This is a genomic window from Burkholderia sp. AU16482 (assembly GCF_002223285.1).
GTDB classification, from domain to species: Bacteria; Pseudomonadota; Gammaproteobacteria; order Burkholderiales; family Burkholderiaceae; genus Burkholderia; species Burkholderia semiarida.
In genome coordinates this window covers 1,752,920-1,868,262 of sequence record NZ_NKEY01000003.1, presented here as the reverse complement: position 1 = coordinate 1,868,262, position 115,343 = coordinate 1,752,920, and the positions used below count along the sequence as shown (strand labels likewise).

96 protein-coding genes, 3 tRNA genes and 1 pseudogene (1 of these 100 cut by a window edge) are annotated in these 115,343 nt (G+C 67.2%); 69 read left to right on the top strand and 31 right to left on the bottom strand.

Features of this window, described 5'->3' with window-relative positions; translation table 11 throughout:
• The 8 genes from hutU to CFB35_RS11230 form a co-directional block, all read left to right on the top strand.
• Positions 1–402, top strand: partial view of a urocanate hydratase gene (hutU, locus tag CFB35_RS11270; protein ID WP_059578320.1) — the 3' end only. It extends 1,287 nt beyond the left edge of the window; 402 of the gene's 1,689 nt are visible here — the last part of the coding sequence; the start codon falls outside the window, past its left edge; its stop codon occupies positions 400–402.
• A 2-nt stretch (positions 403–404) separates the two neighbouring features.
• On the top strand, positions 405–1,028 hold the full coding sequence (locus CFB35_RS11265; RefSeq protein ID WP_059578323.1) for a HutD family protein: 624 nt from the start codon (positions 405–407) through the stop codon (positions 1,026–1,028).
• 4 nt (positions 1,029–1,032) lie between these two features.
• A complete protein-coding gene (gene hutI, locus CFB35_RS11260; RefSeq protein ID WP_059578324.1) occupies positions 1,033–2,256 on the top strand; it encodes an imidazolonepropionase in 1,224 nt (407 codons plus the stop codon).
• 197 nt (positions 2,257–2,453) lie between these two features.
• Positions 2,454–3,830 carry a formimidoylglutamate deiminase gene (locus tag CFB35_RS11255; RefSeq protein ID WP_059578327.1) on the top strand — a complete coding sequence of 459 codons (1,377 nt, stop codon included), beginning with the start codon at positions 2,454–2,456 and terminating at the stop codon, positions 3,828–3,830.
• A gap of 57 nt (positions 3,831–3,887) precedes the next feature.
• The gene (gene hutG, locus CFB35_RS11250) at positions 3,888–4,685 is read left to right on the top strand and encodes an N-formylglutamate deformylase (protein WP_059578330.1); all 798 of its coding nucleotides are present in this window, start codon (positions 3,888–3,890) and stop codon (positions 4,683–4,685) included.
• Positions 4,686–5,418: 733 nt separating this feature from the next.
• On the top strand, positions 5,419–6,231 hold the full coding sequence (locus tag CFB35_RS11240) for a gamma-glutamyl-gamma-aminobutyrate hydrolase family protein (RefSeq protein WP_089465005.1): 813 nt from the start codon (positions 5,419–5,421) through the stop codon (positions 6,229–6,231).
• 11 nt (positions 6,232–6,242) lie between these two features.
• Complete coding sequence (locus CFB35_RS11235) at positions 6,243–7,580, top strand: glutamine synthetase family protein (protein ID WP_059578335.1); 1,338 nt, start codon at positions 6,243–6,245, stop codon at positions 7,578–7,580.
• A 28-nt stretch (positions 7,581–7,608) separates the two neighbouring features.
• The gene (locus CFB35_RS11230) at positions 7,609–9,003 is read left to right on the top strand and encodes an aspartate aminotransferase family protein (protein ID WP_089464947.1); all 1,395 of its coding nucleotides are present in this window, start codon (positions 7,609–7,611) and stop codon (positions 9,001–9,003) included.
• Positions 9,004–9,118: 115 nt separating this feature from the next.
• Here CFB35_RS11230 and CFB35_RS11225 read toward each other — a convergent pair.
• Both CFB35_RS11225 and CFB35_RS11220 read right to left on the bottom strand, forming a co-directional pair.
• A tRNA-Val gene (locus tag CFB35_RS11225) sits at positions 9,119–9,193 on the bottom strand.
• A 99-nt stretch (positions 9,194–9,292) separates the two neighbouring features.
• The gene (locus CFB35_RS11220) at positions 9,293–10,195 is read right to left on the bottom strand and encodes a LysR family transcriptional regulator (RefSeq protein WP_089464946.1); all 903 of its coding nucleotides are present in this window, start codon (positions 10,193–10,195) and stop codon (positions 9,293–9,295) included.
• A gap of 172 nt (positions 10,196–10,367) precedes the next feature.
• Between CFB35_RS11220 and CFB35_RS11215 the strand changes: the two genes are divergently transcribed.
• From CFB35_RS11215 to CFB35_RS11205, 3 genes are all read left to right on the top strand, one after another.
• Complete coding sequence (locus CFB35_RS11215) at positions 10,368–12,119, top strand: acyl-CoA dehydrogenase family protein (RefSeq protein ID WP_089464945.1); 1,752 nt, start codon at positions 10,368–10,370, stop codon at positions 12,117–12,119.
• The gene (locus CFB35_RS11210) at positions 12,116–13,318 is read left to right on the top strand and encodes a CaiB/BaiF CoA-transferase family protein (RefSeq protein ID WP_089464944.1); all 1,203 of its coding nucleotides are present in this window, start codon (positions 12,116–12,118) and stop codon (positions 13,316–13,318) included. The genes CFB35_RS11215 and CFB35_RS11210 overlap by 4 nt, the downstream gene beginning before the upstream one ends.
• A gap of 158 nt (positions 13,319–13,476) precedes the next feature.
• Positions 13,477–14,889 carry an MFS transporter gene (locus CFB35_RS11205; RefSeq protein WP_089465004.1) on the top strand — a complete coding sequence of 471 codons (1,413 nt, stop codon included), beginning with the start codon at positions 13,477–13,479 and terminating at the stop codon, positions 14,887–14,889.
• A 215-nt stretch (positions 14,890–15,104) separates the two neighbouring features.
• Here CFB35_RS11205 and CFB35_RS11200 read toward each other — a convergent pair whose 3' ends face one another.
• Together CFB35_RS11200 and argA are read right to left on the bottom strand one after the other, a co-directional pair.
• Entirely contained in the window at positions 15,105–15,380 is a 276-nt protein-coding gene (locus tag CFB35_RS11200; protein WP_006478357.1) for an oxidative damage protection protein, read from the bottom strand.
• Positions 15,381–15,433: 53 nt separating this feature from the next.
• Positions 15,434–16,813 (bottom strand): amino-acid N-acetyltransferase, encoded by a 1,380-nt coding sequence (argA, locus tag CFB35_RS11195; RefSeq protein ID WP_059583282.1) that lies wholly within the window; start codon positions 16,811–16,813, stop codon positions 15,434–15,436.
• 23 nt (positions 16,814–16,836) lie between these two features.
• Between argA and hrpA the strand changes: the two genes are divergently transcribed.
• The 5 genes from hrpA to CFB35_RS11170 all read left to right on the top strand — a co-directional run bounded on the left by hrpA (position 16,837) and on the right by CFB35_RS11170 (position 24,994).
• Positions 16,837–21,072 (top strand): ATP-dependent RNA helicase HrpA, encoded by a 4,236-nt coding sequence (gene hrpA / locus CFB35_RS11190; protein ID WP_089464943.1) that lies wholly within the window; start codon positions 16,837–16,839, stop codon positions 21,070–21,072.
• A gap of 174 nt (positions 21,073–21,246) precedes the next feature.
• Positions 21,247–22,236, top strand: coding sequence for a beta-propeller fold lactonase family protein (locus CFB35_RS11185; protein WP_060966343.1), 990 nt, complete (start codon positions 21,247–21,249; stop codon positions 22,234–22,236).
• Between the two features lie 16 nt (positions 22,237–22,252).
• Positions 22,253–23,227 (top strand): sterol desaturase family protein, encoded by a 975-nt coding sequence (locus CFB35_RS11180; protein ID WP_089464942.1) that lies wholly within the window; start codon positions 22,253–22,255, stop codon positions 23,225–23,227.
• Positions 23,228–23,354: 127 nt separating this feature from the next.
• Positions 23,355–24,182, top strand: a complete 828-nt coding sequence (locus CFB35_RS11175; protein WP_089464941.1) for an EI24 domain-containing protein — start codon at positions 23,355–23,357, stop codon at positions 24,180–24,182.
• Complete coding sequence (locus CFB35_RS11170; RefSeq protein ID WP_059583289.1) at positions 24,179–24,994, top strand: molybdopterin-binding protein; 816 nt, start codon at positions 24,179–24,181, stop codon at positions 24,992–24,994. Before CFB35_RS11175 ends, CFB35_RS11170 begins: the two co-directional genes overlap by 4 nt.
• A gap of 116 nt (positions 24,995–25,110) precedes the next feature.
• Here the strand turns inward: CFB35_RS11170 and CFB35_RS11165 are convergent, their stop codons facing one another.
• On the bottom strand, positions 25,111–25,575 hold the full coding sequence (locus CFB35_RS11165; RefSeq protein WP_059583291.1) for a rhodanese-like domain-containing protein: 465 nt from the start codon (positions 25,573–25,575) through the stop codon (positions 25,111–25,113).
• Positions 25,576–25,979: 404 nt separating this feature from the next.
• Between CFB35_RS11165 and glnA the strand changes: the two genes are divergently transcribed.
• The 4 genes from glnA (at position 25,980) to CFB35_RS11145 (ending at position 32,459) form a co-directional block, all read left to right on the top strand.
• Positions 25,980–27,395 (top strand): type I glutamate--ammonia ligase, encoded by a 1,416-nt coding sequence (glnA, locus tag CFB35_RS11160; protein WP_059583292.1) that lies wholly within the window; start codon positions 25,980–25,982, stop codon positions 27,393–27,395.
• Between the two features lie 161 nt (positions 27,396–27,556).
• Positions 27,557–28,699 (top strand): nitrogen regulation protein NR(II), encoded by a 1,143-nt coding sequence (gene glnL, locus CFB35_RS11155; RefSeq protein ID WP_059583294.1) that lies wholly within the window; start codon positions 27,557–27,559, stop codon positions 28,697–28,699.
• A 36-nt stretch (positions 28,700–28,735) separates the two neighbouring features.
• Positions 28,736–30,262: a nitrogen regulation protein NR(I) gene (ntrC, locus tag CFB35_RS11150; RefSeq protein ID WP_059583296.1), complete on the top strand. Its 1,527-nt coding sequence runs from the start codon at positions 28,736–28,738 to the stop codon at positions 30,260–30,262.
• A gap of 88 nt (positions 30,263–30,350) precedes the next feature.
• Positions 30,351–32,459, top strand: coding sequence for a prolyl oligopeptidase family protein (locus tag CFB35_RS11145; RefSeq protein WP_059583297.1), 2,109 nt, complete (start codon positions 30,351–30,353; stop codon positions 32,457–32,459).
• 22 nt (positions 32,460–32,481) lie between these two features.
• Here CFB35_RS11145 and xth read toward each other — a convergent pair whose 3' ends face one another.
• On the bottom strand, positions 32,482–33,258 hold the full coding sequence (gene xth / locus CFB35_RS11140) for an exodeoxyribonuclease III (protein ID WP_059583299.1): 777 nt from the start codon (positions 33,256–33,258) through the stop codon (positions 32,482–32,484).
• 183 nt (positions 33,259–33,441) lie between these two features.
• Here xth and CFB35_RS11135 point away from each other — a divergent pair.
• Positions 33,442–33,518, top strand: a tRNA-Met gene (locus CFB35_RS11135).
• A 246-nt stretch (positions 33,519–33,764) separates the two neighbouring features.
• Here CFB35_RS11135 and CFB35_RS11130 read toward each other — a convergent pair.
• Positions 33,765–34,457, bottom strand: a complete 693-nt coding sequence (locus CFB35_RS11130; RefSeq protein WP_059583301.1) for an aspartate/glutamate racemase family protein — start codon at positions 34,455–34,457, stop codon at positions 33,765–33,767.
• Positions 34,458–34,715: 258 nt separating this feature from the next.
• On the opposite strand from CFB35_RS11130, the gene dinB reads away from it, so the two are divergent.
• Complete coding sequence (gene dinB / locus CFB35_RS11125) at positions 34,716–35,888, top strand: DNA polymerase IV (RefSeq protein WP_089464940.1); 1,173 nt, start codon at positions 34,716–34,718, stop codon at positions 35,886–35,888.
• A gap of 58 nt (positions 35,889–35,946) precedes the next feature.
• Here dinB and CFB35_RS11120 read toward each other — a convergent pair whose 3' ends face one another.
• From CFB35_RS11120 to fixL, 4 genes are all read right to left on the bottom strand, one after another.
• The gene (locus CFB35_RS11120) at positions 35,947–38,034 is read right to left on the bottom strand and encodes a M3 family metallopeptidase (RefSeq protein ID WP_089464939.1); all 2,088 of its coding nucleotides are present in this window, start codon (positions 38,032–38,034) and stop codon (positions 35,947–35,949) included.
• A 293-nt stretch (positions 38,035–38,327) separates the two neighbouring features.
• Complete coding sequence (gene folD / locus CFB35_RS11115; protein ID WP_059583307.1) at positions 38,328–39,188, bottom strand: bifunctional methylenetetrahydrofolate dehydrogenase/methenyltetrahydrofolate cyclohydrolase FolD; 861 nt, start codon at positions 39,186–39,188, stop codon at positions 38,328–38,330.
• A gap of 243 nt (positions 39,189–39,431) precedes the next feature.
• Entirely contained in the window at positions 39,432–40,070 is a 639-nt protein-coding gene (fixJ, locus tag CFB35_RS11110) for an oxygen response regulator transcription factor FixJ (RefSeq protein ID WP_006493245.1), read from the bottom strand.
• Entirely contained in the window at positions 40,067–42,583 is a 2,517-nt protein-coding gene (gene fixL / locus CFB35_RS11105) for an oxygen sensor histidine kinase FixL (protein ID WP_059583309.1), read from the bottom strand. Before fixL ends, fixJ begins: the two co-directional genes overlap by 4 nt.
• 273 nt (positions 42,584–42,856) lie before the next feature.
• Here fixL and aceE point away from each other — a divergent pair, with 273 nt between their 5' ends.
• The 3 genes from aceE (at position 42,857) to lpdA (ending at position 49,329) form a co-directional block, all read left to right on the top strand.
• Positions 42,857–45,553, top strand: coding sequence for a pyruvate dehydrogenase (acetyl-transferring), homodimeric type (aceE, locus tag CFB35_RS11100; RefSeq protein ID WP_059583310.1), 2,697 nt, complete (start codon positions 42,857–42,859; stop codon positions 45,551–45,553).
• A gap of 69 nt (positions 45,554–45,622) precedes the next feature.
• On the top strand, positions 45,623–47,275 hold the full coding sequence (gene aceF / locus CFB35_RS11095) for a dihydrolipoyllysine-residue acetyltransferase (protein ID WP_089464938.1): 1,653 nt from the start codon (positions 45,623–45,625) through the stop codon (positions 47,273–47,275).
• Between the two features lie 287 nt (positions 47,276–47,562).
• Positions 47,563–49,329 carry a dihydrolipoyl dehydrogenase gene (gene lpdA / locus CFB35_RS11090; RefSeq protein ID WP_059583314.1) on the top strand — a complete coding sequence of 589 codons (1,767 nt, stop codon included), beginning with the start codon at positions 47,563–47,565 and terminating at the stop codon, positions 49,327–49,329.
• A gap of 191 nt (positions 49,330–49,520) precedes the next feature.
• On the opposite strand, the gene CFB35_RS11085 is transcribed toward lpdA, so the two are convergent.
• Positions 49,521–50,087 (bottom strand): phasin family protein, encoded by a 567-nt coding sequence (locus CFB35_RS11085; RefSeq protein ID WP_034188948.1) that lies wholly within the window; start codon positions 50,085–50,087, stop codon positions 49,521–49,523.
• Between the two features lie 654 nt (positions 50,088–50,741).
• Between CFB35_RS11085 and pbpG the strand changes: the two genes are divergently transcribed.
• Positions 50,742–51,908, top strand: coding sequence for a D-alanyl-D-alanine endopeptidase (gene pbpG, locus CFB35_RS11080; protein WP_059583315.1), 1,167 nt, complete (start codon positions 50,742–50,744; stop codon positions 51,906–51,908).
• 117 nt (positions 51,909–52,025) lie between these two features.
• Here the strand turns inward: pbpG and CFB35_RS11075 are convergent, their stop codons facing one another.
• Positions 52,026–52,835: an IclR family transcriptional regulator gene (locus tag CFB35_RS11075; protein WP_006478384.1), complete on the bottom strand. Its 810-nt coding sequence runs from the start codon at positions 52,833–52,835 to the stop codon at positions 52,026–52,028.
• 183 nt (positions 52,836–53,018) lie between these two features.
• On the opposite strand from CFB35_RS11075, the gene CFB35_RS11065 reads away from it, so the two are divergent.
• From CFB35_RS11065 to iscX, 12 genes are all read left to right on the top strand, one after another.
• Entirely contained in the window at positions 53,019–53,741 is a 723-nt protein-coding gene (locus tag CFB35_RS11065; protein WP_059583317.1) for a (Fe-S)-binding protein, read from the top strand.
• 33 nt (positions 53,742–53,774) lie between these two features.
• The gene (locus CFB35_RS11060; RefSeq protein ID WP_059583318.1) at positions 53,775–55,187 is read left to right on the top strand and encodes a lactate utilization protein B; all 1,413 of its coding nucleotides are present in this window, start codon (positions 53,775–53,777) and stop codon (positions 55,185–55,187) included.
• A 128-nt stretch (positions 55,188–55,315) separates the two neighbouring features.
• On the top strand, positions 55,316–55,543 hold the full coding sequence (locus CFB35_RS11055; protein ID WP_059583320.1) for a hypothetical protein: 228 nt from the start codon (positions 55,316–55,318) through the stop codon (positions 55,541–55,543).
• A gap of 102 nt (positions 55,544–55,645) precedes the next feature.
• The gene (locus tag CFB35_RS11050; protein WP_059583321.1) at positions 55,646–56,128 is read left to right on the top strand and encodes a low molecular weight protein-tyrosine-phosphatase; all 483 of its coding nucleotides are present in this window, start codon (positions 55,646–55,648) and stop codon (positions 56,126–56,128) included.
• A 117-nt stretch (positions 56,129–56,245) separates the two neighbouring features.
• Positions 56,246–56,785 carry a Fe-S cluster assembly transcriptional regulator IscR gene (gene iscR, locus CFB35_RS11045; protein WP_006401955.1) on the top strand — a complete coding sequence of 180 codons (540 nt, stop codon included), beginning with the start codon at positions 56,246–56,248 and terminating at the stop codon, positions 56,783–56,785.
• Positions 56,786–56,850: 65 nt separating this feature from the next.
• Positions 56,851–58,074 carry an IscS subfamily cysteine desulfurase gene (locus CFB35_RS11040; RefSeq protein ID WP_059583323.1) on the top strand — a complete coding sequence of 408 codons (1,224 nt, stop codon included), beginning with the start codon at positions 56,851–56,853 and terminating at the stop codon, positions 58,072–58,074.
• 67 nt (positions 58,075–58,141) lie between these two features.
• On the top strand, positions 58,142–58,549 hold the full coding sequence (gene iscU, locus CFB35_RS11035; protein ID WP_006478389.1) for a Fe-S cluster assembly scaffold IscU: 408 nt from the start codon (positions 58,142–58,144) through the stop codon (positions 58,547–58,549).
• 62 nt (positions 58,550–58,611) lie between these two features.
• Complete coding sequence (gene iscA / locus CFB35_RS11030) at positions 58,612–58,935, top strand: iron-sulfur cluster assembly protein IscA (RefSeq protein WP_011885413.1); 324 nt, start codon at positions 58,612–58,614, stop codon at positions 58,933–58,935.
• A 96-nt stretch (positions 58,936–59,031) separates the two neighbouring features.
• Positions 59,032–59,559, top strand: coding sequence for a Fe-S protein assembly co-chaperone HscB (gene hscB, locus CFB35_RS11025; RefSeq protein WP_006491598.1), 528 nt, complete (start codon positions 59,032–59,034; stop codon positions 59,557–59,559).
• Positions 59,560–59,613: 54 nt separating this feature from the next.
• Positions 59,614–61,482, top strand: a complete 1,869-nt coding sequence (hscA, locus tag CFB35_RS11020; protein ID WP_059583395.1) for a Fe-S protein assembly chaperone HscA — start codon at positions 59,614–59,616, stop codon at positions 61,480–61,482.
• An 88-nt stretch (positions 61,483–61,570) separates the two neighbouring features.
• Positions 61,571–61,912: an ISC system 2Fe-2S type ferredoxin gene (fdx, locus tag CFB35_RS11015; RefSeq protein ID WP_059583325.1), complete on the top strand. Its 342-nt coding sequence runs from the start codon at positions 61,571–61,573 to the stop codon at positions 61,910–61,912.
• Between the two features lie 19 nt (positions 61,913–61,931).
• Positions 61,932–62,141 (top strand): Fe-S cluster assembly protein IscX, encoded by a 210-nt coding sequence (gene iscX / locus CFB35_RS11010; RefSeq protein ID WP_059583326.1) that lies wholly within the window; start codon positions 61,932–61,934, stop codon positions 62,139–62,141.
• Positions 62,142–62,296: 155 nt separating this feature from the next.
• Here the strand turns inward: iscX and CFB35_RS11005 are convergent, their stop codons facing one another.
• The 5 genes from CFB35_RS11005 to CFB35_RS10985 all read right to left on the bottom strand — a co-directional run bounded on the left by CFB35_RS11005 (position 62,297) and on the right by CFB35_RS10985 (position 69,017).
• A complete protein-coding gene (locus tag CFB35_RS11005) occupies positions 62,297–63,025 on the bottom strand; it encodes a glycine zipper 2TM domain-containing protein (RefSeq protein WP_059583328.1) in 729 nt (242 codons plus the stop codon).
• Between the two features lie 347 nt (positions 63,026–63,372).
• On the bottom strand, positions 63,373–64,899 hold the full coding sequence (lysS, locus tag CFB35_RS11000; protein WP_059583329.1) for a lysine--tRNA ligase: 1,527 nt from the start codon (positions 64,897–64,899) through the stop codon (positions 63,373–63,375).
• A 74-nt stretch (positions 64,900–64,973) separates the two neighbouring features.
• Positions 64,974–66,078, bottom strand: a protein-coding gene (gene prfB / locus CFB35_RS10995; protein ID WP_099316561.1) for a peptide chain release factor 2 whose coding sequence is annotated in 2 segments (ribosomal slippage) — positions 64,974–65,996 and positions 65,998–66,078 — 1,104 coding nt in all. Because the reading frame shifts where the segments join, the coding sequence is not laid out codon by codon here.
• Between the two features lie 151 nt (positions 66,079–66,229).
• Complete coding sequence (recJ, locus tag CFB35_RS10990) at positions 66,230–67,927, bottom strand: single-stranded-DNA-specific exonuclease RecJ (RefSeq protein ID WP_059583331.1); 1,698 nt, start codon at positions 67,925–67,927, stop codon at positions 66,230–66,232.
• A gap of 13 nt (positions 67,928–67,940) precedes the next feature.
• A complete protein-coding gene (locus tag CFB35_RS10985; protein ID WP_059583333.1) occupies positions 67,941–69,017 on the bottom strand; it encodes a hypothetical protein in 1,077 nt (358 codons plus the stop codon).
• Between the two features lie 160 nt (positions 69,018–69,177).
• Between CFB35_RS10985 and CFB35_RS10980 the strand changes: the two genes are divergently transcribed.
• The 9 genes from CFB35_RS10980 (at position 69,178) to ftsB (ending at position 80,260) form a co-directional block, all read left to right on the top strand.
• On the top strand, positions 69,178–70,431 hold the full coding sequence (locus CFB35_RS10980; protein ID WP_059583334.1) for a lipoprotein-releasing ABC transporter permease subunit: 1,254 nt from the start codon (positions 69,178–69,180) through the stop codon (positions 70,429–70,431).
• Between the two features lie 58 nt (positions 70,432–70,489).
• The gene (gene lolD, locus CFB35_RS10975) at positions 70,490–71,185 is read left to right on the top strand and encodes a lipoprotein-releasing ABC transporter ATP-binding protein LolD (protein ID WP_059583336.1); all 696 of its coding nucleotides are present in this window, start codon (positions 70,490–70,492) and stop codon (positions 71,183–71,185) included.
• 65 nt (positions 71,186–71,250) lie between these two features.
• Entirely contained in the window at positions 71,251–72,039 is a 789-nt protein-coding gene (locus tag CFB35_RS10970) for a TatD family hydrolase (protein ID WP_059583338.1), read from the top strand.
• A gap of 57 nt (positions 72,040–72,096) precedes the next feature.
• A complete protein-coding gene (locus tag CFB35_RS10965) occupies positions 72,097–74,604 on the top strand; it encodes a DNA internalization-related competence protein ComEC/Rec2 (RefSeq protein ID WP_059583339.1) in 2,508 nt (835 codons plus the stop codon).
• Between the two features lie 212 nt (positions 74,605–74,816).
• Positions 74,817–75,674, top strand: a complete 858-nt coding sequence (locus CFB35_RS10960) for an alpha/beta fold hydrolase (RefSeq protein ID WP_059583341.1) — start codon at positions 74,817–74,819, stop codon at positions 75,672–75,674.
• 179 nt (positions 75,675–75,853) lie between these two features.
• Entirely contained in the window at positions 75,854–77,512 is a 1,659-nt protein-coding gene (locus tag CFB35_RS10950) for a CTP synthase (RefSeq protein WP_059583343.1), read from the top strand.
• Positions 77,509–78,363 (top strand): 3-deoxy-8-phosphooctulonate synthase, encoded by an 855-nt coding sequence (gene kdsA, locus CFB35_RS10945; protein WP_059583346.1) that lies wholly within the window; start codon positions 77,509–77,511, stop codon positions 78,361–78,363. Before CFB35_RS10950 ends, kdsA begins: the two co-directional genes overlap by 4 nt.
• Before the next feature lie 106 nt (positions 78,364–78,469).
• Positions 78,470–79,753, top strand: coding sequence for a phosphopyruvate hydratase (gene eno, locus CFB35_RS10940; RefSeq protein WP_006478406.1), 1,284 nt, complete (start codon positions 78,470–78,472; stop codon positions 79,751–79,753).
• Positions 79,754–79,834: 81 nt separating this feature from the next.
• Positions 79,835–80,260: a cell division protein FtsB gene (gene ftsB / locus CFB35_RS10935; protein WP_059583348.1), complete on the top strand. Its 426-nt coding sequence runs from the start codon at positions 79,835–79,837 to the stop codon at positions 80,258–80,260.
• A gap of 89 nt (positions 80,261–80,349) precedes the next feature.
• On the opposite strand, the gene CFB35_RS10930 is transcribed toward ftsB, so the two are convergent.
• From CFB35_RS10930 to CFB35_RS10920, 3 genes are all read right to left on the bottom strand, one after another.
• Positions 80,350–80,715, bottom strand: a complete 366-nt coding sequence (locus CFB35_RS10930) for a hypothetical protein (RefSeq protein WP_059583350.1) — start codon at positions 80,713–80,715, stop codon at positions 80,350–80,352.
• A 148-nt stretch (positions 80,716–80,863) separates the two neighbouring features.
• Positions 80,864–81,814, bottom strand: coding sequence for an Hsp33 family molecular chaperone HslO (gene hslO, locus CFB35_RS10925; RefSeq protein WP_059583351.1), 951 nt, complete (start codon positions 81,812–81,814; stop codon positions 80,864–80,866).
• Positions 81,815–81,839: 25 nt separating this feature from the next.
• Positions 81,840–82,364 carry a gamma carbonic anhydrase family protein gene (locus CFB35_RS10920; RefSeq protein ID WP_034183575.1) on the bottom strand — a complete coding sequence of 175 codons (525 nt, stop codon included), beginning with the start codon at positions 82,362–82,364 and terminating at the stop codon, positions 81,840–81,842.
• A 145-nt stretch (positions 82,365–82,509) separates the two neighbouring features.
• Between CFB35_RS10920 and CFB35_RS10915 the strand changes: the two genes are divergently transcribed.
• From CFB35_RS10915 to CFB35_RS10870, 10 genes are all read left to right on the top strand, one after another.
• Positions 82,510–83,367 (top strand): ferritin-like domain-containing protein, encoded by an 858-nt coding sequence (locus CFB35_RS10915; protein WP_059583353.1) that lies wholly within the window; start codon positions 82,510–82,512, stop codon positions 83,365–83,367.
• Positions 83,368–83,545: 178 nt separating this feature from the next.
• Positions 83,546–84,436 (top strand): alpha/beta fold hydrolase, encoded by an 891-nt coding sequence (locus CFB35_RS10910; protein ID WP_059583355.1) that lies wholly within the window; start codon positions 83,546–83,548, stop codon positions 84,434–84,436.
• An 82-nt stretch (positions 84,437–84,518) separates the two neighbouring features.
• Positions 84,519–85,349, top strand: coding sequence for a 3',5'-nucleoside bisphosphate phosphatase (locus CFB35_RS10905; RefSeq protein ID WP_041492088.1), 831 nt, complete (start codon positions 84,519–84,521; stop codon positions 85,347–85,349).
• A 72-nt stretch (positions 85,350–85,421) separates the two neighbouring features.
• A complete protein-coding gene (locus CFB35_RS10900; protein WP_059583357.1) occupies positions 85,422–86,054 on the top strand; it encodes an L-threonylcarbamoyladenylate synthase in 633 nt (210 codons plus the stop codon).
• A 47-nt stretch (positions 86,055–86,101) separates the two neighbouring features.
• Positions 86,102–86,764, top strand: coding sequence for a site-2 protease family protein (locus tag CFB35_RS10895; protein ID WP_059583358.1), 663 nt, complete (start codon positions 86,102–86,104; stop codon positions 86,762–86,764).
• An 8-nt stretch (positions 86,765–86,772) separates the two neighbouring features.
• Entirely contained in the window at positions 86,773–87,975 is a 1,203-nt protein-coding gene (locus CFB35_RS10890; RefSeq protein ID WP_006487046.1) for a tryptophan--tRNA ligase, read from the top strand.
• Between the two features lie 8 nt (positions 87,976–87,983).
• Complete coding sequence (locus CFB35_RS10885) at positions 87,984–88,586, top strand: bifunctional 2-polyprenyl-6-hydroxyphenol methylase/3-demethylubiquinol 3-O-methyltransferase UbiG (protein WP_059583360.1); 603 nt, start codon at positions 87,984–87,986, stop codon at positions 88,584–88,586.
• Positions 88,587–88,632: 46 nt separating this feature from the next.
• Positions 88,633–89,535 carry a 4-hydroxy-tetrahydrodipicolinate synthase gene (gene dapA / locus CFB35_RS10880; RefSeq protein WP_059583362.1) on the top strand — a complete coding sequence of 301 codons (903 nt, stop codon included), beginning with the start codon at positions 88,633–88,635 and terminating at the stop codon, positions 89,533–89,535.
• Positions 89,536–89,646: 111 nt separating this feature from the next.
• Positions 89,647–90,792, top strand: a complete 1,146-nt coding sequence (gene bamC, locus CFB35_RS10875) for an outer membrane protein assembly factor BamC (protein WP_059583363.1) — start codon at positions 89,647–89,649, stop codon at positions 90,790–90,792.
• Positions 90,793–90,796: 4 nt separating this feature from the next.
• A complete protein-coding gene (locus tag CFB35_RS10870) occupies positions 90,797–91,573 on the top strand; it encodes an MBL fold metallo-hydrolase (RefSeq protein ID WP_059583365.1) in 777 nt (258 codons plus the stop codon).
• A gap of 307 nt (positions 91,574–91,880) precedes the next feature.
• Here CFB35_RS10870 and CFB35_RS35605 read toward each other — a convergent pair.
• Positions 91,881–92,127, bottom strand: a pseudogene (locus tag CFB35_RS35605) (hypothetical protein).
• 56 nt (positions 92,128–92,183) lie between these two features.
• Complete coding sequence (locus CFB35_RS10855; RefSeq protein ID WP_059583367.1) at positions 92,184–93,404, bottom strand: cupin domain-containing protein; 1,221 nt, start codon at positions 93,402–93,404, stop codon at positions 92,184–92,186.
• Positions 93,405–93,436: 32 nt separating this feature from the next.
• On the opposite strand from CFB35_RS10855, the gene CFB35_RS10850 reads away from it, so the two are divergent.
• Entirely contained in the window at positions 93,437–93,979 is a 543-nt protein-coding gene (locus CFB35_RS10850) for a peptidylprolyl isomerase (protein WP_059583368.1), read from the top strand.
• On the opposite strand, the gene CFB35_RS10845 is transcribed toward CFB35_RS10850, so the two are convergent.
• Positions 93,959–95,230, bottom strand: coding sequence for a hypothetical protein (locus CFB35_RS10845; protein WP_179231726.1), 1,272 nt, complete (start codon positions 95,228–95,230; stop codon positions 93,959–93,961). The genes CFB35_RS10850 and CFB35_RS10845 overlap by 21 nt on opposite strands.
• Positions 95,211–97,868 (bottom strand): DNA mismatch repair protein MutS, encoded by a 2,658-nt coding sequence (gene mutS, locus CFB35_RS10840; RefSeq protein WP_059583370.1) that lies wholly within the window; start codon positions 97,866–97,868, stop codon positions 95,211–95,213. The genes CFB35_RS10845 and mutS overlap by 20 nt, the downstream gene beginning before the upstream one ends.
• A 344-nt stretch (positions 97,869–98,212) precedes the next feature.
• Here mutS and CFB35_RS10835 point away from each other — a divergent pair, with 344 nt between their 5' ends.
• Positions 98,213–98,446 (top strand): hypothetical protein, encoded by a 234-nt coding sequence (locus tag CFB35_RS10835; protein WP_059583372.1) that lies wholly within the window; start codon positions 98,213–98,215, stop codon positions 98,444–98,446.
• A 112-nt stretch (positions 98,447–98,558) separates the two neighbouring features.
• On the top strand, positions 98,559–99,005 hold the full coding sequence (locus CFB35_RS34255; protein ID WP_155634530.1) for a hypothetical protein: 447 nt from the start codon (positions 98,559–98,561) through the stop codon (positions 99,003–99,005).
• Between the two features lie 407 nt (positions 99,006–99,412).
• On the opposite strand, the gene CFB35_RS10830 is transcribed toward CFB35_RS34255, so the two are convergent.
• A complete protein-coding gene (locus tag CFB35_RS10830; protein ID WP_059583373.1) occupies positions 99,413–101,035 on the bottom strand; it encodes an NAD(P)/FAD-dependent oxidoreductase in 1,623 nt (540 codons plus the stop codon).
• A 304-nt stretch (positions 101,036–101,339) separates the two neighbouring features.
• Entirely contained in the window at positions 101,340–102,143 is an 804-nt protein-coding gene (locus CFB35_RS10825) for an inositol monophosphatase family protein (protein ID WP_059608913.1), read from the bottom strand.
• 281 nt (positions 102,144–102,424) lie between these two features.
• On the opposite strand from CFB35_RS10825, the gene CFB35_RS10820 reads away from it, so the two are divergent.
• On the top strand, positions 102,425–103,249 hold the full coding sequence (locus tag CFB35_RS10820; RefSeq protein ID WP_089464937.1) for an RNA methyltransferase: 825 nt from the start codon (positions 102,425–102,427) through the stop codon (positions 103,247–103,249).
• A gap of 284 nt (positions 103,250–103,533) precedes the next feature.
• Complete coding sequence (gene cysE, locus CFB35_RS10815) at positions 103,534–104,307, top strand: serine O-acetyltransferase (RefSeq protein ID WP_059583378.1); 774 nt, start codon at positions 103,534–103,536, stop codon at positions 104,305–104,307.
• A gap of 51 nt (positions 104,308–104,358) precedes the next feature.
• On the opposite strand, the gene CFB35_RS10810 is transcribed toward cysE, so the two are convergent.
• The 4 genes from CFB35_RS10810 to CFB35_RS10795 form a co-directional block, all read right to left on the bottom strand.
• Positions 104,359–105,159: a UDP-2,3-diacylglucosamine diphosphatase gene (locus CFB35_RS10810; RefSeq protein ID WP_089464936.1), complete on the bottom strand. Its 801-nt coding sequence runs from the start codon at positions 105,157–105,159 to the stop codon at positions 104,359–104,361.
• Positions 105,160–105,186: 27 nt separating this feature from the next.
• On the bottom strand, positions 105,187–105,678 hold the full coding sequence (locus tag CFB35_RS10805; protein ID WP_006483987.1) for a peptidylprolyl isomerase: 492 nt from the start codon (positions 105,676–105,678) through the stop codon (positions 105,187–105,189).
• A gap of 88 nt (positions 105,679–105,766) precedes the next feature.
• The gene (locus CFB35_RS10800) at positions 105,767–106,342 is read right to left on the bottom strand and encodes a peptidylprolyl isomerase (protein ID WP_059583382.1); all 576 of its coding nucleotides are present in this window, start codon (positions 106,340–106,342) and stop codon (positions 105,767–105,769) included.
• A gap of 39 nt (positions 106,343–106,381) precedes the next feature.
• On the bottom strand, positions 106,382–107,104 hold the full coding sequence (locus tag CFB35_RS10795) for a tetratricopeptide repeat protein (RefSeq protein ID WP_059608914.1): 723 nt from the start codon (positions 107,102–107,104) through the stop codon (positions 106,382–106,384).
• Positions 107,105–107,338: 234 nt separating this feature from the next.
• Here CFB35_RS10795 and cysS point away from each other — a divergent pair, with 234 nt between their 5' ends.
• The 7 genes from cysS to CFB35_RS10750 all read left to right on the top strand — a co-directional run bounded on the left by cysS (position 107,339) and on the right by CFB35_RS10750 (position 114,604).
• Positions 107,339–108,736, top strand: a complete 1,398-nt coding sequence (gene cysS, locus CFB35_RS10785; RefSeq protein WP_089464935.1) for a cysteine--tRNA ligase — start codon at positions 107,339–107,341, stop codon at positions 108,734–108,736.
• Positions 108,737–108,779: 43 nt separating this feature from the next.
• Positions 108,780–109,607 (top strand): DNA-3-methyladenine glycosylase, encoded by an 828-nt coding sequence (locus CFB35_RS10780; RefSeq protein WP_059643965.1) that lies wholly within the window; start codon positions 108,780–108,782, stop codon positions 109,605–109,607.
• Between the two features lie 103 nt (positions 109,608–109,710).
• The gene (locus CFB35_RS10775) at positions 109,711–110,682 is read left to right on the top strand and encodes an acetyl-CoA carboxylase carboxyltransferase subunit alpha (RefSeq protein WP_059583390.1); all 972 of its coding nucleotides are present in this window, start codon (positions 109,711–109,713) and stop codon (positions 110,680–110,682) included.
• A gap of 46 nt (positions 110,683–110,728) precedes the next feature.
• A complete protein-coding gene (gene tilS, locus CFB35_RS10770; protein WP_059583391.1) occupies positions 110,729–112,150 on the top strand; it encodes a tRNA lysidine(34) synthetase TilS in 1,422 nt (473 codons plus the stop codon).
• A gap of 342 nt (positions 112,151–112,492) precedes the next feature.
• Complete coding sequence (locus CFB35_RS10760) at positions 112,493–113,746, top strand: aspartate kinase (protein WP_012492698.1); 1,254 nt, start codon at positions 112,493–112,495, stop codon at positions 113,744–113,746.
• Between the two features lie 110 nt (positions 113,747–113,856).
• Positions 113,857–113,950 (top strand) — tRNA-Ser (locus CFB35_RS10755).
• 369 nt (positions 113,951–114,319) lie between these two features.
• On the top strand, positions 114,320–114,604 hold the full coding sequence (locus tag CFB35_RS10750) for an IS30 family transposase (protein ID WP_230951185.1): 285 nt from the start codon (positions 114,320–114,322) through the stop codon (positions 114,602–114,604).
• The last annotated feature ends 739 nt before the right edge of the window (positions 114,605–115,343 follow it).

Here is a 115,343-nt window from a genome sequence, read left to right as displayed (position 1 = left end):
TTCAACGAGATGGTGAAGAACGGCGAACTGAAGGCGCCGATCGTGATCGGCCGCGACCACCTCGACACCGGTTCGGTCGCGAGCCCGAACCGCGAGACGGAATCGATGAAGGACGGCTCGGACGCCGTCAGCGACTGGCCGCTGCTGAACGCGCTGCTGAACACCGCAGGCGGCGCGTCGTGGGTGTCGCTGCACCATGGCGGCGGCGTCGGCATGGGCTTCTCGCAGCACTCGGGCGTCGTGATCGTCGCCGATGGCACGGCCGACGCGCACGAGCGTCTCGGTCGCGTGCTGCTGAACGATCCGGCGACGGGCGTGATGCGCCATGCGGATGCCGGCTACGAACTCGCGCAGCAGACGGCTCGCGAAGCCGGCCTCAAGCTGCCGATGCTCGGCCGCTGAGCATGACGGCGCTCGATCAGGCGCCGGCGAACGCAACACCGGCCGTCGCGGTAATCCGCGCGGCGGATCTCGTTGCGTCGCGGTGGAAGAACGGCGGTGGCGTGACGCGCGAAATCGGCGCGTTCCCGCCCGGCGCGGCACTCGATGCGTTCGCGTGGCGCGTGAGCGTCGCGGACGTCGGCACGGCCGGGCCGTTCTCGCGTTTCGACGGCGTCGACCGTACGCTCGTGCTGCTGTCCGGCGCGGGCATGACGCTCGCAGAAGCGGGCGGCGCGCGGCACGTGCTGGACGCGCCGCTGGCCCGCGCGGATTTCGCGGGCGAGACGGCGATCGATGCGACGCTGCACGACGGCGCGACGCGCGACTTCAACCTGATGACGCGCCGTTGCGCCGCGCGTGGCGCGCTCGACGTGTGGCGCGCGGGCGCGCACCGTCTTGCGCCGGCCGATACCGTGCTGCTGTTCTGCGCGGCCGGTGCGGTCGGCGTCGACATCGACGGCATGCACTACGCGCTGGAAGACATGGACACGTTGCGGCTCGACGGGCCGCCGCGTGCGTTTGACGTCGTCGTGAGCGGAAGCGGCGCGCTGCTCGCCGTCACGCTTGCCGTCGGCGAACGAGACTGAACGCATGAAACCGACTGTCTGGCATCACCTGAGGCTGTGTCCGCACGGCCATCCCGACGAGACGATCGACGACGCGGCGATCGCCGTCGACGAAACCGGCACGATCGCGTGGCTCGGCGCGCTGTCCGCGCTGCCGCACGGTTACGCGCACTGGCGGCGCGAGGACCTGCACGGCGCGTGGGTGACGCCGGGCCTCGTCGACTGCCATACGCACCTCGTGTACGGCGGCACGCGTGCCGACGAATTCGCGCAGCGCCTCGCGGGCGTCAGCTACGAGGAAATCGCGCGGCAGGGCGGCGGGATCGTGTCGACGGTGCGCGCGACGCGCGCGGCCGACGAGACGACGCTGTTCGTGCAGGCTGCCGCGCGCCTGCAGCCGCTGCTCGCCGAAGGCGTGACCGCGATCGAGATCAAATCCGGCTACGGGCTGGACCTCGCGAGCGAGCGCAAGATGCTGCGCGTCGCGCGCCAGCTCGGCGAGCGCTTCCCGGTCAGCGTCTACACGACCTTCCTCGGCGCGCATGCGCTGCCGCCCGAATATGCGGGCCGCGCGGATGCGTACATCGACGAAGTGTGCGACCGGATGCTGCCGACGCTGGCCGACGAAGGGCTCGTCGACGCGGTCGACGTGTTCTGCGAACGCATCGGCTTTTCGCTCGCGCAGACCGAGCGCGTGTTCGAGGCCGCGACGCGGCGCGGGCTGCCGGTGAAGCTGCATGCGGAGCAACTGTCGAATGCGGGCGGCACGGCGCTTGCCGCGCGCTACCGCGCGCTGTCCGCCGATCACCTCGAATTTCTCGACGAAGCCGGCATCGAGGCGATGAAGGCGGCCGGCACGGTCGCCGTGCTGCTGCCCGGCGCGTACTACTTCATCCGCGAAACGCAACTGCCGCCGATCGAGCTGCTGCGCAAGCACGGCGTGCCGATCGCGCTCGCGACCGATCACAACCCCGGCACGTCGCCGCTTGAATCGCTGCTGCTGACGCTGAACATGGGCTGCACGCTGTTCCGCATGACGGTGCCCGAGGTGCTGCAGGGCGTCACGCGCCATGCGGCCGCGGCGCTCGGCCGCGCGGATCGTCACGGCGCGCTCGAAGTCGGTCGACAGGCCGACTTCGCCGCGTGGTCGGTCGGCTCGCTGGCCGAGCTCGCGTACTGGATCGGCCGGCCGCTGTGCGAGCAGGTCGTCCGCGGCGGCACGACCGTGTTTCGCCGGATGAACGGATAAGTTTCACGTCGGCCGGGCCGGGTCGTGACGGACCGGGCCCGGCCGACGCCTTGCATGGGACCGGGCCCGGCGCGCCAGCGCGCCCTCCGGTCGATCGCCGCGACGCAGGGGCGGGCGCGATGCGCTCGCGCCTGCCGGCCGCGGTACCGGGCCGGACGACACGCTTGCGTGCTGGATCCGGTCGATGAGGACTCGCAATGACCGACACGATGTTGTTCGCGGACCATGCCTACCTGCCCGATGGCTGGCGCCGCAACGTGCTGCTGCGCTGGGACGCGGCCGGCACGCTGACCGACGTGACGCCCGACACCGACGCCCCGGCGGGCGTCGCGCGCGCGGCCGGGCCGGTGCTGCCCGGCATGCCGAACCTGCATTCGCACGCATTCCAGCGCGCGATGGCGGGGCTCACCGAATACCGCGCGAATCCCGCCGACAGCTTCTGGAGCTGGCGCGACCTGATGTACCGCTTCGCGCTGAAGATCACGCCCGACGCGCTCGCGGCGATTGCACGCTGGCTGTACGTCGAGATGCTCAAGTGCGGCTACACGTCGGTGTGCGAATTCCACTACGTGCATCACGCGCAGGACGGCTCGCGCTATCCGCGGATCGCCGAGCTCGGCTCGCGCGTGATCGACGCCGCGCGCTCGGCCGGCATCGGCATCACGATGCTGCCCGTGTCGTACCAGTTCGCGGGCTTCGGCAACAAGCCGCCGCGCGACGACCAGCGCCGTTTCATCAACACGCCCGACGGCGTGCTCGAACTGCTCGACGCGATGCGTCGCGCGGCGCCCGAGCATGGCGGGCTGCGCTACGGCGTCGCGCCGCATTCGCTGCGCGCGGTGTCCGAGAACGGGCTGCGTGCGCTGCTCGACGGGTTGCCCGACGATGCGCCGGTGCATATCCACATCGCCGAGCAGACGGCCGAGGTCGACGACTGCGTGCGCGCTTACGGCGCACGTCCCGTGCAATGGCTGCTCGATCGATTCGACGTCGATGCGCGCTGGTGCCTCGTGCACGCCACGCACGTCGATGCGGCCGAGACGGCGGCGCTCGCGAGGCGTCGCGCGGTCGCCGGGCTGTGCCTGACGACCGAAGCGAACCTCGGCGACGGCGTGTTCCCGGCCGTCGACTATCTCGCGCAAGGCGGCGTGATCGGCGTCGGCTCGGACAGCCACGCATCGGTCGAGTGGCGCTCGGAGCTGCGCCTGCTCGAATACGGGCAGCGGCTCGTGCATCGTGCGCGCAACGTGCTGGCGAGCGAATCGCAGGCGCACGTCGCCGATCGCCTGTTCGACGCGTCGCTCGCGGGCGGCGCGCAGGCGAGCGGGCGGCGCATCGGCGCGCTGCGTGCAGGCTGTCGCGCCGACTGGCTCGTGCTCGATCCCGATCATCCGGCGATTGCCGAACACGACAGCGCGGCATGGCTGTCGGGCATCGTGTTCGCCGAACACGGCGAGACGCCGGTGCTCGACGTCTACACGGGCGGCGAGCGCGTCGTGAGCGGCCGCCGCCATCGCGACGAAGCCGCCGCGTATGCCGACTACCGCGCCGCGCTGGCGCAATTGCTGCGCTGACGCGCGGCAACCGGCGCGCCGCATGCGCGCGCCGGCAGACTCTTACGGTGAGGCGACATGACTGAACAACCGGCTGTATTCACGCTGAAGCAGGGCACGCTGCCGCTGCTGATCTCGATTCCGCACGCGGGCACGCACATTCCCGACGACATCGCCGCGACGATGACGCCCGACGCGCGCTTCGTCGACGATTGCGACTGGCATCTCGAGCGGCTGTACGGCTTCGCGGCCGAACTCGGCGCATCGATCCTCGTGCCGTCGCACGCGCGTTACGTCGTCGACCTGAACCGTCCGCCCGACAACGAGAACCTGTATCCGGGGCAGGACACGACGGGGCTCGTGCCGATCGATACGTTCGACAAGGCGCCGCTGTATCCGGCGAACGCGCTGCCCGGCAACGACGAGATCATGCGTCGCCGCGACCGTTACTGGCTGCCGTATCACGACGCGCTGCAACGCGAGATCGCGCGCCTGAAGGGCGAACACGGCCGCGTGCTCGTGTGGGAAGCGCATTCGATCCGCTCGCATGTGCCGCGTTTCTTCGACGGCCGCCTGCCGGACTTCAACTTCGGCACGTCGAGCGGGGCGAGTGCGGCGCCCGGTCTCGCGGAGGCGCTGGCTGCGCGTGTACTCGCGCACGGCGGCTACACGGCCGTCGCGAACGGGCGCTTCAAGGGCGGCTACATCACGCGTCACTATGGCATGCCCGAGACCGGCGTCGAGGCCGTGCAGCTCGAACTGTCGCAGATCACCTACATGGAAGAGACGCGTCCGTACGCGTACGACGAAGCGCGTGCCGCGCGGATCGTGCCGCTGCTGCGGACGCTCGTCGAAACCGCGCTCGCGCATCGCTGAGCACGAGCCGCCACGATGCGGCGGCGCGGCGCGAGGGCGCGTCCTGCCCCGCAGGCCCGTAGCCGGCAAGCCGATGCAATGCACAAAACGGCATCGATCGCGCGGATCGATGCCGTTTTTTTCATCTGACCGGTGTCGTCATCAGCCCCTGAAAAGTTGACGCAATTTTTAGGTGATATAAGCTGAATGTCAGGAAGTCGTCACGCGCGCACCGGCGGCGAGGCCATCGACGATGGCCGGCCTGCGCCGGCATGCGCGCGAGACATCTTGCTGACGTGTCGCCACGCGGCATTGCGACACGTGTCCTGCCTCCATCAGTCAGTCGAGTACGATCGTGAAAGCCGCCAGCCCTTCGATACGCCGGACGCGAAGTCCGTCGGCGGGCGCGCCGCCTCAGGCCGGGCCGAACCGGCATGCTGATCGCGGCACGCGCGCCGCCCCGTTACGCGAGCCTCGTTTCTTCGCCGTTTCCCATCGCGGCCCGCGCCGCTTCAATCTCGTGACCGTGCACCTGTTCAGCGCGGTGCAGTGCGACGGCAGCGCGTCGTTGTTGCCCTAGCGTCCCTTTCCGCTCCCGTCCCGGGCCGTACCGCCTGTTGCCGCACCGTTCGCGCGGCGGGATCGCGCCTGCGCCTGCGCTGGCGCGGCGCGATTGCACGCGCGTGCGGCGTACCAGCAAACCTGCGTCGTTGCGCGCACGAGCGTGTCGTGCACGATTACCGGAGAGACGCCGATGCGTGCGCGACCGATCGTAGCCGTCACTGCCGACCGCATCCTGCGCGGCGCCCATCCGAACCACGCGGCGGGCGAGAAGTACCTCACCGCGCTCGTCGACGGCGCCGGCGCGCTGGCGTTCGTGCTGCCCGCGCTCGGCGCGCGGCAGCCGGCCGAGGCGATCGTCGCGGCGGTCGATGGGCTGCTGTTGACCGGCAGCTATTCGAACGTCGAGCCGCATCATTACGGCGGCGCCGCGAGCGCGCCCGATACGCTGCACGATCCGGCGCGCGATGCGACCGCGTTGCCGCTGATCCGTGCGGCGATCGACGCGGGCGTACCCGTGCTCGCGATCTGCCGCGGCATGCAGGAACTGAACGTCGCGTATGGCGGCACGCTGCATCAGCGGCTGCATGCGACGACCGGCTTCGACGACCATCGCGAACGGCCGGCCGATCCGCTTGAACGGCAGTACGGTCCCGCGCACGTCGTGCGGCTCGCGCCGGACGGCCTGCTGCAGCGGATCGCGCGCGGCGCGCGCGAGGCGACGGTCAATTCGCTGCACGACCAGGGCATCGCGCGCCTGGGCGCAGGGCTTGCCGTCGAAGCGAGCGCGCCCGACGGGCTGGTCGAGGCCGTCAGCGTGCGCGGCGCGCGTGCGTTCGCGCTGGGCGTGCAGTGGCATCCCGAATGGCGCTACGCGGAGCAGCCGCTGTCGCGCGACATCTTCGCGGCATTCGGCGCGGCGTGCCGCGCGCGGATGACGCACCGCCTTCATGCGGCCGGCGGCGCGACACCGTCGCCGGCCGCATCCGACATCGATATCGACTAACGAGACCGATCATGCAACCCGAACTGAGCGAATTCCTGCGTCAGCACCGCATTACCGAAGTCGAGGCGATCATTCCCGACATGGCCGGCATCGCGCGCGGCAAGATCATTCCGCGCAACAAGTTCGAATCCGGCGAGTCGATGCGCCTGCCGCAGGCCGTGATGGTGCAGACCGTCACCGGCGACTATCCGGAAGACGGGTCGCTCACCGGCGTGACCGACCCCGACATGGTGTGCGTGCCCGATCCGTCGACGATCTGCCTGATCCCGTGGGCCGTCGACCCGACCGCGCAGGTGATCCACGACTGCGTGCACTTCGACGGCTCGCCGGTCGAGATCTCGCCGCGCTACGTGCTGCGCCGCGTGCTCGACCTGTACAAGGCGAAGGGCTGGACGCCCGTCGTCGCCCCCGAGCTGGAGTTCTATCTGGTCGACATGAACGCCGATCCCGACTTGCCGCTGCGTCCGCCCGTCGGCCGCACGGGGCGGGCGGAAACGGGCCGCCAGTCGTATTCGATCGAGGCCGTCAACGAGTTCGATCCGCTGTTCGAGGACATCTACGAGTACTGCGAAATGCAGGGCCTCGATATCGAGACGCTGATTCACGAAGTCGGTGCCGCGCAGATGGAGATCAACTTCGTGCATGGCGATGCGCTGTCGCTGGCCGACCAGGTGTTCCTGTTCAAGCGCACCGTGCGCGAGGCCGCGCTGCGCCACAACATGTATGCGACGTTCATGGCCAAGCCGATGGAGGGCGAGCCGGGCTCCGCGATGCACATCCATCAGAGTCTCGCCGATGCGCGCACCGGCCGCAACCTGTTCGCCGACGAAGGCGGGGTCGTGTCGCCGCTGTTTCACAGCTATCTCGCGGGGCTGCAGAAGTACACGCCCGCGCTGATGCCGATCTTCGCGCCGTACATCAACTCGTATCGCCGCCTGTCGCGCTTCATGGCCGCGCCGATCAACGTGCAGTGGGGGTACGACAACCGCACGGTGGGCTTTCGCATTCCGCAGTCGAGCCCCGTCGCGCGACGCATCGAGAACCGGATTCCAGGTGTCGACTGCAACCCGTACCTCGCGTTCGCGGCGACGCTCGCCGCCGGCTATCTCGGCATCACGCAACAGCTCGCGCCGACCGAGCCGATCGCATCCGACGGCTACGACCTGCCGTACCAACTGCCGCGCAACCTCGAGGAAGGCATCTCGCTGATGGCCGCGTGCGAGCCGCTCGCCGGCATCCTCGGCGACAAGTTCGTGAAGGCCTATCTGGCGTTGAAGGAAACCGAATACGAAGCGTTCTTCCGCGTGATCAGCTCGTGGGAACGTAGGCACCTGCTGCTGCACGTGTAAGCGTGCGGCGCTGTTTGACGGAGAAAACATGACCGATCGAAACGAAGCACTTTCGCAGTACTCGACCACCGAATACCGCGCGCTGGACGCCGCGCACCACATCCACCCGTTCTCGGACATGGGCGCGCTCAACCGCGCCGGCAGCCGCGTGATCGTGAAGGCCGACGGCGTCTACCTGTGGGATTCGGACGGCAACAAGATCATCGACGGGATGGCCGGCCTGTGGTGCGTGAACGTCGGCTACGGCCGCAAGGAACTGGCCGACGCCGCGTATCGCCAGATCCAGGAACTGCCCTTCTACAACACGTTCTTCAAGACCACGCACCCGCCGATCATCGAGCTTTCCGCGATGCTCGCGGAAGTGACGCCGGCCGGCTTCAACCACTTCTTCTACTGCAACAGCGGCTCGGAAGGCAACGACACCGTGCTGCGCCTCGTGCACCAGTACTGGCGCGTGCAGGGCAAGCCGCAGAAGAAATACGTGATCTCGCGCAGGAACGGCTATCACGGCTCGACGATCGCGGGCGGCACGCTCGGCGGGATGGGCTACATGCACGAGCAGATGCCGTCGAAGGTCGAGCACATCGTGCATATCGACCAGCCGTATTTCTTCGGCGAAGCGCAAGCCGGCGAGACGCCCGAAGCGTTCGGCCTCGCGCGCGCGCGGCAGCTCGAAGCGAAGATTCTCGAACTCGGCGCGGACAACGTCGCGGCGTTCATCGGCGAGCCGTTCCAGGGCGCGGGCGGCGTGATCTTCCCGCCGTCGACGTACTGGCCGGAAATCCAGCGGATCTGCCGCAAGTACGACATCCTGCTGGTGGCCGACGAGGTGATCGGCGGGTTCGGGCGCACCGGCGAATGGTTCGCGCATCAGCACTTCGGCTTCGAGCCGGACCTGATCACGATGGCGAAGGGCCTGACGTCGGGCTACGTACCGATGGGCGCGGTGGGCATACACGAGCGCGTCGCGCGCCCGATCATCGACAACGGCGAATTCAACCACGGCCTCACGTATTCGGGCCACCCGGTGGCGGCGGCCGTCGCGGTCGCGAACCTGAAGCTGCTGCGCGACGAGGGAATCGTCGAGCGCGTGAGGACCGATATCGGCCCGTATTTCCAGCGCCGGCTGCGTGACGCGCTGGGCGATCATCCGATCGTCGGGGAGATTGCCGGGGCAGGGCTCGTCGCGGGCGTTCAGCTTGCGCGCGATCGTGAGCGGCGCGAACGGTTCGATGCGAGTGTCGATATCGGCACGATCTGCCGCGACTTCTGTTTCAACGGCAACCTGATCATGCGCGCGACCGGCGACCGGATGCTACTGTCGCCGCCGCTCGTGATTCGCGAGGCGGAGGTCGACGAGATCGTCGACAAGGCGAGGCGTGCATTCGATGCGACGGCGCAGCGGGTGGGGGGCGTGCGGTAAGGCGTTACCTGCGAGCGGACGCGGCGGCGCATGACGTGGCGCCGCGTCGTGCAGGACACGCGCGACGCCAAAACGAAAAGGGCCTGCGTCGTGAGGCGCAGGCCCTTGAATTCTTTGGTGGGCGGTACTGGGATCGAACCAGTGACCCCTGCCGTGTGAAGGCAGTGCTCTACCGCTGAGCTAACCGCCCAAAGAAGAATCAAATTATGTCAGAGCTTTTGGGGTTCGTAAAGCCCTTTGTGCAAATTTTTTTCAAACAGCGGCCAACGCCATTGCACGCGCCGCGCGCTCAGCCCGCGAGCGCGGGCAGCGCATCGATCGATGCGAGCACGTAGCCGGCAAAGCGCAGCGCCACCGGTTCGGCGGTGCCGCTGCGTTTCAGCGCGAGCGTGCGCGATTCGAGCGACGCATCCTTCAGCGGCAGGAACGCGAGCCGATCGCTTTTCGCCCGCTGCAGCACCTGCGGCACCAGCGCGATGCCCATTCCGAACTCGATCATCGACAGGATCGTCTGCCATAGCCGTGCCTCGTGGCGGATCAGCGGACTGAACCCCGCGTTCACGCACTGCGCGATGATCAGGTCGTGATAGTGCGGCGCGGCGTCGCGCGGAAACAGGATGAACGGTTCCGTCGCGAGCGTGGCGAGCGCGACCTGCCTGCGCCGCGCGAGCGGATGCGCGGCCGGCAGGCAGCACACGAACGGCTCCGCATAGACGGGCGCCGATTCGACGTCGGGCGGGAAGTGGCCCCAGTGCGCATAGCCGAGATCGATCTGGCCGCGCTGGATTGCCTGCACCTGCGCGTGCGTGTTCATCTCGCTCAACACGACCTCGACGCCCGGATAGTCGGCCTCGAAGCGACGCACCGCGTCCGGCAGCCCACGATACAGCATCGAGTGGACGAAGCCGATCCGCAGCCGGCCCGCGAGCCCCGACGCGGAGCGCACCGTCAGGCGCTCGGCTTCGGCTGCCTGCAGCAGCAGCCGGCGCGCCTCGCCGAGCAGCACCTCGCCCGCGTTGGTCAGCGCGACCGTCTTGTTGGTGCGCGAAAAGAGCTGCACGCCGAGCGCGTCCTCGAACTTGCGGATGTCGAAACTCAGCGCCGGCTGCGAGATGAACAGGCGCTTCGCCGCGCGCCCGAAATGCAGCTCCTCGGCAACGGCCACGAAGTAGCGCAACTGCCTCAGTTCCATGGTGTCTCCTCCCGGCGGCGGCATCGATAAGCGACATCTATCGTACCGGACAAATCCTGTATTGGACGCTTATCGATCGCGCGCCTACGCTCTGCGGGAGGCTTGACGCAGGGCCGGCCGATGCCGCGACATCCGGCCCGGCCAATGCGCGGGCAACCCAGGAGACGCACGCATGAACGATACCGCTCGCACGCCGGACACCGGCGCATCCAATATCCCCGACAGCCGGGGCCTCAATTTCTTCACCGTCGATCCCGATCTCGGCGCGTTGCTGAAGCTGCATCTCGGCGACGCGTGCTATGCCGAACTCGAGCCGCGGATGCGCGCGCTCGGCGCCCGCGTATCGGGCGAACTCGACGAATGGGCGTCGCGCGCGGACAAGCATCCGCCCGTGCTCGAGCACCGCAACCGGCGCGGCGAGGCCGTGCAGCGGATCGACAAGGATCCGGCGTACGTCGCGCTCGAACGCGTCGCGTATGCGGAGCTCGGGCTCGCGTCGCTGAGCCACGGATCCGAAACCGTGCCGCCGCTCGTCAAGTACGCGCTGACGTTCCTGTTCGTGCAGGCGGAATTCGGGCTGTGCTGCCCGGTCAGCATGACCGATTCGCTGACGCGCACGCTGCGCCGCTTCGGCGATCCGGCGCTCGTCGCGCGCTATCTGCCGAGGCTCGCGTCGCGCGACTTCGACACGCTGTACCAGGGCGCGATGTTCATGACCGAGCAGGCGGCCGGCTCCGACGTCGGCCGGATCGCGACGCGCGCGACCCGCGAAACCGACGCGCACGGCGAGGCCGTCTGGCGCCTGACCGGCGACAAGTGGTTCTGCTCGAACGCGGACGCCGATCTCGCGATGGTGCTCGCGCGGCCCGACGGCGCGCCCGACGGCATCAAGGGCCTCGCGCTGTTCCTGCTGCCGAAGACGCTGCCGGACGGCACGCGCAACCGCTACCGGATCGTGCGCCTGAAGGACAAGCTGGGCAGCCGTTCGATGGCGAGCGGCGAGATCGTGCTCGAAGGCGCGCAGGCTTGGCTGATCGGCGAGATTGGCCGCGGTTTTCACCAGATGGCCGACATGATCAACATGTCGCGGCTGTCGAACGGCGTGCGCGCGGCGGGGCTGATGCGGCGCGCGCTGAACGAGGCGCTGCACGTCGCCGCGCATCGCGAGGCGTTTGGCCGCAAGCTGATCGAGATGCCGCTGATGCAGCGCCAACTGATGAAGATGCTGCTGCCGGCCGAAGCCGCGCGCGCGATGTTCATGCAGATCGCGTTGCTGTTGCCCCAGGCCGACGCGGGCGACCAGCAGGCGGCGCGCTGCGTGCGGATCCTGACGCCGCTGATCAAGTTCCGCGCCTGCCGCGACGCGCGCCGCGTGACGGGCGACGCGATGGAAGTGCGCGGCGGCACCGGCTATATCGAGGAATGGAGCGACGCGCGGCTCGTGCGCGACGCGCACCTCGGTTCGATCTGGGAAGGCACGAGCAACATCGTCGCGCTTGACGTCGCCCGCGCCGCGCAGCGCGAGCATGCGCTCGACGCGCTGCGCACGTTCCTCGGCGATCGTCTGGGCGCGGCGCCGCTGCCCGACGCGAGCCGCACGGCGCTGCGGCGCATCCTCGCGCGGGCGTGCGATGCGCTCGCGAGGGTGGCCGGAGAAGGCGACGACGCGCGCGTGCGGCAGGCCGCGTCCGCGCTGTATTACGCGAGCGCGGCCGTGCTGATGGCCTGCGAGGGCGCACGGCTCGCACCGGATTTCAGGCGTCTCGCGCTCGCGCACCTGATCGTGCGTCACAAGCTGCTGCCGGTCGATCCGCTCGCGCCGGCGCCGCGCGACGACGAATCGGCCGCGTCCGACGCGCTGCTGCGCGGCCTGCCGGTCGCGCTCGACACGGCCCTCGACCTGCTGCCGGAGGTCGAGCGATGAACGCGACGCGTGGCGCACTGGACGGCCTGAAGGTCGTCGACCTGAGCCGGGTGCTCGGCGGCCCGTATTGCACGCAGGCGCTCGCCGATCACGGCGCGACGGTGGTCAAGATCGAGCCGCCCGCCGGCGACGAGACGCGCGGCTGGGGGCCGCCGTTCCTCGGCGACACGGCCTGGTACTTCATGGGCGTGAACCGCAACAAGGAAGGGCTCGCGCTCGACCTGTCGCGCGAAGAAGGGCGCGCGATCCTGTGGCGCCTGCTCGAAGAAGCCGACGTGCTCGTCGAGAACTTCAAGCCGGGCACGCTCGCGCGCTGGGGGATGGACTACGCACGCGACCTGCAGCCGCGCTTTCCGCGCCTGATCCACTGCGCGGTGACGGGCTTCGGCGACGACGGTCCGCTCGGCGGGCTGCCGGGCTACGACGCGGTGATCCAGGCGATGGCCGGGCTGATGAGCGTGAACGGCGAACGCGACGGCGACGCGACCCGCATCGGCCTGCCGATCGTCGACATGGTCACGGGGCTGAACGCACTCGCCGGCATCCTGCTGGCGCTCGCGGAGCGCGAGAAGAGCGGGCGCGGGCAGTCGATCGACGTGGCGCTGTACGACTGCGGCGTGTCGCTGCTGCATCCGCACCTGCCGAACTTCTTCGGGTCGGGCCGCGTGCCGGAACGCAGCGGCAACGCGCATCCGAACATCGCGCCGTACGACAGCTACCGCACGGCGACCGTGCCGATCTTCCTCGCGGTCGGCAACGACCGGCAGTTCGCGCGGCTCGTCGCGCATCTCGGCGCACCGGCGCTCGCCGGCGATCCGCGCTTCGTCGACAACCGCAGCCGCTGCGCGCATCGCCCGGAGCTGAAGGCGGAACTGGAAGCGCGGCTCGGCGCGCATGCGTGCGAGCCGCTCGCGCGCGACCTGATGGCGGCCGGTGTGCCGTGCGGGCCGGTGCGCACGGTGGCCGACGTCGCGCACGATCCGCATGCGCTGCATCGCGAGCTGTTCGTCGAGATCGGCGCGTATCGCGGCACCGCGTCGCCGGTGAAGCTGTCGCGCACGCCGGCCACCTACCGGTCGGCGCCGCCCGCGCTCGGCCGCGACACGCGCGCGGTGCTCGATCGGCTCGGCGTCGATCGCGCGCTTCAGCAGCAACTGCTCGATGCCGGTGTGCTGAAGGTCGGGCCGCACGAGACGTGACGGGCCGAGGGCGCCCGCAAACGAACGTCGTCCCGAACGGACCGACGCCGACATCAAGCAACGCAACGTAGCGCAACCCCGCCAGCCGGCGGCGCAAGGCCGGCCCTCCGGCAACGCGCGCGACCGTCGCGCCGCCGATCACAAACATGGAGACATCGATGAGCCGTCCGCAATCCCCGCCCGCCGCGCAGCCGCGGCCTGGCCGCGCCGCCCTCGCGGCGTTCGTCGGCACCACGATCGAGTGGTACGACTTCTACATCTACGGCACGGCCGCGGCGCTCGTGTTCGGCAAGGTGTTCTTTTCCAGCACGATGGACCCCGGCGTCGCGACGCTGCTCGCGTTCGTCACGTTCTGGGCCGGCTTCGCCGCGCGGCCGCTCGGCGGGATCGTGTTCGGGCATCTCGGCGATCGCGTCGGCCGCAAGACGGCGCTCGTGATCACGCTGGTGATGATGGGGCTCGCGACGACCGGCATCGGGCTGCTGCCCGGCTATGCGTCGATCGGCGTGTGGGCGCCCGCGGGCCTCGTCGTGCTGCGCGTGCTGCAGGGCATCGCGGTCGGCGGCGAGTGGGGCGGCGCGGTGCTGATCGCGAGCGAGAACGCGCCGAAGCATCGCAGCATCCTGTATGCGGCGTTCGCGCAGCAGGGCTCGCCCACCGGCAACCTGCTGGCCACGGCCGCGTTCTTCGCGCTGAGCGCGCTGCCGACGCCGTCGTTCCTGATGTGGGGCTGGCGCATTCCGTTCCTGCTGTCGGCCGTGCTCGTGATCATCGGGATGGTGATCCGGCTGAAGCTCGAGGAATCGGTCGACATGCAGCGCGTGCTCGCGCGCAAGCGCACGGTGAAGCTGCCGCTGCGCGACGTCTTGCGCGATCACTGGGTCGTCGTGCTGCTCGCGGCCGGCACGCTGCCGGTGATCAACGTCACGTATTTCCGCAGCACGTTCGCGCTGTCGTGGGCGACCAAGGAACTCGGTTATGCGCAGGGTACGTTCCTCGGCATCCTGTCGATCTCGCTCGTCGTGCAGTTCCTGATGCAGCCGGTCGGCGCGTGGTTCGTGTCGAAGGTCGACATGCGGCGCGCGATGTGCTGGATCCTGATCCCGGAAATCGTGCTGATGCCCGTGATGTTTCATGCGCTCGCGACGGGTTCGTACTGGGTCGCCGTCGCGGGCATGTGCGTCTCGACGATTCCGTCGGCGATGTTCTACGGCGCGGTCGGCGGCGTGCTCGCGCGCGTGTTTCCGGCCAACATCCGCTATACGGGCCTGTCGCTCGCGTATCAGTTGAGCGCGCTCGTCGTCGGCGGCGGCACGCCGGTGCTCGCGCAGGCGATCCTCAATGCGACGGGCAGCATCGTCGGCGTCGCGATCGCGTCGGGGCTCTATGCGCTCGTGTCGCTTGTCTGCATGGTGGCGCTGCTCAATCGCACCGGACATCGCGCCGACGAACTGTCGAGCGCCGAGCGCAGCGATGCGGCCGAGTGGGGCACCGAGCATACGGGCGCAGGGAACCCGGGCGGCGAAGCCGCGCCACCCGACGATCGCGGCACGTTGAAACCCGCGGGTTGAGGCGGCAGGCCGGCGCGATGCGCCGAGGCGGCGGCGCGGCGATTCCGCGGCATCGGGCGCCGGGCGGGTCGCGCGTCGCGTTGCCTTCGCTCGCGCCAGATCAGGCGTCCCAAAAGCAAACGGCACCGTGCGAGACACGGTGCCGTTTGCTTGGGGCTTTTGCTTCACGTCGCGACGCCGCCGGCACGGCCGGCCGTCGCGAGTCGCGTCGTCGCTCAGCCTTCCGTCGGCGGCACGTAGCCGGACGCCTGGTCCGCGCCGTCGCCGAAGAAGTACTTCTCCGTCTGCTTCATCAGATACTGGCGCGCGCGCGGGTCGGCCATGTTCAGGCGGTTTTCGTTGATCAGCATCGTTTGCTGCTTGAGCCAGCCTTGCCACGCTTCCTTCGAGACGCTCTCGTAAATGCGCTTGCCGAGTTCGCCCGGCAGCGGCGGGAAATCGAGGCCTTCGGCTTCCTTGCCGAGCTTCGCGCATTGGATCATTCGAGCCATCGTGTACTTCTCCTGTAATCGGTGTCTGGGGGGAAGGGCAGTCGTGCCGGTGCTCAGAGCTGTTTCATCAGCACGAGCGACTTGCGCTGCCAGTTATAGAGTTTGCGGCGGTCTTCCGGCAGGTCGTCGACGCTGACCTTGACGAAGCCGCGCTTGAGGAACCAGTGCTCGGTGCGCGTCGTGAGCACGAAGATGTGCGTGAGGCCGCGCGCGCGGGCGCGCTGCTCGATGCGCTTGAGCAGGCGTTCGCCGTCGCCCGAGCCCTGCGCTTCGGGCGCGACCGTCAGGCACGCCATCTCGCCGATCTTCTCCTGCTGGTACGGGTACAGCGCCGCGCAGCCGAACAGCACGCCATCGTGCTCGATCACCGAGAAGTGGTCGATGTCGCGTTCGATCTGGTGGCGGCCGCGCCGCACCAGCGTGCCGTCCGATTCGAGCGGCTCGATCAGCGACAGGATGCCGCCGACGTCGTCCGGCGTCGCTTCGCGCAGGCTTTCGAGGTTCTCGTACGAGATCATCGTGCCGACGCCGTCGTGCAGGAACAGTTCGAGCAGCATGCTGCCGTCGAGCGATTGCGGAATCAGGTGCGCGCGGGTCACGCCGCCGCGGCACGCGCGGATCGAATGCTTGAGGAAGAATGCGTCGTCGCCCTGGATGTTGCCGGAATCGAGCAGCTCGGCGGCCGCGTCGAGCGACATTTCGCGCACCAGGTCGCCTTCGTCGTCGACGATGCCGGGCCCTTCGGTCAGGAAGATGATCTTGTCGGCGCGCAGCGCGATCGCGGCCGCCGACGCGACGTCCTCCATCGACAGGTTGAACGCCTCGCCGGTGGGCGAGAACCCGAGCGGCGACAGCAGCACGAGCTTGCGGCTCGCGAGCGAATGACGGATCGATTCGGCGTCGATCTTGCGCACGATGCCCGTGTGCGCGAAATCGACCCCATCGAGAATCCCCACCGGCCGCGCGGTCACGAAGTTGCCCGACACGACGCTGATGTGCGCGTGCGCCATCGGCGAGTTCGGCAGACCCTGGCTGATCGCGGCCTCGATGTCGAGACGCACTTCACCGGCCGCTTCCTTCGCGGATTCGAGCGCGCGCGCATCGGTGATGCGCAGCCCGTGCGAAAACTCGGATTCGACACCGTGCAGGCTCAATTGCTCCTCGACCTGCGGGCGCGAGCCGTGCACCAGCACGATCTGGATGCCCATCGCCTGCAACAGCGCGATGTCGGATACGAGCGCGTTCAGCAGCCCCTGCTGCACCACCTCGCCGCCGAACCCCACGACGAACGTGCTGTTGCGGAACTTGTGGATATAGGGCGCGACGGAGCGCATCCAGTCGACGAACTGCGCGTGGCTGGCGGCCGAATCGTCGGCGGCCGGCGGCGTCGCGGCGCCGGTCTGAGCGGGAGGGAGGTCGGTTTGGGAATTCATGGCCGGGATTATAATGCGCCCCCATGTCGAATGTTTCTAAAAGTCCCGCGCCGACGCGGGCCAATACGCCGTCGGCGAAGCACCCGGATGGTGCGGCCGACGCGCGCGAGCAGCAGGGCCAGCCGCCGCGCGGGCAGCAGGACAAGCCGGCGGGCAAGCCGGCACCCGCGCCGCGCGGGCCGCGCAATGACGAACGGCGCGGCGACGCGCGCCAGCCGGCCGCGAAGGGCGCGCCGCAGGCCGCGGGCGAGCGGGCCCCGCGCCGCGAGCGTGCGCCGCGCGCCGCCGTCGCACCGAACCCCGTCCCGCCGATCACATACCCCGAAAGCCTGCCCGTGTCGGGCAAGCGCGACGAAATCGCGCGCGCGATCGCCGGCCACCAGGTCGTCATCGTCTGCGGTGAAACGGGCTCGGGCAAGACCACGCAGTTGCCGAAGATCTGTCTCGATCTCGGCCGCGGCCTCGGCGCCGGCGGCACGGGCCTGATCGGCCATACGCAGCCGCGGCGCCTGGCCGCATCGTCCACCGGCCGCCGGATCGCCGAGGAACTCGGCACGCCGTTCGGCGAGGTGGTCGGCTACAAGGTGCGCTTTACCGACAATCTCGCGCCGGGCGCGTCCGTGAAGCTGATGACGGACGGCATCCTGCTCGCCGAGACGCAGACCGACCCGTTGCTGAAGGCGTACGACACGCTGATCATCGACGAGGCGCACGAGCGCAGCCTGAACATCGACTTCCTGCTCGGCTATCTGAAGGAGATCCTGCCGCGGCGGCCCGACCTGAAGCTGATCGTCACGTCCGCGACGATCGACGCCGACCGCTTCGCGCGCCATTTCGGCACCGACGAGCGTCCGGCGCCGGTGATCGAGGTGAGCGGGCGGCTGTATCCGGTCGAGATGCGTTACCGCCCGGTGGCCGAGGATCGCCCGGCGGTGAAGAACGCGGAAGGCACGGGCGGCCGCGATCGCGTGAAGACCGCGCGCGAGGCCGAGCGCGACCTGATGGACGCGATCGTCGACGCAGTCGACGAGCTGTGCCGCGAAGGCCCCGGCGACGTGCTGGTGTTCCTGCCCGGCGAGCGCGAGATCCGCGAGGCGGCCGAGGCGTTGCGCAAGCACCATCCGCCGCATACCGAGATCCTGCCGCTGTTCGCGCGGCTGTCGGCGGCCGACCAGGACAAGGTGTTCAAGGCGTCGAACGCACGCCGCATCGTGCTCGCGACCAACGTGGCCGAAACCTCGCTGACGGTGCCGGGCATCCGCTACGTGGTCGACACCGGTCTCGCGCGCGTGAAGCGCTATTCGTACCGGAACAAGGTCGAGCAGCTGCAGGTCGAGTCGATCTCGCAGGCGGCCGCGAACCAGCGCGCGGGCCGTTGCGGCCGCGTGGCCGACGGCGTGTGCATCCGCTTGTACGAGGAAAGCGACTACCAGGCGCGCGCACGCTTCACCGATCCGGAAATCCTGCGTTCGTCGCTCGCGTCAGTGATCCTGCGGATGAAGTCGCTGCACCTGACGGCGATCGAATCGTTCCCGTTCCTCGAGCCGCCGCCCGGCCGCGCGATCGCGGACGGCTACCAGTTGCTCAACGAGCTCGGCGCGGTCGACGACGACAACGCGCTGACGCCGCTCGGCCGCGAGCTCGCGCGGCTGCCGCTCGACCCGCGCGTCGGCCGGATGATTCTGGCCGCGCGCGACCAGCAGTCGCTGCGCGAGGTGCTGATCATCGCGAGCGCGCTGTCCGTGCAGGATCCGCGCGATCGCCCGATCGAAGCGCAGGAGCAGGCCGACCAGGCGCACCGCCGGTTTGCCGACGAGCGCTCCGAATTCCTGCAGTGGCTGAAGATCTGGGCGTGGTTCGAGGAAGCCGTCGCGCACAAGAAGTCGAATCGCCAGCTCGTCGACGCCTGCCGGCAGAATTTCCTGTCGCACCTGCGGCTGCGCGAGTGGCGCGACGTTCATTCGCAGCTGCTGACGGTCGTGCGCGAGCACGGCTGGCGACTCAACGAAGTCGAGGCCACCTACGAACAGATTCATCTGGCCCTGTTGACGGGCCTGCTGGGCAACATCGGGATGAAAGCGGATGACGATCCGCATTACCTCGGCGCGCGCGGCATCAAGTTCTACCTGTGGCCCGGCTCCGCGCTCGCGAAGAAGGCCGGCCGCTGGGTGATGGCGGCCGAACTCGTCGAGACGAGCCGGCTGTACGCGCGCTGCCTCGCGAAGATCGAGCCCGAGTGGGTCGAGAAGATCGGCGCGCATCTGCTGAAAAAATCGCTGTCGGAGCCGCACTGGGAAAAGCGTCCGGCGCAGGTGAGCGCGTTCGAGCGCGCGACGCTGTACGGGTTGCCGATCTACCACCGGCGGCGCGTCGCGTTCGGCAAGCAGGACCCGGCGCGCGCACGCGAATTGTTCATCCGCGGCGCGCTGGTCGAAGGCGAATTCGACACGAAGCTGCCGTTCTTCGCGCACAACCGCAAGCTGCTCGCCGACATCGAGCAGCTCGAACACAAGTCGCGCCGCCAGGACGTGCTGGTCGACGACGAGCTGATCTACGCGTACTACGACCATGCGATTCCGGAAGGCATCCATACGGGCGCCGCGTTCGAGCGCTGGTATCGCGACGAGGTGAGGAAGGCCGGCCAGCCCGACGACAAGCAGCGGCTGCTGTACCTGTCGCGCGACGACCTGATGCGCCACGAGGCGGCCGGCGTGACGACCGACCTGTTCCCGAAGCGCGCGACGATGGCCGGCGTCGAGATGGCGCTCACGTATCACTTCGAGCCCGGCACGCCGCGCGACGGCGTGACGCTCGCGGTGCCGCTCTTCGCGCTGAACCAGGTCGATGCGCGCCGCTGCGAGTGGCTCGTGCCGGGGATGCTGAAGGAAAAGGTGCAGTTGCTGTTGAAGTCGCTGCCGCAGAAGCTGCGCCGGCACTGCGTGCCGCTGCCCGAGTACGCGGCGGGCTTCGTCGAGCGGATGGGGCGCGAGCGCTTTGGCGCGGGCGGGCTCGTCGAGGCGCTGATCGCCGACGTGCGCGGCGAGACGCAGGTCGCGATGAAGTCGGCCGATTTCAAGCTCGAGACGTTGCCCGCGCACCTGTTCATGAATTTCAAGGTGATCGACGAGCACGGCCGCCAGCTCGCGATGGGGCGCAATCTCGCGCAGCTTCGCCAGGAGCTCGGCGCGCAGGCGCAGCAGCAGTTCCAGAAGATCGCGGCGGCGTCGACGCTCGCGCCGGGCGGCGACGCCGGCGCGGGCGATGCAGCCGGCACGCCGGCGCCGGCCGCCGCGCAGGCTTCGGCCGCGAAGGGCGGCAAGCCGGGCAAGGGCGCCGCGCCACAGACGGCCGCCCCACGGATGGCCGTCCCGCGGATGGCCGCCCCGACGGAAACCGGCGCGACGGCGTTGTACGAGAACCTGACGACGTGGAATTTCGGCAAGCTGCCCGAGCTGCTGGAAATCCGCCGGCGCGGCCAGACGCTGTACGGCTATCCGGCACTCGTCGACCGCGGCACGCATTGCGACGTCGAGGTGTTCGATTCGCCGGAGGAGGCCGCGCGCATTCACCGGGCCGGCTTGCGGCGGCTGTTCGCGCTGCAGTTGAAGGAGCCGATCAAGTTCCTGGAAAAGAACCTGCCGGGCCTGCGCGAGATGGCGATGCAGTACATGTCGCTCGGCACGCAGGACGAGTTGCGCGACCAGTTGATCGACACGGCGCTCGACCGCGCGTGCCTGCAGGACCCGCTGCCCGACGACGACGCGAGCTTCCACACGCGCCGCGACGAGGGCAGGAGCCGGCTGAACCTGCTCGCGCAGGAAATCGCGCGGCTCGTCGGGCAGATCCTGGCCGAATATGCGGGCCTCGTGAAGAAGCTCGCGCAGGCGAAGCCGTTCGCGCAGGCCCATGCGGACCTGCAGCAGCAACTGGCCGCGCTGGTCGGCAAGCGCTTCGTGATCGACACGCCTTACGCGCAGCTTGCGCATTTCCCGCGCTATCTGAAGGGCATCGCGCTGCGGATCGACAAGCTGAAGGCCGATCCGGCGCGCGACGCGAAGCAGTTGGCCGAGCTGCTGCCGCTCGTCCAGCAGTACCAGCGCGCGGTGTCGCAGCGCGGCGGCGTCGCCGATGCGCGGCTCGCGGAATTCCGCTGGCTGCTGGAGGAACTGCGGATTTCGCTGTTCGCGCAGGAACTGCGCACGCCGATGCCGGTCTCTGTCAAGCGTCTGCACAAGGTCTGGGAGTCGATGCAGCGCTAGCGCGACATCGGTCGGCCGGGCCTGCACGGGCAGCCCGGGCCTGCGCCGCGGCGGCCCGTGCGGCCGCCCGGCGTGCGGCAAGGTGGCGCAAAAGCGGCGCAATCCCGGCATGGGTCAACCGGAGGGGCCCGCCGAACGTTCTACAATCACTGCTGTTCCACGACGTGAGTCTTCATGCGCACTTTCCTTTCCTTCGGCCGCACGCTTGCGCTGGCCGCCGCCGTGCTGGCGCCCGCCGCACACGCGAATAACGTGATCGTCCTCAATTCGGCCGAAGCGACGCTTTCCCTGATCGACCAGCAGACCCGCGAAGTCGTTTCCACGATGCCGACCGGCAAGGAACCGCACCATTTGATGGCGACGCCCGACAATGCATCGCTGATCGTCGCGAATTCGGTCTCGAACAGCCTGATGTTCCTCGATCCGAAGACGGGCAAGCTGCAGCGCACCGTCGAAGGGATCGACGATCCTTACCAGCTTGGCTTCTCGCCCGACCGCAAGTGGTTCGCGGCGGCCGGTTTGCGGCTGGATCGCGTCGACATCTATGGCTACGACGGCCACGACCTGAAGCTCGTGAAGCGCGTGCCGCTCGCGGTGATGCCGAGCCACCTCGCGTTCACGAAGGACAGCAAGACGCTGCTCGTGTCGCTGCAGGTGTCCGGCGAGATCGCTGCGATCGATCTGCCGACGCAGACGGTCAAGTGGAAGATGAAGGTCGGCAAGGTGCCGGCCGGCCTGTGGCTCACGCCCGACGACAAGTTCCTGCTGGTCGGGATGACCGGCGCGGATTACGTCGCAGTCGTCGACTGGCGCAACCAGAAGGTCGTCAAGCAGATCTACACGGGCAAGGGCGCGCACAACTTCCGCTCGCTCGCCGACGGCACGCACGTCGCGGTCACCAACCGCGTCGCGAACACGATCAGCATCATCGACGAGAACGCGCTCACCAACGTCGGCGACATCACCGGCCTGCTGCCGGGCCCCGACGACATGGAGCTGTCCGCCGACAAGAAGACGCTGTGGGTGACGTTCCGTTTCGCGAAGAAGGTCGGGATCATCGATCTGGCCTCGCGCAAGCTGGTGCAGACGATCGCCGTCGGCCGCTCGCCGCACGGCATCTACTTCTACGACCGCGCGCCGTGGAAGGCGGCGAACGGCGCGTGACGGGCGGAGGCGGACGATGCTGCACCTGATCGATGCGTTCGTGTCGGACATCCAGACCTGGCTGTACGTCGACGTCGTGCAGCCGTTCCTCTTCAAGTTCAACCTGATGGACTACGACGAGGACACCTACGACGCGCTGTACTGGGTGATCATCGGCGCGCTGCAGATGGTGCTGATGTTCGCGCTGCTGCGCCCGCTCGAGGCGCTGCTGCCGGTCGAGCGCTGGAAGAACCGCCGCGCGGTGCGGGTCGACGTGATCTACACGGCGATCTCGAAGCTCGGCATCTACACGCTGTTCTTCTTCTTCGCGCTGCAGCCGGTGTTCGACAACTTCCAGGCGTGGCTGCGCCTGCATGGCGTGTCGAACGTCAACCTCGACTACCTGTGGCCGGGCGTGACCTCGCAGCCGATCGTCGCGTTCGCGATCTACCTCGTCGTGCTCGATTTCGCCGGCTACTGGTATCACCGCTGGCAGCACAAGTTCGGCATCTGGTGGGAGCTGCACGCGGTTCATCACAGCCAGCGTCAGATGTCGCTGTGGTGCGACGACCGCAACCACCTGCTCGACGACGTGATCCAGTCGTGTTTCTTCGCGGCGATCGCGCTCGTGATCGGCGTGACGCCGTCGCAGTTCGTCGTGCTGACCGCGGTCACGAACTTCCTGCAGAGCATCCAGCATACGAATGCGCGGCTGTCGTACGGCCGCATCGGCGAGCGCCTGCTCGTCAGCCCGATCTTCCACCGCCGGCACCATGCGGTCGGCTACGGCCACGAAGGCACCAAGTACGGCTGCAACTTCGGCGTGCTGTTCCCGTGGTGGGACATGATGTTCGGCACCGCGTCGTGGAACCGCACGGTCGAGCCGACCGGCATCCGCGAGCAGGTCGAGGGCGTGTCCTACGGCGACGGCTTCTGGTCGCAGCACGGCCTGGCGTTCGTGCGGATCTTCCGGCGCCTGTTTCCCGCGAAACGCGGCGCGGCGTCGGCCTGATCCCGATTCCGGCCCGTCTCCCGTCGAGCGACGCTTCCACGCGGCCCGCAGGCGCTTTGGCGCAGGCGGGCCGCGTGGTTTATCCTTTCCCCGTTTTTCTCCGTCAATCCACACTCCATAGGCTCGCATGAACGACTTGCTGCGTTCCTTCGTCCGGGCGCTCGCCAGCGCGCTGCACCCGCGCATGCTGTGGCTCACGCTGATGCCGTTCGTCGTCTCGGCGCTGCTGTGGGGCGCCGTGCTGTGGTTCTCGTGGCAGACGCTGATCGACGTCGCGCGCGGCGCGCTCGACGGGTTCGTGCTGACGGCCGCGCTGTATCGCGCGTTCGATGCGATCGGCATGTCGCAACTGCACGCGGTCGTCGCGCCGTTCGTGGTCGTGTCGCTCGCGATTCCGCTGATCGTGCTGACCGTTCTGCTGCTGATCGCGACGATCTCGATGCCGGTCGTGATCAAGCACCTGTCGAACCGGCAGTTCGCGGCGCTCGAGCCGAAGCGGGGCGGCACCTTCTTCGGCAGCGTGGTCAATTCGTTCGGCGCGGCGATCGTCGGCGTCGTGCTGCTCGTCGTCACGATCCCGCTGTGGCTGATTCCGCCGTTCTTCGCGCTGCTGCCGCCGGTGATCTGGGGCTGGCTCACGTATCGCGTGATGACCTACGACGCGCTCGCGCTGCACGCGAGCCGCGACGAGCGCCGCGCGCTCGTGCGCCGGCATCGCTGGCCGCTGATCGGCATCGGCGTCGCGACCGGGCTGCTCGGCACCGTGCCGACCTTCGTGTGGGTTTCGTCGGTCTGGATGATGGTGCTGTTCCCGTTCGTCGCGGCCGCCATGATCTGGGTATACGCTTTCATCCTCGTCTTCTCGGCGCTGTGGTTCGGGCACTACTGCCTGCGCGCGCTGGAGGACCTGCGCGCCAGCGCGCGCGCCACCGCAATCGACATGGGGCAGGCATGAGCATCGGCATCATCATCATCGGCGACGAAATCCTTTCGGGCCGCCGGCAGGACAAGCATCTGGCGAAGGTCATCGAGCTGCTCGGCGCGCGCGGCCTCGCGCTCGACTGGGCCGAATACGTCGGCGACGATCCGGCGCGCATCACCGCGACGCTCGCGCGTGCGATCGCGTCGGGCGACATCGTGTTCTCGACGGGCGGGATCGGCGCGACCCCCGACGACCATACGCGCCAGTGCGCGGCCGCCGCGCTCGGCGTGCCGCTCGAGTTGCATCCGGAAGCGAAGGCGCTGATTTCGGAACGCATTCGCGAGACGCACGCCGACCCGGCCACGCCGGTCGATTTCGAATCGCCGGAGAACCAGCATCGCTTCAACATGGGCGTGTTTCCGGCGGGCGCGACGATCATCCCGAACGGCTACAACCGGATTCCCGGCTTCTCGGTCGGCCATCTCCACTTCGTGCCGGGCTTCCCGGTGATGGCGTGGCCGATGATCGAATGGGTGCTCGATACGAAGTACGCGCATCTGCATCACGCGACGCCGCATGCCGAGCGCTCGCTGGTCGTGTTCGAGTTGCCGGAATCGACGCTGACGCCGCTGATGGAGAAGATCGAGCGCGATTTCCCCGGCGTGCGCGTATTCAGCCTGCCGAGCGTCGGCGACGCAGAGCGCGGCGGCATCTACGCGCGCCGTCACATCGACCTCGGCGTGAAGGGCGAGCCGGAAGCAGTCGCGGCCGCGTTCGTGAAGCTGCGCGAAGGCGTGCACCTGCTCGGCGGCGACGTCGTCGAGCCCGATACGCCGCGCGCCTGAGCGGCCTGCAACGGGGTCGTACCAAAAACAACGGGCCGCGCAATGCGGCCCGTCATCGGCATGTCATCGCCCGGCTCGACGATGAGGCTGTCGCAACCGGCGGGCGCGGCGCGCCGTCAGGCGCCGATCCACGGGAGTTTGCGGAAGCACCAGCCGTCGACCGTCTTGCGGTGGCCTTCGGCGTCCTTGGCGCCCTCGAAGCCTTCCAGCAGGTCGAAGGCCTTCGTGAAACCGGCCTGCGCGGACGCGACCGCGGCGAGCTTCGAGCGCGCGGCGCTGCGGCACAGGAACAGGATGGGCGTATCGGCCGGGAGGGCCGCCTTCAGTTCGTTGACGAATTCGGCGTTCGGCACGCCGCCCGGGTAGCGCGTCCATTCGACGTGCAGGTACTGGCCGTCGCCGACGAGCGGGCGGCCGACCCAGTCGAGCTCGGCACGCGTGCGCACGTCGACGAGGCGCGCCGACGGGTCGAGCTGCAGCAGTTCGAACGCCTCGACCGGCAGCAGCGCGCCGGCGTAGTTGAGCGCGCCTTGTGCGCGGCGTTCGTCGGCCTTCGCGTAAAGCTGGTCGAGCGTACTCATGGCAGGGTCTCCGTATCGGTCAAACGAGCATTCTAGCGCGGCGGCGTCGCGCGGATGCCGGCGTGAGCGGTGGTGCAGGCACGGACCACGCGCTCACCAAAAAAGTGCAAAATGGCGCGAATGCACCAGGATGATTCGCCTGCGCCGCCGTATCCGCACGAGCGCACCATCTCGGTGCGTCCCGGCCAGCGCCAGTACGGCGGAGAGCCCTGCAATTGCGCAGGCGAGCCCCGCCACGGCGCGGGCTGGCGTGATCCGCGTCGGTTTTGCGATGGTTGGCACGGAAGCTGCTATATAAAATTCGGTCGAATCGGGGCGCGCTGCGCCAAAGCAAGACCCCGGTCAGCTCGATAAACGAGGCGGTTTCCCAGTCCGCCGGAATTGTTCAATCAGGAGAAGAGGTTATGAGTAAAACCGTCGCCGACGTCATGCAGCTCGTGAAGGACGAGGACGTCAAGTTTGTCGATTTCCGCTTCACGGATACGCGCGGCAAGGAGCAGCACGTGTCGGTGCCGGTTTCGGCGTTTGACGAAGACAAGTTCGAAAGCGGGCATGCATTCGACGGTTCGTCGATCGCGGGCTGGAAGGGCATCGAGGCGTCGGACATGCTGCTCATGCCGGACCCGAACGCAGCGTTCGTCGACCCGTTCTACGAAGAGTCGACCCTCGTGCTGACCTGCGACGTGGTCGAGCCGGCCGACGGCAAGGGCTACGAGCGCGATCCGCGTTCGCTCGCGAAGCGCGGCGAAGCGTACCTGAAGAGCACGGGCATCGGCGACACGGCCTACTTCGGTCCGGAACCGGAATTCTTCATTTTCGACTCGGTCCAGTGGAACACGGACATGTCGGGCTGCTTCGTGAAGATCAACTCGGAAGAAGCGCCGTGGTCGGCAGGCAAGGAATTCGAAGGCGGCAACACGGGCCACCGTCCGGGCACGAAGGGCGGCTACTTCCCGGTCGCGCCGGTCGACACGTTCCAGGACATGCGTTCGGAAATGTGCCTGCTGCTCGAACAGCTCGGCATCCCGGTCGAAGTGCACCACCACGAAGTGGCGGGCCAGGGCCAGAACGAAATCGGCACGAAGTTCTCGACGCTGGTTCAGCGCGCCGACTGGACGCAATGGTCGAAGTACATCATCCATAACGTCGCGCACTCGTACGGCAAGACGGCGACGTTCATGCCGAAGCCGGTCGTCGGCGACAACGGTTCGGGCATGCACGTTCACCAGTCGATCTGGAAGGACGGCCAGAACCTGTTCGCGGGCAACGGCTACGCCGGCCTGTCCGAACTGGCGCTGTTCTACATCGGCGGCATCATCAAGCACGCTCGTGCACTGAACGCGATCACGAACCCGACGACGAACTCGTACAAGCGTCTGGTCCCGCACTTCGAGGCACCGGTCAAGCTCGCGTACTCGGCGCGCAACCGTTCGGCATCGATCCGCATTCCGCACGTGTCGAACCCGAAGGGCCGCCGTATCGAAACGCGCTTCCCGGATCCGATGGCGAACCCGTACCTGTGCTTCACGGCGTTGATGATGGCCGGCCTCGACGGGATCCAGAACAAGATCCATCCGGGCGAAGCAGCGGACAAGAACCTGTACGACCTGCCGCCGGAAGAGGATGCCAAGATCCCGACCGTGTGCGCGGGCCTCGACCAGGCACTCGAAGCGCTCGACAAGGATCGCGAGTTCCTGACGCGCGGCGGCGTGTTCACGGACGGCATGATCGACGCGTACCTCGCGCTGAAGGAGCAGGAGCTGGCGAAGTTCCGCATGACGACGCACCCGATCGAGTTCGAGATGTACTACTCGCTCTAATCGGCGATGGCGCTTCGATTCAGCGCCGTCATGCCGGTTCGTTCCCGTCGCGCGGCTTGCGGCGGGAACGGCGGAGTCTGAAAGGGGACGGCGTCCGGCCGTCCCTTTTTTGTTCCGACGATTTTCATTTTCTGGCCCGGTGAGGCGCGACAAGCACGCAGATGGTTCTGAAGAATCTGATCAAGGCGAAAACGGGGCAGCCCGAACGACTGACGGACGACGAGCGGCTCGCGCGCTCGGGTCTGCTGGCGGGGCTCGAAGCGCTGCCGACGGTCGTGATCGTGCTCGACCGCAAGACGCTGCGGGTCGCGTTCGCGAACCCGTCCGCGGAGGCGATGCTCGACATCTCGCGGCGGCAGCTCGCGCAGCGGCCGTGGGGCGAGATTTTCCCGAACGCGAACGAGCTCGCGTCGACGATCACCGCGATCGGCCAGGAACGCTTTCACGCGACGCACCTCGATACCGTGCTCGACCGGCCCGGCCGCGAACCGCTGCATGTGCATGCGATCGTCGGCTTCCTCGAGAACGCGCCCGATTTCGTGCTCGTCGAGCTGTTCGAGAACGAACGGCAGTCGCGCACCGACCGCGAAGAGCGCATCCACGACCTGACCGCGGTCAACAAGCAACTGATCCGCAACCTCGCGCACGAGATCAAGAACCCGCTCGGTGGCATTCGCGGCGCAGCCCAGCTGCTCGAATTCGAACTGGGCGAGCGCGAGCGCGGCGAGTTGCGCGAATACACGCAGGTGATCATCAAGGAGTCCGACCGCCTGCAGACGCTCGTCGACCGGTTGCTGGAGCCGCACCGGCATCCGCATATCGTCGGCGACGTGAACATTCATGAAGTGTGCGAACGCGTGCGCGCGGTGATGCTCGCGGAATTCCCGCGCGGGCTCACGATCGAGCGCGACTACGACGTGAGCGTGCCGGACCTGCGCGGCGACAAGGAGCAGTTGATCCAGGCGCTGCTGAACATCGTGCGCAACGCCGCGCAGGCGCTGCGCGAACGAATCGCGCAGGGCGACGCGAAGATCGAGCTGCGCACGCGCATCGCGCGCAAGGTGACGATCGCCAAGCGCCTGTACCGGCTGGCACTGGACTTGCACGTGATCGACAACGGGCCCGGCATTCCGGAAGAGATCCGCGACCGGATCTTCTATCCGCTCGTGTCCGGGCGCGACGACGGCAGTGGCCTCGGCCTCACGCTCGCCCAGACGTTCGTGCAGCAGCACGACGGGATGATCGAGGTCGAAAGCCGGCCCGGCCGTACCGAATTTCAGATTCTGTTGCCGCTCGACCATTGAGCGGCGACATGCGATTCACCCATACCTGACCGACCTATGAAGCCGATCTGGATAGTAGACGACGACCAATCGATCCGCTGGGTGCTTGAGAAGGCACTCGCCCGGGACAGCTTCGCGACGAAGAGCTTCGCGAACGTGCGCGACGCGCTGGCCGCGCTCGACCACGAGACGCCGCAGGTGCTCGTGTCCGACATCCGGATGCCGGGCGGCTCGGGCCTCGAGTTGCTGCAGGCGATGCACGAGCGCCTGCCGGGCCTGCCCGTCATCATCATGACGGCGTTCTCCGATCTCGACAGCGCCGTCGCGGCGTTCCAGGGCGGCGCGTTCGAATACCTCGCGAAGCCGTTCGACGTCGACAAGGCCGTCGAGCTGATCCGCCGCGCGGTGGAAGAAAGCCTGCGCGGCGGCGCGCCGCAGGACGAGCGCGTGGCCGAGGCGCCCGAGATGCTCGGGCAGGCGCCCGCGATGCAGGACATGTTTCGCGCGATCGGCCGGCTGTCGCATTCGGCCGCGACCGTGCTGATCACCGGCGAGTCGGGCACCGGCAAGGAGCTCGTCGCCCGGGCGCTGCACCGTCACAGCCCGCGCGCGAACGGGCCGTTCATCGCGCTGAACACGGCGGCGATTCCGAAGGATCTGCTCGAATCCGAACTGTTCGGCCACGAGCGCGGCGCGTTCACCGGCGCGCAGACGACGCGGCAGGGCCGCTTCGAGCAGGCCGAGAACGGCACGCTGTTCCTCGACGAAATCGGCGACATGCCGTTCGACCTGCAGACGCGCCTGTTGCGCGTACTGTCGGACGGGCAGTTCTATCGGGTCGGTGGCCACAACCCGCTGCGCGCGAACGTGCGCGTGATCGCCGCGACGCACCAGAATCTCGAGTCGCGCGTGCGGCAGGGGCTGTTCCGCGAGGACCTTTACCACCGGCTCAACGTGATCCGGCTGCGCCTGCCGCCGCTGCGCGAACGCAGCGAGGACATCGCGCTGCTCACGCGCCACTTCCTGCAGAAAAGCGCGCGCGATCTCGGCGTCGAGCCGAAGCGCGTGTCCGACGACGCGCTCGCGTACCTGAGCTCGCTGCCGTTTCCCGGCAACGTGCGGCAGCTCGAGAACCTCGCGAACTGGCTGACCGTGATGGCGCCCGCGCAGACGGTCGAGATCAAGGATCTGCCGCCCGATCTCGTGCCGGCCGGCGCGCCCGCTGCGCCGGCCGCCGCGACGGGCGACGGCACGGAAGCGCTCGGCAGCGGCGGCCATGCTGCGGCCGTGCCTGCCGCGGTCGGTGCCGCGCCGGCGGCGTCCGCGCCCGTCGCGAGCGCGGCGAACGGCGGTGCGCCTGCCGGCTACCCGGTGTGGGAGCACGGGTTGCGCACCGAAGTCGCGCGGCTGTTGCGCGAGAACTCGGCCGACGTGATGGACGAGCTCGCGCGCCGCTTCGAGGCGGCCGTGATCCGCGAGGCGCTCGACTTCACGCGCGGCCGCAAGGTCGAGGCCGCGGAGCGGCTCGGCATCGGCCGCAACACGATCACGCGCAAGATCCAGGAACTCCATCTGGAGCCCTGAGCTCGATTCATGGCATGCGCGGGCCCGCGCATGCCGCGATCGGACATAATCGCGGTTTGCACGCAGTTTGCCATTCCGCCGCTCCTCCATGTCCGATTCCTTCCGCTGGCCCGCCGGGGCCGACCCGTTCCGTTTCCTCGAAGCGCTCGACAGCAAGCGCGCCCGCACGTGGGTCGACGAGCAGAATGCGCGCACGCGCGCCGCGCTGCGCGACGACGATGCCTATCGCGCGCTGACCGCGCGTCTCGCGAAAGCGTATCTGCCGCGCGAACGCCCGGTGATTCCGACCCGCTGGCGCGACTGGGCGTACGACCTGTGGCAGGACGATCTCCACCCGAAGGGGCTGTGGCGCCGCACGCGCTGGGACGACTGGCGTGCCGGCCGTCCCGACTGGGAAACGCTGCTCGATATCGACGCCCTCGGCGCCGAAGAGGGCGAGTCGTGGGTGTTCGAGCAGGAGGCGATCCTGTATCCGGACGGCGATCGCGCGCTGCTGTCGCTGTCGCCGGGCGGCGCCGACGCGGTCGTCGTGCGCGAATTCGATCTCGTCGAGCGCCGGTTCGTCGATGGCGGCTTCACGATCGACGAACCGGGCCATCACACGGTCGGCTGGATCGATCGCGACACCGTTTACGTGAGCTGGGATCGCGGCGAAGCGCATGCGACCGCGGCCGGTTATCCGTATGAAGCGCGGCGCTGGGTGCGCGGTACGGCGCTCGCCGACGCGCCGGTCGTGTTCAAGGGCGAGCCGGACGACATCAGCGCGGGTGCGTGGTTCGATCCGATCGACGGCCGCCACGTCGCGTGGCGCAGCGTCGATTTCTTCGATGCACACGCGTACCGGCTGACCGACGCGGGCGAATGGGCGCGCTACGACGTGCCGACGCACGTCGAGGTCGGGTTCTGGGAAGGCTGGCTCGTGCTGGAGCCGCGCCTCGACTGGGATTGCGACGGCGCGCGCCACGCGGGCGGCTCGCTGCTCGCGATCCGCGAGCAGGCGTTCCTCGCCGGCGCGCGCGACTTCACGACGCTGTTCGCGCCGCAGCCGACGACGTCCGCCTGTACGTGGACGCACACGCGCACGACGCTGATCGCAAGCTGGCTCGACGACGTGCACAACCGCACGATGCTGTGGCAGCCGCGGCAGCGCGACGACGGGTCGTGGACGTGGGATGCGCGGCCGTTCGAATGGCCGGGCGATGCGCAAATCGACGTCGAGCCCGTCGAAGCGACGCTGAACGACGAGGTGTACGTCGACGTCGATACGTATCTCGATCCGCCCGAATGCTGGCTGGCCGATCTGGCCGACCGCGCGGACGATGCGGGCGCGCGCCGCGTGCTGCTCGACCGGCCGCCGGTGCAGTTCGATGCGGCCGGGCTCGTCGTACGCCGCGCGAGCGCGCGTTCGCGGGACGGCACGGTGGTGCCGTACACGCTGATTGGGCCGCGCGATGCGCTCGACCCGACGGAGGGCATGGCGCGGGTCGCGCGGCCGTGCCTGTTGTCGGGCTACGGCGGCTTCGCGATCCCGAACCTGCCGGGTTACAGCGATGCGTTCGGCATCGGCTGGCTCGAACGCGGCGGCGTGATGGCGTTCGCGCACATCCGCGGCGGCGGCGAATTCGGGCCGCGCTGGCACGTCGACGCGCAGCGCGAACACCGGCAGCGTTCGTTCGACGATTTCATCGCGGTCGCCGAGGATCTGGCCGCGACCGGCGTGACGACCGCCGCGCAGCTCGGAATCGAGGGCGGCAGCAACGGCGGGTTGCTGGTCGCCGCGTGCATGATGCAGCGGCCGGAGCTGTTCGGTGCGGTGCTGTGCCGCGTGCCGCTGCTCGACATGCAGCGCTATCCGAAGCTGCACGCGGGCGCCGCATGGCTCGACGAATACGGCGACCCGGACGATCCGCGCGAGGGCGCGGCTCTGGCCGCGTATTCGCCGTATCACCGCGTGCGCGAAGGTGTCGTGTACCCGCCGTTGTTGCTGACGACGTCGACGCGCGACGACCGCGTGCATCCCGCGCATGCGCGCAAGATGGCCGCGCGCATGCAGGCGCTCGGTCACGAACGGGTGTGGTACTGGGAGAACACCGACGGTGGCCACGGCACTGCGGACGATCTCGAACGTGCGGAAGCCGACGCAGCCGAATTCGGTTTCCTGTGGGCCCATCTCGGGCCGGCGCCCGCGCGGCGCTGATCGCGCGCGGGCGCGTGCGCGATCAGCCGACGATCGCGACGACGGGCGTGTGGTCGGACGGCTGTTCCCACGTGCGCGGCGTGCGATCGACTTCGCACGACGCGCAGGTCGCCGCGAGCGCCGGCGACAGCAGGATGTGGTCGATGCGCAGCCCCGCGTTGCGGCGGAACGCCATCATCCGGTAGTCCCACCACGTGAAGGTTTTTTCCGGCTGTTCGAAGCGGCGGAACGCATCGACGAAGCCGAGTTCGATCAACTGCTTGAAGTGCGCGCGCTCCTGCGGCGACACGAGGTTCTGGCCTTCCCATTTCGCGGGATCGTGCACGTCGCGGTCTTCCGGCGCGATGTTGTAGTCGCCGAGCAGCGCGAGCTTCGGATAGCGTTGCAGCTCGGTGCGCAGCCACGCCTGCAGCGCGTCGAGCCATTGCATCTTGTAGACGAACTTGTCGGAGTCGAGCGCCTGGCCGTTCGGGAAGTACGCGGATACGATGCGCACGCCGTCGACCGTCGCGGCGATCACGCGCTGCTGCGGATCGTCGAAGCCGGGGATGTTGCGCACGACGTCCGATTCGTCGACGGCGAGCGTGTCGCGCACGAGGATCGCGACGCCGTTGTAGGTCTTCTGGCCGGCGAACCAGCTGCGGTAGCCGATCGCCTCGAGATCGGCGCGCGGGAATTTCTCGTCCGGCAGCTTCAGTTCCTGCAGGCACAGTACGTCGGCTCCGCTTTGCGCGAGCCAGTCGAGCACGTGCTGTTTACGGACGTTGAGCGAGTTGACGTTCCAGGTGGCGATTTTCATGAACGGGAGAGTGCGTGCGGCGTGAATGCGAAGGCCGCCATCTTACCGCGAGCATGGGGTGCGAACGCGCGCGTCATGCGATGCGTGCCTGGGGCCGCGCATCGTCGCCCGGGCAGCGGAAGCAGAAACTGTGACAAAGGTATTGACGTGAGTACTTCCTCACCCTATAATTTATTTCTCTGACGCGGGGTGGAGCAGTCTGGCAGCTCGTCGGGCTCATAACCCGAAGGTCACAGGTTCAAATCCTGTCCCCGCAACCAAGCACACCAGACGATGTGCCGCGCAATTGACCGATGCGCACTTCGTCTACGAAAAACCCGGCTCCATGCCGGGTTTTTTGTTTTCCGCGCCCGCCCGTTATTTCGGTGCGCCCGCGTGAAGCGAGTCGCGTGATTCGCGGGCGGGGCGCGCGGCGACGCGCCCGCCGGGAGCGTGAATCCTGCCGCACGGAACAATGCGGCGATGCTCTCGGGCGGCAATTGTCGATCCGCGCCGGCGCGCGTCGTTCAGCGCGCCGCCCACTCGACGGCCGCCTTCGCGTGCAGCGCGGTCGTATCGAAGACCGGCAGCGGCGAGTCGTCCGCGCCGATCAGCAGCGTGATTTCCGTGCAGCCGAGGATCACGGCCTGCGCGCCGCGCTTCGCCAGTGCGTCGATGATCGACACATACGTCGTGCGTGATTCCGCCGAAATGACGCCGTGGCACAGCTCGTCGTAGATGATGCGGTGCACGTCGTCGCGCCCGCGCTCGTCCGGCACGAGCACGTCGAGCCCGAACTTCTCGCGCAGCCGCGCCGCATAGAACGGCAACTCCATCGTATAGCGCGTGCCGAGCAGCGCGACGCGCTCGACGCCCGCGTCGCGCAGCGCGCTGCCGGTCGGATCGGCGATGTGCAGGAACGGCAGCGTCACCGCGGCTTCGATCGCGTCGTGCACGCGATGCATCGTATTGGTCGTCAGGACCACGAGATCGGCGCCGGCCGCTTCGAGCTGCCGGGCGGCGTCGGCCATCCGTTCGCCGAGCGCGGCCCAGTCGTGCGTGCGCTGCAGCGCTTCGATTTCGGCGAAGTCGACCGTGACCAGCACGCTCTTCGCGTTGTGATGCCCGCCGTGCAATGCCTTCGAGTGCCGGTTGATCATCCGGTAGTACTCGGCCGACGATTCCCAGCTCATGCCGCCGATCAGTCCGATCGTCTTCATCCGTCACCTTTGCGTTTCGTGTATCGCGGCAGACGAGTATAGGTGCCGCCGCCCGTGCCTCGCCGGTACGATCCGCACAAACCGGGCCGGTACGGCGTAGCCGGTGGCGGAGGGCCGGTGGCGGAGGGCTGCTGGCGGAGGGCTGCTGGCGGAGGGCCGCTGCCGGACGGCCGGTTGAGGTGACGGGCGAGGGGGCGGCCCCGGACGGTCGGTTCGCGCAGCCGGCCCCGGACGCACGCGGCAGTTGAAACCGGCACTGTGTTTTTGTACAGTATCGGCACCGTGAACCCGACCACCATCCCGCCTGCCGAGCCGCACGCACCGTCCGGCGACGCGCCGCTACGCATGCGCAAGATCATTCATTGTGACTGCGACTGCTTCTACGCGTCGGTCGAGATGCGCGACGACCCGTCGCTGCGCAACCGGCCGCTCGCGGTCGGCGGCCGCCCCGACCAGCGCGGCGTGATCGCGACCTGCAACTACGAGGCGCGGCGCTACGGCGTGCATTCGGCGATGTCGTCGGCGCTGGCGATGCGCAAGTGTCCGGACCTTCTGATCCTGCCGTCCGCGATGGACAAGTATCGCGCGGCGTCGCGACAGATCATGGCGATCTATCGCGACTACACGCCCGACGTCGAGCCGCTGTCGCTCGACGAGGCTTACCTCGACGTCAGCGGGTCGTCGCGTTGCCAGGGCAGTGCGACGCTGATTGCGCGCGAGATCCGCGAACGGGTGCGCGACACGGTCGGGGTGACCGTGTCGGCGGGCGTCGCGCCGAACAAGTTCATCGCGAAGATCGCGTCCGACTGGAACAAGCCCGACGGGCTGTTCGTCGTGCGGCCGCACGAGATCGACGCGTTCGTCGCGGCGCTGCCGGTGCGCAAGCTGCACGGCGTCGGCAAGGTGACGGCCGCGCGGCTCGACCGGCTCGGCATCCAGACCTGCGCGCAATTGCGCGACTGGCCGCTGATCGACCTGCACCGCGAATTCGGCGCGTTCGGGCGGCGCCTGTACGAACTGTCGCGCGGGATCGACGAACGGCCCGTGCAGGCCGACCAGGAGCGCAAGTCGGTCAGTGTCGAGACGACCTACGTGACCGACCTGACGACGCTCGAGCAATGCGCGGACGAAATTCGCCGCCTCGTCGTGCAGCTCGACGCGCGGATCGAGCGCGCGGGCGCCGCGCGATCGATCCGCAAGCTGTACGTGAAGATCCGCTTCGCCGATTTCCAGCGCACGACGGTCGAGTGCGTGGCCGACGCGACGAATGCCGAGACGGCCGTCACGCTGCTCGCGAAGGGGTTGTTGCGGCGCGCGCAGCCGGTGCGGCTGCTCGGCGTTGGCGTGCGCATCGACGAGGACACGGCCGAGCGCCACGGGCAATTCCCGCTGTTCGACGACGAAGTGGGCGACGACACGCCCGCGCCATGAAAAAAGGCACCGCCGAAGCGGTGCCTGTCGATGCAGCCGGACGAAGCGGGCAGCGCGCTCAGTGCGCGGACGCCGCCATCCCGTTGTGGCGCAGCAGTGCGTCGATCTGCGGCTCGCGGCCGCGGAACGCCTTGAACGATTCCATCGCGGGGCGGCTGCCGCCGACCTCGAGGATTTCGCGGCGATAGCGGGTACCGGTTGCCGCATCGAGCACGCTGCCGCTGGCGGCGGCGGCTTCCTCGAACGCCGCGTACGCATCGGCCGACAGCACCTCGGCCCACTTGTAGCTGTAGTAGCCGGCCGCATAGCCGCCCGCGAAGATATGGCTGAACGTGTTCGGCCAGCGCGAGAACGCCGCCTGCGGGATCACGTGATAGCGCTCGTTGATCTCGCGCGCGAACGCGGTCACGCCGGTGGCGCCGGCCGGGTCGAAATCGACGTGCAGCAGCATGTCGAACATCGAGAACACGATCTGGCGCAGCGTGCCGAGCCCGCTCTGGAAGTTCTTCGCGGCGATCATCTTGTCGAACAGCTCGCGCGGCAGCGCGGCGCCCGTATCGACGTGCGACGACATCGACGACAGCACGTCCCATTCCCAGCAGAAGTTTTCCATGAACTGCGACGGCAGTTCGACTGCATCCCATTCGACGCCGTTGATGCCCGACACGCCGAGCTCGTCGACGCGCGTGAGCATGTGGTGCAGCCCGTGACCGAATTCATGGAACAGCGTGATGACTTCGTCGTGCGTGAAGCACGCGGGCTTGCCGCCGACCGGCGCGGAGAAGTTGCAGGTCAGGTACGCGACGGGCGTCTGCACGTCGCTGCCGCGCTTCGCGCGCGAGCGCGCGTCGTCCATCCACGCGCCGCCGCGTTTGCCTTCGCGGGCGTACAGGTCGAGATAGAACTGCGCGACGAGCGAGCCGTCGCGGTTCTCGACGCGGAAGAAGCGTACGTCCTTGTGCCACACCGGCGCGTCGTCCGGCTTGATCTTCACGCCGAACAGCGTTTCGGTGACGGTGAACAGGCCCTTCAGCGCGGCCGGTTCCGGGAAGTACTGCTTGACCTCGTTTTCCGAGAACGCATAGCGTTGCTGGCGGAGCTTTTCGGCCGCGTACGCGACGTCCCACGGTGCGAGTTCGGCGAGGCCGAGCTCCTTCGCGGCGAACGTGCGCAGCTCGTCCCAGTCCTTCTCCGCGTGCGGGCGGGCGCGCGTCGCGAGATCCTCGAGGAACGCGATCACCTGCTGCGGCGATTCGGCCATCTTCGGCGCGAGCGACACTTCGGCGAAGTTGCGGTAGCCGAGCATCTGCGCCTCTTCGCGGCGCAGCTTCAGCGCATCGGCGACGATCGCCGTGTTGTCCCATTCGGCCTTGCCGTCGCCGTATTGCGGCCCGAGTTCCGACGCGCGCGTCGCATACGCGCGATAGAGCGTCTCGCGCAGCGCGCGGTTGTTCGCGTACTGCAGCACCGGGAAATACGACGGGAAATGCAGCGTGAATTTCCAGCCTTCCTTGCCGTCCTTCTGCGCGGCCTCGCGGGCTGCCTCGATCGCGTCGCCGGGCAGGCCGGCCAGTTCGGCTTCGTCCTTCGCGAAGTACGCGTACGCGTTGGTCGCGTCGAGCACGTGATCGGAGAACGCCTTCGACAGCGCGGCCTGTTGTTCCTGCAGCTCCGCGAAGCGCGGCTTCTGCTCCTCGGGCAGCTCGGCGCCCGACAGGCGGAAGTCGCGCAGCGCGTTGTCGAGAATCTTCTTGCGCTCGCCGGACAGCGTCGCGTATTCGGCGCTCGCGGCGATCGCCTTGTACTTTTCGTACAGCGCGAGATTCTGGCCGACGCTCGACCAGAACTCGGTCACGCGCGGCAGGTTTTCGCCGTAGGCAGCGCGCAGTTCGGGCGTGTCGGCGACCGCGTTCAGGTGGCCGACGATGCCCCATGCGCGGCCGAGCGGCTCCGTGGCCTGCTCGACCGTCTCGACGACGGCGGCCCAGGTCGCCGGCGTCTCGCTGGCGCTCGCGGCTTCGACTGCGCGGTTGGCGGCATCGAGCAGCGTATCGAGCGCGGGCGTCACGTGTTCCGGGCGAATCTCGCCGAAACGGGGCAGGCCGGAGAAGTCGAGGAGCGGATTGGTATGGGCGCTGGCGGACATAAGACTCCCTGTCTGTTGCCGGATGAACCGGGATGAAAAGGGTAACGGCGGCTGGGCGCGAGCGCGCCCGGTACCGACATTATTGGGGCGCATCGTGCGCTTTCCAATCGTTAGTTTCTAATGACGCGATTGACGCAGGGTCGGATGCGCAGCGACGGGCGTGGCCGGGAACGGCATTCGGCGGCCGGCGGCCCGACGGTAGGCCGCCGCGGGCCGGGGCGGCGCAGCCGGGGCGAGCGCGGCTGGCGGGACACCGGCGCGCGCAAGCGCGCGCCGGCTGAGCGGGTAGTGCGTCAGGCCGCGGCGGCAGCCGCGCGTTCGGCGGATTCGATCGTGTTGATCAGCAGCATCGTGATGGTCATCGGGCCGACGCCGCCCGGCACCGGCGTAATGTAGCCGGCGACTTCCTTCACGCCCGCGAAATCGACGTCGCCGCACAGCTTGCCTGCGTCGTCACGGTTCATGCCGACGTCGATCACCGTCGCGCCCGGCTTCACCATGTCGGCGGTCAGGATGTTGCGCTTGCCGACCGCGGCGACCACGACGTCGGCCTGGCGCGTATGCGCGGCGAGGTCGCGCGTCTTGCTGTGGCAGATCGTCACGGTCGCGCCGGCGTCGAGCAGCATCATCGCCATCGGCTTGCCGACGATGTTCGAGCGGCCGATCACGACCGCGTTCGCGCCTTGCAGCGCGATGCCGTGCGCTTCGAACATCTTCATCACGCCGTACGGCGTGCACGGGCGGAACAGCGGCTTGCCGGTCATCAGCGCGCCCGCGTTCGCGACGTGAAAACCGTCGACGTCCTTTTCCGGCGCGATCGCCTCGATCACCTTGTGGCTGTCGATATGCGCGGGCAGCGGCAGCTGGACGAGGATGCCGTGGATCTTCGGATCGCGGTTCAGCTCGTCGATGCGCGCGAGCAGGTCGGCTTCCGACAGCGTGTCCGGGTAGGCATCCTTCTGCGAGAAGAAGCCGTTGTCCTCGCACGCCTTGATCTTGTTGCGCACATAGACTTCGCTCGCCGGGTTGGCGCCGACGAGGATCACCGCGAGACCGGGCTGGTGGCCGCGTGCGGTCAGCGCGGCGGCGCGTTCGGCGGCCTGGGCGCGCAGGGTCTTCGAAAGGGCGTTGCCGTCGATGAGGAGGGCTGTCATGGTGGTGGGTTCTGCCGGGAAGTTGGGATGCGGGCGTACGGCGCCCGAAAGCGCCGTAGCAAAGCACGTAATTATACCGTTCGCCTGCTGCCGTCCGACAGCGAATCAACGGGAAGCGTCATGGCCGCGGCGCGCGCGCGCCGGGAAAAACGGCGCGCCGCCGCGCGAGTGGGCCGCATCGCGCGGGGCGGCAAGCGCCGGTTGCGGGCCGGGCGGCGCTGCCGCCGAGGCCCGGGAACACGCTCAGGCCTGTTTCTTCGACAGCGCGAGGCGCAGCAGGTCGGCCACCGTGTTGACGTTGAGCTTTTCCATGATGTTCGCGCGGTGCGCCTCGACCGTCTTGATGCTGATGCCGAGATCGTCGGCGATCTGCTTGTTCAGGCGGCCCGCGATGATCCGCTCGAGCACCTGCTGCTCGCGCGCGGTCAGCTTCGACAGGCGTTCGCTCGCGGCACGCTGCTCCTGCACGCTCTTGCTTTCGCTTCGGGCCTTGTCGAGCATCCGCTCGACGAGCTTGCGCAGCTCGGCTTCGTCGAACGGTTTCTCGATAAAGTCCATCGCACCCTTTTTCATCGTCGACACGGCCATCGGCACGTCGCCGTGACCGGTGACGAAGATGATCGGCAGCGCGGCGTTGTCGGCGATCAGGCGTTCCTGCAGCTCGAGGCCGCTCATGCCCGACATCCGCACGTCGAGAATCAGGCACGCGATCTGGCCTGCCTGCTGCGCCGGCTGGTACGCATCGAGGAACTGCTCGGCGCTCGAGAAGCATTGCACGCGATAGCCGTTCGCCTCCAGCAGCCAGCGCAGCGAGTCCCGTACGGCCTCGTCGTCGTCGACGACAAAGACGGTTTCCTGAGTGGTGGTGACAGGGCTATTCATAGTTCTCCCGTAACGGTATGTGATGCCGATGCCTCGCGCCCCCCTTGGCCGAGATCAGCGGGTTCCCCAATGGGCAGGCTGCAGTGGAACGTCGCGCCGGAAATGCGGCCATCCGGCTCGACGTTGTTGACCACCCACAGACGCCCCCGATGCGATTCGATGATCGAACGGCAGATGTTCAGCCCCATGCCCATGCCGTCGGACTTGGTGCTGTAAAACGGTTCGAACAGGCGCTCGGCGGTCGCTTCGTCGACGCCCGGGCCCTGGTCGATCACACGGATGTCGACGAAGCCCGCATCGATGTCGGCGACGACGCGGATCACGCCGTCCACCGACGCCGGCTTCACGTCGGCCATCGCCTCGGCTGCGTTCTTCATCAGGTTCACCAGCACCTGCTCGATCAGCACGGGGTCGACATAAATAATAGGCATTCTTGCGAGGATTTCCGTGACGATCCGGATCCTGCGCTTTCTGGCCTCGATTTCGGCGAGCCCGACCGCGTCGGCGACGATGTCCGCGACCCGCGCCGGCTGGCGCTTCGGCTCGCTGCGCTTCACGAATTCGCGGATCCGCTTGACGATCATCCCCGCGCGCAGCGCCTGCTGCGCGGTCTTTTCCAGCGCGGGCTGCAGCGTCTCGGGCGTGCCGCGGCCGCTCTTCACGAGCGCGAGCGTGCCCGAGCAGTAGTTGTTGATCGCGGCGAGCGGCTGATTCAATTCGTGAGCAATCGACGACGCCATTTCACCCATCGTCATCAATCGGCTCGTGAACTGCAGCTTTTCTTCCTGCTGGTGCGCGAGCTCCTGCGCCTTCTTGCGGGTCGTGATGTCGGTCGCGATCTGCATCTGCGCGAGGTGGCCGTCCACCCACTGGATGTACTGGCGGCGCACCTCGAACCACTTCTGGATGCTCTCGACGTACACCTCCTGCGCGTCGGCGGTGCTGCTCGTCAGCGCGGCGGCCGGCAGGCCCGCGAACGCGTCGACCATGTCGATCGAGTCGGACGACGCCTGCGCGCGGTCGAAGCCGCCGCCCGACAGCTCCAGATGGCCGTCCGGGCGAATGCCGAACAGGTGGCGGTAGTAGCGGTTCGCGAACAGCAGCTCGGCTTCGTCGGCGGCGAGCACCGACACCGCGGCGTCGAGGCTTTCGAGCACCGTCGTGAAGCGCTCGTGCGCGGCGGCGAGTTCCTCCCGCGCGCGCTTCGGCTCGGTGATGTCGGTCATCGACGACATCCAGCCGGTCTGGCGGCCCGAGCTGTCGATCAGCGGCGATACGTACAGGCGCGCATGGAACAGCGTGCCGTTCTTGCGCCGCACGCGCAGCTCGAAGCCCGAGCTCGGCGCCTTGCCGCGCAGCGTCATGTCGAGCTGGCGCTGCATTTCCGGGTACGCGTCGCGCGGCCAGTAGGGGAACGGCGCGACCTTGCCGACGAGATCGGTTTCGTCCCAGCCCGTCATCCGGCAGAACGCCGGGTTCACGTGCGTGATGCGGCCGTGCATGTCCAGCACCCGCATGCCGATCAGCACCGAGTTTTCCATCGCGCGGCGGAAGAACGCCTCCGCGTACAGCGCCTGCTGTGCCTCGAAGCGCTGGCGTGTGTGCTTCCACAGGCTCCAGAGGCTCCACAGCACGAAGCACGACAGGCCGGCGACGAGCCACACGAGCGTGTTGTTGGTGAGGTTCGTGAGCTGCGGGAACGCATACACACGCACCGTCAGCCCCTGGCCGGGCGGATCGAGCGGCAGGTCGTAGTGCGAGTCGCGCGGCAGGCGCGGGCGCGTCGACGTGGACGATAGCTCGCGGTTGTTGGAATCGGTGATCGAGATCTTGTACTTCGACGACAATTCCTGCGGGATGTCGTGCTTCAGGATCCCTTCGACCGAGAACACCGCGGCGATCGCGCCGAGATATTCGCGGTCGCCGCGCATCACGGGCGTCTGCAACGTGATGAAGCCGTTGCCGAAGTCGTCGTAGATCAGCGGCGAATAGGCCTGGCGGCGCGTGCTGCGCGCCTCGTCGTACGCGCCGCGCACGGCCTCCTGCATCTGCGCGTCGCCGGGCTTCGCGAGCCGCTGGCCGAGCAGCGGCGGATGCACGGTCGGCCAGCGCTGCACGCCGGGCGCGGTGTACCAGTTCAGGTAGAGGATTTCCGGATGCGTCTGCATGACGTCCGCGACGGCCATCTGGAATGCGTTCTGGTCGAGCCGGCCGGATGCGAGGTCGCGCGACAGCGCCTGCAACTGTTCCTGCGCGCCCGTCATCGACAGGCGGATCTGCTGCTGGGCCCACGCGACGTTGCGAAAGAGGGTGTCTTCCTGCTGCTGCTGTTCGCGCCGGTTGAGGCTCCACAGGATGAGGCTCATCACGACGAGGAACACCAGGATCGACAGCAGCGGCGTCAGCAGATAGGAGTTGGACCACCACGGTCCGTGGTGCCAACGGGACGGCTGCGACTCCGCCGGCGGGCCCGGCGGTCGCGCCGAGCGTGCGAAAAGCCGATCGGTCAACATGGCAGGATTGTAGCGCAGCGCAATACATGGAAAACCGCTACCGGATATGTTGAACGGAAACGGTTTTGTTCCGACGAGACGGGCCGCGGAGCCCCGAAACAAGGGTGCAGCGCAGCAATATTCCGCATGGCGAGAAAAGATCTCACAATTCGAAAATTTTGTTGCGCAGGCCCGTCCACGCTCATTACAATCCGTCGGAGCTTGCCCGCAGCCGGTCGCGTCGCGTCGTCTGCACGAGAGCGATCCTCACATTCCAGGACCCAGGAGACGAGAATGTCCGCTGTACCGAACGAAGTGATGAAATATGTCGCCGCCGAACGTGACGACGACCCGCAAGAAACCGTCGAGTGGCTCGAGTCGCTCGATGGCGTGATCTCCTCCGTGGGCACTGGCCGCGCGCACTACCTGATCGAAAAGCAGATCGAATTCGCCCGCATGCACGGCGAACACCTGCCGTTCTCCGCCAATACCCCGTATATCAACACGATTCCGGTCGAAGCCCAGGCGAAGATTCCGGGCGACCAGGACATCGAGCACCGCATCCGTTCGTACACGCGCTGGAACGCGCTCGCGATGGTGCTGCGTGCAGGCAAGGACACGAACGTCGGCGGCCACATCGCATCGTTCGCATCGGCCGCGACGCTCTACGACGTCGGCTACAACCACTTCTGGCACGCGGCGTCCGACCAGCACGGCGGCGATCTCGTGTTCGTGCAGGGCCACTCGTCGCCGGGCGTGTACTCGCGCGCGTTCCTGCTCGGCCGCCTGTCGGAAGAGCAGCTCGACAACTTCCGCCAGGAAGTCGACGGCAAGGGCATCTCGTCGTACCCGCACCCGTGGCTGATGCCGGATTTCTGGCAGTTCCCGACCGTGTCGATGGGCCTCGGCCCGATCATGGCGATCTACCAGGCGCGCTTCATGAAGTACCTCGAGTCGCGCGGCATCGCGAAGACGGAAGGCCGCAAGGTGTGGGCGTTCCTCGGCGACGGCGAGACGGACGAGCCGGAATCGCTCGGCGCGATCGGCATGGCGAGCCGCGAGAAGCTCGACAACCTCGTGTTCGTGATCAACTGCAACCTGCAGCGTCTCGACGGCCCGGTGCGCGGCAACGGCAAGATCATCCAGGAACTGGAATCGGAATTCCGCGGCGCCGGCTGGAACGTGATCAAGGTCATCTGGGGCAGCCGCTGGGATGCGCTGTTCGCGCGCGACAAGTCGGGCGCGCTGATGCGCCGCATGATGGAGTGCGTCGACGGCGAATACCAGACGTACAAGTCGGAGTCGGGCGCGTACGTTCGCGAGCACTTCTTCAACACGCCTGAGTTGAAGGCGCTCGTCGCCGACTGGTCGGACGACGACATCTGGGCGCTGAACCGCGGCGGCCACGATCCGCACAAGATCTACGCGGCGTTCCACGAAGCCACGAACACGAAGGGCGCGCCGACCGTCATCCTCGCGAAGACCATCAAGGGCTACGGGATGGGCGAGTCGGGCCAGGCGATGAACATCACGCACCAGCAGAAGAAGCTGCCGGTCGAGCAACTGAAGAAGTTCCGCGACCAGTTCCGCCTGCCGATCACCGACGAGCAGATCGCCGACGTGCCGTACCTGAAGTTCGAGGAAGGCTCGAAGGAACTCGAATACATGCGCCAGAAGCGCATGGACCTCGGCGGCTACCTGCCGCACCGCCGCGAGAAGGCGACGTCGCTGCCGGTGCCGGCGCTCGACGCGTTCGAGCCGCTCCTGAAGGGCACGGGCGAAGGTCGCGAGATCTCGACGACGATGGCGTTCGTGCGGATCCTGAACATCCTGCTGAAGGACAAGGCGCTCGGCAAGCGCGTCGTGCCGATCGTTCCGGACGAATCGCGTACGTTCGGCATGGAAGGCCTGTTCCGCCAGATCGGTATCTGGAACCAGGAAGGCCAGAAGTACGTGCCGGAAGATTCCGACCAGCTGATGTTCTACAAGGAATCGCAGACCGGCCAGATCCTGCAGGAAGGCATCAACGAAGCGGGCGGCATGTGCGACTGGATCGCGGCGGCGACGTCGTATTCGACGCACGGCGAGATCATGGTGCCGTTCTACATCTTCTACTCGATGTTCGGCTTCCAGCGGATCGGCGACCTCGCCTGGGCCGCGGGCGACATGCGCTCGCGCGGCTTCCTGCTCGGCGGCACGGCGGGCCGCACGACGCTGAACGGCGAAGGCCTGCAGCACGAAGACGGCCACTCGCTGCTGTGGGCGGCATCGGTGCCGAACTGCGTGAGCTACGACCCGACGTTCGGCTACGAACTCGCGGTGATCATCCAGGACGGCCTGCGCCGCATGGTGCAGGACCAGGAAGACGTGTACTACTACATCACGGTGATGAACGAGAACTACGAGCACCCGGCGATTCCGCAGGGCGAGCACGTGGCGGCCGACATCATCAAGGGCATGTACGCGTTCAGGAAGGCCGACGCCGACAAGAAGGCGCCGCGAGTCCAGCTGCTTGGCGCGGGCACGATCTTCAACGAAGTGATCGCCGCCGCCGACCTGCTGAAGAACGACTGGGGTGTCGCCGCCGACCTGTGGAGCGTGCCGAGCTTCACCGAGCTCGCGCGCGAAGGCCACGACGTCGAGCGCTGGAACCTGCTCCATCCGACCGAGGAGCGTCGCCTGTCGCACGTGCAGAAGTGCCTGAAGGACACGCAGGGCCCGGTCATCGCGTCGACCGACTACGTCCGTGCGCTGGTCGACCAGATCCGCGGCCAGATCGACCGCCGCTTCGTCGTGCTGGGCACCGACGGCTTCGGTCGTTCGGACACCCGCGAGAAGCTGCGTCACTTCTTCGAGGTCGACCGTCACTGGGTCACCGTCGCCGCGCTCAACGCGCTGGCCGACGAAGGCACGATCGAGCGCAAGGTGGTCGCGGACGCGATCGCCAAGTACAACCTCGATCCGTCCAAGCCCAACCCGATGACCGTTTAAACGCACACGCCGTGTAATGCCGCGCGCCGCTCCCGCGAGGAGCGCGCGCGGCCATGGAGACAGAAACAGATGAGTCAAGCGATCGAAGTGAAGGTGCCGGATATCGGCGATTACAAGGACGTGCCGGTCATCGAGATCGGCGTGAAGGTCGGCGATACGGTCGAGCCCGAGCAGTCGCTCGTCACGCTCGAGTCCGACAAGGCGACGATGGACGTGCCGAGCCCGGTCGGCGGCGTCGTGAAGGAAATCAAGGTCAAGGTCGGCGATTCCGTGTCGGAAGGTTCGCTGATCGTGCTGCTCGAAGGCGGCGCAGGCGCCCAGGCGAACGGCGCGGCTGCGCCGGCCGCGGCTCCGGCTCCGGCAGCAGCGCCGGCACCGGCCGCCGCGGCGCCCGCCGCCGCCCCGGCAGCCGCCGGCGGTACGCTCGAGGTGAAGGTGCCCGACATCGGCGACTACAAGGACGTTCCGGTGATCGAGATCGGCGTGAAGGTCGGCGACACGGTCGAGAAGGAACAGTCGCTCGTCACGCTCGAATCGGACAAGGCGACGATGGACGTGCCGAGCCCGGCCGCCGGCGTCGTGAAGGACATCAAGGTGAAGGTGGGCGATTCGGTGTCGGAAGGCACGCTGATCGTGCTGCTCGAAGCCGCGGGCGCACCGGCTGCCGCCGCACCGCAGGCCAGTGCACCGGCTCCGGCCGCTGCCGCGCCGGCGCCCGCGCCTGCTGCCGCACCGGCGCCCGCGCAGGCCGCGCCCGCACCGGCTGCTGCCGCGCCGGCCGCTGCGCCGTCGGGTGAATACCGCGCGAGCCACGCGTCGCCGTCCGTGCGCAAGTTCGCACGCGAACTCGGCGTCGAAGTCGCGCGCGTGCAGGGTAGCGGTCCGAAGGGCCGCATCACGAAGGAAGACATCACGGGTTTCGTGAAGGGCGTGATGACCGGCCAGCGCGCGGCACCGGCCGCGGCAGCCGCGCCGGCAGGCGGCGGCGAGCTGAACCTGCTGCCGTGGCCGAAGGTCGACTTCTCGAAGTTCGGCCCGTTCGAGGCGAAGCCGCTGTCGCGCATCAAGAAGATCTCGGGCGCGAACCTGCATCGCAACTGGGTGATGATCCCGCACGTCACGAACAACGACGAAGCGGACATCACCGAGCTCGAAGCGCTGCGCGTCCAGTTGAACAAGGAACACGAGAAGGCGGGCGTGAAGTTCACGATGCTCGCGTTCGTGATCAAGGCAGTCGTCGCCGCGCTGAAGAAGTTCCCGACCTTCAACGCGAGCCTCGACGGCGACAACCTGGTGTTCAAGCAGTACTACCACATCGGGTTTGCAGCCGACACGCCGAACGGTCTCGTCGTGCCGGTGATCCGCGATGCGGACAAGAAGGGGCTCGTCGATATCGCGAAGGAAATGGCCGAGCTGTCGAAGGCCGCGCGCGACGGCAAGCTGAAGCCGGACCAGATGCAGGGCGGCTGCTTCTCGATCTCGTCGCTCGGCGGCATCGGCGGGACGAACTTCACGCCGATCATCAATGCGCCGGAAGTCGCCATCCTCGGGTTGTCGCGCGGCCAGATGAAGCCGGTGTGGGACGGCAAGCAGTTCGTGCCGCGGCTCACGCTGCCGCTGTCGCTGTCGTATGACCATCGCGTGATCGATGGCGCCGAGGCCGCGCGGTTCAATGCGTATCTCGGGGCGTTGCTCGCCGATTTCCGTCGCATCATTCTTTGATGAGCGGGGAGGGGGCTCGCGGGGGCGTGGGTTTGTTTTTGGTGCTCCACGCCCTTTCGTTGAACCTGTTTTGCCAACGGTCTGCTAGCGTCGCCCCTGCGCGGGGCGGCGGTCACTTTTCTTTGTCTTCCAAAGAAAAGTAACCAAAAGAAAGGCGCGTCCTTGGGCGGACGGCAAAGGTGGTCCTGCCCAACGTCCCGTGCTCTTGTCAGGCCGCATGGCGTCAGGATCCGCTTTTTCGCCAGCCCCTCCCTCTCTCTCCGCAGTCAATCAAGAAGGGGACAGTCATGAGTCTCATCGAAGTCAAGGTTCCGGATATCGGCGATTTCAGCGGCGTCGATGTCATCGAAGTCAACGTCAAACCCGGCGACGTGATCGAAAAAGAACAAACGCTCATCACGCTCGAATCCGATAAAGCCTCCATGGAAGTGCCCAGCGACGTCGCCGGCACCGTCAAGGAAGTCAAGGTCAAAGCCGGCGAGAAAGTCTCGCAAGGCACCATCATCGCCATCGTCGAAGCATCGGCAGGCGCAGCCGCTCCCGCGAAAGCACCCGAAGCGCCGAAGCCCGCAGCCGCCGCACCGGCGCCGGCCGCAGCCGCGCCGGCACCCGCGCCGCAAGCCGGCAGCTACGCAGGTGCCGCCGACATCGAGTGCGACATGCTCGTGCTCGGCGCCGGCCCCGGCGGCTACTCGGCCGCGTTCCGCGCCGCCGATCTCGGCATGAAGACCGTGCTCGTCGAACGCTATTCGACGCTCGGCGGCGTGTGCCTGAACGTCGGCTGCATCCCGTCGAAGGCGCTGCTGCACACGGCACTCGTCATCGACGAAGCCGCGGCGCTCGCGTCGCACGGCATCACGTTCGGCAAGCCGCAAGTCGATCTCGACAAACTGCGCGACTTCAAGGGCGGCGTCGTCAAGAAACTGACGACGGGTCTCGCCGGCATGGCGAAGGCGCGCAAGGTCGAAGTGGTCACCGGCGTCGGTGCGTTCGTCGATCCGTTCCACATGGAAGTGCAGGGCGAAAACGGCAAGAAGGTCGTCAAGTTCAAGCAGGCGATCATCGCCGCCGGCTCGCAAGCGGTGAAACTGCCGTTCATGCCGGAAGACCCGCGCATCGTCGATTCGACGGGCGCGCTCGAACTGCGCCAGTTGCCCAAGCGCATGCTCGTGATCGGCGGCGGCATCATCGGCCTCGAAATGGCCACGGTGTACGCGACGCTCGGCGCGGAGATCGACGTCGTCGAAATGATGGACGGCCTGATGATGGGCGCCGACCGCGATCTCGTGAAGGTCTGGGAAAAGTACAACGCGAAGCGCTTCGGCAACGTGATGCTGAAGACCAAGACGGTCGGCGCGGAAGCGAAGGAAGACGGCATCTACGTGAAGTTCGAGGGCGAGAAGGCGCCCGCGGAAGCGCAGCGCTACGACCTCGTGCTCGTCGCGGTGGGCCGCAGCCCGAACGGCAAGAAGATCGGCGCCGACAAGGCCGGCGTCGCGGTCACGGATCGCGGCTTCATCGACGTCGACAAGCAGATGCGCACGAACGTGCCGCACATCTTCGCGATCGGCGATATCGTCGGCCAGCCGATGCTCGCGCACAAGGCCGTGCACGAAGGCCACGTCGCCGCGGAAGCCGCGCACGGCGAGAAGGCGTATTTCGACGCACTGCAGATCCCGTCGGTGGCGTACACCGATCCGGAAGTGGCGTGGGCCGGCAAGACGGAAGACCAGTGCAAGGCCGAAGGCATCAAGTACGGCAAGGCCGTGTTCCCGTGGGCCGCGTCGGGCCGCGCGATCGCGAACGGCCGCGACGAAGGCTTCACGAAGCTGATCTTCGACGAGGAAACCCATCGCGTGATCGGCGGCGGCATCGTCGGCCTGAACGCGGGCGACCTGATCAGCGAAGTGTGCCTCGCGGTCGAGATGGGCGCGGACGCGGAAGACATCGGCAAGACGATCCATCCGCACCCGACGCTCGGCGAATCGGTCGGCATGGCCGCCGAACTGTACGAAGGCGTCTGTACGGACCTGCCGCCGCAACGCAAGAAGTAACGCGAGCGGTACGGCCGGCCACGCGCCGGCCGTGAAAAAACGCCGTCGCCCGGGTCATCCGGCCGACGGCGTTTTCATTTGCCCGGCGCGCGACAGGCTCGAATGTGGCGGGCAGTTGCCGCCCGCGCACGTTCCGGCGCCGGAAACGAAAAAGCCGCGCTGCGCGCGGCTCTTTCAGGAGCAGGGGACGCTTACGCGGCCGGCTTGCTCGAACGACGTGCGGCAGCGGCGGTGGCAGCCTTCGTGGCGACGGCGGCAGCGGCGTTGAAGTTCGTTTCAGCGATTTCCACTGCTTGCTTCGTGGCCTTCTGAACCGTTTCGTACGTGGTGTTCGCAGCGTTCAGTGCCGACTTCAGTGCGGCGACGGCCGTTTCCGAACCAGCCGGGGCGTTCTTCGCGACGTTGTCGACGAGCGCCTGGACCTTCTTGTTCTGCTCGTCGAATTGCGCTTCGGCAACCTTCGCGAATTCGGCTTGCGTCGACGATGCGATTTCGTACAGGTGACGGCCGTACGACAGCACCTTTTCCGCGACCGGCTGCGACAGGCTCGCCTGCAGCGCGATCAGTTCCTGCGCGTCCTTCACCGACAGCAGGCGCTGTGCATTTTCCTGGCCTTCGGCCAGCGTCGACTTCACGACTTGCAGGTTGAGTTCGATCAGCTTCTCGACGCCTTCGAACGCCTTGGTCGTCAGACCGAACAGGCTTTCGAGGTTGGCTTTTTGGGCGGCGGCGATTTGCTCGGGGGTCAGCAAGGACATGTCAGGCTCCTGAAAAGCGATCGCGTCGATCGCAGGATAAAGGGCACTACGCTGGGGAACTTCGGCGCCGCGTGCTTTGTGCAACGCAGCAATGAGGCCTATTTTAGGGCAGAGAAAGCGGATGTCAAGCATTTTTTGTGCGTTGCACAATCGCGACAAATTATCGATAAAACAACGAGTTATCGCGCCCGTTCGGAATCGGTTTCAGGCGCGTTCCCACATGGTGCGCACGGCGGCGGGGCAAACGCGTCGCACCATGATCATGCACAGGTAAACCTGACAGGCCCATGGAACGTTATCCTTCTGTTCCTGTCGAAAAACGCGCCGTTTCGATGCGCGTGCCGTGGCGACGTGCCGCCGCCACGGTCGAGACCGGCGCCCTTGGCACGCCGAGCCCCGGATACGTAGTTTCCCCGCTTTAAATCGCCTCCAAAGTGACGTTATCTCAATTAACCGTGCGGTAATCGGGAGACGGGCGCTGTCGGGCAGTGCGTCCCATGGATTTTTTCGATGGGAGCGGGAGAGTTGATTGGCCAGAGGTTGGCCGACTCTTACATTCCGGTTTAAAGACGATCGGTAAGTGCCTAATATTGCTCTTTTTTTAAGCTTTAACTACACTTGCGGAAACCTCCCGCCCGCTTTGTCCAGACCCCAATGAAAGCCGAATCGTTTTCACCGCGCAGATTGTTGCAGAGCATGACGCTCGGCACCGCTGTGTCGGTCGCAGTCGCGTTGCTGGCGACCACCGCGTCCGTCACGCCTGCTGACGCCTTCGCCGCCACTGCGAAGACCCAAGCCGCCAAGAAAAAGGCCGTCGCTCCTGCTTCGTCCGCGAAGAAGAAGTCGGCCGGGGCGACCTCCGACAAATCCGCCAAGGTCGCGTCGGCCGATGCGCCGCGCGCGAAGGCGTCGCGAAAGCGCGTGACGCTCGCGGCGAACAGCGTGCACGGCGGCCATCGCGGCGCGGTGCGCAAGGTCGCGTTCCAGCCGCGCCGCCCGACGGTCGGCCAGGCGTTCGGCCTGCACGACACGCCGGACGCGCTCGCGCTGCGCTCGAGCGTCGCGTACGTCGTCGACCAGAATACCGGCGAGCCGCTGTTCGACAAGAATTCGCACGCGGTCGTGCCGATCGCGTCGATCTCGAAGCTGATGACGGCAATGGTCGTGCTCGACTCGAAAGCGCCGATGGCCGATCAGATCGAAGTCACCGACGAAGACCGCGACTACGAGAAGGGCACGGGCTCGCGCCTGTCGGTCGGCTCGGTGCTGTCGCGCGAGGACATGCTGCACATCGCGCTGATGGCGTCGGAAAACCGCGCGGCGGCAGCGCTGTCGCGTTACTACCCGGGCGGCCGTCCGGCGTTCATCGCGGCGATGAACGCGAAGGCGAAGTCGCTCGGCATGACCGACACGCACTTCGAGAATTCCACCGGCCTGTCGAGCTCGAACGTGTCGAGTGCGCGCGACCTCGTGAAGATGGTCAATGCGGCGTACCAGTATCCGATGATCCGTCAGTTCTCGACCGATCGCACCTACGAGGTGTACACGGGCAAGCGCAACCTGGTCTACAACAGCACCAACGCGCTGATCCGCGGCAACGGCTCGTGGGACATCGGCCTGCAGAAGACGGGCTTCATCAACGAAGCGGGTGAATGCCTGGTGATGCAGGCGACGATCCACGGCCGGCCGATGGTGATGGTGCTGCTCGATTCGTTCGGCAAGTACTCGCGCTTCGCCGACGCCTCGCGCCTGCGCAACTGGCTCGATGCCGGCGGCGGCGAGCGCCTGACGGCGGCCAACACGCCGAACGGCGGTACCTGATCGTCCACGGCGGTTCGCCGCCATGCCGATCGCCGCAACGAAGAAGCCCCGCAATCGCGGGGCTTTTTTTGTCCGACGAATCGGGAGCCGGGGCCGGTGCCGGGCCGACGGCGAGGCTTACGCCTGCCGCTGCAGCCCGTCCACGTCTTTCTCGGGCGCCGGCCGGTAGCCGAGCGATTCCGAGATGGTGAGTGCCGTCCGGCTCAACTGGCCGAGCCACGCGTCCTGCAGCCGGTCGGCCGGCGCCGACAGCGACAGGCCGGCAACGAGCTTCCCGGAATCGTCGTAGATGCCGGCCGCGATGCAGCGCACGCCGAGTTCGAGCTCCTCGTTGTCGCGCGCGCACGACTGCTGGCGGACGATCGTCAGCTCGCGCTCGAGCTTCGCGATATCGGTGATGCTGTTCTGCGTATGGCCCGACAGCCCCGTGCGCGTCGCATAGGCACGCACGCGCGACGTCTCGTCGGCCGCGAGGAACAGCTTGCCGACCGACGTGAGATGCAGCGGCGCGCGGCCGCCGATCGCGCGGACGACCTGCATTCCCGAGCGCTCGGAGTACGCGCGCTCGATATAGACGATCTCGTCGCCCTGGCGCACCGACAGGTTCACGGTCTGCCCGGTGAGGCGGTGCAGCTCGCGCATCGGCATCAGCGCCGCGTCGCGCACCGACAGGCGCGCCTTCACGAGATTGCCGAGCTCGAGCAGCCGCATGCCGAGACGGTAGGTGCCGGGATCGGAGCGGTCGACGAGGCGGCAGGTCACCATGTCGTTGAGGATGCGGTGCGCGGTCGACGGGTGCAGTTCCGTACGCTGCGCGAGTTCCTTCAGGCTGACGGGGTCGCTGTGCGCGGCGAGCGCGTCCAGCAACCGCATCATGCGTTCGATCACCTGGATCGACGTTTTTGAATCGGGGGTGGGTTGGCTCATGTCGGGGGAGGAATCGATTGACGCGTCAGGCGGTGTTGGACCGATTGTATCTCGTATCGTGAAAAAAGCGAACGCCGTTCGAGGAAGTCCTCGTTTCGTGCGCCGCGGGCTTGCGCGCGGGCCGGCGTTGGTCTTGCCGGTCAAACGTCGGATAATGAGAGCCGTTTTCTCGAAGGAGCACGTATGCGAGTCGGTTTGTTCGTGACCTGCCTGGTCGACCTGATGCGCCCCGAAATCGGTTTTTCGGCGCTCAAGCTGATTCGCGACGCCGGCTACGAGGTGATCGTGCCGCCCGCGCAGACCTGCTGCGGCCAGCCGGCCTACAACTCGGGCGACCGCGCGCTGGCGCGCGACCTCGCGGAAAAGACCCTGCGCGAGTTCGAGCAGTTCGATTACATCGTCGCGCCGTCGGGTTCGTGCGGCGGGATGATCCGCGCGCACTACGGCGACCTATTTCGCGACGATCCCGAACTGATGGGGCGCTACACGCGGTTCCAGCAGAAAGTCCACGAACTGACCGACTTCCTCGCGAACGTCGCGAAGGTGTCGCTCGCGCCGGGCGAGTTCGCCGGGCCGGTCACCTATCACGATTCGTGCTCGGGCCTGCGCGAGCTCGGCGTGAAGGCGCAGCCGCGCGCGCTGCTCGCGCAGCGCGGCGTCGCGGTGACCGAGATGAAGGATTGCGAGCACTGTTGCGGCTTCGGCGGCACGTTCGCGGTCAAGTACGGCGACATCTCGGCGGCCATCGCGGACGAGAAATGCGCGAACGTGCGCGCGTCGGGCGCGGGCACGGTCGTGCTCGGCGATCTCGGCTGCATGTTGAACATCGAAGGGCGGTTGCGCCGCACCGGCGACCGCGACACGCGCGTGCTGCACGTCGCGCAGGTGCTGGCGGGCGACGTCTGACGCCCGGTTCCGCTCACTTTCCCCGATACCGCGATGCAAGTCCAATCGATGCATTTCAAGGCGCGCGCCGGCCAGAAGCTGGCCGACCAGCGCCTGCAGCAGAACCTGAAGAAACTGTCGACGAAGTTCGTGTCCGCCCGCGCCGACGCGATGACCCTGATCGACTTCCCGGCCACGCGCGCCGCGCTCGAGGCGCGCCGCAACCGCGCGCTGGAGAATCTCGACGTGTGGCTCGAGGCATTCGAGCGCGAGGCGACGCGGCGCGGCACGACGGTGCTGTTCGCCGAAACGACCGCCGACGCCGCGCGGCTCGTGGCCGACATCGCGCGCCGGCACGACGTGAAGAAGGTCATCAAGACCAAGTCGATGGTGTCCGAGGAAATGCGGCTGAACGCGGTGCTCGCCGAGATGGGCGTGCAGTCGATCGAGACGGACCTCGGCGAATACATCCTGCAGATCAACGACAACGAGCCGCCGAGCCACATCATTGCGCCCGTCGTGCACAAGGACAAGGACGAGATCGCCGACCTGTTCGCGCGCACGCACCGGCGCGAGCGGCTCACCGAGATTCCGGACATGACGCGCGAGGCGCGCGAGGTGCTGCGCCCGCATTTCATGTCGGCCGACATGGGCGTGACGGGCGGCAACTTCGTGATCGCCGAGACGGGTTCGGTGGCGATCGTGACGAACGAAGGGAACGAGGGCATGTGCACGGTCATGCCCCGCGTGCATGTCGCGGTGACGGGCATCGAGAAGGTGCTGCCGACGCTCGAGGATCTCGCGACCGCGATGCGGCTGCTGCCGCGTTCCGCGACCGGGCAGAAGACGTCGAACTATTTCTCGCTGCTGACCGGGCCGCGCGGGCCCGGCGACGAGGACGGCCCCGAGCACAACTACGTGGTGCTCGTCGACGGCGGCCGCACGGGCCTGATCGGCGGCGAATTCCAGGAGATGCTGCGCTGCATCCGCTGCGGCGCGTGCATGAACCATTGCCCGGTGTACCAGAAGGTTGGCGGTCATGCGTACGGCTGGGTCTATCCGGGGCCGATGGGATCGGTGCTGACGCCGAGCTACGTCGGGCTCGATCGCGCGCTCGACCTGCCGCAGGCGGCGACGCTGTGCGGCGAATGCGACAGCGTATGTCCGGTCGGGATTCCGTTGTCGCACCTGTTGCGCACGCTGCGCGAGAAGCAGGTCGAGCGCCATCTGCGGCCGTGGCGCGAGCGGGCGGCGCTCGCCGCGTGGGGTTTCCTCGCGCGGCGGCCGATGCTGTATGCGCTGACGACCAAGCTGGCGGTGCGCGTCCTCGAGCGGCTGGGCGGCAACGGCGGCATGCTGCGGCGCCTGCCGTTGATGGGCGGCTGGATGGACACGCGCGACATGCCGACACCGACCGGGCGCACGTTCCGCGAACTGTACGCGGCGTCGCAAAGCCACCTCGGCTGACACTGTTCAGCGAGCAGCAACAGTGCGTTCGCTATTCGCATATTTATCTCGATAGATGCGATCTATAGAATCTCGGCTGTAGTCCCCGGAATCGGGTTTCGGGGTACGAGGTCAAGGAGGTACGCATCATGAAAAAGACAATATCGATGTACTGGCCGCTGGCAATCGTGGTTCCGCTGGCGGCGGCTGCCTATCTGCATGCGATGTCCGATGCGCCGTCGCGCGGCCCGCTCGCGGCTCATCAGGCGTCCGCCGAACTGGCGCGCGCGGTGTCGTTCGGGCTGGTCGACGACGCGGCGAAGCCGCTGCCGGCCGCATCCGGCGACGTCGTGATCGCTGCGCCCAAGGCGCTGTAAGGCACGTCGCCGTCGCTTCGCGCGGCGGCGCGATTTCGGGCGCCTTTGTATAATGGCGCGTTCTTCTTCCCACGCGGTTCGCCGCGGTTTTCCGATAGTGCGATGACCCGCGTAGCGATCTGTTTCGTCTGTCTCGGCAATATCTGCCGTTCGCCCACGGCGGAAGGCGTGATGCGCCACCAGGTGGGCGCGGCCGGGCTGGCCGACCGGATCGCGATCGATTCGGCCGGCACCGGCGATTGGCACGTCGGCGAGCCGCCCGACTCGCGCGCGCAGGCGGCGGCCCGCACCCGCGGCTATGACTTGTCGGCGCTGCGGGCGCGGCAGGTGAGCGCGGCGGATTTCGAGCGTTTCGACCTGCTGCTGGCGATGGACGAAGCCAACCTCGCGGAATTGCGCCGGCGCTGTCCGCCGGCGCATCGCGACAAGGTGCGCCTGCTGATGGAATTCGCGCCGGGCGCCGCCGAGACCGAGGTGGCCGATCCTTATTTCGGCGGCGAGCAGGGCTTCGAACAGGTGCTCGATCAGGTCGAGCGCGCGTGCGCGGGCCTGCTGGACACGCTGCGCAGCCGCGCCGCGCGCTGATCGACACGGGAAATTCAGCGGTCTGCGAATACCCTGTCGAAGACATGGATACTTGACTAAAATCGTCAAATATTTATACTTGACCAAAATCGTCAAGATTGCAGTCCCCTAGACACCATGAGACTCACCACCAAAGGCCGTTTCGCCGTCACGGCGATGATTGACTTGGCACTGCGCCAGGAGCAGGGCCCGGTGACGCTTGCAGGCATCAGCCAGCGCCAGCGGATTTCGCTCTCGTATCTCGAACAGCTGTTCGGCAAGCTGCGCAGGCATGAAATCGTCGAATCCGTGCGCGGCCCGGGCGGCGGCTACAACCTCGCGCGTCGCGCGCAGGACGTCACCGTTGCCGACATCATCATCGCGGTCGATGAACCGCTCGACGCCACGCAGTGCGGCGGCAAAGGCACGTGCGACGGCTCGAAGCAGCCCGACGGCCATTGCATGACGCACGAGCTGTGGTCGACGCTGAACCAGAAAATGGTCGAATACCTCGATTCGGTGTCGCTGCAGGATCTCGTCGATCAGCAGCGCGCACGCGAGGGCGCCCCTGCGGTGCTGCGCGACCGTCGCGCGCCGGAGCCCGTCGCCGCACCGGCCGAGCCCGTGCGCACGATGCCGCTCGGCCCCAATTCGGTGTTCAACATCGCGAGTTCGTGAGCGCGAAGGCGCCCGTCACACCCCATAACGCACATAGTCCCTGCACAGAATACCCGGAGCGACAGATGACCCAAGAGACTCTCCACCTGCCCATCTATATGGATTACAGCGCGACGACGCCCGTCGATCCGCGCGTGGTCGACAAGATGGTGCCGTACCTGCGCGAGCAGTTCGGCAACCCGGCGTCGCGCAGCCACGCTTATGGCTGGGACGCGGAGCGTGCGGTCGAGGAAGCGCGCGAACAGGTGGCCGCACTCGTGAACGCCGATCCGCGCGAGATCATCTGGACGTCCGGCGCCACCGAGTCGGACAACCTCGCGATCAAGGGCGCCGCGAACTTCTACAAGGGCAAGGGCAAGCACATCGTCACGGTGAAGACCGAGCACAAGGCCGTGCTCGACACGTGCCGCGAGCTCGAGCGCGACGGTTTCGAAGTCACCTACCTCGACGTGAAGGAAGACGGCCTGATCGATCTCGACGTGCTCAAGGCCGCGTTGCGCCCGGACACGATCCTCGTGTCGGTGATGCACGTGAACAACGAGATCGGTGTGATCCAGGACATCGAGACGATCGGCGAAATCTGCCGCGAGAAGGGCATCGTGTTCCACGTCGATGCCGCGCAGTCGACCGGCAAGGTCGAAATCGACCTCGCGAAGCTGAAGGTCGACCTGATGTCGTTCTCGGCCCACAAGACGTACGGCCCGAAGGGCATCGGCGCGCTGTACGTGCGCCGCAAGCCGCGCGTGCGCATCGAGGCGCAGATGCACGGCGGCGGCCACGAGCGCGGCATGCGTTCGGGCACGCTGCCGACGCACCAGATCGTCGGCATGGGCGAGGCGTTCCGCATCGCGCGCGAGGAAATGGCGACCGAGAACGAGCGCATCCGCATGCTGCGCGACAAGCTGCTGCGCGGCCTGTCGCAGATCGAGGAAACCTACGTGAACGGCGACATGGACCACCGTGTCCCGCACAACCTGAACATCAGCTTCAACTTCGTCGAAGGCGAGTCGCTGATCATGGCGATCAAGGACGTCGCGGTGTCGTCCGGCTCCGCGTGCACGTCGGCGTCGCTGGAGCCGTCGTACGTGCTGCGCGCGCTCGGCCGCAACGACGAGCTCGCGCACAGCTCGATCCGCTTCACGGTCGGCCGCTTCACGACGGAGCAGGAAGTCGACTTCGTGATCGATCTGCTGAACAGCAAGATCGCGAAGCTGCGCGAACTGTCGCCGCTCTGGGAAATGCACCAGGAAGGCATCGATCTGTCGACGATCGAATGGGCCGCGCACTGATACCGCATTGAATGCAACCGCGGGCGGATTGACGCACGCAGACGTAACGAGTCAAGGAGTCTGAGTCATGTCTTACAGCAACAAGGTTCTGGATCACTACGAAAACCCGCGCAACGTCGGTTCGTTCGCGAAGGACGACGACACGGTCGGCACGGGCATGGTCGGCGCGCCGGCGTGCGGCGACGTGATGAAGCTGCAGATCCGCGTCGGCGCGGACGGCGTGATCGAAGACGCGAAGTTCAAGACCTACGGCTGCGGTTCGGCGATCGCATCGAGCTCGCTCGTCACCGAATGGGTGAAGGGCAAGACGCTCGACGAGGCACTGTCGATCAAGAACACGCAGATCGCCGAGGAACTCGCGCTGCCGCCGGTGAAGATTCACTGCTCGATCCTCGCGGAAGACGCGATCAAGGCAGCCGTGGCCGACTACAAGAAGCGCCACGACACCAAGGAAAGCGATCAGGCAGCAGCCTGAGCGGCATCGAGCGTTGTGAAGGAACGCGGTGCGTCGTCCAGGCGCCCCGCGGCAAGGACATCATGGCAATTACACTGACCGAAAAAGCAGCACAACACGTCCAGAAATACCTCGTCCGCCGCGGCAAGGGTGTGGGCCTGCGGCTTGGCGTTCGCACGACCGGGTGCTCGGGGCTCGCGTACAAGCTCGAGTATGTCGACGAGCTGGCTCCCGAGGATCAGGTGTTCGAGAGCCATGGCGTGAAGGTCGTCGTCGATCCGAAGAGCCTCGCCTATATCGACGGCACCGAGCTCGACTTCGCCCGCGAAGGCCTGAACGAAGGGTTCAAGTTCAACAACCCGAACGTGAAGGACGAGTGCGGGTGCGGGGAATCGTTCCGCGTGTGACGCGGCTCCCTCCGCGCGATGCGGGCAAGAGGCGGCACGGGCCGCCTTTTTAATGTGCGGCGTTTGCCGCGCGACGAACCGGAATTGAACGCGACGATGGTTTCGCTGAAAGACAGCCATTTCGACCTGTTTCACCTGCCGGCGCAATTCGCGCTCGACGAGACGGCGCTCGACGCCGCCTACCGGACGGTGCAGACGCAGGTGCACCCGGACCGCTTCGCGGCGGCCGGCGATGCGCAAAAGCGCATCGCGATGCAATGGGCCACGCGCGCGAACGAGGCGTACCGCACGCTGCGCGATCCGCTGAAGCGCGCGTCCTATCTGCTGTCGCTGCGCGGCGTCGACATCGGCGCGGAAAACAACACGGCGATGGAGCCGGCGTTCCTGATGCAGCAGATGGAGTGGCGCGAGGGCATCGAGGATGCCGCGGCCGCCCGCAATGTCGACGCGCTCGATGCGTTGCTCGCCGAGTTGCGCGACGAGAAGCGCGTGCGCGTCGAGCGCCTCGGCACGCTGCTCGACAGCGGTGCCGACCAGGCCGCCGCGGAAGCCGTGCGTCAGCTGATGTTCATCGAACGGGTCGCGTCGGAAGTGGGCGCGCAGATCGAGCGCCTCGAAACTTAACCGCGTGCCTTGCGGCACGCGCAGCAAACGGGCCGAGCGCCCGAACGAACCAAGATGGCTTTACTGCAAATTTCCGAACCGGGCATGGCGCCGGCGCCGCACCAGCGGCGACTCGCCGTCGGGATCGATCTCGGCACGACGAACTCGCTCGTCGCCGCCGTGCGCAACAGCGTGCCCGAAGTCCTGCCGGACGAAGCCGGCCGCTTGCTGCTGCCGTCGGTGGTCCGTTACCTCGAGAAGGGCGGCCGCCGCATCGGCCACGAAGCGAAGGAGCAGGCCGCGACCGATCCGCGCAATACGATCGTGTCGGTCAAGCGCTTCATGGGCCGCGGCAAGGCCGAGGTCGAAGGCGCGGCGAACGCGCCGTACGAATTCGTCGACGCGCCGGGCATGGTGCAGATCCGCACGATCGACGGCGTGAAGAGCCCGGTCGAAGTGTCGGCCGAGATTCTCGCGACGCTGCGCTATCGCGCGGAAGACACGCTCGGCGACGAGCTGGTCGGCGCGGTGATCACGGTGCCCGCCTACTTCGACGACGCGCAGCGCCAGGCGACCAAGGACGCCGCGCGCCTCGCCGGCCTCAACGTGCTGCGCCTGCTGAACGAACCGACCGCCGCGGCGATCGCCTACGGTCTCGACAACGCGGCCGAAGGCCTGTACGCGGTGTACGACCTCGGCGGCGGCACGTTCGACCTGTCGATCCTGAAGCTGACGAAGGGCGTGTTCGAAGTGCTGGCCGCGGGCGGCGATTCCGCGCTCGGCGGTGACGATTTCGACCACGCGCTGTTCGATCACGTGCTCGCGCAGGCCGGTATCGACGCGAAGACGCTCGCGCCCGAGGACGTGCGCTTGCTGCTCGATCGCGTGCGCGTGCTGAAGGAAGCGCTGTCGTCCGCGCCCGAGGCGGCGCTCGACGTGACGCTGTCGAGCGGCGCACGCCTCGTGCAGACGATTTCGCACGACACGTTCGCGTCGCTCGTCGAGCCGCTCGTGCAGCGTACGCTCACGCCGACCCGCAAGGCGCTGCGCGATGCACAGGTCACGCCGGCCGACATTAAGGGCGTCGTGCTCGTCGGCGGCGCGACGCGCATGCCGGTGATCCGCGACGCGGTCGCCAAATACTTTGGCCAGCCGCCGCTCGTGAATCTCGATCCGGATCAGGTCGTCGCGCTCGGCGCGGCGATCCAGGCCGATCTGCTCGCGGGCAATCGCGGCACCGGCGACGACTGGCTGCTGCTCGACGTGATTCCGCTGTCGCTCGGTGTCGAGACGATGGGCGGCCTCGTCGAGAAGATCATTCCGCGCAACTCGACGATTCCGATCGCGCGTGCGCAGGAATTCACGACCTTCAAGGACGGCCAGACCGCGATGGCGATCCACGTCGTGCAGGGCGAGCGCGAGCTCGTCGCCGACTGCCGGTCGCTCGCGCGCTTCGAGCTGCGCGGCATTCCGCCGATGACGGCGGGCGCCGCACGCATTCGCGTGACCTATCAGGTCGACGCGGACGGCCTGTTGTCGGTGTTTGCGCGCGAGCAGTTGTCGGGCGTCGAGGCATCGGTCGTCGTGAAGCCGTCGTACGGCCTCGCCGACGACGACATCGCGAAGATGCTGGAAGACAGTTTCAAGACCGCCGAAATCGACATGCGCGCTCGTGCGCTGCGCGAAGCGCAGGTCGAGGCCGAGCGGATGCTCGAGGCGACGCAGGCCGCGCTGGCGGCCGACGGCGAACTGCTCGATGCCGGCGAGCGCGCGCAGGTCGACGCGCTGGCTGCCGCGCTGCGCGCGGTCGCGCAGGGCGACGATACGAATGCGATCGAAGAGGCAACCAAGGCGCTGGCCGACGGTACCGACGAATTCGCGGCGCGCCGGATGGACAAGAGCATCAAGCGCGCGCTGTCGGGCCGCCGGCTCGACGAGATCTGAACCCACGAACCGCGCATCGGCCGGCCACGGCCCGCGCGCTAATGAACCACGCGGCGCCTGGCGCCGCACCCTGACTGACGGAACGGACATGCCTCAACTGGTGGTGCTGCCTCACGTCGAACTGTGCCCGGATGGCGCGGTGATCGACGCGACGCCCGGCAAGAGTATCTGCGACAACCTGCTCGACAACGGGATCGAGATCGAGCACGCATGCGAGAAGTCGTGCGCATGCACGACGTGCCACGTGGTGATCCGCGAAGGCTTCAACGATCTCGCGCCGTCCGAGGAGGACGAGGACGATCTGCTGGACAAGGCGTGGGGCCTCGAGCCGACGTCGCGCCTGTCGTGCCAGGCGATCGTGAAGGAAGATTCGGACCTGGTGGTCGAGATTCCGAAGTACTCGATCAACCACGCGAAGGAAAATCACTGACCGAAACCGGAGGCAGGCGATGAAATGGACCGATTCGCGTGAAATAGCCATTGCACTGGCGGACAAGCACCCGGACATCGACCCGCAGCGGATCAACTTCGTCGACCTGCGCCAATGGGTGCTGGAGCTCGACGGCTTCGACGACGATCCGGCGCACTCGGGCGAGAAGATCCTCGAGGCGATCCAGGCGCACTGGATCGACGAATCCGACTTCGACGACGAGGACTGACCGACCCGGCCGGCCACGGCGTACGCTGCAATGGTGTACGCCGCGCCAATGAAAAAACGGCTCGTGAGCGCCTGCTCGCGAGCCGTTTTCGTTTTGGGCGAAGTGCCCGCGCGCGACGCGTGGGCAGCGACGCCGGCGATGACGCGATCGGGAGCTTACGCGCCGACCAGCGTGCCGTTCTCGATCCGTACGCGCTGGCCCTGGCCGAACGGCGGCGGGTTGCGATACGTGAACGTGCGCATCGCGCCGCTTTCCATCTGCACTTGCACCTGATAGTCGGTTTCCGCGCGGACCTGTTTCTCGACCTGGTTGCCGGCGAGACCGCCGCCCAGCGCGCCGATGATCGTCATCGCGGTGCGACCGTTGCCGTGGCCGAACTGGTTACCGAGCAGGCCGCCGGCCGCCGCGCCGCCCACGGCGCCGATGCCCGAGCTCTGGCCCGGCGTGCGCGTTTGCGTGATCGAGACGACCGTGCCGCAACTCTGGCAGTAGGCTTGCGCAGGCGCCGACGGCTGCTGCGCATATTGCGGCGGCTGCGGGGCGGTCGTGTGACGGCGGTGCGGCGCAGCCGGGCGCGGCGCGGGCTTCGGCTCGGCCTGCGCGACGGCGGCTTTCTGCTGCGCGGCGGCCTGTTCCGCGGCCTGTCGCTGCGCTTGCGCGGCCAGCGCGGCGCTGGCGGCCGCGGCCGTATCGACCGCCGGCTGCGACGCGATCAGCGCGGCCTGGGTCTGGCCGTTCTGTTCGCTGCTGCTGGTGGCTTTCGGGAAGACGCCCGTGATCGCTGCCGTCGCCGCGAGGCTGGCGACGATGACGGCGCCCGCCGCGGTGGCGATCAGCGGGTGGAGGCGTTGCTTTTGCGGCGTGGTCTGATTCTGGTTGTCCATTTTTTTCTCCAATGTCGATCCGGATCGGCGCGTGGCGCCGGAGCTGGATCCCACGCTCGGGAGCGATCAGACTCGGCGTTCCTGCGCCTCGTTCTGGTCCCGTGGTCATGCGTGGTGACGCAACAGGAGTGTCGTCCACGGCCCCGGGGCACGCCGTATCAAGGTGTAACGAATTGCAGCGGGGCGTCGGCGGCGGTTTCCGGGAAAACCCGCAGAAGGGCGTCGCGACGAGGGAATAAAACGGGGGAGGATCGAAGGCCGGCGGACGCCGGCTGGCGGGATTTACGCGTCGTTACAAAGGCGACGCGTGCGCGCCACGGGGCGCGGCGCACACGCGGTTGCGGCTGTCAGTCCTCGCGGCGCAGATGCGGGAACAGCAGCACGTCGCGGATCGTCGGGCTGTCGGTCAGCAGCATCACGAGACGGTCGATGCCGATCCCGCAGCCGCCGGTCGGCGGCATCCCGTATTCGAGCGCGCGGATGTAGTCGGCGTCGAAGAACATCGCTTCCTCGTCGCCTGCATCCTTCTGCTCGACCTGCTTCTTGAAGCGCGCGGCCTGGTCTTCCGGATCGTTCAGCTCCGAGAAGCCGTTCGCGATCTCGCGGCCGGTCATGAACAGCTCGAAACGCTCGGTGATGCCCGGCACCGTATCCGATGCGCGTGCGAGCGGCGACACCTCGACCGGGTAGTCGATGATGAACGTCGGTTCCCACAGCTGCGCTTCGGCCGTTTCCTCGAACAGCGCGAGCTGCAGCGCGCCGATGCCCGCGTTCAGGAACGCCGGCTGCGACACGTCGACGCCGAAGCGCTTCAGCTCGGTGCGCAGGAACGCGTCGTCCGACAACTGGCCGTCGGTGTAGTCCGGTGCGTACTTCTGGATCGCCTGCGTGATCGTCAGGCGATGGAACGGCTTCGCGAGGTCGAGTTCGCGGCCCTGATACTGGATCGTCGCGGTGCCGAGCGCGTCGATCGCCGCCTGGCGGATCAGTTGCTCGGTGAAGTCCATCAGCCAGCGGTAGTCGGTGTACGCGGCGTAGAACTCCATCATCGTGAATTCCGGGTTGTGCCGCGGCGACACGCCTTCATTCCGGAAATTGCGGTTGATCTCGAACACGCGCTCGAAGCCGCCGACGATCAGGCGCTTCAGGTACAGCTCCGGCGCGATGCGCAGGAACATCTGCATGTCGAGCGCATTGTGATGCGTGACGAACGGCTTCGCGGCCGCGCCGCCCGGGATCGGGTGCAGCATTGGCGTCTCGACTTCCATGAAGTCGGCGTTGTCCATGAACTTGCGGATCGACGCGATCGTCTTCGTGCGGGCGCGGAACGTGTCGCGCGTTTCCGGCGTGACGATCAGGTCGACGTAGCGCTGGCGGTAGCGCATTTCCTGGTCGGACAGGCCGTGGAACTTGTCCGGCAGCGGACGCAGCGCCTTCGACAGCAGGCGCAGCTCCTTGCACTGGACCGACAGCTCGCCCTTGTTGGTGCGGAACAGCACGCCGCGCGCGGCGACGATGTCGCCGAGGTCCCACTTCTTGAACGCGTCGTAGATGTCGGCGCCGACGTCGTTCGGCGTCACGAAGAACTGGATCTGGCCCGAGCCGTCCTGCACCGTCGCGAAGCTCGCCTTGCCCATCACGCGCTTGAGCATCATGCGGCCGGCCACCGACACCTCGACCGGGTTCGCTTCGAGCGCGGCCTTGTCCGAATCGGCGAATTTCGCCTGCAGGTCGGCTGCGTGATGCTCGGGCCGGAAGTCGTTCGGATAGGCGACGCCTTGCTCGCGCAACGCGCGCAGCTTCTCGCGGCGCTCGGCGATGATCTGGTTTTCGTCCGCCGTGACGGCGGGCTGCGTTTGGGTCGGTTCGGTCATGATGGTCGGAATTCGGAGTGGGGTGCGGCAACGCAAACGGAAAGGGCGGCGCGGGGCAGGCCGCGCCGCGGCGCTTACACGCCCTGTTTGAGGCTCGCGCTGATGAAGTCGTCGAGGTCGCCGTCGAGCACCGCACGCGTGTTGCTCATTTCGACGTTCGTACGCAGGTCCTTCACGCGGCTCTGGTCGAGCACGTACGAGCGGATCTGGTGGCCCCAGCCCACATCGGTCTTGCTCGATTCGAGCTTGTCCTGCTCGGCCTGGCGCTTGCGCATTTCGACTTCGTACAGGCGCGACTTCAGCATCGCCATCGCTTCCGCGCGGTTGCGGTGCTGCGAGCGGTCGTTCTGGCACTGCACGACGATGCCGGTCGGCATGTGCGTGATCCGCACCGCGGAGTCGGTCTTGTTGATGTGCTGGCCGCCCGCGCCCGATGCGCGGTACGTGTCGATGCGCAGGTCGGCCGGGTTGATCTCGACTTCGATCGAGTCGTCGATTTCCGGATAGACGAACACCGACGAGAACGACGTGTGGCGGCCGCCAGACGAGTCGAACGGCGACTTGCGCACGAGGCGGTGGATGCCCGTTTCGGTGCGCAGGAAGCCGTACGCGTATTCGCCCGTGACCTTGACCGTCGCGTTCTTGATGCCGGCGACGTCGCCGTCGGACTCTTCGAGCACTTCGGCCTTGAAGCCCTTGCGTTCGCAGTAGCGCAGGTACTGGCGCAGCAGCATCGACGCCCAGTCGCACGCCTCGGTGCCGCCGGCGCCGGCCTGGATGTCGATGAAGCAGTTGTTCGGATCGGCCGGGTTCGAGAACATCCGGCGGAACTCGATGTCGCCGACGCGCGCCTCGAGCTTCGCGGCGTCTTCTTCCGACGCGAGAAGCGTGTCCTCGTCGCCTTCCTCGCGTGCCAGCTCGAACAGGTCGAGCGCGTCGCGCAGGTCGCTATCGAGCGCGGTGAGCGTCATGACGACGCCTTCGAGCAGTTTCTTCTCGCGGCCGAGCGCCTGGGCGTTCTTCGAATCGTTCCAGACGTTCGGGTCTTCGAGTGCCTTGTTGACTTCGGTCAGACGCGCAGCTTTGGCGTCGTAGTCAAAGATACCCCCGAAGCTCGCCCGCGCGATTGCGCAGGTCGAGCAGGGAGCTTTCGATCGCGTTGAGACGTTCCGCTTCCATGATCGTTCGCTGTTCCGGCTTCGTAAAAAAGCGGAATTATAGCCGATCGGCAAGCTTGCCCGGTGACGCAAACGGTGCTCGCGCATGCGTGGAGGGCCCGTCCAACGCGGCGCGCGAGCGTGCGGCGGCGCGTCGCGGGACGGTCGCCGGCTCAGCCGGCCGCGTGTTCGACGATCAGCTGCACGCGGGTGACGCCGTTCCACGTATCGGCGACGAGCCGGTACGCGACCAGCGCGCGCGCCGGCAGCGGGTCGGTATGGTTGAACCAGATCGCGTTGAAGCGCTGGCGGCCGCGCGCGAGCTGCAGCTTCAGGTGCTTTTCCTTCACGAGCGATTGCGACACGACGTCGAATTCGCCCGAGAAAAGCGGGGCCGGAAACCCTTGCCCCCACACGGCTTCGTCCAGCAGGCCGACGAACTGCGGCGTGAAGTACGCATCCTCGAGCTCGCCGTCGGTTTCGATCACGCGGGCCAGCGCGTCGTCGGACAACCATTCGCGCGCGACGGCCTCGAACGCGGCCGCGAAGCGCGGCACGTTTTCGGTGTCGAGCGTGAGGCCGGCCGCCATCGCATGGCCGCCGAACGCGACGATCAGGTCCGGTTCGCGTTTCGACACGAGGTCGAGCGCGTCGCGCAGGTGGAAGCCGGCGATCGAACGACCGGAACCCTTGACGCGCCGGCCTTCGTCGTCGGCGTGCGCGAACGTGAACGACGGACGGTGGAATTTCTCCTTGAGCCGGCCGGCGACGATGCCGATCACGCCCTGGTGCCACGCGGGATTGAACAGCGTGATCGTGCACGCGTCGGCCGGATCGACGTCGGCGAGATCGGCGAGCGCCTGCTGCTGCATGCCGGCCTCGATCTCGCGACGTTCGCGGTTCATCACGTCGAGCTGCTGCGCGAGATCCCACGCGCGGCCGATGTCGTCGGTGATCAGGCACTCGATGCCGAGCGACATGTCGGACAGCCGGCCGGCCGCGTTCAGGCGCGGACCGAGGCCGAAGCCGAGATCGAACCCCGACGCGGTGCGCGCTTCGCGCGCGGCGGCGCGGAACAGCGCGGCGACGCCTGGCTGCATGCGGCCGTTGCGGATGCGCTGCAGGCCCTGCGCCACGAGCACGCGGTTGTTGCCGTCGAGCCGCACGACGTCGGCGACGGTGCCGAGCGCGACGAGGTCGAGCAGGCCGTCGAGACGCGGCTCGGCTTCCTTGCTCGCGAACGCGCCGCGGCGGCGCAGCTCGGCGCGCAGCGCGAGCAGCACGTAGAACATCACGCCGACGCCGGCGAGATGCTTGCTCGGGAACGCGCAGCCGGGCTGGTTCGGGTTGACGATCGCGCGCGCGGCGGGCAGCGCGTCGCCGGGCAGGTGGTGGTCGGTCACGAGCACGTCGATGCCGCGCGCGTTCGCGGCTTCGACGCCGGCGACGCTCGCGATCCCGTTGTCAACGGTGATCAGCAGGTCGGGCTTGCGCGCGGCCGCGAGTTCGACGATCTCCGGCGTGAGGCCGTAGCCGTATTCGAAGCGGTTCGGCACCAGGTAGTCGATCTGCGCGCCGAACATGCGCAGGCCGCGCACCGCGACCGCGCAGGCGGTCGCGCCGTCGCAGTCGTAGTCGGCGACGACGAGCAGGCGCCGCTTGTCGGCAATCGCGTCGGCGAGCAGCGACGCCGCATCGGCGCAGCCTTTCAGCTCGGTGGGCGGAACGAGGCGCGCGAGCGCGGTCTCGATGTCGGCGGGCGACTGCACGCCGCGCGACGCGTACAGGCGCGCGAGGACGGGGTGCAGGCCGTGGCGCGCGAGCACTTCGGCGTCGGCGGGCGCGACGGGGCGGGTAACGATCCGGGTCATACGGGGTGGCTGGTTATTCGAACAGGGAGGCGAGCGCGCGGCGGCGCCAGAACTTGCGCAGGTCGCCGCGCGTCGCGTGCAGCGTCACGGAGCTCGTGTCGCCGCACAGCGTGAAATCGACGCTCGCCAGCTCGCCGTTGTGCAGCGCGGCGAGCGCCGGCGCGAACCAGTCGCGCTCGAGCGCGGCGAGGCCGTCGTGCCACCGCGCCCAGTCCTGCTCGATGAACGGCGTGGTCAGCGCCGGCAGATCGACGAGCGTCGCGCCGTCGGCGGCGGGCAGCGCGCCGAACGTCGCGGGCGGGCGGCCGGCTTCGGTTTGCGCGGCGCGCGCGAGGCCGAGCGCGGCGGGCGACGCGGACAGCACGCGCGCGAACGGCTTGCCGACCGGCTTCAGCGTACCCTGCGCATGGAACCAGATCGAATTGACGGCCGGCAGGCCGCGCGCCTCGCGGGCTTCGTTGACCGGATGCTGGAACCACGCCATCTGCACTTCGTTCTGCAGTTTCATCCACATCCGCGAGCGCTCGCCCGTATGGGCCTCGTGCGGCAGCCAGATCTCGATGTTGCGGCCGCTGGCGCGCAGCGGCGCGGCGCCGGCGAGGCGCGCGAGCTGGTCGCTCGACAGGTACCAGCGCGCCGGGTTCGGCGCTTCGAGCCGCACGCCGAGCTCCTCGATCAGCGGCCGCGCGACCGCGAGCAGCGCGGCCGCGTCGCCGTCGTCGAGCGCGAGGGCGGCCGGATCGACGAGCACCAGGTGATCGTGCGCGATTTCGACGTGCACGGGCTCGACGCATGCCCACGCGTGCGTGCCGGGGTCGCCGCCGTCGGCCAGCAGCATGTAGGGCGCGAGCGGCGCCTCGTCCGCGGCGTTGCCCTGCGTGGCGCCGAACCGGCTTGCCAGCCAGCGCTCGTGCGGCAGCGTGCGCTGGAAGTCCTCGCCGGCCACGCGCTCGACGAGGCTTGCGCGGGCGAGCAACTTTTGAAGCGCGGGGCTGTCCAGCGTGTGCAGGGACGAGGCCGCATCGGCCGCCGACGGCAGCGCGAACGGAACGAGAAAATGGAGGCGTCGGTCGTGCATGATGGTGCGCATTGTATGGCAAACTGCGCGCGTGATCGGGCCGGCTGACGGCCCGTTCGCGTCCGGCGGCCGTTTTTCGACCGTGCCCGGGCTGCCGGCCGCTACTGGCCACTACCCGGCGGCGGTCCGGCCGCGGTTCGCCTGTCCGCCGTAACCAGCAGAAAGGATTCGCTTGAAACTTCCGTACGAATGGCAGATCGGCTGGCGCTACACGCGCGCCGGCAAACGCACGACCGGCAACGGCTTCATTTCCTTCATCGCGCTCGTGTCGATGCTCGGGATCGCGCTCGGCGTCGCGGCGCTGATCGTCGTGCTGTCGGTGATGAACGGCTTCCAGAAGGAAGTGCGCGACCGCATGCTGTCGGTGCTCGCGCACGTCGAGGTGTTCTCGCCGACGGGTTCGATGCCCGACTGGCAACTGACCGCGCAGGAAGCGCGCCGCAATCCGTCGGTGATCGGCGCGGCGCCGTACGTCGACGCGCAGGCGCTGCTCACGCGCCAGGATGCGGTGAGCGGGGTGATGCTGCGCGGCGTCGAGCCGTCGCTCGAGCCGCAGGTGTCGGACATCGGCAAGGACATGAAGGCGGGGCGGCTGGCCGCGCTCGTGCCCGGCCAGTTCGGCATCGTGCTCGGCGACGCGCTCGCCGGCAACCTCGGCGTGACGGTCGGCGACAAGATCACGCTGGTCGCGCCCGAAGGCTCGATCACGCCGGCCGGCATGATGCCGCGCCTGAAGCAGTTCACGGTCGTCGGCGTGTTCGAGTCCGGCCACTACGAATACGACAGCACGCTCGCGATGATCAATATCCGCGACGCCGAGGCGCTGTTCCGGATGAGCGCGCCGACCGGCGTGCGGCTGCGGCTCACCGACATGCAGAAGGCGCCGCAGGTCGCGCTCGAGCTGTCGCATACGCTGTCGGGCAGCCTGTACATCCGCGACTGGACGCAGCAGAACAAGACGTGGTTCTCGGCCGTGCAGATCGAGAAGCGGATGATGTTCATCATCCTCACGCTGATCATCGCGGTGGCCGCGTTCAACCTCGTGTCGTCGCTCGTGATGACGGTGACCAACAAGCAGGCGGACATCGCGATCCTGCGCACGCTCGGCGCGCAGCCGGGGTCGATCATGAAGATCTTCGTCGTGCAGGGCGTGACGATCGGCTTCGTCGGCACCGCGTCCGGCGTCGCGCTCGGCTGCCTGATCGCGTGGAGCATCCCGTGGCTGATTCCGATGATCGAGCACCTGTTCGGCGTGCAGTTCCTGCCGCCGTCGGTGTACTTCATCAGCGAGCTGCCGTCCGAACTCGTCGCGAGCGACGTGATCCGGATCGGGCTGATCGCGTTCGCGCTGTCGGCCGTCGCGACGCTTTATCCAAGCTGGCGCGGCGCGAAGGTGAAGCCGGCGGAGGCGCTCCGCTATGAATGACCGCGCGGCCGCATTCGCGGATTCACGACAACAACACAACGGACAGGATTCGGCAGGTATGCAGGAATACGTGCTTCAGGCGCGCGGGATCACGAAGGCGTTCGTGCAGGGCGGCTTCAACGTGCAGGTGCTCAACAACACCGAGCTGACGGTGCGGCGCGGCGAGAAGCTCGCGGTCGTCGGGGCGTCGGGCTCCGGCAAGAGCACGCTGCTGCACGTGCTGGGCGGGCTCGACGAGCCGAGCGCCGGCGAAGTGTCGCTGCTCGGCAAGCCGTTTACGCAGCTCGCCGAGCGCGAGCGCAACGAGCTGCGCAACCGCGCGCTCGGCTTCGTCTACCAGTTCCATCACCTGCTGCCCGAGTTCACGGCGCTCGACAACGTCGCGATGCCGCTGCGCATCCGCCGGATGACGACCGAGGACGCACGCGGGCAGGCACAGGCGATGCTCGAACGCGTCGGTCTCGGCCCGCGTGCGAAGCACCGGCCGGGCGAATTGTCGGGCGGCGAACGGCAGCGCGTCGCGATCGCGCGTGCGTTGGTCACGAAGCCCGCGTGCGTGCTCGCCGACGAGCCGACCGGCAACCTCGACGGCACGACGGCCGACACGGTGTTCAACCTGATGCTCGAACTGTCCGAGACGCTCGAAACGAGTTTCGTGATCGTCACGCACGACCCCGATCTCGCCGCGCGCTGCGACCGCATCATGCGGCTGCGCGACGGCGTGTTGCACGAGGAGCCGGCGCTGCCGGTGTAAAAAAGCCACGCCATTGGCCGTGCCGGGTTCGCCCCGGCACGATACAACGGTGCAGGACCGCTGCCATGTGGATCGACACGCATTGCCATCTCGATGCCGCCGAATTCGACGCCGACCGCGACGCGGTCGCGCACGCCGCGCGCGCGGCCGGCGTGTCGCGCATCGTGATCCCGAGCATCGGGCGCGACAACTTCACGACGGTGCGCGAACTCGCGCAGCGCACGCCCGGCGCGGCGTATGCGCTCGGCATCCATCCGATGTATACGCCGCAGGCGCGCGACGCCGATCTCGACCGGCTGCGCATGGAGATCGAGGCGAGTCTCGACGATCCGCGTTTCGTCGCGATCGGCGAAATCGGGCTCGACTATTTCGTGCCGGGTCTCGATGAAGAGCGCCAACAGTTCTTCTACCAGGGCCAGCTCAGGCTCGCGCGGGAACTCGACTTGCCCGTGCTGTGTCACGTGCGCAAGTCGCAGGACCGCGTGCTGGCCGGGCTGCGCCGTTTCGGCGTGCGGCGCGGCATCGCGCATGCGTTCAACGGCAGTTTCCAGCAGGCCGAAGCGTATCTGGCGCAAGGCCTGCATCTCGGCTTCGGCGGCAACGTGACCTTCACGCGCGCGCGGCAGATCCGCCGGCTCGCCACCGAGTTGCCGCTCGACGCGCTCGTCGTCGAAACCGACGCGCCCGACATCGCGCCCGAATGGGCATACAAATCCCGCAACACACCCGACCAGGTGCCGCGCATCGGCGGCGTGCTCGCCGAATTGCGCGGGCTCGATACTGGCGAACTGGCCGTATGCACTTCGGCTAACGCGCTCGCCGCGCTGCCGCGACTCGCACTTTCGTCCGCATAATCGTTGCCGGAAGGCGCCGCCCGGGCAGGGCTGGCGCCGGGTCGACGAGGAGGCGGAATGCGCGTGTGGTGGATCGCGTTCGCGCTCGGCGTCGTCGTGCTGCAGCGGCAGGCGGCGTTGCCGGGGGCGATCGCATGGACGGTCGGAGCAGCCGTGCTCGCGGGCTGCGCGGCGCTGGGCGCGTGGTGCATGCGTCGACGGCGCACGCGTGCGGTCGTGGCATGCGGCTGGATGCTGTGTGTGTTCGCGGCCTGCGTCGCGGGGTTCGGCTATGCGGCCGCGCGGGCCGAGTGGCGGCTCGGCGACAGCCTCCCGCCGGAGTGGGAAGGGCGCGACATCGTCGTCACGGGTGTGATCCGCGGATTGCCGGTCGTCGACGAGACGGGGGCGCGGCTGCTGTTCGCGGTCGAATCGAACGATGCGGGGCTCGCCCGTTTTCCGCCATTGATCCGCTTGTCGTGGCGCGCATACGGCGCACCCGCGACACGCGATGCGCTTCCCGATTTGCGGGCGGCCCAGCGCTGGCGTTTCGTCGTGCGTCTCAAGCGTCCGCATGCCGAGGCCAATCCCGGCGTGCGCGACAGCGAGGCGGCGTGGCTCGCGGCGGGCATTCGCGCGATCGGCTATGTCAGTGCGCCGCGTCGGGCCGTATTGCTCGATGCGCGCGCGGCGGGATGGCGTGCATCGATCGACCGGGTGCGCGACGCGCTGCGGGCACGCATCGGCGAGGTGCTCGGCACCGATGCGGCGCACCGCGGCATCGTCGCCGCGCTGGCGATCGGCGACCAGTCGGGCATCGGCGACGACGACTGGCGCGTGCTGCGCAATACGGGCACGAGCCATCTGGTCGCGATTTCGGGTCTCCATGTCGGGCTGGTCGGCGCGATCGCCGGCTGGCTCGTGTCGATGGTCTGGCGCCGCATGCGCTGGCGCGCGCGGGCCGCGACGCTCGTGTTGCCGGCGCCGTACGCGGCCGCGCTTGCCGCGCTGGTCGCTGCTGCGGGCTACGCCGCGCTCGCCGGCTTCAACGTGCCGGCACAGCGCGCGTGGTGGATGATCGCGGGCGGCGGCGTCGCGTATCTGGCCGGCCGCAGTGTGCCGACCTCCGCGGTGCTGTGCGCGGCGCTCGGCGGCGTGCTGCTCGCCGATCCGTGGGCCGTGCTGTCGGCCGGATTCTGGCTGTCGTTCGGCGCGGTCGCCGTGATCCTGCAGGCCGTCGCCGGCTGGCGCGCGGTGCGCGAACTCGATGAGAACGACGGGATCGACGAGAACGACGAAACGGGCGCGGAAAGCCGCACGGCCGGCTTGCGGAGGCGATTGCGCGGGTGGGCGACGCGCTGCCGGCGCCGCATCGCCGAGGCCACGCGCGTGCAGTACGCGGTGACGATCGGTCTCGCGCCGCTCACCGCCGCATGGTTCGCTCAGGTTTCCCTGTCGGGCCCGTTCGGCAATGCGTTCGCGATTCCGTGGGTCAGCTCGGTCGTCACGCCCGTCGTGCTGGCCGGCATCGCGTTGCCGGCGCCGTTCGATGCCGGTGCGTTCATGCTCGCCCATACGGCGCTCGCACCGATGATGACGCTGCTCGGGCACTTGGCCGACTGGCCGGCCGGCGTGCTGTGGCTGCGCATGCCCGAGTGGCCGGTACTGGCGCTGGCATGCGTGGGCGTCGCCTGGGCGCTGATGCCGCGCGGCTGGCCGTTGCGCTGGGCGGCGCCGCTCACGTGGCTGCCGCTCGTCGCGCCGGCGCCCGACGCGCCGCCGGCGGGCGGCTTCCGGCTGACCGTGCTCGACGTCGGGCAGGGCGCGGCGGTGCTGGTCGAAACCGCGCGGCGGACCTTGCTGTTCGATGCGGGGCCCGGCGCGGAATCGACGCATGCCGGTACGCGGATCGTCGCGCCGGCGTTGCGGGCGCGCGGCATCGCGGCGATCGATTCGCTCGTGCTCAGTCATGCGGATGCCGATCATGCAGGCGGTGCTTCGGCCGTCTATGCGGCGACCGACGTGCGCCAGCTGCTGGCCGGCATTGCGCCGCGGCACCGGTTGTGGCGCGAGGCGCAGGCGGCCGGCGTGGCCGATCGGCTGCCTTGCGCGGCCGGGCAGCGCTGGACCTGGGACGGTGTCGTCTTTACGATGCTGTGGCCGCCGGACGGGGTGGGCACGGGTTCGTCGAACGGGCAATCGTGCGTGCTGCGCATCGACGCGGGCGGCACGTCGGCCCTGTTGACGGGCGACATCGAGGCGGCCGCCGAGCGCCGGCTGGTGGCCGATGCGCGCGATGCGCTGCCCGCGCAGATCCTGGTCGTTCCGCATCACGGCAGCCGCACGTCGTCGGTCGAGCCTTTCCTCGATTCGGTCGGGCCGCGCGTCGCGGTATTTCCTGTAGGCTATCGCAATCGTTTCGGGCATCCGCACCGGACCGTGCTCGCCCGCTACGAGGCGCGCGGGATTCCGCTGCCGCGCACCGATCGCGACGGCGCCGTGCGGTTCGACGTCGCGCCGGCCGGCGGCGGGTTCGCATTCGCGCGCTATCGCGACGAACGGCGCCGGTACTGGATGGACCGGTAAGCGTGGCGACGGCCGGCGTGCCGTGCCGAAGCCCGGTTCCGACAGAAATATGACGCATGGGAATGGCACAAGCGCTGACGCACCCCCTCCCGTCGACCGCGAAGCATGGGACGAGAGTAGGCGCTAAAGCGCTAACTCTCGTCGACCGCGAAGCATGGGACGAGAGTAAGCGCTAAAGCGCTAACTCTCGTCGACAAAGGAGACACCGGCATTTGAAGGACATCCTCCACTTCTCGCACGCGAACGGCTTCCCGGCGTCGACGTACCGGACGATCTTCGCCGAACTCGCCGACGACTACGAGCTGCGCTACATCGAACGGATCGGCCACGACCGCCGCTACCCGGTGACGCGCGACTGGCCGCATCTCGTCGAACAACTGCTCGACGATATCGGCAGCCGCTACGAGCGCCCGGTCTGGCTCGTCGGCCATTCGCTCGGCGGCTACCTGTCGCTGATGGCCGCGCTGAAGAAGCCGCAGTGGGTGCGCGGCGTCGTGATGATCGATTCGCCGATCATCGCGGGCTGGCGTGCCGGCGCGTTGCGCGCGAGCCAGTGGGCGGGGCTCGACGAGCGGCTGTCGCCCGCCGCGGCGACGCGCAACCGGCGCACGCGCTGGATGAGCCGCGACGAAGTCTGGCGGCACTTCCGCGAGAAGCCCGCGTTCGCGCGCTGGGACGAACGGATGCTCGCCGACTATATCGACTACGGCATCCCGCAGGCCGGCCCCGACGGCGCACGCGCGCTCGCGTTCGACCGGCAGGTCGAATACCTGATCTACCGGACGCTGCCGCACACGCTCGGCCCGCGGCTCGCGCACGGCGCGCCGGTGCCGCTCGGCTTTCTCGCCGGCACGCGCTCGCGCGAGGTGCGGCAGGTCGGGCTCGACGCGACGCGCCGTGCGACGCGCGGGCGCATCGAATGGCTGGAAGGCAGTCACCTGTTCCCGATGGAGCGGCCGATCGAGACCGCCCGCGCATTGCAGCGGATGCTGAATTCGCTGAAGGCGGAAGAGGGCGGCGTTTCGGGCGGCATTTCGCAGGCCGGCGCGCCGCTCGCGAGGCGCGCCTGACGTTTCGTCCCGTGCGCCGAGCGCCCGCCGGCGCATGCGCGTGGCGCCGACCGGCCGGCCGGTTCGCGCCGGCGCGCACCGCCGCGCGGGGCGGTACGAAAGGGCGCGATCATCGCGTCAATTGCTGAGAAAAGGGCGGGCTTTACGGTATAATCCGTTTTTCCCGCGAGCATCCAGCGATGACCAAATATGTTTTCGTCACCGGCGGCGTAGTTTCTTCCCTCGGCAAGGGTATTGCCGCCGCCTCTCTCGCCGCGATCCTCGAATCGCGCGGTCTGAAAGTCACCCTCCTCAAGCTCGATCCCTACATCAACGTCGACCCCGGCACGATGAGCCCGTTCCAGCACGGCGAAGTGTTCGTGACGGAAGACGGAGCGGAGACCGACCTCGACCTCGGCCACTATGAGCGCTTCATCAGCACGAAGATGCGCAAGGCCAACAACTTCACGACCGGCCAGATCTACGAATCGGTGATCCGCAAGGAGCGCCGCGGCGACTATCTCGGCAAGACCGTGCAGGTCATTCCGCACATCACGAACGAAATCCAGGCGTTCATCGAGCGCGGGGCGGCATCGGCCACCTGCGGCGAGCCGGACGTCGCGATCGTCGAGATCGGCGGCACGGTCGGCGACATCGAGTCGCTGCCGTTCCTCGAGGCCGCACGCCAGATGAGCCTGCGCCTCGGCCGCAACAGCGCGTGCTTCGTGCACCTGACGCTCGTGCCGTACGTCGCGACGGCCGGCGAGCTGAAGACGAAGCCGACCCAGCACAGCGTGCAGAAGCTGCGCGAGATCGGCATCCTGCCGCACGTGCTGCTGTGCCGTGCCGACCGCCGCATTCCCGACGACGAATCGAAGAAGATCTCGATGTTCTCGAACGTGCCGGAAGACGCCGTGATCTCGGTGTGGGACGCCGACAGCATCTACAAGATTCCGCAGATGCTGCACGACCAGGGCCTCGACCGGATCATCTGCGAGGAGCTGAAGCTGTCGCCGAAGGACGCCGACCTGAGCATGTGGTCGACGCTCGTCGAGAAGCTCGAAAACCCGGAGCACGAAGTGACGATCGGCATGGTCGGCAAGTACGTCGACCTGACCGAGTCGTACAAGTCGCTGATCGAGGCGCTGCGCCATGCGTCGATCCACACGTCGACCAAGGTCAACATCGAATACATCGACTCGGAAGAGCTCGAGACGAACGGCGTCGACAGCCTCAAGCATCTCGACGCCGTGCTGGTGCCGGGCGGTTTCGGCCGTCGCGGCACGGAAGGCAAGATCGCCGCGGTTCGCTACGCGCGCGAGTCGAAGGTGCCGTATCTCGGCATCTGTCTCGGCATGCAGCTCGCGGTGATCGAATTCGCGCGCGACGTCGTCGGCCTGAAGCAGGCGAACAGCACGGAATTCGATCCGGACACGCCCGAGCGCGTGGTCGCGCTGATCACCGAATGGTACGACCGCGAAGGCAAGGTCGAGACGCGCACCGAGGAATCCGACCTCGGCGGCACGATGCGTCTGGGTTCGCAGCGCTGCCCGATCAAGCCGGGCACGATGGCCGAGGAAATCTACGGCAAGGACGTGAACGAGCGCCATCGCCACCGTTATGAAGTCAATAACCGCTTCGTGCCCCAGCTCGAAGCCGGCGGCCTTATCATCAGCGCCCGTACCCCGAGCGAGGATCTGCCGGAGATGATGGAGCTGCCGCGTTCGATGCACCCGTGGTTCGTCGGCGTCCAGTTCCACCCGGAATTCACGTCCACGCCGCGTGACGGTCATCCGCTGTTCAAGTCGTTCGTCGAAGCCGCGCTCGCCAACAAGCAAGCGCGCGGAGTGCAAGCATGAAGCTGTGCGATTTCGAGGTCGGTCTCGATCAACCGTTCTTCCTGATCGCGGGTACCTGCGTCGTCGAATCGGAGCAAATGACGATCGACACGGCCGGCCGCCTGAAGGAAATCTGCGAGAAGCTGAACGTTCCGTTCATCTACAAGTCGTCCTACGACAAGGCGAACCGCAGCTCGGGCAAGTCGTTTCGCGGTCTCGGAATGGACGAGGGGCTGCGGATCCTCGGCGAGGTGAAGCGCCAGCTCGGCCTGCCGGTGCTGACCGACGTGCATTCGATCGACGAGATCGAGCAGGTCGCGTCGGTCGTCGACGTGCTGCAGACGCCGGCGTTCCTGTGCCGCCAGACCGATTTCATCCATGCGTGCGCGCGCTCGGGCAAGCCCGTGAACATCAAGAAGGGCCAGTTCCTCGCGCCGCACGACATGAAGAACGTGATCGACAAGGCGCGCGACGCGGCGCGTGAAGCCGGGCTGTCGGAAGACCGCTTCATGGCGTGCGAGCGCGGCGTCTCGTTCGGCTACAACAACCTCGTGTCGGACATGCGTTCGCTCGCGATCATGCGCGAGACGAACGCGCCGGTCGTGTTCGATGCGACCCACTCGGTGCAGTTGCCGGGCGGGCAGGGCACGAGCTCGGGCGGCCAGCGCGAATTCGTGCCGGTGCTCGCCCGTGCGGCGGTCGCGACGGGCGTCGCGGGCCTCTTCATGGAAACGCACCCGAATCCGGCCGAGGCGAAATCGGACGGCCCGAACGCGGTGCCGCTGAACCGGATGAGCGCGCTGCTGGAGACCCTCGTCACGCTCGACCAGGCGGTGAAGCGCAATCCGTTCCTGGAAAACGATTTCAATTAAAGATCGAATGAACCTTGCGACGGCTTCGCGCGTCTGTAGCGAAAGCGGTTCCGGCACGCACGCCGTCGCAGTTTGAAGAATCCATCGTCATTCTCAGAGGAAACCCATGAGTGCAATCGTAGATATCATCGGCCGCGAGATTCTGGATTCGCGCGGCAACCCCACCGTCGAATGCGACGTGCTGCTCGAATCGGGCACGATGGGCCGCGCGGCGGTGCCGTCGGGCGCGTCCACCGGCTCGCGTGAAGCGATCGAGCTGCGCGACGGCGAAGCCGGCCGCTACAACGGCAAGGGCGTGCTGAAGGCGGTCGAGCACATCAACACCGAAATCTCCGAAGCCATCATGGGCCTCGACGCGTCGGAACAGGCGTTCCTCGACAAGACGCTGCTCGAGCTGGACGGCACCGACAACAAGTCGCGCCTCGGCGCGAACGCGATGCTGGCCGTGTCGATGGCCGTCGCGAAGGCCGCCGCCGAAGAGGCCGGCCTGCCGCTGTACCGCTACTTCGGTGGCTCGGGCGCGATGCAACTGCCGGTGCCGATGATGAACATCGTCAACGGCGGCGCGCACGCGAACAACAGCCTGGACATCCAGGAATTCATGATCGTCCCGGTCAGCCAGCCGACGTTCCGTGAAGCGCTGCGTTGCGGCGCCGAAGTGTTCCACGCGCTGAAGAAGATCCTCAGCGACCGCGGCATGAGCACGGCGGTCGGCGACGAAGGCGGTTTCGCGCCGAACTTCGGCAGCAACGACGAGTGCCTGTCGACGATCCTGCAGGCGATCGAGAAGGCCGGCTACCGTGCGGGCGAAGACGTGCTGCTCGCGCTCGACTGCGCGGCATCCGAGTTCTACCACGACGGCAAGTACCAGCTCGCGGGCGAAGGCCTGCAACTGTCGTCGGCCGAATTCACCGACTACCTCGCGACGCTCGCCGACAAGTTCCCGATCGTGTCGATCGAGGACGGCATGCACGAAAGCGACTGGGACGGCTGGAAGCTGCTGACCGACCGCCTCGGCAAGAAGGTGCAGCTCGTTGGCGACGATCTCTTCGTCACGAACACGCGCATCCTGAAGGAAGGCATCGAGAAGGGCATCGCGAACTCGATCCTGATCAAGATCAACCAGATTGGTACGCTGACCGAAACGTTCGCGGCGATCGAAATGGCGAAGCGCGCGGGCTACACGGCCGTGATCTCGCACCGCTCGGGCGAAACCGAAGATTCGACGATCGCGGACATCGCGGTCGGCCTGAATGCCGGCCAGATCAAGACGGGTTCGCTGTCGCGCAGCGACCGTATCTCGAAGTACAACCAGCTGCTGCGCATCGAGGAAGACCTCGGCGACATCGCGAGCTACCCGGGTAAATCGGCTTTCTATAACCTGCGCTAACGCGCTACTATCGGGTTCGTCATCTCGACGCCGCTCTGTGCCTGTGCGCGGAGCGGCGCTTCTTATATCTGCGTCTCTTACATGCGGCTTGTCACTGTCGTCCTGATTGCCTTGCTGGCGCTCATTCAGTACCCCCTATGGTGGGGACACGGCGGCTGGCTGCGGGTGCATGAATTGCGTCAGCAGCTCGACGACCAGCTCCGGAAGAACGCGGACGAGAAGCTGCGCAACGAGCGCACCGCCGGCGAAGTGCAGGATCTGCAGAGCGGCACCGCGGCGATCGAGGAGCGTGCACGCTACGAGATGGGCATGGTCAAGGACGGCGAAGTATTCGTGCAGTTCGTATCGCCGAATGCGCCTGCGGGGCCGACGAACAACACGCCGGCGAATACGTCGACGCGCGGTACCGTCTCGGCGGCGCCCGTGCGGGTCGTGCCGAATCCGCAGTCGATCGCGAAGCCGTCGCGGCATCATGGCGGCGACAAGGGCAAGGCCGCGCATCACTGAGCGCGATACCTCGAACCCATTGAAAAAGCGCGGGAAATGCCGCGCTTTTTTATTTCCTGCCAGTCGTCAATCGATCGGGCGATGCCTGCTCACCACCACCAGCCCGGGTAGCCGTAGCTGATGCCCGAGCCCCAGCGATTGCCCCATCCGCCGCCGTAATATCCGCCGTAGACCGTCACGGGCGGCGGCGAGTAATAAGCCCACGCGCGCGCGGCCGCTTCCGCCGCCATCGCGCTGTTCTGCTCGCGCAGGACTTGCCGATCGATCTCGTCGTAGCGCTTGCGTTCGGCGCTCGACAGCACGGGCGGCTGACCACCCGACGCGCCCGGTTCGGGCAGGCGGCTCAGGATCGTGGAAGTCGGCGGCGGCATCGCGCAGCCGGCAAGCGCGAGCGTGCCGGCGGCCATGCTCGTCAGGACGATGGTGCGGATGGCGCAAAAGGGGCGGCGATTCATGTGTTTCTCCTGCGGTGCGCCGACCGTGGAAAGCGGCTTGTGCCGAAGGCCGAACCTCCGGCGCCTGAGCCGCGCATGCGGCGCTCGTGCGTCATTATGCGCCCGTGCCGCGCCGGTGGCGGGCACGGGCGCTCGGCCCACGCGCGGCTCAGTGACGCTGGTCGGTCGCGGGCGCGATACCGGTTTCGACACCGGGCGCCGCGAACAGTTGCGCGACGTCGACCGGATCGAATTCATAGCGCTGGTTGCAGAATTCGCAGTGGATCTCGACGTGGCCGCGCTCGACGATCACGCTGTCGACTTCTTCACGACCGAGCATGCGCAGCATCGCACCGACCTTCTCGCGCGAACACGAGCACTGGAAGCGCGTGCCGGCCGGTTCGAAGTGCTGGACGTTTTCCTGCCAGAACAGCCGCCGGAACACCACTTCCGGTTCGACCTCCAGCAGTTCCTTCGCGGACAGCGTGCCGCCGAGGGTGCACACGCGTTCCCACGTGTCGATATCGGTTTCGGCGTTGCGCGGCACGATGCCGCCGTCGCCCGGCAGCTTCTGCAGCAGCATGCCGACCGCGCGGTCGCGATCGGCGGCGAGCCACAGCCGCGTGTCGAGCTGTTCCGAGTGGCGCATGTACTGCTCGAGCACTTGCGACACCGATTCGAGCGGGCCGTCGACGCCGTTCAGCGGCACGATGCCCTGATACGGCTGCTGACCCGGCAGCTTGTCGGCCGGGTCGAGCGTGATCACGCAGCGGCCGTGGCCGCTCGCGTTGACGAGCGACGCGAAGCGCGTGTCGTCGCCGATCGTCTGCGCGGCGTCACCCGAGAACTTCGCGGTCGCACGCATCGACAGATCGGACCCGCACTGGACGACCAGCATCTGGACCGGCCCGTCGCCGAAGATCTGCATGATCAGGGTGCCGTGAAATTTCAGGTTCGCCGACAGCAGCGCGCACGCGGCCATCATCTCGCCGAGCACCGTGCGCACGGGGGCAGGGTAGTCGCGGCGGGCGAGCACCTCCTGCCACGTGTTGCGCAGCGAAACGATCTCGCCGCGCACGGGCGCCGCATTGAACATGAATTTCTGTAACTGGTCGCTCACTCTTCTTCCTTGAAATCCGTGCGAATCACCCGATCCGCACGAGTTGCTCCTTGAAATGCGCGCGCCGCTCGACATACGTCTTCGCGTTTGCGCGCAGCCGCGCGATGTCTTCGGCCGACAGCTCGCGCACGACTTTCGCCGGTGCGCCGAGAATCAGCGAGTTGTCCGGGAACGTCTTGCCTTCCGTCACGACCGCGCCGGCACCAACCAGACAGTTGCGGCCGATGACCGCGCCATTCAAGACCACCGCCTGAATCCCGATCAGCGAACCTTCGCCGATCGTGCAGCCATGCAGCATCGCCTGGTGCCCGATCGTCACGTTCTCGGCGATCGTCAGCGGAAAGCCCGGGTCGGTATGCAAAACCGCGCCTTCCTGGACGTTGCTGCCGGCGCCGACCGCAATCGTCTCGTTGTCGCCGCGAATCGTCGCGCCGAACCATACGCTCGCGTTTTCCTCGAGCACGACCTTGCCGATGATGGCCGCCGTATCGGCGACGAATACGCTTTCGTGGATCGTCGGGGCCGTATCGCCCAGCTTGTAGATCGTCACGGAGTCTCCTTGGTGATCTTCGATGACGGGCGCCGGTAGAATGGCGCGTCCGGTTTGCCCGGCGCCTGGCGCCGCGGAACAAACGCATATTGTAAACCGTCGCGTGCCTGTGCTCCCACGCCGCGTACGCAAGGTGTCCCTGTTTATGAGCATCGCGTCTTCTTCTTTCGGCACGGCGCCCGCCTGCGTGCGCAGCGTGGCGCTCGATGCGCTGCGAGCTGCCGAGCCGGCGGCGAAAGCCGCGCAGGTACGCGCGCTGCACGATGCGCTGCGGGCCGGGCAGGCCGCGATCGTGCCGTTGCTTCAACTGCGCGAACCGGCCGATCTGCCCGGGCGCCCGGCGCGGCCGCCGCTCGTCGAGCCGCGCGAGTTGCAGCGGCGCAGCATGCGATCGCCCGAAGGGCGCGCCGTGCTGCTGCACGCGCTCGCCCATATCGAGTTCAATGCGATCAACCTGGCGCTCGACGCGGTCTGGCGCTTCGCGGGCATGCCCGACGCGTTCTACGAGGACTGGCTGAAGGTCGCGGCCGAGGAGGCCTATCACTTCACGCTGCTGTCCGATCGTCTCGCGGCATTCGGGCATGCATACGGCGATTTTCCCGCGCACAACGGGCTGTGGGAGATGTGCGAGCGGACCAAGGGCGACGTGCTGGCGCGCATGGCGCTCGTGCCGCGCACGCTCGAGGCCCGCGGGCTCGACGCGTCGCCGCCGATCCGCGCGCGGCTCGTGCAGGCGGGCGACGATGCGTCGGCCGCGATCCTCGACGTGATTCTGCGCGACGAAATCGGCCATGTCGCGATCGGCAACCGCTGGTTCCGCCATCTGTGCGACGCAGCCGGGCGCGACCCCGTGCCGACCTATCGGCAGCTCGCCGAGCAGTACCACGCGCCGCGGCTGCGTGGCCCGTTCAATTTCGATGCGCGGCGCGATGCCGGCTTCGAGCAGGCCGAACTCGACGAACTGGCCGCGCAGGACGCGGCGGACGGGCGCACCGCGCATTAGCCGGATCGCGTTCGGCCGCGTCCGGGTGGTCGTGGGCCGGCTCGCGCGTCTCGCCGATGGTGTCTGCCGGCCGGCCCTCGAACGACCTCGCCGCTAGAGCGGCACCTCGATTGCCGGCCGCCGGAACCGGGGCGTCGCCGCTATAATCGAACGACCATTCTTTTTTTTGGCGGCTGCGATGAGTGCCTCGAGTTCTGTTTCCGATTTCGTCACGGTGCGCGGCGTCCGGCTGCATGTGCGGCGCTGGGGCCGGCCCGACGCGCCGACGCTGTTCATGTTGCACGGCTGGATGGACGTCGCGGCGTCGTTCCAGTTCGTCGTCGATGCGCTCGCCGGCGACTGGCAGGTGATCGCGCCCGACGCGCGCGGCTTCGGGCTGTCCGACTGGCCGGTCGCGAGGCAGGGCGGCGGTCACTACTGGTTCCACGAATACCTGGGCGACCTCGATGCGCTCGTCGACCGCTACGCACCGACCGGCGAGATCAACCTGGTCGGACACAGCATGGGCGCGAACGTCGTGTGCCTGTATGCCGGCGCGCGGCCGGAACGCGTGCGGCGCGTCGTCGACCTCGAAGGTTTCGGGCTCGCGCCGGCGCGAGCCGACCAGGCGCCGCGCCGGCTGCGCGGCTGGCTCGACGAACTGCGCGAGCCGCCCGCGCTGCGGCCGTACGCATCGCTCGACGACGTGGCGGCGCGCCTGATCAAGACCAATCCGCGGCTCGACCCGCGCCGCGCCGCGTTTCTGGCCGCCCACTGGTCGAAACGCGGCGACGACGGCCTCTACCATCTGCTGGCGGACCCGGCGCACAAGATGCCGGGCCCGCTGCTGTACCGGCTCGACGAAGTCATGGCCATCTGGAAGCAGGTGCGTGCGAAGGTGCTGCACGTCGAGGCCGTCAATTCGCCGACGCTTGCGCACCTTGCCGGCGACATCCCGTTGCCCGAATTCAAGGCGCGCTTCAATGCATTCCCCGACTGGCGCGAGAAGCTCGTCGAGGATGCCGGCCACATGGTGCATCACGACCAGCCCGAGCAGATCGCGGCGCTGATCGAGGCGTTCTGCGCATAGGCGCGTGGCGCCGGCGGCAGGGCACGCGGGCGGCGCAATTGCGGCGTTGCAGTAGAATGAGGCCTTACCTGCGATGCTGATAATGAACGCCGATCTCCACTGCCATTCCAATGTTTCCGACGGGTTGCTGTCGCCTGCCGACGTCGCGCGCCGCGCGCATGCGGGCGGCGTGACCCTGTGGGCGCTGACCGACCACGACGAGATCGGCGGCCAGGCGGCGGCGCGCAGCGAGGCGGAAGCGCTCGGCATGCGCTACCTGAGCGGCGTCGAGATTTCGGTCACGTGGGCGTCGCGCACCGTGCACATCGTCGGTCTGAACATCGATCCCGCCCATCCGGCGCTGGTCGACGGCCTGTACCGCACGCGCCACGGCCGCGCGGCGCGCGCGCTGGCGATCGCGGAGCAGCTCGCGACGCTCGGCATTCCCGGCGCCTACGAAGGCGCGCTGAAATACGTGTCCAATCCCGACCTGATCTCGCGCACGCACTTCGCCCGCTTTCTCGTCGAAAACGGCCATGCCGAGTCGACGTCCGACGTGTTCGACCGCCTGCTGGGCGACGGCAAGCCCGGCTTCGTCCCGCATCGCTGGGCGTCGCTGTCCGACGCGGTCGGCTGGATCCGCGCGGCAGGCGGCGAAGCGGTGGTCGCGCATCCGGGCCGCTATCGCTATACGCCGGTCGAATTCGACGCGTTCTTCGGCGAGTTCATCGATCTCGGCGGCCGCGCGATCGAGGTCATCACGGGCAGCCACACGCCCGACCAGTACCGCGAATACGCGGACGTCGCGCGCCGCTTCGGCTTCGAAGTATCGCGCGGCTCGGATTTCCATGCGCCGGGCGAGGGCCGCATCGAGCTCGGCAGCCTGCCGCCGCTGCCGCCCGACCTGACGCCGGTCTGGGAGCGCTGGCTCTGACGCCGGGCGGCTTCGGGCCGCCCGTGTCGCCGCCGTTGCGCGCATCCGACTTCTCCCTCTTTACGTGTCCCCATGTCCCAGTTCTTCAGGATTCATCCGGATAATCCGCAGCCGCGCCTGATCAAGCAGGCGGTGGAGATCGTCAGCAAGGGCGGCGTGATCGCGATGCCCACCGATTCGAGCTATGCGCTCGCGTGCCATCTCGACGACAAGGACGCGGTCGAGCGCGTGCGCCGGATTCGCGGCCTCGACGAAAAGCAGCATCTGTCGCTGCTCGTGCGCGACCTGTCGGAGCTCGCCAATTTCGCGATGGTCGACAACCGCCAGTACCGGCAGATCAAGTCGGTGACGCCGGGCCCGTACGTGTTCATCCTGCAGGCGACGAAGGAAGTGCCGCGCCGGCTGTCGCACCCGTCGCGCAAGACGATCGGGCTGCGCGTGCCCGATCACGCGATCACGCTCGCGCTGCTGGAGTCGCTCGGCCAGCCGCTGCTCGGCACGACGCTGATCCTGCCGCCGGACGACGAACCGCTGAACGATCCCGAGGAAATCCGCACGCGGCTCGAGAAACAGGTCGACCTCGTGATCGACGGCGGCGCGTGCCCGCGCGAGCCGTCGACGGTGATCGACCTGACCGGCGATGCGCCCGAACTCATCCGCGCGGGGCGCGGCTCCCTCGAACCCTTCGGGCTCTCGGCCGCATGACGCGCCGTGCCATTTTTGCGCGAGTGCGCTTGTTACAATAACGCGATATGGATGCTTCCCTGATACAGACCATCGCCGTCTACGCGCTACCCGTGATCTTCGCGATCACGCTGCACGAGGCCGCGCATGGCTATGCCGCGCGTCTGCTCGGCGACAATACCGCCTATGCGATGGGGCGCGTGTCGTTCAATCCGATGCGTCACATCGATCCGCTCGGCACGATCGCCATTCCGCTCGCGATGTACTTCCTCACCGGCGGCGCGTTCCTGTTCGGCTATGCGAAGCCGGTGCCGGTGTCGTTCGGCAACCTGCGCAATCCGCGCTGGGGCAGCCTGTGGGTCGCCCTCGCGGGCCCGGCCTGCAACTTCGTGCAGGCGCTCGTCTGGGGCGTGCTGACCCTCGTGCTGCCGGCCGTCGGCGTCGACGAGCCGTTCTTCACGCGCATGGCGTTGGCCGGCGTCAGCGCGAACCTCGTGCTCGGCGTGCTGAACCTCTTTCCGCTGCCGCCGCTCGACGGCGGCCGCATCCTGGCGGCGCTGCTGCCGACCAGGCAATCGATCGCGCTGTCGCGCATCGAGCCGTACGGTTTCATCATCGTCCTCGTGCTCGTCACGACGGGCGTGCTGACGAACTTCTGGCTGCGTCCGCTCGTCAATGTCGGCTATGCCGTGCTGAGCGCCATCCTGTCTCCCTTCGCCTCGCTTTTCTAACGACAATCATGTTCCCAGAACGTATTTTCTCCGGCATGCGACCCACCGGATCGCTGCACCTCGGTCATTACCACGGCGTGCTGAAAAACTGGGTGAAGCTGCAGTCCGAGTACCCGTGCTTCTTCTGCGTCGTCGACTGGCATGCGCTGACGACGCACTACGAGACGCCCGAGGTCATCGAGAAGAACGTATGGGACGTGCTGATCGACTGGCTCGCGTCCGGCATCGATCCGGCGCAGGCGACGCTGTTCATCCAGAGCAAGGTGCCCGAGCACGCGGAACTCGCGCTGCTGCTCGGCATGAGCACGCCGCTCGGCTGGCTCGAACGCGTGCCGACCTACAAGGAGCAGATGGAGAAGCTGAAGGACAAGGACCTGTCCACCTACGGCTTCCTCGGCTACCCGGTGCTGATGGCCGCCGACATCCTGCTGTATCGCGGCTCGCTCGTGCCGGTCGGCGAGGATCAGGTGCCGCACGTCGAGATGACGCGCGAGATCGCGCGCCGCTTCAACTACCTGTACGGCCGCGAGCCCGGTTTCGAGGAGAAGGCGCTCGAAGCCGCGAAGAAGCTCGGCGGCAAGCGCGCGAAGCTCTATCACGAGCTGCGCAACGCGTATCAGCAGGAAGGCGACGACGAGGCGCTCGAACAGGCGCGCGCGATGCTGCAGGAATCGCAAAGCCTGTCGATGAGCGATCGCGAGCGCCTGTTCGGCTATCTCGAAGGCGCGCGCAAGATCATCCTGGTCGAGCCGCAGGCGCTGCTGACCGAGGCGTCGCGGATGCCGGGCCTCGACGGGCAGAAGATGTCGAAGTCGTACGGCAACACGATCGGCCTGCGCGAAGACGCCGAGACGATCACGAAGAAGGTCCGCACGATGCCGACCGATCCCGCGCGCGTGCGCCGCACCGATCCGGGCGATCCCGACAAGTGCCCGGTGTGGCAGCTTCACCAGGTCTACACGGACGAAGCGACGCACGAGTGGGTGCAGAAGGGCTGCCGCTCGGCGGGCATCGGCTGTCTCGACTGCAAGCAGCCGGTCGTCGAGGGCATCCTGCGCGAACAGCAGCCGATGCTCGAGCGCGCGCAGAAGTACATGGACGACCCGTCGCTGCTGCGTGCGATCGTCGCGGACGGTTGCGACAAGGCGCGCAAGTACGCGACGGAAACGATGCGCGACGTGCGCGACGCGATGGGCCTGTCGTACAACTGATCCGGCGCATGAGCGAATCCGTCATCGCCGCCGCGGGCGGCCACGTCGGCCAGGCCGAGCCGTCGCGGTGGGTCGCGCAATGGGCGCGGCTCGTGCCGGCCGGCGGTGCGGTGCTCGACGTTGCCGCCGGCGGCGGCCGCCATGCACGCTGGTTCGCGTCGCGCGGCCATCCGGTCGTCGCGCTCGACCGCGATCCGGTCGCACTGGCCGCGTTGCGCGCGATTGCCGGCGTCGACGCCCGCGTGGCCGATCTCGAAGGCGCGCCATGGCCGCTGTCGGCCGACGAGCGGTTCGCGGCCGTGATCGTTACGAACTATCTGCATCGCCCGCTCTGGCCCCATCTATTCGATGCCGTGGCGCCGGGCGGTGTGCTGGTCTACGAAACCTTCGCGCAAGGAAACGAAACGGTCGGGAAGCCGTCCAACCCCGCGTTCCTGCTCGCTCCGGGCGAGTTGCTGGACGCCGTGCGCGGGCACCTGCGGGTGGTCGCATACGAGGACGGTTTCGTCGCCGCGCCGCGCGAGGCGTTCGTCCAGCGTCTTTGCGCGGTGCGCGAGGGCGCGACCCCGAAGGCGGGGGCGGGAATTCCACGTTACGAACTGCCCGGCTAATCCGCTACAATCTCAACGTTTACCGGTACACAATCAATCGCGTTTCATGGCTAACGGCACCCAAGACGGCATTCAAATCCGCGGCAGCATCCCCGCGATCGTCACCCCGATGCTCGAAGACGGCAGTCTCGACCTGCCGGCGTTTCGCAAACTGATCGACTGGCACATCGCGGAAGGCACCGATGCGCTCGTCGTCGTCGGTACGAGCGGCGAGTCGGCAACGCTCAACGTCGAAGAGCACATCCTGATGATCCGCACGGCGGTCGAGCATGCGGCGAAACGCATCCCGATCATCGCGGGCGCGGGCGGCAATTCGACCGCCGAGGCGATCGAGCTGACGAAGCACGCGAAGGCCGTCGGCGCGGACGCGACGCTGCAGGTCGTGCCGTACTACAACAAGCCGACGCAGGAAGGCATGTACCGCCACTTCCGGACGATCGCCGAAGCGGTCGACCTGCCGGTGATCCTGTACAACGTGCCGGGCCGGACGGTCGCGGACATGGCGCACGAGACGACGCTGCGCCTCGCGGAAGTCCCGGGCATCATCGGCGTGAAGGAAGCGACCGGCAACATCGATCGCGCCGCGCACCTGATCAAGGCCGCGCCGAAGCATTTCGCGATCTACAGCGGCGACGATCCGACCGCGATCGCGCTGATGCTGCTCGGCGGCCACGGCAACATCTCTGTGACCGCGAACGTCGCGCCGCGCGCGATGAGCGAGCTGTGCCGCGCGGCGCTGGCCGGCGACGTGCAGACGGCCCGCACGCTGCACATGAAGCTGCTGTCGCTGCACAAGAACCTGTTCATCGAAGCGAACCCGATCCCGGTGAAGTGGGCGCTGCAGGCGATGGGCAAGATGCAGGGCGGTATCCGGCTGCCGCTCACGGCGCTCGACGAGCGCTGCCACGATGCCGTGCGTTCGGCCCTCGTCGAGGCCGGCGTTCTCTGATGGCAAGGCGGCCGCGTCCTGCGGCCGCCGGCTCGACCCCTGATCAACCCGCACCGGCCGGCTCCGTCCGGCGCCGCTCCTGACGAGCGTTCTAGCAAGACGAAGGATTTCATGAAACGTTTCGCCTTTTCCTCTCGCGCCATCCAGTTGTCGGTGGTGGCGCTGGCGCTGGGCGCGCTCGCTGGCTGCGATACGCTGAACGATTACCTGGCCCCCGACCGGGTCAACTACAAGAACACCGGTTCGGCGCCGCCGCTCGCGGTGCCGAGCGACCTGAAGCCGGTGCCGACGACGCAGCAGTTCGTCGCGCCGCCGACCAACGCCGGGCTCGGCACGCTGCCGCCGCGGGCCACGACGAAGGCCGGCAACGCGACCGACGGCATCCCGAGCGCGCAGGATCCGCTCGGCATGCACATCGAGCGCGACGGCGACCGCCGCTGGCTCGTCGTCGACGGCCGCACGCCCGAGCAGCTGTGGCCGATCCTGAAGGAGTTCTGGCAGGAGAACGGCTTCTCGCTGAAGACCGATGCGCCGTCGACGGGCATCATGGCCACCGACTGGGCCGAGAACCGCGCGAACATTCCGGACGACTGGTTCCGCCGCACGATCGGCAAGGTCATCGATTTCGCGTATTCGTCGGGTACGCGCGACCGCTTCCGCACGCTCGTGAACCGCACGCCGGACGGCAACACCGACATCTCGATCACGCACAGCGCGATGGAAGAAATGATGGTCGGCCCGCAGGGCGGCACGTCGTCGCGCTGGGAAGAGCGGCCGCGCAACCCGGTGCTCGAAGCCGTGTTCCTGTCGAAGCTGATGCAGAAGTTCGGGCTGACCGACGCGCAGGCAAAGCAGTTGCTGACCGATGCGCGCCCCGCGACGGCGCCGGCGCAGGTCAGCGACACGAGCGGCGGCGCGGCGACACTGCAACTGGCCGAGTCGTTCGATCGCGCGTGGCTGCGCGTGGGCCTCGCGCTCGACCGGACCAACTTCACGGTCGACAATCGCGACCGCGAGAAGGGCGTGTACACCGTGCGCTATGCGAATTCGATGGAAGAGCTCAAGCGTGACGGCCTGTTCGGCAAGCTGTTCTACGGCGGCCCGTCGGCGGCGAAGCCGGGCAAGGAGTTCCTCGTCAACGTGCGCGCGCAAGGCACCGGCGGCACGCAGGTCGCGGTGATCGGCGCGAATGGCCAGATCGACAACTCGTCGGACGCGCAGCGGATCATCTCGCTGCTGCACGCGCAACTGAACTGAACGCGTGCGATTCGCCAGCCTCGGAAGCGGCAGCGAAGGCAACGCGCTGGTCGTCGAGGCCTCGAGCGGCACGACGACCACCCGCGTGCTGCTCGACTGCGGCTTTTCCGCCAAGGAGGTCGAGCGCCGGCTCGGCCGACTGAATCTCTGCATCGCCGATCTCGATGCGATCCTCATTACCCACGAACACAGCGACCACGTCGGCAGCGCGCTGACGCTCGCGCGCCGCGCGTCGCTGCCGCTCTACATGAGCTGGGGCACCGCGCGCGCGGTCGGCGCGGACGAGGCCGATGTCGATCTGCACGTGCTGTGGGGCGACGAGACGGCCGCGATACGCGATCTGGCCGTGATGCCCTATACGGTTCCCCACGATGCGCGGGAACCGCTCCAGTTCGTGTTCATGGACGGAAGCCGCCGGCTCGGCGTGCTGACGGACGTCGGGATGGCCACGCCGCACATCACGGCCGTTTTGAGCGGCTGTGACGCGCTCGTCCTCGAATCCAACCACGATACCGCGATGCTGGCCGCCAGCCGCTATCCGCAGTCGCTGAAGGCGCGGATCGGCGGCAACCACGGCCACCTGAGCAACGACGCGGCGGCCGACATCCTCGCGTCGCTCGAACGCAGCCGTCTCCAGCACCTGGTCGCGGCCCATCTGAGCCAGCAGAACAATCTGCCGGAACTGGCTCGCCAGGCGTTTGGCGGCGTGCTCGGGACGGACGGGGAAGACGTGATCGTGGCCTCGCAGGACGCGGGCTTCGACTGGCTGACGCTCGGATGAGCAGGGCGGGGCCGCCGCGGCGGCCCGAAGCGACTGCCGGGCGCTCGATTCGAAAGCGGCAGACGTAAAAAAACCGGCCCTCGGGCCGGTTTTTTTTCAGCTGACGCTGAAGGCTTACTGGCTTGCGCCCGAAGCCGGAGCAGCCGTCGCTGCCGAAGCAGCCGACGCCACTGCAGCAGCAGCGTCGCTCGCAGCAGCCGTTGCCGACGAAGCAGCAGCCGAAGCGTCGCTCGCAGCACCAGCAACTGCCGAAGCAGCCGACGAAGCAGCAGCAGCCGCGTCGCTTGCAGCCGACGAAGCAGCTTGATCAGCGCTCTTGTTGCAAGCAGCCAGTGCAACAGCAGCCAACAGGGAAGCTACGAGGAGGGATTTCTTCATGATCACGTCCTTTTATGGTTAAAGGTAAGCAACAGCGCGAAACAATACCGGTAATGTGCTCCAACACCGACCTGGGCCGCTGGTGGAGATGCACTTCTTAGAGCGTGAATCTTCCCTACGGCTTGGGCGGAAATTATATGCACTTTCCTATCGACCGTCGACAAATGCGGGGTCAATACGTTGTCTTTCCCATACAGAATTTGATCTGTACGGGCATACGGGGCGACTCACACTAATTCCGGCATCCGACCCGTATCCAGCCCGCACGATACCACTCGTGCAACAAGGCTGTCATCGAGGGAACCCGGGATAGTGTTACAAACCGTTTCGCCTCCATCTGGCGTTGATTGGCCAGTTCGGGCAGCCATTCATCGGCTTGCTCGAGTGGCCCTTCCTCGCCATTAATGAAGTACGAGCGCGCGTTATACATCAATGCGGCCCTTCTGTCGAGACGCACGCCGCGGCGTGACGCCTGCGCGACGAACGCCGCCTCGGACAGCGGGCGCTCGGGCGGGTCGAAAACGACGTTCGATTTGGGCTCGCTCAGGTAGCAGCCGAGGAATTCGGCGACGTCGCGCTTGCGCCAGCGGATCGCGTCGACGATCTCGGCGACACGTTCGACCATGGCCGGCGGCAGTTGCGCGGGCGCATCGACGGCCGGCTGCTTCGGATCGCGGTAGAGATCGTCGCCGCCCGCGTCGCGCAGGCCGCCGCGCTCCGCGAGGTAGTACAGGAACTGGGCGCGCAGCTCGCCCGCGGACGGGGCCCGGAAGCCGATCGAGCAGGTCATGCACTCGCCCTCGGCGACGCCGTCATGCGCGATGTGCGGCGGCAAATACAGCATGTCGCCGGGCTCCAGCACCCATTCGTCGCTCGGCTCGAAGTTTTCGAGAATCTTCAGCGGCACGTCCGGCTGCAGCGACAGATCCTTCTGCGCGCCGACCCGCCAGCGGCGCCGGCCCTCGACCTGCAGCAGGAATACGTCATACGAATCGAAATGCGGGCCGACGCCGCCGCCGTCCGTCGCATACGAGATCATCAGGTCGTCCAGCCGCGCGTCGGGGATGAAGCGGAAGCGGTCGAGCAGCGCGCGCGCCGCGTCGACGTGCAGATCGAGCCCCTGCACGAGCAGGGTCCAGGATTTGCGCGTAACGGCGGGCAGCGCGTCGGGTTCGAACGGGCCGTGCGCCAGTTGCCACTTGTTACGAAAATGGGTGATCAATCGCGATTCCGCGTCATAGTCGGCGGCGAGCTCGAACAATGCATCGCGCGTGACCGGCGACGCGACGCCGGGAATCGCCTGGCGGATCAACAGCGGCTTCTTTTGCCAGTAGCCGCGCATGAATTGCGCCGGCGTAAGGCCGCCGAGCAGCGGCGTGGGAAGATCGGGGGGCGGCGCGCCGAGCGGGGCGGCAGCGGCTTGCCGCGGTTCGGCTTGAGACCGGTTGCGCATCGTATAATGAGACTTGTATTTGGGAGAATTGGATGAAAATCGCAAAAAACACCGTCGTGTCGGTCACTTACAAGCTGTCGGACACACAGGGCAACCTGATCGAGGAAAGCGACGAGCCGATGGTCTATCTGCACGGCGGCTATGATGGCACGTTCCCCAAGATCGAGGAACAGCTCGACGGCCACGAGGCTGGCTACCAGGCGCAGATCCAGCTCGAGCCGCAGGACGCGTTCGGCGACTACGATCCCGAACTCGTGAAGATCGAGCCGCGCGACCGTTTTCCCGAGCCGCTCGAAGTGGGCATGCAGTTCGAAGGCACGCCGGAAGACGGTGACGAGGAAGTCGACTCGCTGATCTATACGGTCACCGATATCGCCGAAGACAAGGTCGTGCTCGACGGCAACCACCCGCTGGCGGGCATGGCGCTGCGTTTCGCGCTGACCGTGAAGGACGTGCGCGAAGCCACCGAAGACGAAATCGAGCACGAGCACGCGCATGGCGCGGAAGGGCTCGAGATCGTCGACGAGGACGACGACGAAGACGGCGAAGCGCCGTCAGGGCGCACCCTGCACTGAGCTTGCCGGCAGGCCCGGCACCGGCCCCGATGCAGGGGGCGGTGCCAGCCACGACGCGCCGCCCGGTGCGGCGCCGTCGCCCTGCAACGGCGGCGCGACCGACGACGCATCGGGCAGCGCGGGCAGCGCGGGGATTTCCGGCATCTGCGGCAGCGGCACGTCGTCGCGCGGCACGAGCGGCAGCGTGGGCGGCACCGGCAGGTTCTTCGGTACTTCCTGCAGGCTCACGTTGAAGATCGTCTGCCGTGCCGGCGATACGCTTACCTTCACCCACTGATTCGCCGGATGGCGCGGTCCGATCGTGACGCGCGTCACGTTTCCTACCAGCTCACCGTCGTCGCCATGCAGCGGACGGTCGATCAGAAAGCCGTTCGCCAGCGGTTCGCCGCTCGCGTGCACCACCAGTATCGGGCCTCGGAACGTCGCCGCGGCCTTCACCAGCGTTCGTTTCAGCTCGCGGAAGCCGTCGCGTACGCGCGGCCGGTTGAAGCGCAGCCACGCGAAGCGCTCCGAGCGTTCATAGCGTTCGAACTGCGGATCGCCTTCGAAAATCACGACCATCGCGCGCGCTTCGCGCCGCTTCGCATACTCGGCCGCGTGGTCGATCCAGAAGCTGTTCGCGATCACGCGGTCCTCGAATTCGCCGTTGCGGCCGCCCGCCGTCAAATAATGGTTGTTCGGCGCCGGCACGTTGAGCGCGACGTAGACGATGTCGTCGCGCATCCAGCGGGCGTTCTCGCGATACGGCCGGAACCGTGCGACTTCGCTCTCCCGCGTAATCTGCAGCGCACGCGGGTCGGGCAGAGCAGAATCGGCGAGCAGCGTCTGCCGCAGGAAATCGAGCCGCTCGACCGGGTCGTAGCCGCCTCCCGCCGCGGTGTTGCAGGCGATCCAGTCGTCGTGGCCGGGAATGAACACGAGCGGCACGCGCGCCGAATCCAGGATCGCGCCGCGCTGCGAATACAGCGTGTCGCGGCATGCTTCCTTCGAGCCTTTGAGATCGCCCGCATAGACGACGAACGCGAGGTTGCGCTCCCGTGCGATCGCATCGAGCAGCCGCTGCGCGGCCGGTTCGTCCGCCGGGGCGTTGATGACGCCCGACACGACCGCGAACGAATAGGGCGCGGCGCTGCGCTTGGGCGGCGCGGCCAGCGCACCGGCCTGCGCGAACGCAACAACCGCCGCGACGAGCGCGGCGGCGGCGCGGGCCGGCAGGCCCCGCGCAATGCGCTTACGCGTGCCCGTCGGCATCGTGCGACCGGACCAGCGTGCGCAGTTCGTACAGCAGATCGAGCGCCTCGCGCGGCTTGAGATCGTCGGGATCGATGTCGCGCAGTTTTTCGAGCGCCGGATGCGGCGTGTCGGGCAGCGCCGGCGCATCCGCGCATTCGAGATCGTCGACGGCCGCCGGCGGCGCGCTGAAGAGATCGAGTTGCGGCGTGTGCTGGGAGGCCGACTGCTGTTCGAGATACGCGAGGTGCTTGCGTGCGGCGCGGATCACCGGCGCCGGGACGCCCGCGAGCTGCGCGACCTGAAGACCGTAGCTCTGGTTCGCCGGGCCTTCGTTGACCGCGTGCAGGAACACGATGCCGTGGCCGTGCTCGACCGCCGACAGATGGACGTTCGCTGCTTGCGGGAATTCGGCCGGCAGTTGCGTCAGCTCGAAGTAGTGCGTCGCGAACAGCGTGTAGCACGCGTTGTGCGCCAGCAGGTGGCGCGCGATGGCCCAGGCGAGCGCGAGGCCGTCGAAGGTCGACGTGCCGCGGCCGATCTCGTCCATCAGCACCAGGCTTTGCGGCGTCGCGTCGTTGAGAATCGCCGCGGCCTCGGTCATCTCGACCATGAAGGTCGAGCGGCCGCCCGCGAGATCGTCGGCTGCGCCGATGCGCGTGAAGATCCGGTCGATCGGGCCGAAGCACGCCGACTTCGCCGGCACGTAGCTGCCGACGTACGCCATCAGCGCGATCAGTGCGGTCTGCCGCATGAACGTCGACTTACCGCCCATGTTCGGCCCGGTGATCAACAGCAGCTTGCGCTCGGGGCCGAACCGGCAGTCGTTCGCGATGAACTGCTCGACCTGCGCTTCGACGACCGGATGGCGCCCCTGTTCGATTTCGATGCCGATCTCGTCGGTGAAGGTGGGCGCGACCCAGTCGAGCGCGCGTGCACGTTCGGCGAAGGCGGCGAGCAGGTCGAGCTCGGCGAGGGCCGAGGCGACGCGCTGGCATTCGGGGATGAACGGCAGCAGCGCCTGCAGCACCGAGTCGTACAGCGCGCGCTCGCGCGCCAATGCGCGCTCCTGCGCGGACAGCGCCTTATCCTCGAAGGTCTTCAGTTCCGGCGTGATGTAGCGCTCGGCGTTCTTCAGCGTCTGGCGACGGCGGTAGTCGTCGGGCACCTTGTCGGTCTGGCCGCGCGTGACCTCGATGTAGAAGCCGTGCACCTTGTTGTATTCGACGCGCAGGTTCGCGATGCCGGTGCGCGCGCGCTCGCGCGCTTCGAGGTCGATCAGGAACTGCCCGCAGTTCTCCGAAATGTCGCGCAGCTCGTCGAGCTCGGCATCGTAGCCGCGCGCGATCACGCCGCCGTCGCGCACCATCGCGGCCGGCTCGGTGGCGATCGCGCTCGTCAGCAGGTCGAGGCATTCGGCGGGCGGCGCGAGCGCCGCGTCGACGCGCGCGAGCGCATCCGCGTTCGCGACGATCGCGCCGATGCGCTCGCGCAGCGCCGGCAGCGCGGCGAACGTGTCGCGCAGGCTCGACAGGTCGCGCGGGCGCGCGGACAGCAGCGCGAGCCGCCCGGTGATCCGTTCGACGTCGGCGATCTGGCGCAGTGCGCTGCGCAGCGCATCGAGGCTCGCGCTGGCCGGCGCATCGAGCAGCGCGCCGATTGCCTGCTGGCGCGACTGCGCGGCGACCGATGCGCGCGGCGGATGATGCAGCCAGTGACGCAGCAGGCGGCTGCCCATCGTCGTGCAGCAGGTGTCGAGCAGCGAATACAGCGTGGGCGACTCGGTGCCGCGCAGCGTCTCGGTCAGTTCGAGATTGCGGCGCGTGGCCGGATCGAGCCCGATGTATTCGGTTTCGTTCTCGACCTTCAGGCTGCGCACGTGCCGCAGTTGCTGGCCTTGCGTGGCCGCGGCATAAAGCAGCAGCGCGCCGGCCGCGCCGCACGCACTCGTCAGCGAATGCGCGCCGAAACCGTCGAGGCTCGCGACGTCGAGCTGGTCGCACAGACGCTGCGTGCCCGATGCGATGTCGAAGTGCCAGGCCGGCACGCGCTTGGTTGCGCCCGCGCCGGCGGGAATGGCGTCGGTTGCCCCGTCAGGCGTCAGGATTTCGGCCGGCCGGATGCGTTCGAGCGCGGCGGCGAGCTGCTCGGGCTCGATTTCGGCGAGCCGCAGCGCACCGCTCGCGAGGTTCAGCCACGCGAGGCCGATGTTGACCGCGACGCCGCGCTTGTTGTGGCCGGTGCACATCGCGAGCAGGTAGACGTCGTTCTTGTCGGACAGCAGCGCGGCATCGGTCAGCGTGCCGGGCGTGACGACGCGCACGACCTTGCGCTCCACCGGGCCCTTCGACGTGGCCGGATCGCCGATCTGCTCGCAGATCGCGACCGATTCGCCCATCTTCACGAGCTTCGCCAGATATTGCTCGACCGCGTGATGCGGGACGCCGGCCATCTTGATCGGCGTGCCGGCCGACGCGCCGCGCTGCGTGAGGGTCAGGTCGAGCAGGCGTGCCGCTTTTTCCGCATCCTCGAAGAACAGCTCGTAGAAGTCGCCCATCCGGTAGAAGACGAGCGTGTCCGGATGATCGGCCTTGATGCGCAGGTACTGCTGCATCATTGGAGTGTGGCCTGCGAAGGCTTCGGGCGACAGCGTGGTCATAGGTCAGGCATGAAGTTGTTGCTTGGGTTGCCCGAGTTTACCAGTGGCTTCGACGTGAACGCGCGAAGTTGGCCGTTTGGCCAGCTGTAGGGGGACTCGGCAGCGTCAGGGGCCTGTCCTGCCTCACGCGCGTAGCGCTGCGGGCACAACCCGCCACATAGTGCTAACCCCGACACGCCAGTTGCGGTCGACAGTCTAGATTGTGACTGTAGGGGTTCATTGATCGAGCATCGGACGTTCTGTCCATTTCCTCGATATGTCGACCGGAGACCGCTACGTGAACGAATCGATCTACCGCGTCATTTTCGGCTTTGTCGTGATCTGCTGACCGTGACGGAGGATATATGACGCATCCTTTGTACGAATTGCTTAGCAACCTGGACGAACGCCGCCTCTTTTATACATTGGGCCGGCATCGCCCGGACACCATTCTGATTTCCATAACTGTGCCAGGCGAGCGTATCGAGATCGACGTGTTCGACGATGGACATATGGAAATGTCCCGCTTTTCCGGAGATGAGAGTGTAATTGACGAGCAGCAAATAATTTTGAAGGCTATCGAGGAAGCGTCCGAGTGAAAGGGGGGCGACAACGCGCAACGCGACCACTTCCCGTTGGACGACTCTGCTAGATCGCCTAGATTATGACTGTTTGGGTTCGTCGATAGCCAGGGACGCATCAGGGGGCGGTGTGCTTCTTGAAATTATCAATCACGGTTCAGTGAGGCTACAAATGAGACCAGAGTCACGCGCAAATGCTTACGCGATCATGGGCCTGGGATCTACCTTGCTGGGTAGCTATGCATTGGAGCGCACTATTGCGTACTTTGGCATCACTGGTGATTCAGTAGGAGGAGTAGCGTTTGGGGGCGCGGGTATTTGCTTATTCGTTGTCGCGGTTGCCCACTTCTACATGGCAATTGGATACAGATTTGGTCGCCTTGAAGCAGTCGAAGGAAGCCCGGAAAGTGCAACCCTGAAAGCAGAGGTGGGTGTTGTTGCTAAGGCGGTTAAAATTCGTTTCTTGCGAAGGCCGGATGCTAGAAATTCGATTTCAGAACAAGGCACTCGCTACATCTTCTTCATCGGTAATGGCCGGCCGTGGGTTTGTCCAGAATCTAGATTCTTGATGGACTGAGCTAATGGCTTCTCAAAACAGCAGGCGTAAGTCTTGGCGTAGGTTTTTTTCGCTGACCCGCGTCAGATAAGGCGCAGGTACTGCTGCATCATCGGAGTGTGGCCTGCGAAGGCTTCGGGCGACAGCGTGGTCATAGGTCAGGCATGAAGTTGTTGCTTGGGTTGCCCGAGTTTACCAGTGGCATCGACGTGAACGCGCGAAGTTGGCCGTTTGGTCGACTGCCGGCGCTGTCTTGCAGCGGCAGCCGGGTTCGCGCGGTCGCTCGCGAGCGCTTGCGACGAGGCACCGAAGAAGGGCGCATGGCCGTGGGCGGCGCGTCTTTCGCCCTTCCGAAGCGTTGCAACGAGCGGGGCAGGCCCGGCGGCGCTCGGCTGGCGAGCCTGCGCGCGCCGACCCCGTGCCGCAAATCAGGACGCGTGCCCCGACGTCAGACTCAGTGCGACCGCTTGCGCGACTTCGATACCGTCGATCGCCGCCGAATAGATGCCGCCGGCATAGCCGGCGCCTTCGCCGGCCGGATACAGGCCTTCGACGTTCATGCTCTGGTAGTCGTCCTTGCGTCGAATCCGGATCGGCGACGACGTGCGCGTCTCCACGCCGGTGAGCACGGCATCGTGCATCGCGAAGCCGGCGATCTTCTTGTCGATCTCGGGCAGCGCTTCGCGGATCGCTTCGATCACGTAGTCCGGCAGTGCGGTACTGAGATCGGTCGGCGTCACGCCGGGCTTGTACGACGGCTCCACCGCACCGAGCGACGTCGACGGCCGGCCCGCGATGAAGTCGCCGACCAGTTGGCCGGGCGCGCGGTAATCGCCGCCGCCGAGTTCGAATGCGCGCGTTTCCCATTTACGCTGGAACGCGATGCCGGCGAGCGGGCCGCCCGGATAGTCGTCCGGCGTGATGCCGACGACGATGCCCGCATTCGCATTGCGCTCGGCGCGGGAATACTGGCTCATTCCGTTGGTGACCACGCGGCCGGGCTCCGAGGTCGCGGCGACCACCGTGCCGCCCGGGCACATGCAGAAGCTGTAGACCGCGCGCCCGTTGCTTGCGTGGTGGACCACCTTGTAGTCGGCTGCGCCGAGCTGCTTGTGGCCCGCGAACTTGCCGAAGCGGCTGCGATCGATCACGCCTTGCGGATGCTCGATCCGGAACCCGAGCGAGAACGGCTTGGCTTCGATATAGACGCCGCGGTCGTGCAGCATCTGGAACGTATCGCGCGCGCTGTGGCCCACGGCCAGCACCACGCGGTCGCACCGCAATGTTTCCCCGTTCGACAGCTTGAGCGCGCGCACCTTGCCCTGGTCGATTTCGATGTCGTCGACACGGGTTTCGAAGCGCACTTCGCCGCCGAGTTCGTGGATCGACGCGCGCATTTTTTCCACCATGCTGACGAGGCGGAACGTGCCGATGTGCGGGCGGCTCAGGTACAGGATGTCGTCGGGTGCGCCGGCCTTGACGAATTCGTCCAGCACCTTGCGGCCATAGTGGTTCGGATCCTTGATCTGGCTGTACAGCTTGCCGTCGGAAAACGTTCCCGCGCCGCCTTCGCCGAACTGCACGTTGGATTCGGGATTGAGCACGCTCTTGCGCCACAGGCCGAAGGTGTCCTTGGTGCGCTCGCGCACGGCCTTGCCGCGTTCGAGGATGATCGGACGGAACCCCATCTGCGCGAGGATCAGCCCCGCGAACAGCCCGCACGGGCCCATGCCGATGACGACCGGGCGCAGGAAATCGGCGTGCTCGGGCGCCTTGGTGACGAAGTGGTACGTCATGTCGGGCGTCACGCCGCAATGCGGCTTGCCGGCGATCCGCTCGAGCGCGGCCGCCTCGTTCTTGACTTCGACGTCGACGATATACGTGAGCTTGATGTCGGCGCGCTTGCGCGCGTCGTGCGCGCGGCGGAACACGGTGTAACGGAGCAACCCGTCTGGCGCCACGCCGAGCTCCGCGAGCCGCGCGCGAATCGCGGCCTCGAGTGCGCTCTCGGGGTGGTCGAGGGGGAGTTTGATTTCGCTTAGCCGTAACATGGGGACTCGGATGCGATTGCCACGGCGCCGTGGCGGTGTTGATACAGGCGGGGCCGGCATGCCGGCGGCCTCGTTCGCCGCGCGCGCATGCCGGACGCAAACCATTCGCCGTCGTTGCGGCAGAAGCGGAGCGAGCGGCACCACGCCGACCCGCACGCGCCACGCGAGCAACTTCAGGATAGGCGCACGAAGCGATCCGTGTGCACGGAAGATTTATCCGTGCGCCAGACGATCGGCGCGCCATCGTGACGATGCCGCGCGAGCGGTTTGCGCGAAAGCCGCGCCGCGCGGGCGCGGCCCGGGCTTACTCCGCTGCCGGATGCACGCGGCTGTAGCGGTTCAGGATCGGGATCATCTGTGCGTAGATCTTCGGGTTCGCGGCGACGATCTCGTGGCGGTGCAGGAAATCGGCGTCGCCCGTGTAGTTGCCGACGAGGCCGCCGGCCTCGGTGATCAGCAGGCTGCCCGCCGCCATGTCCCACACGTTGATGCCTTGCTCGAAGAACGCGTCGAGGCGGCCGGCCGCGACGTTCGCGAGATCGAGCGCCGCCGCGCCCGGGCGGCGCAGGCCCGTGCAGGCCTGCGTCATTTCGGTGAAGAGGCGTGCGTAGGCGTCGAGGCCGTCCTTCTCGCGGAACGGGAAGCCCGTGCCGACCAGCGCGTCCGACAGGCGGTCGCGGCGGCCGACGCGGATGCGGCGGTCGTTCAGGTACGCGCCGCGGCCGCGGGTAGCCGTGAACAGGTCGTTCTTGTTCGGATCGTAGACGACGGCCTGCGTGACGACGCCCTTGTGCTCGAGCGCGATCGAGACGCAGTAGTACGGGAAGCCGTGGATGAAGTTGGTCGTGCCGTCGAGCGGATCGATGATCCACTTGAATTCGGATTCGTTCTCCGATTCGCCCGATTCCTCCGCGAGGATCGCGTGATCGGGGTAGGCGGTCTTCAGCGTCTCGATGATCGCGTCTTCGGCGGCCTTGTCCACTTCGGTGACGAAGTCGTTCTGCTGCTTCTTGCGGATCTCGATCAGGTCGAGATCGAGGGACGCGCGATTGATGATCTGTCCGGCGCGGCGCGCAGCCTTGACAGCAATGTTGAGCATGGGATGCATGAGCCTGGATCCTGTAGCCGGCGGCACGGGCCGCCACGAAGTGGGACAACCGCCCGGAACGGCGCAAGCGTGCCGGGGCGAGGTGAGACGCGAATTGACAAAGAGCGGGGTACGACCCGCGCTGCGCCGGGCGCAACGCGTAAAGGCATGATTTTACCCGATTTTTGGCGGTTTCAGGCGACCGGCATGCGGGGAAACCCCCACTGGCCGTCCGGACGAGTGGGTTTGCGCGGGCGATGGCGATACCATACGGCCATTCTGATGAACCGAGTCGTATCGTAGTGGAAACCCCGCAGAACACCGCCGCGCCGTCCGAATCGGGCGCGGCCTCGTCCGCGCCGCCGTCCGGCGGCTTCACGTCCACCCGCTTCGTGCTCGTCGAGCCGAGCCATCCCGGCAACGTCGGGGCGGCCGCCCGCGCGCTGAAGACGATGGGCTTCTCGCGCCTCGTGCTGGTCGCGCCGCGCGTGCCGCACGTGCAGCGCGACCCCGAGGCGATCGCGATGGCCAGCGGCGCGGACGACGTCCTCGCGTCCGCGCATGTCGTGCCGACGCTCGGCGAAGCGCTGTCCGGCGTTCACTGGTCGATCGCGCTGACCGCGCGCACGCGCGAATACGGGCCGCCGCGTCTTGCACCGCGCGCGGCCGCCGCGCAGGCGAGCGCGCAGGTCGGCGCGGGCGACATCGCGCTCGTGTTCGGCAACGAGCGCACCGGTCTCGCGAACGAGCATGTCGACCAGTGCAGCGCGCTCGCGCATATTCCGGCCAACCCGGCCTACAGTTCGCTGAACCTCGCGCAGGCCGTGCAGGTGCTCGCATACGAGTTGCGCGTCGCGTTTCTCGAACAGGCGAGCGAGCCGTCGGCGCAGCCGCCGGCCGAAGCCGGCACGCTCGCGCAGAGCGACGAGATCGAGCGGATGTACGTGCACCTCGAGAACGCATTGATCGCGCTCGACTTCCTCGATCCGCGCAATCCGAAGAAGCTGATGCCGCGGCTGCGGCGCCTGTTCGCGCGCACCGGCCTCGAGCGCGAGGAGGTCAACATCCTGCGCGGCATCGCGAAGCACATCCTGCTGAAGTCGGGCCAGCCGGGCGGCGACGCGTAAGCGGCCGACGCTCCGATTGCCGGGCGCGGGGAATCCGGTGGCAGGCCGTGCCTCGACCCACCGGAAGCGTCGAAGCTTCTATTTCTCCCGACCGACACACCCTGCAAACGCCGCCACGGCAAGCGTCCCGGTCGAATACCCGCGCCGACGGCGGGGTGAACGCGCGGCCGCGTGCGGCCGCGCGCGACTGGCCCTACAATCGCCGGACGTCATAAGCAAATGACCCGGCGCGATAACGGCCGGCATTGCCGGCGATGCGCGCCGGCCTTTTCCCAAACCACATCATGTTCACGAGACTGCGCGAAGACGTTGCAACGATTCGCGAGCGGGATCCCGCCGCTCGCAGTGCGTGGGAAGTGCTGACCTGTTATCCGGGGCTGCACGCGCTCGTGCTGCACCGATTCGCGCACGCATGCTGGCGCGCGAAACGCTACTGGCTCGCGCGGTTCGTGTCGCAGGCCGGCCGGTTCCTGACCGGAATCGAGATCCATCCCGGCGCGACGATCGGCCGGCGCGTGTTCATCGATCACGGCATGGGTGTCGTGATCGGCGAGACGGCGATCATCGGCGACGATTGCACGATCTATCAGGGCGTGACGCTGGGCGGTACGTCGCTCACGCGCGGCGCGAAGCGCCATCCGACGCTCGAGGCCGGCGTGATCGTCGGTGCCGGCGCGAAGGTGCTCGGCGGTTTCACGGTCGGTGCGGGCGCGAAGATCGGCTCGAACGCGGTGGTCGTCAAGCCGGTGCCGGCGGGCGGCACGGCGGTGGGCAACCCGGCGCGCATCGTGATGCCGGCGCAGCCGAAGCCGCAGGCCGAGCGTGCGGCGTTCAGCGCATACGGGATCACGCCGAACGCCGACGATCCGATGTCGCTCGCGATTCACGGTCTGATCGATCACGCGGCGAAGGAAAGCCGCCGCGTCGACGAGATCGTCGCGGCGCTCGAGCGGCTCGGCACGCATCTGGAAACGCTGCAGGGCGCCGACGCGGCGCGCCTCGACCTGCGCAGGCTGTCGGCGGTGCTCGAAGGCAAGACGGTCGAACGCCAGACGTAACGAACGCGATCGACGCCGATCGCTGCCGTCAGTGCGATAGCAGCGGCGGCGTCAGTCGAGCGGCATCGGGTGGATGCCTTCCGCGTCGACGCGCAGGTAGCCGCCGCGCGGCGTGCCGTGATCGAGATCCCAGTCGGGCAGCACCCAGCGGATCCCGCCCGGCTCGGCGTGGCGCGCGGGGCGGTGCGTGTGGCCGTGAATGATCACGCTCGCGCGGCTCTTCCGGAACAGCGCGGCCACGCCTTCTTGCGTGACGTCGTAGATGGCCGACGCAGGGCGCATGCGGCCCGCTTCGCTGCTCGAGCGCATGCGCTGCGCGAGCGCGCGGCGCCACCGGAACGGCCACGCGAGAAACAGCCATTGCGCGACGCGGTTGCGCGCGAAGCGACGGAATACCTGGTAGCCGCGGTCGGCCGTGCATTGCGCGTCGCCGTGCGCGAGCACGATGCGCTGGCCGAACGCCATGATCAGCGAAGGGTCGGGCAGCAGCATCGCGCCGGCGGCCTTCATGAAGCGCCGGCCGAGCAGGAAATCGCGGTTGCCGTGCATCACGTAGAGCGCGATGCCGCGTTCCGAGAACGTGTGCATCAGCGCGGCCATGCGTGCGGCGAACGGATCGTCGTCGAGGACGTCGTCGCCGATCCAGTATTCGAACAGGTCGCCGAGGATGAACACCGAATCGGCGCTGTCGGCGGTGTATTTGACGAAATGCTCGAACGCGGCGACCGTCTTCGGAATCGCCTCGCTCAGATGCAGATCGGACAGAAACAGGAACGGGCGTGCGGCTTGCGCGTACTCGCGCTCGCCCGGCACGCCCGCGGAGACGCTTCGCGGCGGACTCTCCTGCAACATCGAAGTGCCTCCGTAACGGCTGGTGTGTCAGACCACCACGGCCTTTTCGATCACGACGTCGTCGGTCGGCACATCCTGATGGAAGCCGGCGTTGCCCGTCTTGACGCCCTTGATCTTGTCGACCACGTCCTGGCCTTCGACGACCTTGCCGAACACCGCGTAGCCCCAGCCCTGCGGCGTCGGCGACGAGTGGTTCAGGAAGTCGTTGTCGTTCACGTTGATGAAGAACTGGGCGGTCGCCGAGTGCGGATCGTTCGTGCGCGCCATCGCGATCGTGTAGTTGTCGTTCTTCAGGCCGTTGTTCGCCTCGTTGTCGATCGGCGCGTCGGTCGGCTTCTGCTTCAGGCCCGGCTCGAAGCCGCCGCCCTGGATCATGAAGCCGTTGATCACGCGATGGAACACGGTGCCGTCGTAATGGCCCTTCTTCACGTAGTTCAGGAAGTTCTCGACCGTCTTCGGTGCCTTCGCGGCGTCGAGCTCGAGCTTGATCACGCCGTGGTTCGTGTGCAGTTCAACCATGATGAATTCCTTCGGTGAGGCAGTTTAAATGGCACGCGGCCGGTCGTGCGACGCGGCCGCGTGAGGCGCCGGACGTGCCGGCAGGTGCTTACTTCGAGACGATGCTCGCCGATTCGATCACGACCGGTTGCGCCGGCACGTCCTGCATCGGGCCGCGCGAGGTCGTCGCCACGCCTTCGATCTTCTTCACGACGTCGAGTCCCGACACGACCTTGCCGAACACCGCATAGCCGTTGCCGTCCGGGTTCGGGTAGTCGAGGCCGCCGTTGTCGACGGTATTGATGAAGAACTGCGCGGTGGCCGAATTCGGGTCGCTCGTGCGGGCCATCGCGATCGTGCCCGTCAGGTTCTTCAGACCATTGCGGCTCTCCAGCGGGATCGGCGCGCGGGTCGGCTTTTCCTCGAAGTTGGTCTTGTAGCCGCCGCCCTGGATCATGAAGCCCTTGATCACGCGATGGAAGATCGTGCCGTTGTACTGGCCGGCCTTCACGTAATCGAGGAAGTTGGCGACCGACTTCGGCGCCTTCTCCGGGTAGAGCTCGACGCGGATGTCGCCCTGCGAGGTCTTCAGCTGCACGACGGGGTGCGCGGTGGCCGATTGCGCGAATGCGGGCGCGGTCGCGAGAAGGGCGGCGCCGCCAAGCGCCAGCAACAGACGTTTCATTGCGATCCTCAGGTTGGGAGGGAAGGAAGGCCGCGCCGCTTAGCGCGACGGCGCGACGTACGGCGCCGCCAGTGCGCCCGACGGACCGCTGAACTGGAACGTCGGCGACATCGGCAGCGTGGTGGTGCTCACGTTCGCGGCGGCGCGCTCGGTGTAATCGCGCGTGGCGGGCGTCGTCGCGCGCGCGTTCGGCGCGGCTTTCGACGGCGACACGATCTTCTGCAGATCGGCGAGGCGCTGCGCGGTCGCGCCGCTCGTGCGGCCGAGCGATTGCGCGCGCTTGTACGATTCGGCCGCGAGGCGCAGGTAGAGATCGCCGAGGTTCTCGTACGCGAGCGTGTAGCTCGGGTTCGACTGCGTCGCGGTGACGAGCGCGGTGCGCGCTTCGTCATAGCGGCCGTGCTTCGCGTAGAGCGCCGCGAGGTTGTTGTACGGCTCGGGCAGCTCGGGGTACGCCTGCGTGATCGCGACGAACTGCTGGATCGCGTCGTCGTCGCGGTTCAGGCGGGCCAGCACGGTGCCGCGCTTGAACTGCGCCTGCACGTCGTGCGGGTTCGACGCGATGCGCGCGTCGAGCTGCGCGAGCGCCTGCTTCCACTGCTTGCCGCCGATCGACGCGTCGATTTCGGGCGTGCCGTCGGCGACCGCCGGGGCTTTCTGCGCATGCGCCGCGGGTGCCGCGAAAAGCGTCAGCGCGACGCCCATGACGGTGGTCGCAACGAGGGTCGCAGCGCTCGGCGCGCGGCCGCGATGAGGTTTCATAGGCGTAAATCGGAATGTTATACTCCGAGCCATTCTAACAAAACGTCTGCGCGTTCCGGCGAGCGGCAGACAGTCTTTCTTAGCCTCTCGTGGCCGTCACCGCTGTGCTTGCAGCCTGACCGCCCCATGTGATAACGAGGACGCGCGGCCCGGCGCCGCAGCAGATGGTCCGTCCGTTTCACATGCTGGGCGAGCTTCGCCAGGGCGGTTTCCTTCGGCTCACGGTTCATCTCTATGGAATCACTGCGCATCTACAACACGCTCGCGCGTGACAAGCAAGTTTTCGTGCCGCGCCAGCCCGGCGAAGTGCGGATGTACGTATGCGGGATCACCGTCTACGACTATTGTCACGTGGGCCACGCGCGCATGCTGGTCGTGTTCGACCTCGTCCAGCGCTGGCTGCGTGCGATCGGCTACCGGGTCACGTACGTGCGCAACATCACCGACATCGACGACAAGATCATCCGCCGCGCGGTCGAGAACGGCGAGACGATCAAGTCGCTGACCGATCGCTTCATCGGCGCGATGCACGAGGACGAGGCCGCGCTCGGCATCCAGCGGCCCGACATCGAGCCGCGCGCGACGCAGTTCATCCCGCAGATGCTCGGCATGATCGAGACGCTCGAGACGAACGGCTACGCGTATCAGGCGGCCGATGGCGACGTCAATTACTCGGTGCGCAAGTTCGCAAGCTACGGGAAGCTGTCGGGCAAGTCGCTCGACGATCTCCGCGCGGGCGAGCGCGTCGCCGCGAACGATGCGAAGCAGGATCCGCTCGACTTCGTGCTGTGGAAGCGCGCGAAGCCGGAAGATCCGGAAGGCGCGTCGTGGGCGTCGAAGTACGGGATGGGCCGTCCGGGCTGGCACATCGAATGCTCGGCGATGGGCTGCTCGCTGCTCGGCAATCATTTCGACATCCACGGCGGCGGGCAGGATCTGCAATTCCCGCACCACGAGAACGAGATCGCGCAGAGCGAGGGCGCGACCGGCGAGACGTTCGTCAATTACTGGATGCACAACGGCTTCGTGCAGGTCGACAACGAGAAGATGTCGAAATCGCTCGGCAACTTCTTCACGATCCGGGAAGTACTCGAGCGTTACGACGCGGAAGTCATGCGCTTCTTCATCGTGCGCACGCATTACCGTTCGCCGCTCAATTACAGCGACGTGCATCTCGACGATGCACGCGCATCGCTCACGCGTCTGTACACCGCGCTGAAGGACGTCGAGCCCGACACGCTCGCGCTCGACTGGAACGAGGCGCACGCACAGCGTTTCGCGGCCGCGATGAACGACGATTTCAACACGCCGGTCGCGGTGGCGACGCTGTTCGAGCTGGCGGGTGAAGTCAACCGCACGCGCGACGCGTCGCTCGCACGGCAACTGAAACAGCTGGCGGGCCTGCTCGGCCTGCTGGGCCGCGAACCGCGCGCGTTCCTGCAGCAGGCGTCCGGCGCCGCGCAGGCGGGCGGGCTCGCGGCCGACGAGATCGAAGCGAAGATCGCCGCGCGCGTCGCGGCGAAGCAAGCGAAGGACTATGCCGAAGCGGACCGGATCCGGGCGGAATTGCTCGAAGCCGGCATCGCACTTGAAGACAAACCGGGCGGATCGACCGAATGGCGTCGCGTATGAGCGCGGTGCGTTCCACTGACCGATCCGTCAGGTAGGAGGCAAGATGGCAACGGCCAGAAAAGCGCCGGTCAGGCGCGCGACCCCGGTCGCCGCGCGTCCGGCAGCCAAGCGCGTACCGGCGGCGAAGGCGGACGCGACGCGCGCCGTGCCGAACGGCGCGCTGAACGGTCATGCGCAGCCGGCGGCCGCGCCGCCGGCCGCCGACGCGGCCCGCAAGACACGTGCGTCCGAAGCGGATGGCGAGGAGGTCGTCGTGCGTCCCGCCTATTGGGACAAGGCATGCGCGGACCTCGTCAAGCGCGACCGGATCCTGAAGAAGCTGATTCCGAAGTTCGGTCCCGCGCATCTCGTGAAACGCGGCGACCCGTTCGTCACGCTCGCGCGCTCGGTCGTCGGCCAGCAGATTTCGGTGCCGTCCGCGCAGTCGCTGTGGGCGCGCATCGAGGACGCCTGCCCGAAGCTCGCGCCGCAACCGGTGATCCGGCTCGGCGCGGACAAGCTGATCGCGTGCGGGCTGTCGAAGCGCAAGACGGAATACATCCTCGATCTTGCGCAGCATTTCGTGTCGGGGGCGTTGCACGTCGACAAATGGACGTCGATGGACGACGAGGACGTGATCGCGGAACTCACGCAGATCCGCGGCATCAGCCGCTGGACCGCCGAGATGTTCCTGATCTTCAATCTGTCGCGGCCGGACGTGCTGCCGCTCGACGACCCGGGCCTGATCCGTGCGATCAGCGTCAATTACTTCAGCGGCGAACCCGTCACGCGCAGCGAGGCGCGCGAGGTCGCGGCCAACTGGGAGCCGTGGCGCACCGTCGCGACCTGGTACATGTGGCGCAGCCTCGATGCGCCCGACGCCGACGCCTGAGTGCAGGCTATCGAGTTTTGAACATCAATAGTTGAGAACCGGTTTTGCGCGCCGCCCGCGCGGGTAGAATACGCGCTGCCGCAAGACCCAAGGATTCGAACACATGAAGACCACGTTTCTGGATTTCGAACAGCCGATCGCCGAACTCGAGGCCAAGATCGAAGAGCTGCGATTCGTGCAGGACGACTCGGCTGTCGATATTTCGGAAGAAATCGAGCGGCTGTCGAAGAAAAGCCAGCAACTGACGAAGGACCTCTACGCGAACCTGACGCCGTGGCAGGTTTCGCAGATCGCGCGGCACCCGCAGCGTCCGTACACGCTCGATTACGTCGCGGAACTGTTTACCGATTTTCACGAACTGCATGGCGATCGCGCGTTCGCGGACGACCTGTCGATCGTCGGCGGTCTCGCGCGCTTCGGCGGCCATCCGTGCATGGTGATCGGTCACCAGAAGGGCCGCGACACGAAGGAGCGCGCCGCGCGCAACTTCGGGATGCCGCGTCCGGAAGGCTATCGGAAGGCCGAGCGCCTGATGCGTCTGGCCGAGAAGTTCGGGCTGCCGATCTTCACGTTCGTCGACACGCCGGGCGCGTACCCGGGCATCGGCGCGGAAGAGCGCGGCCAGTCGGAGGCGATCGGTCGCAACCTGTACGTGATGGCCGAGCTGAAGACGCCGATCATCACGACGGTGATCGGCGAGGGCGGTTCGGGCGGCGCGCTGGCGATCGCCGTGGCCGATACCGTGATGATGCTGCAGTTCTCGACCTACTCGGTGATCTCGCCGGAAGGCTGCGCGTCGATCCTGTGGAAGAGCGCCGCGAAGGCGCCCGAAGCCGCGGAAGCGCTGGGCCTGACCGCGCACCGCCTGAAGGCGCTCGGCCTGATCGACAAGATCATCAACGAGCCGCTCGGCGGCGCGCATCGCGATCCGAAGGGCATGGCCGCGCTGCTGCGCCGTGCGCTGGCCGATTCGCTGCGCCAGTTCCAGGGCATGAGCATCGATGCGCTGCGCGAGCGCCGCTTCGAGCGCCTGATGGCCTACGGCAAGTTCAAGGAAACCACGCCGAGCGCATGACCGGCCGTGTATTCAATGCGCGCGCCGCGGCGCGCGCGTCCCGCTCGTGATCCCGCCCACCGAATTCTCCGCCGACCGTGTCGTCCTCGACGCGGTCGGCGTTGCGCTTTCCGGCCTGCGGCCGGATGCGCGCATCGCGATCGCCTACAGCGGCGGCCTCGATTCGACGGTGCTGCTCGATGCGGCCGTGCGCGTCGCGGGCGCATCGCGCTGCGTCGCGTTGCACGTGCATCACGGCCTGAGCGCGAATGCCGACGCATGGGTCGCGCATGCCGAAGCGGAGGCGGCGCGGCTCGGCGTCGCATTCGAATCGATGCGCGTCGACGTGCCGCGCGACAGCGGGCTCGGTATCGAGGCGACGGCGCGCGAGCGTCGCTACGCGGCGCTCGACGCGATGGGCGAACGCCACGGCGTGGCGGCGCTGTGGCTCGCGCAACATGCGGACGATCAGGCCGAGACGGTGCTGCTGCAACTGTTGCGCGGTGCGGGAATCGCGGGGCTTGCCGCGATGGCGCCGCGTTATCGCCCCGACGGCGTGAGCATCGAGCGCGTGCGCCCATTGCTGCGATTGTTGCGCGCGCAACTCGAGCGCTATGCGGAGCAGCACGCGCTCGCCTGGATCGACGACGAATCGAACGGTGACACGCGCTATGCGCGCAATGCGCTGCGCGTCGACGTGCTGCCGGCGCTGGCCGTGCATTTCCCGGGCTTTCGCGATGCGCTCGGTCGCGCGGCGCAGCACGCGGCGGCGGCTCAGCGGCTGCTCGACGATCTGGCCGAGCTGGATTTCGCCGTCGCCGCGCGCGATGACGGGCAGGCGCTGTCGCGCGACGCGCTGATCGGATTCGACGACACGCGCGGCGCGAACCTGCTGCGCTTCTGGATGCGCCGGCTCGGTTTGCCGGGCGCGTCGGCCGCCCGGCTCGCCAACATGATGCGACAACTGCGCGCGGCGCACGACGCGCATGCGCTGCGCGTCGATCACGCGGGGCAGTGCCTGCGGCTCTATCGCGATGTCGTCTACTGGGAAGCCGGCGACAGCAGCGAACCGGCCGACGACGGTACGGGTACGCTGCAACCGGAGGCGGCGCTCGCATGGGACGGACAGCAAGTGTGGCACCTGCCGGGATGGCGCGGCACGTTCGTGTTTGCGCCCGCCGACGCGGGCAGCGCCGACGCGGTGCCGGAGGAGCTGCTGCGCGGTGCGCGGCTGGCGGTGCGCCCCCGGGCCGGTGGCGAACGGATGCGGACGTCGCCGGGCGGCCCGGGCCGAACGCTGAAGAACCTGTTCCAGGAGCGCGGGGTGCCGGCCTGGCAACGCGACGTGCCGCTGCTGTTCGCGGGCGACCGGCTGATCTACGTGCCGCGGCTGGGTGTCAATCGCGACATCGGCATGCCTGACGGGGCGGCGCCCGGCGCCGCCGCATGGCGCCGGATCGAGTGGCGTCCCGACCTGCTGATCGCGTAACGGCGGCAGGCTTCCGGCGGCGCGATGGCGCGCCCATTTTCACCATTTGGTAAACAGCGCCGGAACGGTCGCCGCCACGGCGCGCGGCTTGTCAAGCGGGCTTCTATCGGGTACGCTCGGTCGTTTGCTCGGCTCGATTTTTGAGCGTTTTGTGCAGGTTTTCCGCGTGACGTACCCGGTTTGCGCGGCCTGATCGGCCTTCCGGGCAAAATCCGTCACGCTTGCGTGTTGCGTCCCAGCCGTTCCCCTTGTCGTCCGTCCACAGCCACAAGCCGCGTGACCGAACGGCTATGCGGCCTGCCCAGCGCGCCCGTGCGGCTTCTCCTCCAGTTCAGAACGACAATGGCACTCATCGTACACAAATACGGCGGCACTTCGATGGGCTCGGTCGAGCGCATCAAGAACGTCGCGAAACGCGTCGCAAAATGGCATCAGGCCGGGCACCAGATGGTGGTCGTGCCTTCGGCGATGTCCGGCGAAACCAACCGTCTGCTCGGTCTTGCGAAAGAGATTTCGAGCCAGCCGAGCCCGCGTGAGCTCGACATGATCGCGTCGACCGGCGAGCAGGTCAGCGTCGGCCTGCTGTCGATCGCGCTGCAGGAAATCGGCGTCGAGGCCGTGAGCTATGCCGGCTGGCAAGTGCCGATCAAGACCGACAGCGCGTTTACGAAAGCACGCATCCACTCGATCGACGACGAGCGCGTGAAGGACGACCTGAACGCGGGCAAGGTCGTGATCATCACGGGCTTCCAGGGCGTCGATCCGGACGGTCACATCACGACGCTGGGCCGTGGCGGCTCGGACACGTCGGCGGTGGCGGTGGCGGCTGCGCTCGGTGCCGAAGAGTGTCTGATCTATACCGACGTCGACGGCGTCTACACGACCGATCCGCGTGTCGTCGAAGAGGCGCGCCGCCTCGACCGCGTGACGTTCGAGGAGATGCTGGAAATGGCCAGCCTCGGCTCGAAGGTCCTGCAGATCCGCTCGGTCGAATTCGCCGGCAAATACCAGGTGAAGACACGTGTGCTGTCGAGCCTGACCGATCCGCTGATTGCGCTCGACGAAGAAATGCGCTCGGGCACCCTGATTACTTTTGAAGAAGACGAGACCATGGAAAAGGCAGTCATTTCCGGCATCGCGTTCCAGCGCGACGAAGCACGCATTGCGGTGATGGGCGTGCCCGACAAGCCGGGTATCGCATATCAGATCCTCGGCCCGGTGGCCGATGCGAACGTCGACGTCGACATGATCATCCAGAACCAGAGCGTCGAAGGCAAAACCGACTTCACGTTCACGGTCGGTCGCGGCGACTACCAGAAGGCGATGGACATCCTAACCAACCAGGTGCAGGGCCATGTGAGCGCCGAGCGCGTGCAGGGCGATCCGAAGGTGTCGAAGGTATCGGTCGTCGGCGTCGGCATGCGTTCGCACGTGGGCGTCGCGAGCAAGATGTTCCGTACGCTCTCGGAAGAGGGCATCAACATCCAGATGATCTCGACGTCCGAAATCAAGATCTCGGTGCTGATCGACGAGAAATACATGGAGCTGGCCGTCCGCGCGCTGCACAAGGCTTTCGAACTCGACCAGGCATCGTGAATTTTTCGTGATGCATTGAAGAAAATGCATCACGGAATTTGACGTACGGTTCGAAACCCTATATTATCTCGTTCTCGTCGCACTGCCTCCCTGGTGCGAGCGAAAGTTTGGGAGACGTGGCCGAGAGGTCGAAGGCACTCCCCTGCTAAGGGAGCATCTGGGCCAAAACCTGGATCGAGGGTTCGAATCCCTCCGTCTCCGCCAAAAGCGGTGACAAAGCCCCGCAAGTTCTCGGACTTGCGGGGCTTTTTCTTTTTCAGCCCCTCACTAGGCCCATCAGCAAGAATGTGCTGGGCGGAGCTGATCGTTGGCGCCGCATGGTGTTGCGCGCTGTCTCCGAGCGTGAAGGCAACGCTCGATGATTGCTCGTCCCGTATACTCCCGGGAAAAGACGGATCGTCCAACGAGGTCCAAGCGCAAGTCCGCGTAAAACTTCCATCCGATTCACTGCTCGAATTTTGGCACTTCTGCAACGCAATTGCGGAAACCTGGGGCCATGTGTCGTCCGGGAACTACTGCTGAAAGCTCCCGGCCTTTCTGCGTGAGAGCCTGACGTACGATCGTGGATCGGAAATGACTTGCCATGTCGAGTTGGCTGAACGACTGAATCCGGACATCTGGTTCGCAGATCCCTACGCTCCTTGGCAACGGGGCGGCAACGAAAATACCAACGGCCTGCTGCGCCAGTTTCTGCCCAAGGGGGCCGACCTGTCAGGCGTCACCCAGATGCAATTGAACGACATTGCCAAACGGATGAACGGCCGCCCCGTCAAACCCTCAACTGGAAAACCCCTGAAGAGGCTATGGCGATGGAATTGGCTGCCGCCGGATTGGCTAAACGTTGCACTTGATTCTTGAGACCGTCCAGGGTATGAGGGCGAGACAGCAGGCAAGGGCGATGGTGTGATTGCTGATTCGGCCACGGAGCTCGATCCGAGTATCAAACCGGGTTCGTTGATTTCGCCGTTGCCTGATGCCAAGAAGATCAGTGACTGGATCGCGGAAATCATTCCGGATCAGGCAAAGGCCTCGTGGACTATATTCTTCATTCGAATGGATCATCGCCATCGGGTAAGGAAGGATTGAATTTTGACACGAAAGTTGAAGCCAAGGATGGCGGTTATGTAGATGTCGAGTTATCCGCGAGATAGAAGTTTGATAAAAATGGCTCTGTTGTGGATAGCAAGTTTGCGCAAAGTGATCTGATTGGTCGTTACTCTCCAGATGGGAATTTTCACATAGACTGGTACGGGACTACGGTGTCTGGGCGAGGTGTTGGAACAGATATGATTTCTAAGGCAATAGAATCCGTCGGAGCAGACAAGGTGAAAACTGTGTCTGCTCAGTTGGGTAATGCAAACCGTGATGCTTACAATTCGGCGACCTCTTCTGGGATTTCGCCGGTTCAAGCAGTTTGGGCTACTCCACTAGGGAAATCGATGAGCTCTCTCGGATTTAAGGGTGTTGACGTCAATGGGTATAACGTTAAATTCTATCGGTAGATGATCATGGGGAAAGTTGAAATTATAAGGCTAATGCTGAGCGCTGGAAGGGCGAAGGATCTGTTGGACTTCGTTGAGGGCGAGTCGCGTTATCT

What these genes read in the sequence shown, in the direction of transcription:
- cysE (WP_059583378.1), top strand. Translation starts at nt 103,534, where the DNA reads ATGTTCACGAGACTGCGCGAAGACGTTGCAACGATTCGCGAGCGGGAT.
- cysS (WP_089464935.1), top strand. Translation starts at nt 107,339, where the DNA reads ATGGAATCACTGCGCATCTACAACACGCTCGCGCGTGACAAGCAAGTT.
- fdx (WP_059583325.1), top strand. Translation starts at nt 61,571, where the DNA reads ATGCCTCAACTGGTGGTGCTGCCTCACGTCGAACTGTGCCCGGATGGC.
- CFB35_RS11235 (WP_059578335.1), top strand. Translation starts at nt 6,243, where the DNA reads ATGCAACCCGAACTGAGCGAATTCCTGCGTCAGCACCGCATTACCGAA.
- CFB35_RS10835 (WP_059583372.1), top strand. Translation starts at nt 98,213, where the DNA reads ATGACGCATCCTTTGTACGAATTGCTTAGCAACCTGGACGAACGCCGC.
- CFB35_RS10795 (WP_059608914.1), bottom strand. Translation starts at nt 107,104, where the DNA reads ATGAAACCTCATCGCGGCCGCGCGCCGAGCGCTGCGACCCTCGTTGCG.
- recJ (WP_059583331.1), bottom strand. Translation starts at nt 67,927, where the DNA reads ATGACCCGGATCGTTACCCGCCCCGTCGCGCCCGCCGACGCCGAAGTG.
- kdsA (WP_059583346.1), top strand. Translation starts at nt 77,509, where the DNA reads ATGAAGCTGTGCGATTTCGAGGTCGGTCTCGATCAACCGTTCTTCCTG.
- CFB35_RS10885 (WP_059583360.1), top strand. Translation starts at nt 87,984, where the DNA reads ATGAGCGAATCCGTCATCGCCGCCGCGGGCGGCCACGTCGGCCAGGCC.
- CFB35_RS11050 (WP_059583321.1), top strand. Translation starts at nt 55,646, where the DNA reads ATGACCCGCGTAGCGATCTGTTTCGTCTGTCTCGGCAATATCTGCCGT.
- pbpG (WP_059583315.1), top strand. Translation starts at nt 50,742, where the DNA reads ATGAAAGCCGAATCGTTTTCACCGCGCAGATTGTTGCAGAGCATGACG.
- fixL (WP_059583309.1), bottom strand. Translation starts at nt 42,583, where the DNA reads ATGTTGACCGATCGGCTTTTCGCACGCTCGGCGCGACCGCCGGGCCCG.
- argA (WP_059583282.1), bottom strand. Translation starts at nt 16,813, where the DNA reads ATGAATTCCCAAACCGACCTCCCTCCCGCTCAGACCGGCGCCGCGACG.
- CFB35_RS10855 (WP_059583367.1), bottom strand. Translation starts at nt 93,404, where the DNA reads ATGCGCAACCGGTCTCAAGCCGAACCGCGGCAAGCCGCTGCCGCCCCG.
- dapA (WP_059583362.1), top strand. Translation starts at nt 88,633, where the DNA reads ATGGCTAACGGCACCCAAGACGGCATTCAAATCCGCGGCAGCATCCCC.
- CFB35_RS10915 (WP_059583353.1), top strand. Translation starts at nt 82,510, where the DNA reads ATGAGCATCGCGTCTTCTTCTTTCGGCACGGCGCCCGCCTGCGTGCGC.
- CFB35_RS10810 (WP_089464936.1), bottom strand. Translation starts at nt 105,159, where the DNA reads ATGTTGCAGGAGAGTCCGCCGCGAAGCGTCTCCGCGGGCGTGCCGGGC.
- aceF (WP_089464938.1), top strand. Translation starts at nt 45,623, where the DNA reads ATGAGTCAAGCGATCGAAGTGAAGGTGCCGGATATCGGCGATTACAAG.
- CFB35_RS11065 (WP_059583317.1), top strand. Translation starts at nt 53,019, where the DNA reads ATGCGAGTCGGTTTGTTCGTGACCTGCCTGGTCGACCTGATGCGCCCC.
- CFB35_RS10845 (WP_179231726.1), bottom strand. Translation starts at nt 95,230, where the DNA reads ATGCCGACGGGCACGCGTAAGCGCATTGCGCGGGGCCTGCCGGCCCGC.
- CFB35_RS11215 (WP_089464945.1), top strand. Translation starts at nt 10,368, where the DNA reads ATGAACGATACCGCTCGCACGCCGGACACCGGCGCATCCAATATCCCC.
- CFB35_RS11240 (WP_089465005.1), top strand. Translation starts at nt 5,419, where the DNA reads ATGCGTGCGCGACCGATCGTAGCCGTCACTGCCGACCGCATCCTGCGC.
- CFB35_RS10760 (WP_012492698.1), top strand. Translation starts at nt 112,493, where the DNA reads ATGGCACTCATCGTACACAAATACGGCGGCACTTCGATGGGCTCGGTC.
- xth (WP_059583299.1), bottom strand. Translation starts at nt 33,258, where the DNA reads ATGAAAATCGCCACCTGGAACGTCAACTCGCTCAACGTCCGTAAACAG.
- hutG (WP_059578330.1), top strand. Translation starts at nt 3,888, where the DNA reads ATGACTGAACAACCGGCTGTATTCACGCTGAAGCAGGGCACGCTGCCG.
- iscU (WP_006478389.1), top strand. Translation starts at nt 58,142, where the DNA reads ATGTCTTACAGCAACAAGGTTCTGGATCACTACGAAAACCCGCGCAAC.
- CFB35_RS10800 (WP_059583382.1), bottom strand. Translation starts at nt 106,342, where the DNA reads ATGAAACGTCTGTTGCTGGCGCTTGGCGGCGCCGCCCTTCTCGCGACC.
- hrpA (WP_089464943.1), top strand. Translation starts at nt 16,837, where the DNA reads ATGTCGAATGTTTCTAAAAGTCCCGCGCCGACGCGGGCCAATACGCCG.
- lysS (WP_059583329.1), bottom strand. Translation starts at nt 64,899, where the DNA reads ATGACCGAACCGACCCAAACGCAGCCCGCCGTCACGGCGGACGAAAAC.
- iscR (WP_006401955.1), top strand. Translation starts at nt 56,246, where the DNA reads ATGAGACTCACCACCAAAGGCCGTTTCGCCGTCACGGCGATGATTGAC.
- CFB35_RS10825 (WP_059608913.1), bottom strand. Translation starts at nt 102,143, where the DNA reads ATGCATCCCATGCTCAACATTGCTGTCAAGGCTGCGCGCCGCGCCGGA.
- CFB35_RS11145 (WP_059583297.1), top strand. Translation starts at nt 30,351, where the DNA reads ATGTCCGATTCCTTCCGCTGGCCCGCCGGGGCCGACCCGTTCCGTTTC.
- CFB35_RS11165 (WP_059583291.1), bottom strand. Translation starts at nt 25,575, where the DNA reads ATGAGTACGCTCGACCAGCTTTACGCGAAGGCCGACGAACGCCGCGCA.
- CFB35_RS11060 (WP_059583318.1), top strand. Translation starts at nt 53,775, where the DNA reads ATGCAAGTCCAATCGATGCATTTCAAGGCGCGCGCCGGCCAGAAGCTG.
- glnL (WP_059583294.1), top strand. Translation starts at nt 27,557, where the DNA reads ATGGTTCTGAAGAATCTGATCAAGGCGAAAACGGGGCAGCCCGAACGA.
- CFB35_RS11180 (WP_089464942.1), top strand. Translation starts at nt 22,253, where the DNA reads ATGCTGCACCTGATCGATGCGTTCGTGTCGGACATCCAGACCTGGCTG.
- iscA (WP_011885413.1), top strand. Translation starts at nt 58,612, where the DNA reads ATGGCAATTACACTGACCGAAAAAGCAGCACAACACGTCCAGAAATAC.
- folD (WP_059583307.1), bottom strand. Translation starts at nt 39,188, where the DNA reads ATGACAGCCCTCCTCATCGACGGCAACGCCCTTTCGAAGACCCTGCGC.
- CFB35_RS10890 (WP_006487046.1), top strand. Translation starts at nt 86,773, where the DNA reads ATGTTCCCAGAACGTATTTTCTCCGGCATGCGACCCACCGGATCGCTG.
- CFB35_RS11055 (WP_059583320.1), top strand. Translation starts at nt 55,316, where the DNA reads ATGAAAAAGACAATATCGATGTACTGGCCGCTGGCAATCGTGGTTCCG.
- CFB35_RS11040 (WP_059583323.1), top strand. Translation starts at nt 56,851, where the DNA reads ATGACCCAAGAGACTCTCCACCTGCCCATCTATATGGATTACAGCGCG.
- CFB35_RS11170 (WP_059583289.1), top strand. Translation starts at nt 24,179, where the DNA reads ATGAGCATCGGCATCATCATCATCGGCGACGAAATCCTTTCGGGCCGC.
- CFB35_RS10780 (WP_059643965.1), top strand. Translation starts at nt 108,780, where the DNA reads ATGGCAACGGCCAGAAAAGCGCCGGTCAGGCGCGCGACCCCGGTCGCC.
- lolD (WP_059583336.1), top strand. Translation starts at nt 70,490, where the DNA reads ATGCAGGAATACGTGCTTCAGGCGCGCGGGATCACGAAGGCGTTCGTG.
- CFB35_RS10850 (WP_059583368.1), top strand. Translation starts at nt 93,437, where the DNA reads ATGAAAATCGCAAAAAACACCGTCGTGTCGGTCACTTACAAGCTGTCG.
- CFB35_RS10775 (WP_059583390.1), top strand. Translation starts at nt 109,711, where the DNA reads ATGAAGACCACGTTTCTGGATTTCGAACAGCCGATCGCCGAACTCGAG.
- CFB35_RS10970 (WP_059583338.1), top strand. Translation starts at nt 71,251, where the DNA reads ATGTGGATCGACACGCATTGCCATCTCGATGCCGCCGAATTCGACGCC.
- hscB (WP_006491598.1), top strand. Translation starts at nt 59,032, where the DNA reads ATGGTTTCGCTGAAAGACAGCCATTTCGACCTGTTTCACCTGCCGGCG.
- CFB35_RS11255 (WP_059578327.1), top strand. Translation starts at nt 2,454, where the DNA reads ATGACCGACACGATGTTGTTCGCGGACCATGCCTACCTGCCCGATGGC.
- CFB35_RS11120 (WP_089464939.1), bottom strand. Translation starts at nt 38,034, where the DNA reads ATGTCCGCCAGCGCCCATACCAATCCGCTCCTCGACTTCTCCGGCCTG.
- CFB35_RS11210 (WP_089464944.1), top strand. Translation starts at nt 12,116, where the DNA reads ATGAACGCGACGCGTGGCGCACTGGACGGCCTGAAGGTCGTCGACCTG.
- eno (WP_006478406.1), top strand. Translation starts at nt 78,470, where the DNA reads ATGAGTGCAATCGTAGATATCATCGGCCGCGAGATTCTGGATTCGCGC.
- mutS (WP_059583370.1), bottom strand. Translation starts at nt 97,868, where the DNA reads ATGACCACGCTGTCGCCCGAAGCCTTCGCAGGCCACACTCCAATGATG.
- CFB35_RS11200 (WP_006478357.1), bottom strand. Translation starts at nt 15,380, where the DNA reads ATGGCTCGAATGATCCAATGCGCGAAGCTCGGCAAGGAAGCCGAAGGC.
- CFB35_RS11005 (WP_059583328.1), bottom strand. Translation starts at nt 63,025, where the DNA reads ATGGACAACCAGAATCAGACCACGCCGCAAAAGCAACGCCTCCACCCG.
- CFB35_RS11175 (WP_089464941.1), top strand. Translation starts at nt 23,355, where the DNA reads ATGAACGACTTGCTGCGTTCCTTCGTCCGGGCGCTCGCCAGCGCGCTG.
- CFB35_RS11085 (WP_034188948.1), bottom strand. Translation starts at nt 50,087, where the DNA reads ATGTCCTTGCTGACCCCCGAGCAAATCGCCGCCGCCCAAAAAGCCAAC.
- glnA (WP_059583292.1), top strand. Translation starts at nt 25,980, where the DNA reads ATGAGTAAAACCGTCGCCGACGTCATGCAGCTCGTGAAGGACGAGGAC.
- CFB35_RS10895 (WP_059583358.1), top strand. Translation starts at nt 86,102, where the DNA reads ATGGATGCTTCCCTGATACAGACCATCGCCGTCTACGCGCTACCCGTG.
- CFB35_RS10950 (WP_059583343.1), top strand. Translation starts at nt 75,854, where the DNA reads ATGACCAAATATGTTTTCGTCACCGGCGGCGTAGTTTCTTCCCTCGGC.
- CFB35_RS11205 (WP_089465004.1), top strand. Translation starts at nt 13,477, where the DNA reads ATGAGCCGTCCGCAATCCCCGCCCGCCGCGCAGCCGCGGCCTGGCCGC.
- aceE (WP_059583310.1), top strand. Translation starts at nt 42,857, where the DNA reads ATGTCCGCTGTACCGAACGAAGTGATGAAATATGTCGCCGCCGAACGT.
- ftsB (WP_059583348.1), top strand. Translation starts at nt 79,835, where the DNA reads ATGCGGCTTGTCACTGTCGTCCTGATTGCCTTGCTGGCGCTCATTCAG.
- lpdA (WP_059583314.1), top strand. Translation starts at nt 47,563, where the DNA reads ATGAGTCTCATCGAAGTCAAGGTTCCGGATATCGGCGATTTCAGCGGC.
- CFB35_RS10805 (WP_006483987.1), bottom strand. Translation starts at nt 105,678, where the DNA reads ATGGTTGAACTGCACACGAACCACGGCGTGATCAAGCTCGAGCTCGAC.
- hutI (WP_059578324.1), top strand. Translation starts at nt 1,033, where the DNA reads ATGAAACCGACTGTCTGGCATCACCTGAGGCTGTGTCCGCACGGCCAT.
- iscX (WP_059583326.1), top strand. Translation starts at nt 61,932, where the DNA reads ATGAAATGGACCGATTCGCGTGAAATAGCCATTGCACTGGCGGACAAG.
- CFB35_RS11130 (WP_059583301.1), bottom strand. Translation starts at nt 34,457, where the DNA reads ATGAAGACGATCGGACTGATCGGCGGCATGAGCTGGGAATCGTCGGCC.
- ntrC (WP_059583296.1), top strand. Translation starts at nt 28,736, where the DNA reads ATGAAGCCGATCTGGATAGTAGACGACGACCAATCGATCCGCTGGGTG.
- hscA (WP_059583395.1), top strand. Translation starts at nt 59,614, where the DNA reads ATGGCTTTACTGCAAATTTCCGAACCGGGCATGGCGCCGGCGCCGCAC.
- CFB35_RS11220 (WP_089464946.1), bottom strand. Translation starts at nt 10,195, where the DNA reads ATGGAACTGAGGCAGTTGCGCTACTTCGTGGCCGTTGCCGAGGAGCTG.
- CFB35_RS10900 (WP_059583357.1), top strand. Translation starts at nt 85,422, where the DNA reads ATGTCCCAGTTCTTCAGGATTCATCCGGATAATCCGCAGCCGCGCCTG.
- CFB35_RS10750 (WP_230951185.1), top strand. Translation starts at nt 114,320, where the DNA reads ATGACTTGCCATGTCGAGTTGGCTGAACGACTGAATCCGGACATCTGG.
- bamC (WP_059583363.1), top strand. Translation starts at nt 89,647, where the DNA reads ATGAAACGTTTCGCCTTTTCCTCTCGCGCCATCCAGTTGTCGGTGGTG.
- CFB35_RS10930 (WP_059583350.1), bottom strand. Translation starts at nt 80,715, where the DNA reads ATGAATCGCCGCCCCTTTTGCGCCATCCGCACCATCGTCCTGACGAGC.
- CFB35_RS10965 (WP_059583339.1), top strand. Translation starts at nt 72,097, where the DNA reads ATGCGCGTGTGGTGGATCGCGTTCGCGCTCGGCGTCGTCGTGCTGCAG.
- CFB35_RS10830 (WP_059583373.1), bottom strand. Translation starts at nt 101,035, where the DNA reads ATGTTACGGCTAAGCGAAATCAAACTCCCCCTCGACCACCCCGAGAGC.
- CFB35_RS11230 (WP_089464947.1), top strand. Translation starts at nt 7,609, where the DNA reads ATGACCGATCGAAACGAAGCACTTTCGCAGTACTCGACCACCGAATAC.
- fixJ (WP_006493245.1), bottom strand. Translation starts at nt 40,070, where the DNA reads ATGAATAGCCCTGTCACCACCACTCAGGAAACCGTCTTTGTCGTCGAC.
- CFB35_RS10910 (WP_059583355.1), top strand. Translation starts at nt 83,546, where the DNA reads ATGAGTGCCTCGAGTTCTGTTTCCGATTTCGTCACGGTGCGCGGCGTC.
- CFB35_RS11265 (WP_059578323.1), top strand. Translation starts at nt 405, where the DNA reads ATGACGGCGCTCGATCAGGCGCCGGCGAACGCAACACCGGCCGTCGCG.
- CFB35_RS10985 (WP_059583333.1), bottom strand. Translation starts at nt 69,017, where the DNA reads ATGCGCACCATCATGCACGACCGACGCCTCCATTTTCTCGTTCCGTTC.
- CFB35_RS10905 (WP_041492088.1), top strand. Translation starts at nt 84,519, where the DNA reads ATGAACGCCGATCTCCACTGCCATTCCAATGTTTCCGACGGGTTGCTG.
- CFB35_RS11075 (WP_006478384.1), bottom strand. Translation starts at nt 52,835, where the DNA reads ATGAGCCAACCCACCCCCGATTCAAAAACGTCGATCCAGGTGATCGAA.
- CFB35_RS11185 (WP_060966343.1), top strand. Translation starts at nt 21,247, where the DNA reads ATGCGCACTTTCCTTTCCTTCGGCCGCACGCTTGCGCTGGCCGCCGCC.